Below are 114,415 nucleotides of genomic sequence, written 5' to 3' on the forward strand. Positions count from 1 at the left end.
CAGGAAATGGGCCTGTCGGGGGCCGACTACCAGATCTTGGCGGTGCTCTCGGAGCACGACCGGGACCGCATGCCCGCCCGCGACCTGTGCAACACACTGGGCTGGGAAAAGAGCCGTGTCTCCCACCAGGTGCGACGCATGGAGAAGGGCGGGCTGATCTGTCGTGAGCCCAACCCCGACGACGCCCGGAGCACCATGGTCTGCCTGTTGCCGGCTGGCCGCGCCGCGATCGAGAAGGCGGCGCCCCGGCACGTGGAGGACGTCCGCCGGAACTTCATCGAACTGCTTACCCCTGCTGAGCTCGACATGCTCGCCGCCCTCAACGAACGAGTCCTGCGCCACCTGACCAAAGACGACTCTGCAGCCGACGACGAGCCCTCGTAGGTGAGACGGCGGCGTCGCATACTTGGTGCCGCGATCGAATCCGCTGCGTACCCGCTGCGCGGCGGACACCATTCGGTGAACGCAAATAACCGGGAAATGCGCTGTTACGTGCTCAAACTTTGTGGAGCTAAGGGGAATCGAACCCCTGACCTACTCGATGCGAACGAGTCGCGCTACCAACTGCGCCATAGCCCCTGACCGCTAGCAGGCTACCAGCCGCGGCACCAACCGCCGAAACGCGAGCACTACTCGCCGACGGCGCGCGGCAAGTCCCGGGGCCACCCGTAGGTCCTCATCGCCATCGCGTAGTCCAGGTGTTCGAAGACCGGGTCCTCGTCGTCGATTTCCAGCACCACCGCGCCCGGGCGCCGCAGCCGCGACGGGACCACGTCGTACTCACGGTCGTAGGCGTTCTCGACGCCGAGGCGCGCCCGCGCCATCCGCTTCATCCGGCGGCGGCGCACCTTTTCTTCGATGCGCGTCTGGCGCCGCAGGTAACCCAGATACAGCAGGGTGATGCCGGTCGCGCTGCCGCACACCCACCAGGCGCTCGGCGAGATCTTGAACGCCGCGGTGGCCGAGCCGATCAGGAAGACCGCCATCATCATCAAGACCTTCTTGCGGAAGGCGTACTTGCGGGCACTGACCGCGGCGGCGGTCTTGGCGTCGAGCCGGCGCCGTCGGGCGGCGTTGCGCGGGATCGGGGCCGGCGCCTCGTCGTCGGCGTCGTCGCCCTCGGCGGCGGGTTCCAAACCGGACGAGTCCTCGACGTACTCGTAGCGGTCCTCGTCGTCGTGCTTGGCGACGGCCTCGGTGTCGACGTCGTCCTCGGCCGGTTCCTCGTCGACGTCCTCGGCCGCAGAATCGCTGGCCCCCACCGGAAGTGCGGCCGAATCCTCGACGACATCGACGTCGAGGTAGTCGGGCTCGTCGGCCTCGGCGGGCTCGGTCACGGCCATTTTCATCACCACCGGGCGCCGGCGGCTCAGCTCGTCGGTGTCGGCGTCGTCATCCGTCTCGCGGTCGTCGTCGTTCTCGGCAAGGTCGTGCTCCTCGTCGAGGTCGGTGCCGGCCGAGTCTTCCGGCGGTTGCCAGTCGGGATCGCTGCGGTGACCGGCGGCCGGACCGCTGCGCTTGATCAGCCGGGAGTTGGCCCCGCCGTTGAGGACTCGCGTCGCCAACGCCACATCGCTGGTGCGGCGCACCGCGTCGCGTTTGCTGACGAGCATCGGCACCAAGACAAACAGCCACAGCACCACGAGCGATATCCACAACAATGACTGCGGGATGCTTGGCATGATGACCTGCTCTCTGTGGTTCTCATCCCCCGCGAAGCCCATTCGTGGCCAACGCGGCCGGGTCATGACGACCAGGACAATTACACACCTGTAATTTGCCTCCCACAAGCACCACGAGTCACTCGTGTCGCGCCAGTCCCAAATCGGCAAAAATCCGGTCACGGTCGGAGCGTCGCCGACCGACCCAATTAATAGGTGGTCGTCATACCCAGCTGGCGTTACCGGCGCGGACCAGCGCCGATGCCACCGACCCCGTGACCTCTTCGACGGTGATGGCCATCAACAGGTGGTCGCGCCACGCCTTGTCGACTTCCAGGTAGCGCTGCAGCACGCCCTCCTGGCGGAACCCCACCTTTGCCAACACGGCCCGGCTCGCGGCGTTTTCCGGGCGGACGGTGGCCTCCACCCGGTGCAGCATCACCGGCCCGAAGCAGTGATCTAGCCCCAGAGCCAACGCCGCGGTCGCCACCCCGCCGCCGGTGGCCGACCGCGGCACCCAGTAGCCGATCCACGCCGACCGCAACGCGCCGTGGGTGACGTTGCCGATGGTCAGCTGGCCGCAGAACTGCCCGTCGAGTTCGATGACGTAGGGCAGCATCCGTCCCTGGCGCGCCTCCGCCCGCAGGCCGGAGCACAACGCCGGCCACGCGGCCACGGCATGCCGGACCGTCCAATCACCCTCGGCGCTGGGCTCCCACGGCTCCAGATGCGCACGATCGCTCAGCCGGATCCGGCTCCACTGCGCGCCATCGCGCAGCCGCACCGCCCGCAGGCGGACCACGCCCGCCGGAACCCGAAGCGGCCCAACGCTCATGGGCCAACCCGGATGACGGGAATTGGAGCGCAAGAGGTTCACCGTGGACGCAGTCGTTCCGCTCAGCCGCGCTGAGCCAAGAAGGCGACGTCGACGATCTCGCCGGTCCGAATCTGCTCGGCGCCGCTGGGCACCACCACCAGACAGTTGGCTTCGGCGAGGGTGGCCAGCAGGTGCGACGACGCGCCCGGGGCGCCGCCGAGCGCCTGCACCAGATACTCCCCACTCTCCTGGTCGCGCATCAGCTGGCCGCGCAGGAAACCCTTGCGCCCGGCCACCGACGTGATCGGCGACAGTGTGCGGGCCTGCACGATGCGGCGCATCGGCTGGCGCTTGCCCAGCGACAGCCGGATCAGCGGGCGCACCATCACCTCGAAGACCACCAGCGCACTCACCGGATTGGCCGGCAACAGGAACGTCGGGACGCCCTCGCGGCCCAGCTGACCAAAGCCCTGGACGGAGCCGGGATGCATCGCGACGCGGACGACCTCGAGCTCGCCGAGCTCGGAGAGCACCGAACGCACCACTTCGGCCGCCGCACCGCCGACGGCCCCGGCGATGACGATGACCTCGGCGCGATTGATCTGGCCCTCGACGATGTCGCGAAGCTCCTTGGCGCCGCCGCCGACGATCCCGACGCGGTTGACCTCGGCACCGGCGTCGCGGGCCGCGGCCGCCAGTGCATAGGAGTTGACGTCGTAGACCTGGCCGTTCCCCGGGGTGCGGGAAATGTCGACCAGTTCTCCACCCAGCGCCATGATCGTGACCCGCGGCCGGGGATGAACCAGCACCCGTTCGCGGCCGACCGCGGCCAGCAGCCCGACCTGGGCCGCGCCGATGACCGTTCCGGCGCGCACCGCGACATCACCGGGCTGGACGTCGTCGCCGGCGCGGCGCACGTAGGCGCCCGACGGCGCCCCGCGGTAGATCCGCACGCGCGACGTCCCGCCGTCGGTCCACCGCATCGGCAGGACCGCGTCGGCCAGGGTGGGCAGCGGGGCCCCGGTCTGCACGCGGACGGCCTGGCGTGGCTGCAAGCGGCTGGGCGTGCGCGAACCCGCCTCGACGGTGCCCATCACCGGCAGCACCAGCCCGTCGCGCCCGTCGCTCTCGGGTGAGTCGTCGATCGGCTCGGGCAGGCTGTCGTGGCCCACCTCGCCGACGCCGAGGACGTCGACGCTGCGCACCGCGTAGCCGTCGATCGCGGCCTGATCGAAACCGGGCATCGGGCGTTCGGTCACCACCTCCTCGGCGCACATCAATCCCTGCGCCTCGGCGATCGCCACACGTATCGGCCGCGGGGCCACCGCGGCAGCCGTGATCCGAGCCTGCTGCTCTTCCACCGAACGCACAGCGCGCCTCTCTGCCCTCGCTGCCTGACGGGCGGCCCGCCGGCCGGGTTACCGCCGGGCTACTGCTCGGCCAGGCCCAATCGCGCCACCAACCATTGCCGCAAATCCGGGCCGTAGTCGTCACGATCCAATGCAAAGTCAACCGCAGCCTTGAGGTAGCCGCCAGGATTTCCCAAGTCGTGTCGAGATCCGCGGTGCACGACCACATGCACCGGGTGGCCCTCCGCGATCAGCAGGGCGATGCCGTCGGTGAGTTGCACTTCGCCACCGGCCCCGCGCTCGGTGCGGCGCAACGCGTCAAAGATGGCGCGGTCGAGCACATATCGGCCCGCCGCGGCGAACAGCGACGGCGCGTCCTCGGCCTTGGGCTTCTCGACCATGCTCTTGACCCGCAGCACGTCGGGGTTCTCATCGTCGGGCACCGGCTCGACGTCGAAAACGCCGTACGCGCTGATCTCTTCGGGGGTGACCTCGATCGCGCACAACACGGTGCCGCCGTGGTGGGCCCGCACCTTCGACATCGTGCCCAGCACGCCGGTCGGTAACACCAGGTCGTCGGGCAGCAGCACCGCGATCGCGTTCTCGTCGTCGGACAGCCGCGATTCCACGCACCCGATCGCATGGCCGAGCCCCAGCGGTTCGCTCTGCACGACGGACTCGACCTTGATCAGTCGCGGCGCGCGGCGGACCTTGTCGAGCATCGCGGTCTTGCCGCGCTCCTCCAGCGTGCTTTCCAGTACGAGGTCTTCGACGAAATGCGCGACGACGCCGTCCTTGCCCTCGGAGGTGATGATCACCAGCCGTTCGGCGCCGGCTTCGGCCGCTTCGGCGGCCACCAGCTCTATGCCCGGGGTATCGACCACCGGCAGCAGTTCCTTGGGAACCGTTTTGGTTGCCGGCAAGAAGCGGGTACCGAGACCGGCGGCGGGCACAACAGCCGTGCGTGGCACCACCACGTTTGGGCATGACATCGTTCACACGATAACCCGCATCCGCTTTGCCGAGTCGATGTGGCGCGGGCAAAGTCCTGGCTGTCATGGTTGACGCATGGCAACCACGGGCAAGGCCGCGTTGCGCGAACAGCTACTCGCGGCCCGGCGCCGCGTTGCCGACGACGTTCGGGCCGCCGAGGCGGACCTACTGCGGGAAAAGTTGGAAGCCCCGGAAAGCATTGTGGCCAGCGACAGCACGGTCTGCGCCTATGTGCCGGTGGGCACCGAGCCGGGGTCGATTGAGCTGCTGGACATGTTGCTGCGCCGCGCCGGCCGGGTGCTGCTGCCGGTTGCGCGTACCACCGCCGACAACACGCCGCTGCCGCTGTCGTGGGGCGAATACCGGCCCGGCACCCTGACCACCGGCCGGTGGGGATTGCTCGAGCCCCCGCAGCCGTGGCTGCCGGCGGCGGCCCTGGCGGAGGCCGCCCTGGTGCTGGTGCCGGCGCTGGCCGTCGACCGCGCCGGCGTGCGGCTGGGCCGGGGGCGGGGGTTCTACGACCGCTCGCTGGGCGGCCGTGACCCCCACGCGCCGCTGGTGGCGCTCGTCCGCGACGCGGAATTGCTGGACGAGATCCCGGCCGGTCCGCACGACGTCCCGATGACCCACGCGCTTACGCCGCAACGAGGGCTGATCGCCCTCGATTCGCACTGACATGTCGGGAATGAGACATGTCACGTGGCGGTTCTAGCACTTGAGACGCTAGAGTGCTAACCAGGTTTGCAATCATCCGGAGGTTTTCGTGCCGACTTACAGCTATCAATGCACCGAGTGCGACGATCGCTTCGACATCGTGCAGGCCTTCACCGACGATGCGCTGACCACGTGCAAACGCTGCTCCGGTCGGCTTCGCAAGCGCTTCAACTCCGTCGGAGTGGTGTTCAAGGGCAGCGGCTTCTACCGCACCGACAGCCGCGAGTCCGGCAAGAAGTCGAGCGCCTCCACCAACGGCTCCTCGTCGAGCGACTCGGGTTCGAGCTCGGGTTCCAGCGAGAAGTCCGGTTCCAATGACAAGTCCGCCTCGAGCGAGAAGTCGAGCAGCAGCTCCACACCCTCCCCCGCCGCCGCGGCCACCAACTGAGCGTTATCCACACGCGCGTCGCTGACCGGCGACCCGGGCACCGCGTTGCGCCTACCGTTGCCCCGTGGGCGAATCATCGCTGAACCCAAGCGTATTGAGCCGGCTGTCGCTGTGGTTGCGACCGGACTGGACCCGCACCGTGCTGGCGCGCCGCGTCGCGGCGGGCGGGCTGGTCGTGCTGGCCGGCATCGCGACGCTGCGCTCCAATCCCGCCGGTGACTACACGCAGGTGGTGGTCGCCGACCACGACCTGCGCCCCGGCAACGCGTTGACCGCCGCCGACGTCCGAATCGAAAAGCGTTTGGCCTCAACAGTTCCCGACGGGGCTCGCGCCGACGTGGGCGCGGTGGTGGGTTCGACGCTGGCCGGCCCGGCCAGGCGTGGCGAGGTGCTCACCGACGTCCGGTTACTGGGCAACCGGCTGGCCGAGGCGGCGATCGGGTCGAAGGCGGGACCGGGGGCCCGCATCGTGCCGCTGCATCTGGCGGACGGCGCGTTGATCGACCTCGTCCGCGCCGGGGATGTGGTCGACGTGTTGGCGGCGCCGGCGACCGGCGCGCCGGAAACCGCCCATGCCGCCCCCAGGGTGGTGGCGACCGACGCCGTCGTGGTCCTCGTGTCGGCCAAGGAAAAGCTCCAGTCCGCCGATGCCGACCGCGTAGTGTTGGTTGCGCTGCCGGCTCGTGTGGCGAACACGGTGGCGGGCTCGGCGTTGGGCCAGACGGTGACGCTTACCTTGCACTGAGCGGGTCGCCCCAGCCTCGCATCCGTATTCGCTGGATCAGGCCGTCTGGAGGCTGGCACAGTACTTGCACTTGCGCGCGGCCTCCGGGATGTCGGACTTGCACTCCGCGCATGCCTTGGTGGCCGGCTCCTCCACGAACACGGTGACGCCGCGGCGGGCCTGGATGTGCTTGTACGGCACCACGATCATGAAGTACACGGCCGTCATGAAGACGACGAAGTAGATGATCGCCGAGATGAACGATCCGATGTCGAGGAAGGTCGCCTTGTTCCCCGCATCGCCGAGCTGCCAACCCAATCCGAATTTCGTACCGGGCTGCACGGCGGCGACCAGCGGGTTGATCACGCTGTCGGTGAAGGCCTTGACGAGGTTGGAGAAGGCCAGGGCTACGACCAGACCGATGGCCACGGTGATCACGTCACCGCGCATCACGAAACTCTTGAATCCCTTTATCATGCGCACACCTCCCGTAGCGCCGACTATCGGGGCAGCGCGCTGCCGCCCGGAGAAAACGCTATGCCAGGTTGTGCGCTATCACACATTTCCCGAACGATTAGTCACCAAAGGTTGACCGCGTCGTGATGTCTTTACACGCGAGCCGCTGCTCAACGGTGGTGCGGGGGCACGTTCTCCCGCAACCACTGCTCGTGCTCGTACGCGTTGGAATCGAGCCCGTCCGTTGACTCCTGGGTTCGTGAAACGAATTCGGCCTCGAAACCGGAAGGTCTTGTCACCGCCGGACCGACCCCAGGACCGCGAATCAGATCTCGAGGCTCGACAGCTGCCCAATGATCTGGGCCGCCAACGGATTAAGAGTCGCCATTCCGTCGCGCACCGCATAGCGGGAGCCGGCCAGGTTGACCACCAACGTACTGCCGGAGACCCCGGCCAGACCGCGGGACAAACCGGCGTCGATGATGCCCGCCGACAGCCCCGAGCCGCGGATCGCCTCCGCGATACCGAGGATCTCGCGATCGAGGATCTCGCGGGTGGCCTCCGGGGTGACGTCGCGTGGGGTGACACCCGTGCCGCCGACCGAGACGACCAGATCCACCCCGCCGATCACGGCGGTGTTCAGCGCATTGCGGATCTCGACCTCGTCGGCGGCGACCGCCACCACACCGTCGACGACGAATCCCGCCTCGGTCAGCAGCTCGGTGACCAACGGGCCGCTGTGGTCCTCGTCTCCGTGCGCGGTGCGGTCGTCGACCACCACGACCAGAGCCCGGCCAACTACCAATTCCGCCCCCGTTTCCATGGGTGCAACCGTATATCCGAGCTCCGACAACCCCGTCGTCGAGGGTTCGTCCACTCTCACTACTGGTCCGCCTTCCCGAGAGTCACCGGCAAAGTCCGGCTCCCGCCGCCGGCGGGGTCGGAGAACGTCAGCGAAATCTTGTCGCCGGGCGCCTTGGAGCGCACCGCGGCCACCAACGCGTCTGCGCTGTTGATCGGGCGGTCGTCGACCTTGGTGACGACCACGTTCTTCGGCACGCCCGCGGCGGCGGCGGCGCCGCCCGCGACGACGTCGACGACCTTGGCGCCCGGGGTGCCCTTGTCGCTGGTCACCTGGACGCCGAGCGAGGCGTGCGACGCCTTGCCCGTGGCGATCAACTCGTCGGCGATGCGTTTGGCCTGGTCGACGGGGATCGCGAAGCCCAGCCCGATCGAGCCGCTCTGGGCGTCCGGCGATTCGCCGCCGAGGGTGGCGATCGCGGAGTTGACGCCCACCAGCTGGCCGCTCATGTTGACCAACGCGCCGCCGGAGTTACCGGGGTTGATCGCGGCATCGGTCTGAATGGCGTCCAGCACGGTGTTTTGGTTGCCCGACTCACCCGTCGTGGACACCGGCCGGTTGAGCGCGCTGACGATCCCGGTGGTCACCGTGCCCGACAGACCCAACGGCGACCCGATCGCCACCACCGGCTGACCGACGTGCAGATCCGACGAGGAGCCCAGGGAGATGGGCGTGAGTCCGGACATGCCCTGCACGCGAATCACGGCGATGTCGCTGGTGGGATCGGTGCCGACGACGGTGAACGGGGCGGTACGACCGTCGGAGAAGGTCACCGTGGTTTTCGGTGTGGGTCCGCCGGGTCCGCCCGGCGCGACGGGAGGCACCGGGGCCCCGGGGAGACCCGCAGGAGGCTTGGGCGATCCCGCCGCGGCCGCGACGACGTGGTTGTTGGTGAGGATCAGCCCGTCGGTCGACAGGACGATCCCGGAGCCTTCTTCGGACTGCCTTCCGATATCGGTCTCGAGCATCACGACGCTGGGCACGACCTTGGAGGCCACCTGTTCGACGCTGCCCGGTGGCATGTTCGCGGCCGGGACGCTGGGCGCCGCCCCCACGACCCGCCCGCCGCCGTTGCCCGAGGCGTGGTCGCCGAGCTCGATCGCCGTCGCCGCCGCGCCGCCGATACCGGCCGACACCACCGCGATGGCCAACGCCCCGGCGGTCAAAAGCCCTGCGCGAGAACGCTTTCGCGGTTCCGGTGCGGCCGGCATACCGGGCAGCATGCCGGGCATCGGACCCGTGCCGGGGATCCGGCCAGGGCCGGTGTTGCCGAACGGTTCGTAGGGCGGACGGAACTGGCTCGTCTGCGACGGCTGCGACCGATAGCGCCAGTCGAACTGCTGGTTGTACGGCTGCTGCTGTCCCTGGGCATAGCCCGAGGACCCCGCGTGGCTCGGGACGGACGCAGTCTGATTCGGCGCGGGAGGGTATCCCGGCTGCTGCGGCGGTGGCGAATACCTCGGGTCATTCGTCATGTCGCTAAGTCGCTCTTCCTCTATCTCAGTGTTTCGGCAAGTCGACGGCTGGGTTCAACAGTAGCCGCAGACCTACCTTGCCCGCGCGGACTGAGAGTCCACTGAGATAACGTTCGCCGATTCCCCAGAGTTCGCCTCGTCGCCGGCCGCCGGCCCGCCCGCCTCGGTCGCGGCGTCTACCTGGCCGGCCTCCGGCTCGGTCGCGGAGTATGTCGCCGGCGGCAGTGGCCGTCCGGGCAGCAGCACATAGAAGGAGGTACCCGGGGGCTGGCCGCCCGGGACGGTGTCCTCGACGCGCAGCAAGCCGCCGTGGTTGAGCACGACCTTCTTGACGATCGCCAGACCGAGGCCGGAGCCGGGCATGGCCCGTGCCGTCGTCGAACGATAGAACCGCTCGAACACCAGCCGGCGCTCTTGCGGTGGAATCCCGGGTCCGTGGTCGGCGACCACCAGCTCGGCGTGCGACGGGTCGAGTTGCCGCATGGTGACGCCGACGTGACCGCCCGGCGGGCTCCACTTGGCCGCGTTGTCCAACAGGTTCAGGACCGCGCGCGACAGGCCGGCGGCGTCGCCGTACATCTGCCACGGCGTCACGTCGACGTCGAAGTGAATGTCGTTGCGGCGCCGCCTGACTCGCTCCAGGCTGCGGTCGACCACGTCGGACATGTCGACCGGCTCGTGCACCACCTGGCCGGCGTCGTCGCGGGTGAGGTCCACCAAATCGCCTACCAGCGTGGACAATTCCTCGATCTGAGCGACCACGTCGGCGCGCAGGTCGACCATCTCCTGTTCGGGTAGCCGCGGCGCTCCGGGTTCCATCGACGCCATCAGCAGCTCGACGTTGGTCCGCAGCGACGTCAGCGGGGTGCGCAGTTCATGCCCGGCGTCGGTGACCAGCCGCGCCTGCCGTTCCCGCGATTCGGCCAACGCCCGCAGCATCAGGTTGAACGACTCGGTGAGCCGGGCCAATTCGTCGCTGCCGAACACGGGGATGGGTCGCAGGTCGTCGGTGCGCGCGACGCGTTCGGCCGCTTCGGTCAGGCGGCCCACCGGGCGCAGGCCGGCCCGGGTGACCATGCCGCCCGCGACCGCGGCGACGGCCACCCCGACCCCGCCGACGATCAGCAGCACCCAGCGCAGTTTGTTCATCACCGCCTCGGTCGGCTTGAGGCTCTTGGAGATCAGCAGCGAGGTGCCGTTCTGCAGATGGACGGCGAGGATCCGCTGATCGCCGGCGGTGCGCCGCGACATGAACAGATCGCCGTGGATGACCGCCTTCTCCGCCGGACCAACCGGCAGGGTCTGACCGGGCTGCTGGGCGGTGTAGATGGCGTGGCCCGGGTTCACCAAAATCGCGTTGACGTCCGAATAGGCGGTGCCTTCGATCGCCTTGCCGGGGTCGGCGGCCAGGGAACCGCTGGCGATCAGCAGCTGGGCCCGGCTTTGCAGTTGGTTGTCGATGTCGCTGTAGAGCGCGGCCGAAATCACGGCGTAGACGGCGAACGCCATCAGCACCACGACCATGGCGACCATCGACATCGCCAGCAGCATGACCCGCCACCGCAACGACAGCGACGGGGTCGCGCGCAGCGGTGGGCGCATGGGTGGGCGCGGAGGCCGGGGGAACTTGATCATCGTGGGGATTGCATCGTCACGGCGGTGTCTCCCGCAGGACGTAACCCACCCCGCGCACGGTGTGGATCAGCCGGGCCTCACCGTCGGCTTCGGTTTTGCGGCGCAGATAGCCCACGTAGACCTCCAGCGCATTGCCCGAGGTGGGGAAGTCGAACCCCCATACCTCCTCGAGGATGCGGCTGCGGGTGAGCACGCGGCGGGGATTGGCGATCAGCATTTCGAGCAACGCGAATTCGGTGCGCGTCAGGCTGATCCGGCGCTCCCCGCGGGTGACCTCGCGGGTCACCGGGTCCAGGGTGAGGTCGGAGAACTTCATCGCCACCGATTCGGCCTCGTCCTCCGGCTTGGTCCGGCGCAGCAGCGCACGCATCCGGGCCAACAGTTCTTCCAGGGCGAACGGCTTGGGCAGGTAGTCGTCGGCGCCGGCGTCCAGGCCGGCGACCCGCTCGGAGACCGAATCGCGCGCCGTGAGCACCAGGATCGGCAGGTCATCCCCGGTGCTGCGGAGCTGTCGGCACACCTCGAGGCCATCCAGCCTCGGCATCATCACATCCAGGACGAGCGCATCGGGGCGATCGCTTGCGATCAGTTCGAGAGCTTCGACCCCGTCATGGGCCAACTCGACCGAGTAGCCGTTGAAGGACAACGACCTACGCAGCGACTCGCGCACGGCGCGATCGTCGTCGACGACCAGTATTCGCACGGCCCCTAGTTTCGTCCCACCGCCTGAGACTGACCTGAGAGGCGCGCCGGTGAGGTTCTAGCGGCGGTCGCAAGTGCGGCGAAGCCGGGCGCAGCGGGCCGCCGCCATCAGGTCAGCGGCGGGCCGCCGCCATCGGGTCAGCGGCGGTCGAGGTCGATCAGGCCGAGGCGGGCGGCCTTGAGCAGCCTGCGCGGCACTCTGTGCCGCTGACCTGCGACCGTGACACCGACGAGTTCGGTCTTCTCGGCCTTCCACTGCGCGCGCCGGCTACGGGTGTTCGCGCGCGACATTCTGCGCTTGGGTACGGCCATGGTCGGGCCTGACTCCTCAATGTGGCTTGCGGTTCGGCATGTCGCGCGGCGTGGGCCGGGAGGCCGAACGGGCGACGATCGGGTATCAGGATAGTCGCTGGTCCGCTCGTCGCCAAAACCGACGCCCGCCGCCCCGGATCGCACCCTGCGCTAGCACGGCCCTGGCGCACCCGCCCCGAAGTGGGATCCTTGACGTGACACCCGCGGTACCCGATAACCTACCGGTTGGTTGGTTGGGTCTCACCGGTGAATCCCTGAATGGAGGACGGGCATGGCCTCTGCTTCCGGCGCTTGCGTCCGGATCGCGAACTGCTCCGGGTTCTACGGCGACCGGCTGTCGGCCATGCGCGAAATGCTCACCGGTGGCGAGGTCGACTACCTCACCGGCGACTACCTGGCCGAACTCACCATGCTCATCCTGGGCCGGGACCGGATGAAGCACCCCGAGCGCGGCTACGCCAAGACCTTCCTGACGCAACTCGAGGACTGCCTGGGCGAGGCCCGCGACCGCGGGGTCCGCATCGTGGCCAACGCAGGCGGCCTCAACCCGGCCGGGCTTGCCGACGCGATCCGCGCGCTGGCCGAGCGCCTGGGTATCGACGCCCGGATCGCGCACGTGGAAGGCGACGACCTGTTGCCCCGCGCCGCCGAACTGGGCCTGGGCAGCCCGCTGACCGCGAACGCCTACCTGGGCGCCTGGGGCATCGTCGACTGCCTGGCCGGCGGCGCCGACGTCGTCGTCACCGGCCGGGTCACCGACGCGTCGGTGATCGTCGGGGCGGCCGCCGCGCATTTCGGCTGGCATCGCACCGACTACGACCAGCTCGCCGGCGCCATGGTCGCCGGCCACGTCATCGAATGCGGGGTCCAGGCCACCGGCGGCAACTACGCGTTCTTCACCGAAATCGCCGACCTCACCCACGCCGGTTTTCCCCTGGCCGAGGTCTATGCCGACGGATCCTCGGTGATCACCAAGCACCCCGGCAGCGGCGGTTTGGTCAGCGTCGACACCGTCACCGCCCAGCTGCTGTACGAGATCACCGGGGCGCGCTACGCCAACCCCGACGTCACCGCTCGGATGGACACCGTTGAGCTCGCGCCCGACGGTCCGGACCGGGTGCGCATCAGCGGCGTGCGCGGCGAAGCCCCGCCGCCCACCTACAAGGTGTCGCTGAACAGCATCGGCGGGTTTCGCAACTCGATGACCTTCGTGCTCACCGGCCTGGACATCGAGGCCAAGGCGGAGCTGGTGCGCCGGCAACTCGACGCCGCGCTCACCGTCAAGCCCGCCGAACTGCAGTGGACCCTGGCCCGCACCGACCACGCCGACGCCGACACCGAGGAGGCCGCCAGCGCGCTGCTGCACTGCGTCGTGCGCGACCCCGATCCCGTTAATGTCGGACGCCAATTCTCTTCGGCCGCAGTGGAGTTGGCGCTAGCCAGCTATCCGGGCTTCCACGTGACCGCACCGCCGGGCGACGGCCAGGTCTACGGCGTGTTCACCCCCGGCTACGTCGACGCCGACCAGGTGCCGCACGTCGCGGTGCACGCCGACGGGACGCGCATCGATATCCCCTGCGCCACCGATACTTTGGTGTTGGCTCCGGCCGATCCCCCGCCGCTGCCCGAGCCGCTTCCGGATGGCCTGCTGCGCAGGGCGCCACTCGGCCGCATCGCCGGTGCCCGCAGCGGCGACAAGGGCGGCTCCGCCAACGTCGGTGTGTGGGTCCGCACCGACGAGCAATGGCGGTGGCTGGCCCACACGTTGACCGTCGAACGGCTCAAGGAGCTACTCCCCGAGGCGGCGGACTTCGATGTCACCCGCCACGTGTTGCCGAATCTGCGGGCGGTCAACTTCGTCATCGACGGCATCCTCGGCCAGGGCGTCGCCTACCAAGCCCGATTCGATCCTCAAGCCAAGGGGTTGGGCGAATGGCTGCGCGGCCGCCACCTCGACATCCCGGAGAGTCTGTTGTCATGAATCTTTGGACCACACCCGAGCGTGAGCAGCTACGAAAGACGGTGCGCTCCTTCGCGGAACGCGAGATCCTGCCCCACGTCGACGAGTGGGAACGCAGCGGCGAGCTGCCGCGCGAATTGCACCGCAGCGCCGGGGCCGCCGGGCTGCTGGGCGCGGGCTTCCCCGAATCGGTCGGCGGCGGGGGTGGCGACGGCGCCGACGCGGTGATCATCTGCGAAGAGATGCATCAGGCCGGAGCCCCAGGGGGCGTCTTCGCGTCGCTGTTCACCTGTGGCATCGCGGTGCCGCACATGATCGCCTCCGGCGACGAGCGGCTCATCGAGGAGTTCGTCCGGCCGACGCTGGCGGGCGAGAAGATCGGTTCGCTGGCCATCACCGAACCGGGCGGCGGTTCCGACGTCGGCCACCTGCGGACCTCCGCCGAGCGCGACGGTGATCACTACATCGTCAACGGCGCCAAGACCTACATCACCTCCGGCGTGCGCGCCGACTACGTCGTCACCGCGGTGCGCACCGGAGGCCCTGGCGCGGCGGGGGTTTCGTTGCTGGTGGTCGAAAAGGGCACTCCCGGCTTCGAGGTGACGCGCAAGTTGGACAAGATGGGCTGGCGATCCTCGGACACCGCCGAGTTGTCCTACACCGACGTCCGGGTGCCGGCGGCCAACCTGGTCGGCGCCGAGAACAGCGGGTTCGCCCAGATCGCGCAGGCCTTCGTCGCCGAGCGAATCGGCCTTGCCGCCCAAGCGTATTCGAGCGCCCAGCGGTGCCTGGACCTGACCGTGCAATGGTGCCGCGACCGCGAGACGTTCGGCCGCCCGCTGATCTCGCGGCAGTCGGTGCAGAACACGCTGGCCGAGATGGCCCGACGCATCGACGTGGCCCGCGTCTACTCGCGCCACGTGGTGGAACGCCAGCTCGCCGGCGAGACGAATCTGATCCCGCAGGTGTGTTTCGCCAAAAACACCGCCGTCGAGGCCGGCGAATGGGTGGCAAACCAGGCCGTCCAGCTGTTCGGTGGCATGGGTTATATGACCGAATCCGAGGTCGAGCGCCAATACCGGGACATGAGGATCCTGGGCATCGGCGGCGGCACCACCGAAATCCTGACCGCACTGTCCGCCAAACTCCTGGGGTTCCAGTCATGATCGCAGCGATGAGGAGGAGTGGCGCCAAATGACCACCCTGCAATCCACGCTGAACCACGACGACGCCGAGTTCACCGAGGCCGCGTCGGCGGCGATCGCGAAACTCGACGAGATCGACGCCGAGCTGGCCAATGCGCTGGCGGGCGGCGGACCCAAATACGTTGAGCGTCACCACGAGCGCGGCAAACTGACCGCGCGTGAGCGCATCGAGTTGCTCGTCGACGCGGACTCGCCGTTCCTGGAGCTCAGCCCGCTGGCCGCCTGGGGCAGCGCCTTCAAGGTCGGCGCCAGCACCGTCACCGGCATCGGCGTGGTCGAGGGCGTCGAATGCATGATCGTCGCCAACGACCCGACGGTCAAAGGCGGCACCAGCAACCCATGGACCCTGAAGAAGATCCTGCGGGCCAACCAGATCGCCTTCGAGAACCGGCTTCCGGTGATTTCGCTGGTGGAATCCGGCGGCGCCGACCTGCCCACCCAGAAGGAGATCTTCATCCCCGGCGGGCGGATGTTCCGCGACCTGACCAGGCTTTCGGCGGCCGGGATCCCCACCATCGCTTTGGTGTTCGGTAACTCCACCGCGGGCGGCGCCTACGTCCCGGGGATGTCCGATCACGTGGTGATGATCAAGGAACGCTCCAAGGTGTTCCTCGCCGGTCCCCCACTGGTGAAGATGGCCACCGGCGAGGAGTCCGACGACGAATCGCTGGGCGGCGCCGAGATGCACGCCCGGATCTCGGGTTTGGCCGACTACTTCGCGGTCGACGAACTCGACGCCATCCGCATCGGCCGCCGCATCGTCGCCCGGCTGAATTGGACCAAGCAAGGCCCGAAACCCAAGCCGATCACCGAGCCGTTATTCGACACCGAGGAGCTCATCGGCATCGTCCCCGCGGATCTGCGCATCCCATTCGATCCCCGCGAAGTGATCGCCCGGATTGTCGACGGATCCGAATTCGACGAATTCAAGCCGCTGTACGGCTCCTCACTGGTGACGGGCTGGGCCCAGTTGCACGGCTACCCGATCGGGATCCTGGCCAACGCGCGCGGCGTGCTGTTCAGCGAGGAGTCGCAAAAGGCCACGCAGTTCATCCAGCTGGCCAACCGCTCCAACACGCCACTGCTGTTCCTGCACAACACCACCGGCTACATGGTGGGCAAGGACTACGAGGAGGGCGGGATGATCAAGCACGGCTCGATGATGATCAATGCCGTGTCCAATTCGACCGTCCCCCACATCTCGCTGCTGATCGGCGCCTCCTACGGCGCGGGCCACTACGGCATGTGCGGCCGTGCCTACGATCCGCGGTTCCTGTTCGCCTGGCCGACGTCGAAGTCCGCGGTGATGGGTGGCGCCCAGCTCTCGGGGGTGCTGTCGATCGTGGCCCGCGCGGCCGCGGAAGCCCGCGGCCAGCAGGTCGACGAGGAGGCCGACGCGGCGATGCGGGCCGCGGTCGAGGGCCAGATCGAGGCGGAGTCGCTGCCGCTGGTGTTGTCCGGGATGCTCTACGACGACGGGGTGATCGACCCACGGGACACCCGGACCGTGCTGGGAATCTGTTTGTCCGCCATCGCCAATGGCCCGATCAAGGGGACGTCGAACTTCGGCGTCTTCCGGATGTGAGCCCCATGATTACTCGAGTTCTGGTTGCCAACCGTGGCGAGATCGCGCGCCGGGTGTTCGCCACGTGCCGCCGGCTGGGCCTGGGCACCGTCGCCGTCTACACCGACCCGGACGCCGGCGCGCCGCACGTCGCCGAGGCCGACGCCCGGGTGCGGCTGCCCAAGACCAACGACTATCTCAACGCCGAGGCCATCATCGCCGCGGCCCGCGCCGCCGGTGCCGACGCGATCCACCCCGGCTACGGGTTCCTCTCGGAGAACGCCGATTTCGCGGCCGCCGTCCAGCACGCCGGACTGACCTGGATCGGCCCGCCGGTGGACGCGGTGCGGGCGATGGGCTCCAAGATCGAGGCCAAGAAGCTGATGGCCTCCGCCGGCGTGCCCGTTCTCGACGAGCTCGATCCCGACACGGTCACCCAGGCGCAGCTGCCGGTGCTGGTCAAGGCCTCCGCGGGCGGGGGCGGGCGGGGCATGCGGGTGGTGCGCGAATTGTCCGCCCTGCCAGCAGAAGTCGAGGCAGCGCGCCGCGAAGCGCAGTCCGCGTTCGGCGATCCGACGGTGTTCTGCGAGCGCTACCTGCCCACCGGCCACCACATCGAGGTTCAGGTCATGGCCGACACCCACGGCACGGTGTGGGCCGTCGGGGAACGCGAGTGCTCGATTCAGCGCCGCCACCAGAAGATCATCGAGGAGGCCCCCTCCCCGCTGGTGGAGCGCACCCCGGGCATGCGCGCCAAGCTGTTCGACGCGGCGCGACTGGCCGCCGGCGCGATCGGCTACACCGGCGCCGGGACGGCGGAGTTCCTGGCCGACGACGATGGCGAGTTCTACTTCCTGGAGATGAACACGCGGCTACAGGTCGAGCACCCGGTCACCGAAGAGACGACCGGGCTCGACCTGGTGGAACTGCAGCTCGCGGTGGCCGACGGCGCCCGCCTCGACGCCGAATCTCCTGCCGCCCAGGGTCATTCGATCGAGGCCAGGCTCTACGCGGAGGATCCCGCACGCGAGTGGCAGCCCCAGGCCGGTGTTATGCGCGCGTTCGAGGTGCCCTCCGTGCGAGCCGAGTTCGGCTCGCTGGGACAACGGACCGGCATCCGGCTGGATTCGGGGATCGCCGACGGATTCACGGTGTCGATCCACTACGACCCGATGCTGGCCAAGGTCATCTCCTACGCCCCGACACGCCGCCAGGCGGCGCTGGTTCTCGCCGACGCGCTGACCCGAGCCCGGGTGCACGGGCTGCGCACCAACCGCGACCTGCTGGTGAATGTGTTACGGCATCCAGCGTTCCTCGACGGCGCCACCGACACAGCGTTTTTCGACACGCACGGCCTGGCCGAACTATCGGCGCCGCTGGGTGACGCCGCAGCGGTTCGTCTGTCGGCGATCGCCGCCGCCCTCGCCGACGCCGCGCGCAACCGAGCGCTCGCCCCGGTGTTGGGTGCCATCCCCAGCGGCTGGCGAAACCTGCGGTCGGGTTATCAGGTCAAGACCTACGGTGACGATGACGGCAACGAACACCGCATTCAATACCGGTTCGACAGAACCCGGTTGGTCCTGCCCGACGATCCTTCGGTGCAATTGGTGTCGGCCACGGCGAAAGCTGTGGTATTGAGGACGGACGGCGTCGACCACCACTTCTCGGTGCGGCGCTACGACCCCAGCGATTCCGACGTCTACGTCGACTCCGCGCGCGGACCGGTGCACCTGATCGCGCTGCCGCGCTTCCCCGAGCCCGGTTCGACCGTCGAAAAGGGATCGCTGGTCGCCCCCATGCCCGGCAACGTCATCCGACTCGGCGCTGCGATCGGCGACACCGTCACCGCCGGTCAACCACTGATCTGGTTGGAAGCCATGAAGATGGAACACACCATCACAGCACCGGTCGACGGCGTTCTCGCCGAACTCGACGTCAAGACCGGTCAGCAAGTCGAAGTGGGCGCCGTACTGGCAAGAGTCGAAGCGCCGCAATCAGAAGGAGATCCCCAGTGACCGACAGCAGCTTCATCGAGAACGAGGAGCGTCAGGCCCTGCGCAAGGCGGTGGCTGAATGGGCGTCCAACTACGGCAGCGAGTACTACCTGAAGAAGGCGCGCGCCCACGAGCACACCGACGAATTATGGTCGGAGGCAGGAAAACTCGGCTTCCTGGGCGTGAATCTGCCCGAGGAGTACGGCGGTGGCGGCGCCGGAATGTACGAGCTGTCGCTGGTGATGGAGGAGATGGCCGCCGCCGGTAGCGCGTTGCTGCTCATGGTGGTCTCGCCCGCCATCAACGGCACCATCATCAGCAAGTTCGGCACCGAGGAGCAGAAGAAGCGCTGGCTCCCCGGTATCGCCGACGGGACACTGACCATGGCGTTCGCCATCACCGAGCCCGACGCCGGATCCAACTCGCACAAGATCACCACCACGGCCCGCCGCGACGGCAGCGACTGGGTCCTCAAGGGCCAGAAGGTGTTCATCTCCGGCATCGACCAGGCGCAGGCCGTGCTCGTGGTGGCCCGCACCGAGGAGGCCAAAACGGGCAAGCTGCGCCCCGCGCTGTTCGTGGTGCCCACCGATGCGCCCGGCTTCACCTACACGCCCATCGAAATGGAATTGATCAGCCCCGAACGCCAATTCCAGGTCTTCCTCGACGATGTCCGGTTGCCCAGCGACGCACTCGTCGGCGCCGAAGATGCCGCCATCGCACAGCTTTTCGCCGGCCTGAACCCCGAACGCATCATGGGCGCGGCCAGCTCGGTCGGGATGGGGCGGTTCGCGCTGGACCGGGCCGCCGAGTACGTCAAGACCCGCCAGGTGTGGGGAACCCCGATCGGCTCGCACCAAGGGCTGTCACATCCGTTGGCGCAGTGCCACATCGAGGTCGAACTCGCCAAGCTGATGATGCAGAAGGCCGCGACCCTGTATGACTCCGGCAACGACATGGCTGCGGCCGAGGCCGCGAACATGGCCAAATACGCTGCGGCCGAAGCTGCTACCCGGTCGGTGGACCAGGCCGTGCAGTCGATGGGCGGCAACGGGCTCACCAAGGAATACGGTGTGGGCGCCATGCTGACTTCGGCCCGGCTTGGCCGCATCGCCCCGGTCAGCCGCGAGATGGTGCTGAACTTCGTCGCGCAGACGTCACTGGGCCTGCCGCGAAGCTACTAAATGGACACCCTCGTCGAATACGCCGGACCCGCCGACACGGGCGGGCCGTACGCGCGGCTGACGCTGAACTCACCGCACAACCGCAACGCGCTGTCGACCACGCTGGTCGCCCAGTTGCACCAGGGGCTGCGCGACGCCTCGTCGGATCCGGCCGTGCGCGCGGTGGTGCTGGGCCACGCCGGGGGCACCTTCTGCGCCGGCGCGGACCTGAGCGAGGGCGGCGGCGCAGCCGGGCGAAGCGGGTCGCCACCCCCTGCCTATGACATGGCCGTCGCCCGGGCCCGGGAGATGACCGCTTTGATGCGGGCCATCGTCGCCTCGCCACTGCCGGTGATCGCCGCCATCAACGGCCATGTCCGGGCCGGCGGCTTCGGCCTCGTGGGTGCCTGCGATATCGCGGTCGCCGGGCCGCGCAGCACGTTCGCGCTGACCGAGGCGCGCATCGGCGTCGCCCCGGCGATCATCTCGTTGACTCTGCTGCCGAAATTGTCGCCGCGCGCCGCGGCGCGCTACTACCTGACCGGCGAAACATTCGACGCCGACGCGGCGGCGGAAATCGGGCTGATCACCATGGCCGCCGAGGACGTCGACGCCGCGGCCGAGAAACTGGTCGCCGATGTGGGCCGTGGGTCACCGCAGGGGCTCGCGGCTTCCAAGGCGCTGACGACGGCCGCTGTGTTGGAAGGGTTCGACCGTGACGCCGAACGGCTCGCCGAGGAATCGGCGCGGCTCTTCGTGTCCGACGAGGCCCGCGAAGGCATGTTGGCGTTCCTGGAGAAGCGGCCACCCCGCTGGACGAGTTAGCCAACGACAAGTTAGCCAGATGTCTAAGAGTGGTCCGGCCAAATCGGCCGGCGGTCCGGCCCGAGCCGATGCAAGGTTGCAGTTTAGCCAATCCTCTTGCAGCAAAACCTGGACGTCGTAGGCTCGTGGGTGATGAGCAACTCAACGCAACGGGATGCGGAGGACACGCGCGACCAGCCGTCGCGCGCGGCCGATACCGATCGCATACAGACTGCGCAGTTGCTGGCGTACGCGGCCGAGCAGGGCCGCCTGCAGCTCAACGACTACGAAGACCGTTTGACCAGGGCCTATGCCGCGACGACGTATGAGGAACTGGACCGGTTGAGGGCCGATCTGCCCGGCGCCCCGATCAGCCCGCGCCGCGGCGGCAAACCCAATCCGGCGCCGTCGACGCTACTGCTGGCGTTGATGAGTGGCTTCGAGCGGCGCGGCCGATGGAACGTGCCGAAGAAGCTGACCACCTTCACCCTGTGGGGCAGCGGGGTGGTCGATCTGCGCTACGCCGACTTCACCTCGACCGAGGTTGACATCCACGCGATGTCGATTATGGGCGTGCAGAACATTTTGCTGCCGCCCGAAGTCAACGTGGAGGTGCACGGCCGCGGGGTGATGGGAAACTTCGACCGCGGCGTCCACGGCCAGGGCACTCCCGGGGCACCGACGGTCCACATTCGCGGCTTCTCGCTGTGGGGAGCCGTCGGGATCGCGCGTAAGGCCCGCAGGCCCCGCGGCGGGTAGCCGCTTCCCAGCGACGGAGCCTCAGCGGGGCACGTAGTCGAAGGTGTCAGGGTTGGGTCCGTTGCGTCCCGACTCACCCTTGTTCAGCGCTGAGATCGCGTCCATGTCGGAATCGTCCAGTTCGAAGTCGAACAGCTCGAAGTTGGATTTGACCCGTGCCGGTGTCACCGATTTGGGGAAGACGATGTCGCCGCGCTGAATGTGCCAGCGCAACACGACCTGTGCGGGCGTTTTGTCGCGGGACCCGGCGATGCGGTTGATCACCGGATCGTCGAGCACCTTGCCCTGGGCGATGGGTGCCCACGCCTCCGTGGCGATGCCGTGCTCGCGTCCGTACGCCCTCACCTCGTCGTTGCCGAAGTATGGATGAACCTCGATCTGGTTGACCGACGGCACGGTGTCGGTTTCGTCGGCGAGCCGATTCAAATGTGCGACTTGGAAATTCGACACGCCGATGCTGCGCGCGCGTCCGTCCCGCGCGAACTCTTCGAAGACCTTCCACGTCGAGACGAAGTCGCCGTCGTAGAGCGTGGGCAGCGGCCAGTGGATGAGAAACAGGTCGACGTAGTCCGAATCGAGCGCCTTCAGCGTTTGGTCGAAGGCGCGGCGCGCGTCATCGGGCTTGTGAAAGCCGTTGTTGAGCTTGCTGGTGATGAAGACCTCGCCGCGCTCAAGGCCGGCGTCGCGGATGCCTTGGCGGACTTCCTTTTCATTTCCGTACATTTCGGCGGTGTCGATGTGCCGGTATCCGATGTCGAGCGCCGTCTTGACCGCCGCGGCCGTCTCGTCGGGCTTGATCTGGAACACCCCGAAACCGAGCTGCGGGATCTCGACACCGTCGTTGAGTTCGATCGTGGGAACCTTGCTCACGGGATTTCTCCTTTTATGGTCTATCGACGGCGGCGGGAACGTAGGTAGTCGCCGACCACCGCCGCTCCCAGCCCGTCGAGATCGGGCACCACGACGCGTCCCTCGACGCGCCGGGCGACCTGGTCAATGAAGCGCGCCAGGCCGGGATCGCTGCCCAGCCGGAAGATCGTGATTTGCGCACCGAGGCGCGCCATTTCATCGAAGCCGCGCACGGTGTGGGCGATGGTCCGCGGGTGCGGCGGGTAGTCGAAGAAGACCGTCGTGCCATCACCGTCGAAGTCCTCCAGGTGGGCGGTCGGCTCGCCGTCGGTCACCACCAGCACGACGGGCTGGGCATTGGGGTGGCGGCGCAGATGACGCCCCGCCAGCGCCAACGCGTGATGCAGGTTGGTCCCCTGCTCGTAGACACCTTCCAGGCCGGTGAGTTCGGCGGCGGTCACCGTCCGGGCGTAGCGGCCAAAGGCGATGATCTGCAAGGCATCCGAGCGAAAACGCGTGCACACCAAGTGGTTGAGCGCCAGCGCTGTCTGCTTCATCGGCAGCCAGCGGTTCTCCATCACCATGGAAAACGACGTGTCGACCAGCAGCGCGACCGCGGCCTGCGTGCGGGTCTCGGTCTCGGAGACCTCGACGTCGTCGACGGAGATCTTCAACCGCGCGTCCGGCCCATCGAGGGTGGCCGTTCCCGCCTGCCGCAGCACGGCATTGGTCAGCGTGCGCGAAATGTTCCACGGTTCGGTGTCACCGAACTGCCAGGGCCGGGTGGCGCCCGTGAGCTCGCCGGCCGCACCCGCCCGCCGATGATCACGCTCACCGCGCCGCCCGGAAAGTTGTTGCGCCACATCGCGTAGCGCCGTCTCGCCGAGCCTGCGCATCGCCTTCGGCGACAGCCGCCACTGGCCGTCGGAACCGCGGTCCAGGAAGCCCTGATTCACCAGCGCACGTTCCAATTCGGCGAGCGTGCGGGCATCGACGGCCGCCTCGTCGCCGAGCTGGCGTGCCAGCGCGTCGAGGTCGACGTCATCCATGGTGGCGCCGGGATAGCTTTGCGAGAGCTGCTCGGCCAGTTGCTCGAGCTCGGCGATGTCGGACAGCGCCTGGGTGCCCTCACCCATCCCGAACGGGTTGTCACCGGAGAACTGTTCGGATCCGGTCCAGTCCTCCCCGGGCCGCGCCGCCTGCAGGTGCGCATCGAGCCGACTCAGCGACTCCATCAGGGCCGGTGAGCCGAATGCCTGCTGCGCCAAGGCATCCAGCTCCGCGCGCTGCTCGGCGCTGAGGCTGTTGCGGAAGCGCTGCGCGGCGGCGGCCCGCTTGGCCAGCGAGTCCAGCAGCTCGTCGACGTTGCGCGGGTTCTCCGGGAAGAACTCGCCGTGGGAGTCCATGAAGTTTTCGAAGTCTTCCTGGGTGTCCTCGCCGCGCGCGTGCTTGTCCAGCAGGTCGTTGAGGTCGTTCAGCATGTCGTTGACGCGCTGGCGGTCCTCGTCGGTGGCCCCCTGAAGCGCCTGCTTCATGCCCGCGAAGCGCTGGTCGAGCATCTCGCGGCCGAGCAGATCCTTGATCTGGTCGTACTTTTCGCGCGCCTCGCCGCTGCGCCAGTTGTACTCGGAAAGCTCCTGGACGGCCTTGGCCGGCGACGCCGGTAGCGCGTCCAGTTGGAGTTCGCCGAAGCGGGCGTCGTCGTCGAGCGCGCGGGCCAGCTCCTTGCGTTCGGCCAGCACCGCCTCGTCCAGCAGTTTCTTGATCTCCTGCAGCGTGCCGTCCAAGTTGTTGCGCCGCAACAACTCCCGTCGCCGTCGGTTGGCCTCGGCCGCCAGCCGGTCCGCGCCCGGCATGTTCTTGGTGCCGCGGCGCAGCAGCTCGGAGAGCGCGCGTCGCGGCGAGGTACCGGCCATGACGTCCTGGCCGATCTGTTCGAGCGCCTCGCGCAGATCCACCGGCGGAGCCAGCGGGTCGGGCCCGCCGGTGTACGCCGAGTACCGCGATGAGTGCCCTCTATTAGCCATAGACGGTTTGCCCCTCCTCGGACACCTTGTCGATGCGCTTGGCCAGATACAAAGCCTCGAGCGCCAGCTCGAGCGCGGCGGCGCGTTCGCCCTCCGACCGCGCGCCCAGCTTGTCCGCGATCTTGTCCACCACCGGCAGGCGCGGGACGGCGGCCAGCACGTCCTTTGCCGACACCCGCTCGCCCGTCGTCACCGCGGACCCGCCCTCGACCGCCGACACCAGCGATCCGACGTCGATGCCGCCCAGCACCCGCGACGCGGTGTCCGCGGTCGCGCGGCGCAGCAGGTGTTCGAGCACCGCCTGTTCGCGGCCTTCCTCGCCGGACTCGAATTCCAGCTTGCCGCGCAGGACGTCGATCACGGTGCCCAGATCGACCACCCGTGCCACCGGGTCCGTCTCCCCCAGGATCGCGCCGCGATGGCGGGCGGCGGCCGCGACGGTCTCGGCGGCGGCGATGGCGAACCGCGCCGACACCCCCGAGCGTTGGTCGACGGAATTCGACTCCCGCAGGTAGCGGGCGAACCGGGCGATGATCTGCATGAGGTAGTCGGGCACCTGCGCCGACAGGTGCGCCTCCTGCGCGATCACCCCGACTTCCGCGTCGAGCTCGAGCGGATAGTGGGTCCGGATCTCCGCGCCGAAGCGGTCCTTGAGCGGGGTGATGATGCGCCCGCGGTTGGTGTAGTCCTCGGGGTTGGCGCTGGCGACCACCAACACGTCCAGCGGCAGGCGCAGCGTGTAGCCGCGGACCTGGATGTCGCGCTCCTCCATCACGTTGAGCATCGACACCTGGATGCGCTCGGCGAGGTCGGGAAGTTCGTTGACCGCGACGATGCCGCGGTGCGCGCGCGGAATCAGCCCGTAGGCGATGGTCTCGGGGTCCCCCAGGCTGCGGCCCTCGGCGACCTTGATCGGGTCGATGTCGCCAACCAGGTCGGCGACGCTGGTGTCGGGCGTGGCGAGCTTTTCGGTGTAGCGCTCGCTGCGGTGCTTCCACTCCACCGGCAGGTCGTCGCCCAGGGTGGCGGCCTTGCGGATCGACTCCGGCGTGATCGGCGAGAACGGATGCTCCCCCAGTTCGGCCCCGGCGATCACCGGCGTCCACTCATCGAGCAACCCGACCAGCGCACGCAGCAGCCGGGTTTTGCCCTGGCCGCGCTCGCCGAGCAGCACGAAGTCGTGACCCGCGATCAAAGCCCGCTCGAGCTGGGGCAAGACGGTGTCGTCGAATCCCAGAATGCCAGGCCAGATGGCTGCGCTGTCCGGCCCGTCGGCCAGTGCGGTCAGCAGATTTTCGCGGATTTCCTGCTTGACTCCCCGTTCACGGTGACCGGCGGCGCGCAGTTCGCCGACGGTGCGGGGCAGGTTGCTCGGTGACGTCACCACTCCACGCTACGACGATGCCGCCGATGGGACACTATGCCCTCCCCCAAGTACGCGGGTGCCGGGCAGGCTGATCGACTGCCCGGCACCCGGTCGGAGATCCCGAGCGCAGCGCGATGCTGCACCCGAACACCGCTCAGCTGTAGCTGACGACGGCCTGCGCGTCACCCGGCTTCCACGTGATCGTGCCGTGCTCGAAAGTCGACTTCTTCATGCCATCGGGGGTGTCGACCTCGTCACTGGTCGGATACCCGAGCTTGCCCTGCGAACCGCCGAGCTCATTCCACTTGTCGCGGATCAAGCCCCACACCACGTAGGCCTGCGTCTTGTTGACGATGACGCCGCCATCGAATTGCTGGTAGGTGCCACCGTCGGGATTCGTTTGCTGATTATCCTTCGGGGCCCCTAAGTCCTTGCGCGCCTTGTCGTCGAGGGACTGGTACTTCGCCAAAATTGGTCCCTGAACGGTGTACGGCGTGCCGTTTGCGCCCGGAATCTGCGTCGTGCTGCCTGGCGCACTCGGAGTCGTTGCTGCTGATGTTCCCGCGGCGGCTGAGCTCGAGGTTGCGGCCGACGAAGCGGGTGTAGTTGTTGAACTGCCGGCTTCACCCGATTTATTTGCCGAGCATCCTGCGCCGACGAGTGCGACACTCGCAATCGCGACGGAAATTGTGGCCGTTCGTATTGCGTTCGCGCGCATATCAATTCCTCTCGAATTGTGTTCGCCCCGCTATTGCCGACCCAAAGTGATGCTATTTCCATTCGCGACCATAGAGCAAGGACTGGGATCGACAATTGCCGATCTTCAGTGGGCGAAGTGGCGCGCCCCAGTGAGATACAGCGTGATGCCGGCGTTGGCCGCGGCCGCGGTCACCTCGTCGTCGCGCACCGATCCGCCCGGATGCACGATGGCCTTCACCCCGGCAGCGGTCAGCGTCTCGAGTCCGTCGGGGAAGGGGAAGAACGCGTCCGAGGCCGCGACCGCGCCGCGCACCCGATCCCCGCCGCGTTCGACGGCCAGCCGCGCGGCGTCGACGCGGTTCACCTGACCCATGCCGACGCCGATGGTGGCGCCACCGGCGGCGATCACGATCGCATTCGATTTGACGGCGCGGCATACCCGCCAGGCAAAAGCCAGGTCCGCCAGCGTTTCCGGGTCGGCGGGGTCCCCCGTCGCAAGGGTCCAATTCGCCGGGTTGTCCCCGTGGGCGTCGAGTTCGTCGCGCTGCTGCACCAACAGCCCGCCACTGACGGGCCGCAGTTCGGTGCCGCCGGTGAGCGGCTCGGAGGCGACCAGCACCCGGATGTTCTTCTTGCGGGTCAGGATGTCCAGGGCGGCCGGATCGTAGGCGGGCGCGATGATGACTTCGGTGAAAATCGTGCTGACGTATTCGGCCATCTCGACGCTGACTTCGGTGTTGGCCGCGATGACCCCGCCGAATGCGCTCAGCGGATCGCATTCGTGGGCCTTGCGATGGGCGTCCGCCACCGAGGCCGACGAAATCGCGATTCCACATGGGTTGGCGTGCTTGATGATTGCCACGCATGTCTCTTCGTGGTCGAAGGCGGCCCGCCATGCCGCGTCCGCGTCGGTGAAGTTGTTGTAGGACATCTCTTTTCCGTGCAGCTGCTCGGCCTGGGCCAGCCCGGGCCACGCGCTCGGGTCGTTGTAGAGCGCGGCCTGCTGGTGCGGGTTCTCGCCGTAGCGCAGCATCGCCGAGCGGCGCCAGCTGCGGCCCAGCCACTTCGGGAAGGCGGTCGCTGGATGTTCGGGGGCCAGCGTCGACTCCATCCAACTCGCCACCGCGATGTCGTATTCGGCGGTGTGCTGAAACGCCAGCGCCGCCAGTCTTTTGCGCTCGGCGAGCGTAAACCCGCCCTGCCGGACCGCGGCCAGCACGCCGTCATAGCCCTGCGGGTCGGTGATCACCGCCACGCTGGGATGGTTCTTCGCGGCGGCCCGCACCATCGACGGTCCCCCGATGTCGATCTGTTCGACGCAATCGTCGATGCTCGCGCCGGAGTCCACCGTCTCGCTGAACGGGTACAGGTTGACGACGACGAGTTCGAAGGCCGCGATGCCGAGCTGTTCGAGCGCCTCGGCGTGCTCGGGTTTGCGCAGATCCGCCAGCAGGCCCGCGTGCACGCGCGGGTGCAGGGTCTTGACGCGGCCGTCGAGCACTTCGGGGAACCCGGTCAGTTCCTCGACCCGGGTCACCGGAATGCCTTTTTCGGCAATGTTCTTCGCGGTGGATCCCGTGGAGACGATCTCGACGCCCGCCGCGGCCAGCCCCCGGGCCAGGTCGATGAGCCCGGTCTTGTCGTACACGCTGATCAAGGCGCGGCGGATCGGCCTTTTGGCGTTCTCCCGCCAGTCGTCGGTGCTCATCCGTTGTCGCCTTTCATCCGATCGTCGCTTTTCTCCCGACCAGGGTCAGCCCGCCGGTTGCGATCGCGGCCACCACGTCCGCGAGCAGCTTGCGTTCGGTGACCTTGATGCGTTCATGCAAAGTCTCTTCGTTGTCGCCGTCGAGCACGGGAACGGATTGCTGCGCCAGGATCGGCCCGGTGTCCGTCCCGGCGTCCACCAGGTGCACCGTACAGCCTGTGATTTTCACGCCGTAGGCCAACGCGTCGGCCACCCCATGCGCGCCCGGGAACGCCGGCAGCAGCGCCGGATGCGTGTTGATGACGCGTCCGTAGAACCGTGAAAGGAATTGTGGTCCAAGGATTTTCATGAATCCCGCGGACACCACTAGGTCGGGCGAGTGAGCGGCGGTGGCCTCGGTGATAGCGGTGTCCCAGGCGTCGCGGTCGGGGTGGTCGCCGAGCCGGACGGTGAAGGTGGGCAGGGACGCGGCCGCGGCGATCTCGGTGGCCAGGCAGTCGCGGTCGGCGCCGACGGCGACGATCCGGGCAGGATAGTCCGCGACCGCGGCGGCGATCAGGGAGTTCAGCAGCGATCCGGTGCCCGAGGCCAGTACCACTACCCGCGCCGACGCGTTGGGGGGCACATGGAGGGCTTCGACCACATCGGCGAGCCTAGTCGGGCGACGATGCGCGCCCTCACGGGCGCGCTCAGGAGCCCGATGGCGGCGGCATGCGTTTGACGATCAAGCTGGCCAATAGGGCAATTGCCCACCTCCGAGCGACAACCGTCCGACGCCCGCGATTTCCCACGGCCGTTGTCGCTCGGAGGTGGGCAATTTGCCTATTGCTCCGGATCGCGTTCGGCAGCGGTAGGTCCCGGCTCGCCCTCCGCCGCGGGAGACCCCGCCTCGCCCTCCGCCGCGGGAGACCCCGGCTCGCCCTCCGCGGCATCGCCCCCCGCCGCGGGAGACCCCGGCTCGCCCTCCGCGGCATCGCCCTGCGCCACACGAGACCCCGGCTCGCCCTCCGCCGCCGGAGTCCCCGGCTCACCCTCCCCCGGATCACCCGCGGAACCCTCGAAGACGTCCTCCTCCGCCACCCGATCGTCGAAAACATCGGTGAAATCCGCCGGCTCTTCGGCCGGTGCGGCGGACGCAGGTTTGGCCCGCAACCGCCTGGGCCGGGGCCTGATCCCCCCACTCAGCACCACGGTGATCCCGCCGATCACCGTGAACCAGAAGAAGACACCGAGCAGCAACGCGCCCTGGTCGACGCCGACATGGCCGAAGTTACCCAGCTGGCCGCTCCCGGCGTACGCGAGCAGCGACATCACCAAAGCCCCGGCGGCCGAGGCGACCAACAGCTTGACCATCGCCGCGGCCGGCGGCAGCGCACGCCGGGCGCACTGCTGTCCCACCGCCACGCCCGACGACGCACCGATGATGAGCAGCGCAACCCATACCGGCCCCAGCGGCGGCCTGGGCACCGCCGCCAACACCGGCAAGGCCGGAATATCGCCACCGAACACGGTGAACGAGCTGAACGTCGCGAAACCGATGTGGGCGCTGGAGCCGACGGCGACCGCCGCGGTGCCCACAATCACGTTGGGCGCGTACAGCATTGACAGCAGGGTGAGGCTGAACTCGCCGAAGATCGAATCGGTGATGCCGTAGAGCTCCTGCATGGTCGCCCAGTGCACGACGAGCGACCCGGCCGTCACGAACCCGGAGAGCCCGAGCAACGCCAGCAGGCCGGCGGACGCGGCGCGCAGCGAATCGCCCAGCCAATAGGGCAACGACGACACCGCCAGCACGCGTGGCCCGACCCGGGACCACACCCCGATTCCCGCGCCGGCTGCGTGGACCACGAGCACGCTGAGGAACGCCCGCAGCGCGCTCGGGGTTTGCAGCTCGGTGATCACCGACGACGCGTCGTGGATGACGGCGAGGGCGATGGCCGTCATCAGCAAGGGTCCGCCCAGCGCCGACGCCACCACCCAGCGAACGACCAGCCACGACGAGTGCGGCGAGGTGGCCCGCGCCGTGCTGCGCGCGGTGGCCCAGACCATGAGCAGCACCGGCAGCAGCGGCATCACACCGAGTTCGCGGCCACCGATGGAGATCGGCACCTGGTGCACGCCGAGCCACATGCTGGCGATGGCACCCAGGGCGCCGGTCATGTCGCTGTTGGCGATCAGCAGTTGGATGAGCGTGACCGCGGCGATGATGACCAACGCCACCACGGCCGGGGCGAACGCGACCCTGACGAGGTCACGCGCCTGGCGAGCGCCCGCTGCCCGGTTGTCCTCTAGCCGTGTCACTCTTGGGCACGTCCCCGACTAGGCGCGACAGCGCACGGTTAAGCGGGCGCTGGGCCAGACGGTGAGGACGGCGACTGCTGCTCCTGGCCGAAGGATTGACCGCCGGATTGCTCGGAGTAGTTGGTGGGTGAACCGGCGTCCGATCCGCCGCCGACGTTCGGCGGCGGGCTGAAGCTGGGGAAGCCGGTGGGGGGCGTCGACGAGCCCTGGTGCTGCGCGGACGGCTGCGAGCCCGACTGCGGCGAAGGCTGGGCGCCGAAACCGCCGGTCGGTGCGCCGCCCTGGGTCGGCGCACCGCTGGCCCCATAACCGCCGTATTGCGATCCGTATCCCTGCTGGCCGCCGTGCTGCTGGCCGCCCGGCTGACCGTAGTAGGGCTGCTGGCCGTACTGCCCGTATTGCCCGTACTGGCCGTACTGCGAGTAGGGGTCGTACTTGGGGCGCGGCGTCGGCGCCGTGATCACGCCGGAGTCCAGCAACACGACGACGACTGCGGCGATCGCCTGCAGCACGATGGCCGCCACCAGGGGCCACATCGCCCAGCCGATGGCGAAACCGGCGGGCAGGTTGATCGTCTCGGTGATGGCCAGCAGCGCTCCCAGCACCGCGATGACCGCGACAACGCCCACGTAGCTCTTGGCTTTCGGGAGCAGGCTCAGGCCGGCGAGCAGCGCGGCCAGCAGGGCAACCACGACCGCGGTACCGGCATCGCCGGCCCGGCCACCGATGCCCGGCCCGAGGTCGGCGCTGATGGTGAACGTGGGCCCGAAGTTCAGGAGGTAAGCCACCAAGCCGAGCACCACCACCGCAATGTTCAGATACAGCGGCAGCTTGCTCTTGCCGTCGTCTTCTTTGGCGAACGAGGGTGTGGCGCCTGCATACGTGCCGCCGGACTGCGGCGGTGGGTATCCGGGGCTACCGGGAGAGTAGGTCATTGCTCCTCCTGTTGCTACCAGTGCCTTTAAGTGCCGAGCGGGCGCCGCGGTGGCGATGCGACGCTGTGCTTGCAGGCGCGTCACCGCATTGCGACGCGGTCGATCACCCACGCTAGCGCACGTGCGGGAACCGGTGGCGCCGCCACTGTCTTGGGCGGCGAGGCCCCCGGCGGCCCTCCGGCGAGACGGTCGGTATCACCGGAGCTTGCTCAGCACAGGTAGAACACGTTCTAATTCTCTGCATGGATTACGGGCTTGTGCTTTTTACCAGCGACCGCGGCATCTCTCCGGCGACGGCCGCGAAGCTTGCCGATGACCACGGCTTTCAAACCTTCTACGTGCCAGAACACACTCATATCCCGATCAAGAGAGAGGCCGCGCACCCGACGACCGGCGACGCGTCGCTGCCCGACGACCGCTACATGCGCACGCTGGACCCGTGGGTGAGCCTGGGCGCCGCCTGTGCCGTCACGTCGCGGGTGCGACTGTCGACCGCGGTGGCGCTGCCGGTCGAACACGACCCGATCACGCTGGCGAAAAGCATTGCCACCCTTGACCATCTCTCCGGCGGACGGGTCAGCCTAGGCGTCGGATTCGGTTGGAACACCGACGAACTCGCCGACCACAACGTGCCGCCCGGGCGTCGGCGCACCATGCTGCGCGAGTACCTCGAAGCGATGCGGGCGCTGTGGACCGAGGAGGAAGCCTCCTACGACGGCGAATTCGTCAAGTTCGGGCCCAGCTGGGCCTGGCCCAAGCCGGTGCAGCCGCACATCCCGGTGCTGGTGGGCGCCGCTGGCACCGAAAAGAACTTCAAGTGGATCGCGCGCAGCGCCGACGGCTGGATCACCACCCCCCGCGACTTCGACATCGACGAACCGGTCAAGCTGCTACAGGACACCTGGGCGGCCGCGGGCCGCGACGGCGCCCCGCAGATCGTGGCACTGGACTTCAAGCCCGTCCCCGAAAAGCTCGCCAAATGGAGCGAGCTGGGCGTGACCGAGGTCCTGTTCGGGCTGCCGGACAAGCCCGAGGCCGAGGTCGCCGCCTACGTCGAACGGCTCGCCGGCAAACTAGCGGCTCTCGTGTAACTGCGGTCAGGCCAGCGTGGCCCGGTTGTCCTTATCCGTCGACCGCACCACGATCGAAGCCCCCAGCGGCTCGCCGTCGCTGAGTAACCCGACCAGATCGGGGTCCTCGCTCAGGGCCAGGAAGCGGCTGCCGTCGTCGTCGAGGCGGCCGATGATGAGGCCGGTGCGCACCGGCCAGTCGTAGCGCACGGTGTAGGTCTCGATGGTCGCGCGACCGTCGGCCTTGATGGTCACCGCCATCTTGGGGCGGGCCGCGACCTCGGCGCGCAGTGCGGCGCTGTTGTCGGGCTTCCAATTCACCGGCGTGGTCGAGTACACCCCAGCGGAGTACTTGCTCATGATCCCGCCGTTGGCGGCGACCAGGCCGAATTGCCCTGGCAGATCCCGCATTTCGCTGACCGTTTCGGCGATGCCGTGCAGTGAGTAGTTGTTGCCCGGTCCGCCGAAGTACGGCAGGCCGCCGGTGAGTGTGAGCCCCCGCGGATCGTCGGTGGCCAGCTGAGTCCCGTCGCAGAAGTTGAACACCGGCACCGGGAAGCAGCTGTAGAGGTCGAAGGTCGAGACGTCGTCGATGCCGACACCGGCCACGGCGAGCGCTTCCTGGACCGCCAGCACCGAGGCCGAGTTGTAGGTCAGGTCGAGGCGGTCCAGCAGTGGCTGGTCCACCATGTCGGCGTGGCCGTGCAGAAACACCCAGCGCTCCTCGGGCACACCGAGCCGGCGGGCGGCGCCCACCGACATCAGCAACGCGGCCGCGCCCTGATTGACCTGATCGCGGGCCACCAGCAGCCGCGGGTACGGATCGCAGATCATCCGGTTGGACTCGGTGACGGTGATCAGCTCGTCGACGCTGCGCTCCACCGGGGAGGACGCGAACGGGTTCTTCGCCGCCACCTTGGTGAACGGGGCGAACAGCTCGCCCATTTCGCGCCGGTAGTCGGCGACGCTCAAGCCCAGCCGGCCGCGGCGCGCGTTCTCCAGCAGCCCGTACTGGGCCGGCGCTCCGATGAGCCCATGCGCGACGGTGTAGTCGTCGAACAGGCCGTCGTATCCGAACCCGCGGTCCTCGAGGGAACCCTCGACCGTGTCGGAATGATCCGGCTTATCCCGGTCGGCGAAATACCGGATGCTGGACGTGTTTTCGGAGCCGAAGATCATCACGACCTCCGCCTCCCCCGAGGCGATGACACCGGCGAACTCGGTGACCAGATGCTGGGGGCCCTGGCCGCCGATGGGCTCGAGGATCGCGCGGGCCGGCGCGGCGCCGATGCGCTGGGCCACCGACCGCGGGTAGTTGTTGGACTTGCCCATCGGCGCGGGGGTGCGCCCGGAGATCTCGAACTGCCGGAGGGCGGCGACGGTGTCGATGGCCGTGGCGACGGCGGTGACGTCGGCCCCGGTGTCATGTAGCGCGGCCTGCGCCGCTGCCGTCGCCAACTCCACCGACGACATTCCGCGGTAGCCGGAGTCCTCGATGCGCTCGGTGAACTGCCCCACGCCGACGATGACGGGCGTGTTCGGGTCGAGATTCATAGACCCACTATCTACCGTGTGCCGGGCCACGGCCAAATCCGGGGCCCCCTCGCGGCATCGGCCGGGCACGGCCCCCTACAGGTTCTGCAGGATCTCCCGGGCGAGCGCCGCGGTCTCCGACGGGGTCTTGCCGACCTTGACGCCCGCGGCTTCCAGCGCTTCCTTCTTGGCGGCCGCGGTGCCCGACGAGCCGGACACGATGGCGCCCGCGTGGCCCATCGTCTTGCCTTCCGGCGCAGTGAATCCCGCGACGTAGCCGACGACCGGCTTGGACACGTTCGCCTTGATGTAGTCGGCGGCGCGCTCCTCGGCGTCGCCGCCGATCTCGCCGATCATCACGATGACCTTGGTGTCGGGGTCCTTCTCGAACGCCTCGATGGCGTCGATGTGCGTGGTGCCGATCACCGGGTCACCACCGATGCCGATCGAGGTGGAAAAGCCGAAATCGCGCAGCTCGTACATCATTTGGTAGGTCAGGGTGCCGGACTTGGACACCAGGCCGACCGGACCGGGCCCGCTGATGTTGGCGGGGGTGATGCCGGCCAGGGCCTCGCCCGGGGTGATGATGCCGGGGCAGTTCGGCCCGATGATCCGCGTCTTCTGTCCCTTTTCGACGTTATAGGCCCACGCATAAGCGCTGTCCTGCACCGGAATTCCCTCGGTGATGACAACCAGCAGCGGGATCTCGGCGTCGATGGCCTCGATGATCGCGTCCTTGGCGAATTTCGGCGGCACAAAGACGACCGACACGTTGGCGCCGGTTTCCTTCATCGCTTCTGCGACGGTGCCGAACACCGGGAGCTCGACGTCCTTGCCTTTCGGGTCCACGTGCGACACGGTGGTGCCGGCCTTGCGGGCGTTCACGCCGCCGACCACCTGGGTGCCGGCCTTCATCATCAGCGCTGTGTGCTTGGTGCCCTCACCACCGGTGATGCCCTGGACGATGACCTTGGAGTCGTTGTTCAAAAAGATCGACATGGCTTGGGTCCCTTACTTGTTCGCCAGCTCGGCGGCTTTGTCGGCGCCGGCGTCCATGGTCTCGGCCTGGATCACCAGCGGGTGGTTGGCTTGCGCCAGAATGCGCCGGCCCTCATCGACGTTGTTGCCGTCGAGCCGGACCACGAGCGGCTTGTTCGCTTCGTCACCGAGCATGTTCAGCGCGGTCACGATTCCGTTCGCGACGGCGTCACAGGAGGTGATGCCACCAAACACGTTCACGAAGACGCTCTTGACCTGCTTGTCGTTCAGGATGACGTCGAGGCCCGCGGCCATCACCTCGGCCGACGCGCCACCGCCGATGTCCAGGAAGTTGGCCGGCTTGACCCCACCGTGCTTTTCGCCGGCGTAGGCGACGACGTCGAGCGTGGACATCACCAGGCCCGCGCCGTTGCCGATGATGCCGACCTGGCCGTCGAGCTTGACGTAGTTGAGGTCGTGCTCCTTGGCCTTGAGTTCCAGCGGGTCCGTGGCGTCGCGGTCCTCGAACTCGGCGTGGCCGGGCTGCCGGAAGTCGGCGTTGGCGTCGAGGGTGACCTTGCCGTCCAGCGCCAGGATCCGGTCTTCGGGATCGCGCACCAGCGGATTGACCTCGACCAGCGTGGCGTCCTCGGCGACGAAGACCTCCCAGAGCTTGTTGATGGTGATCGCGGCGGCGTCGAGCACCTCGGCCGGCAAGTGGCCCTGCTCGGCAATGGAACGCGCGGTCGCCAGGTCGACACCCTTGACGGCGTCCACCGACACCTTGGCCAGCCGCTCGGGCTTGGTCGCCGCCACCTCCTCGATTTCCATGCCGCCCTCGACCGAGCACATGGCCAGGTAGGTGCGGTTGGCGCGGTCGAGCAGGAACGAGATGTAGTACTCCTCGGCGATGTCGCTGGCCTCGGCGACCAACAGCTTCTTGACGACGTGTCCCTTGATGTCGAGACCGAGGATGTTCTTCGCATGTTCGAAGGCGTCCTCGGGCGTCGCCGCGTACTTGACGCCGCCCGCCTTGCCGCGTCCACCGACCTTCACCTGCGCCTTGACCATCACCGGACGACCGATCTCGGTGGCGATCTCGCGAGCGCCCTCGGCGGTGTCGGTCACGCGTCCCGGCGTAGTCGGTACGTTGTGCTTGGCGAACAATTCTTTTGCTTGATACTCGAAAAGATCCATGGACTCTCTGTCTTCACTCGACTCAACTGCTAGGCCTCTTGGTCGGCGGTGCCGCATCCGGCAATTCGCACGGACGAACTGTATCCACCCCCGAAATGGCTTTGACCGCCGCGTCCGCCGATGTGGCACAGCTCACGGGACATGGATAGACCGTCCACGTGATCCAAATCACAATTCCACCCGGATTGTGCGACGAGGTTGCCAGTCCCGCGCGTCAGCGGATACCTTCCTAGGGTCCAGATAACGTTATGGTCACGATACGAGGACATTTCAGGTTGCCCCAGCACCGTTTTGCCACGCCCTCTGCCGTAACAACAGGCACCTTAAGGGTGAGTCGCGCAGCAGGCGCCCGGTCGGCGGAGCCCCATCGGACCGAAGTCACGGAGATCCTTCCCCTCGACGGATTTGACTTCGATGACCTTGATTTCAGCGATTCCTATGACGACGTCGGTGATCACGCCGACCTGGACTTCAGCAACGACTCGACGTTCGACAACGCGGCGCAGGTCCTGCTCGCACCGGAGCTCGATGACCTCCACGAGACCGACGACCTGAGGCCTCGGTGGCTGGCAGCGCCCACGACCGAGGTGTTGGCCCGGGTCACTGTCGAGCCCAGCACCGAGCGGGGTCTCGATCACCCGCGCCCCACCGACGTCGTCGGCGCCACCCGCCGCGGAGGGCAGCATCGCAAACAACCCACCAGCGCGGCCCGTGGTCGATTGCTGATCTCGGCGATGGCCGCCGGCGCCGCCGCGGCGGCCGCCCACACCGCCACCAGCCACGCCGACACCCCCAAGACCGAGGCGGTGCTTGCCGCCAACGCGTCCGCACTCACCGGCGGTTCGGGCAGCAGCACCGTCCGCGGCCCCCAGGTGATTGCGGTGGATCCCGCCGCCACCGCAGCACTGCACAACCAGGAACTCGCCAAGGGCGTCGCCTTCGCCAACGACCGCGCTCAGCGCGAGGCGCGCTTGCAGCAACCGCTCTACGTGATGCCGACCAAGGGCATATTCACCTCCAACTTCGGTTATCGCTGGGGTGTACTGCACGCCGGCATCGACCTGGCCAACTCGATCGGCACGCCGATCGTGGCCGTGTCCGACGGCGTCGTCATCGAAGCCGGCCCGGCCGGCGGCTACGGGATGCTGGTCAAGCTGCGGCACTCCGACGGTACGGTCACGCTCTACGGTCACATCAACACCGCCTTGGTCAGCGTCGGCGAGCGCGTGATGGCCGGTGATCAGATCGCCACCATGGGCAACCGGGGCAATTCGACCGGTCCGCACCTGCATTTCGAGGTGCTGCAGGGCGGCGCCGAGCGGATAGATCCGGTGCCGTGGCTGGCTAAGCGTGGTCTTATGGTCGGCAACTACGCTGGTTGAGGTGACCGCGCCGAACGAACAACCTTCCGGTCCGCGTCCGCCCGAGCCCACTTCGGAGCCCTCATCTACCTCCGATTCACGGACGCGGATCATCCGTCGCGCGCCGACCGGGCCGATCCCCACCACGCCGGACTCCCCTACTAGTCAATTCGTTCCACCGACCCCGACGTCCCGGGGCGGCCCGCGTGCGGGACGGACGGGTTATGCCGGAGTGCCGGCCCTGGAACCCAGCGATCGCACGGCTGTCGCGGCGTGCGCGGTCAGCATCGTCAGCGGGTGGGCTACGTCGGTGGTGGCCACCGATCTGATCGCCGGCTGGTGGCGCACCGATCGCCTATTCTGCATCGCGGTGGCGTTTCTCGCCGTGGTATTCGGCGCCACCACGGTGACAGGTGTGATCGCGCTGCTGCAGCGCCGACCGGTCAGCCGCTACCTCCTGTTAGCCGGCGCGCTCGTCGCTTTCCTCACCTACATCGGCGTCTTCATCGCCGGTGCCCGTGTGGCGTGGGTCGTGCACCTGCTCCCGCTGTTGCCGATCTCCGCGGTGGTGCTGGTGATGCTGCCGCAAACCAAACGCTGGCTGGACGCCCGGCCCTCGCCGAACATGTACTGACGGCGCAGGTTTCGCGGCTTTCGCGCTGAGCGCACGTTCGACGCGGTCGATCGCCGCCGGGCTAGAGCTTACTGAGCGGGGCGTGGTTGTGCATCAGCTTCACCCGACCCGAGCTACCGAAGTCGATCAGCGACATCGCCGATTCGCCGACACCCGAAACTTCCTCGACCCGGCCCAGGCCGTACTTGTCGTGCGTCACCCGGTCGCCGGGCTCGAGCACCAGGAGCGGTCGTTTGCTCATCCCGGATCGAGTGGGCGCCGCGCGCGGCGTACCGAAGCGTCCGGCACCACTCACCGGCGCGCTAAACGACGGGGCCGGCGCGGTGCGGCGCCAATCGATCAATTCTTGCGGAATCTCTCTGAGGAAACGGGATTCCGGGTTGAGCACGGGCTGTCCCCAGGAGGAGCGGACAATGGCCCTGCTCACGTACAGCCGTTGCCGGGCCCGGGTGATGCCCACGTAGGCCAGGCGCCGCTCCTCGGAGAGTTCGGTCGGGTCGTCCAATGACCGCATGTGGGGGAACATCCCGTCCTCCCACCCGGTGACGAACACCACCGGAAACTCGAGGCCTTTCGCGGTGTGCAGGGTCATCAGCGTGACCATGCCGGCGCCGTCCTCGGGGATTTCGTCGCTGTCGGAAACCAGCGACACCCTTTCCAAGAACTCCGCCAGCACACCGGTATCCGGCACGTCCTCGTCTTCGGGCGTGTGCAGCGACTCGTCCAGCGCGTCGGCGTTCGCCCGGTCGGTACTGAATTCGTGTGCGACACTGACGAGTTCGTTGAGGTTGTCCAACCGCGCCAGTTCCTGGGGATCGCTGGAGGATTCCAGCTCCCTGCGGTACCCGGTGCGTTCGAGCACAGACTCGACGAGATCCCCGAGATCGTCATCCAGGCGGCCGCGCAGCTCGTCGAGAAGCTCGACGAAACCCGCGATCGCCTTCTCCGCGCGGGAATTCAGCATCGGCACTTTGCCTTCGGCCGCGGCGACGAGTGCGTCGGCGAAGCTGGCCCCGGTGTTCTCGGCGTACACCGCCACGCAAGCCTCGGCGCGATCTCCGATGCCCCGTCGCGGGGTATTGAGGATGCGCCGCATGCTGACCGCATCCCCGGGGTTGTCCAGCACCCGCAGATAGGCGACAATGTCGCGAATCTCCTTGCGCTCGTAAAACCGCACTCCCCCAACGACTTTGTACGGAATCCCGGCGCGGATGAAGACCTCTTCCAACGACCGCGACGAGTTGTTGGTGCGATAGAAGACGGCGACGTCGTTGTAGGTGATCTCGCCCTTGTCGGCGAGTGCGTCGATCTCCTCGGCGACGAATCTGGCCTCGTCGTGCTCGTTGTCGGCGACGTAGCCGACGATCAATTCGCCGGCGCCTTCGGCGGTCCACAGGCGTTTGTCCCGGCGCCCGGAATTGCGGGCGATCACGGAGTTGGCCGCCGACAAAATGTTCTGCGTCGACCGGTAATTCTGTTCCAGCAGAATGGTTGTCGCGTCGGGGTAGTCGCGTTCGAAGTCCTCGATGTTGCGGATGGTGGCGCCGCGGAACGCATAGATCGACTGGTCGGCGTCGCCGACCACGCACAACTCGGCGGGCGGCACATCGTCGGACGATGCCGGTGCTTCTGTGCCGCCGCGGCCCACCAGTTCCCGCACCAGCACGTACTGGGCGTGGTTGGTGTCCTGGTACTCGTCGACGAGCACATGCCGGAACCGCCGCCGGTAATGCTGGGCGATCTGCGGGAAAGCCCGCAACACCGCCACGGTTTCCCCGATCAGGTCGTCGAAGTCCAGCGCGTTCGCCGCCCGCAGCCGGCGCTGATACTCGCCGTAGACGCTCGCCACCGTGCGCGACAACTCGTCGGAATCGTCGGTCAGCTTGGAGACCGCGTCGGCGGGGTCGATCAGCTCGTTCTTCAGGTTGGAGATGGCGTTGGCCAACAGCCGCGGCGAGTAGCGCTTGATGTCGAGGCCCATGTCGCGCCCGATCATCTGCAACAGCCGCCGCGAATCGTCGGCGTCGTAGATCGAAAAGTTGGAGTTGAGGCCTTCGATCAGGGACGCCTGGTTGCGCAGGATGCGCACGCAGGTCGAGTGAAAGGTGGACACCCACATGGCGCGGGCCCGGTTACCGACCAGCCGCACCACCCGCTCCCGCATCTCGGCCGCGGCCTTGTTGGTGAAGGTGATCGCCAGCACCTGGCCGACCCCCACGCCGCGGGCCGCGATCAGGTAGGCGATGCGACGCGTCAACACCGCGGTCTTGCCCGAACCCGCCCCGGCGACGATCAGCAGCGGGGAGCCCTCGTGCACCACCGCCTGGCGCTGTTGCGGGTTGAGCCCCTCGAGCAGTTGATCGGCTTCCGAGGCCGGCTTGGTATCTGTTGCGTGCACACTCATGTCAGTCCAAACTTACCGCCGCCCAGTGACACAAAGCGCCCAGGCATCAAACCAGGCTAGTGGCTCGGCCGGCCTGGATCGCGCCCCGCGGGCCACCGGAGAATGGGCGTGTCGGAACGCATTCTTCGACCCCGTTCTCGTGCCGGTGCCGTAATTGCACCCAAGTCCAAAAAGCGCAGCTTAAACATGTTTTTTTGCGCGCCCACCGTTTTTAATGGCACACTCATTTCGTGCTCAATGTGCAGTGTCGACGACGCTCCTCGACCCCGGAGTGGCGCCGCCGATTTCCCTACGGGTGCCGGTCCGCGGTGCCCGTGGTCTAACTGCTTCCGCAGAGCCCCGGACCCGCCTTCGGCGCCCGGGGCTCGTCTTCAGTGAGGCCCGATGCTGCATGAGTCCAGAACCCACACATCACGACGAAGGCGCGGAGGCAACAGGGATGAACATCGAGACGGTGGAGACCCAAGGGGCCACCGACATCGACGACCTACGTCTCGAGATCGATCGGCTGGACGCCGAGATCCTCGCCGCGGTCAAACGGCGCACCGAGGTATCACAAGCGATCGGCAAGGCCCGGATGGCCTCCGGCGGGACGCGACTTGTCCACAGCCGCGAGATGAAGGTCATCGAGCGCTACAGCGAGCTCGGCCCCGACGGCAAGGACCTGGCGATACTGTTGCTGCGGCTGGGCAGGGGCCGGCTCGGTCACTGAGCCCGGCGCTCGCCCCCACATCTGGCTCCTTCACGTCAGAGCCCATAGGGTCGAAGCATGACGGCCCGCGTCGGCGACGATGCAGAGCGAAGCGATGAAGAGGAGCGACGCCAATGACTTCCCTGCACACCCTCCCCGACATCACCGCCACCCCCGTGTGGGACGCCCTCCGCAGGCACCATGAACGCATCGGCGCCACCCATCTGCGCCAGTTCTTCGACGAGGACCCCGACCGCGGCCGCGAGCTGACCGTCTCGGTCGGCGACCTCTACATCGACTACAGCAAGCATCGGATCACGCGAGAAACGCTGCGGCTCTTGGTCGATCTGGCCCGCACCGCCAACCTCGAACAGCGCCGCGACCAGATGTTCGCCGGTGTCCACATCAACACCTCGGAGGATCGGGCGGTGCTGCACACCGCGCTGCGGCTACCCCGGGACGCCGAACTGACCGTCGACGGTCAAAACGTCGTCGAGGACGTGCATGCCGTGCTGGACCGGATGGGCGACTTCACCGACCGGTTGCGCAGCGGTGAATGGACCGGAGCGACCGGCAAACGGATCAGCACCGTGGTCAACATCGGCATCGGCGGATCGGACCTCGGCCCGGTGATGGTCTACCAGGCCCTGCGCCACTACGCGGATGCGGGCATCTCGGCGCGCTTCGTCTCCAACGTCGACCCCGCCGACCTGATCGCCACCCTGGCCGACTTGGACCCCGCCACAACGCTTTTCATTGTGGCATCGAAGACGTTCTCGACTCTGGAAACCCTGACCAACGCCACCGCAGCGCGCCGCTGGGTCACCGACGCCCTCGGCGACGCCGCGGTGGCCCAGCACTTTGTGGCCGTCTCCACCAACAAGCGCCTCGTCGACGACTTCGGGATCAACACCGACAACATGTTCGGGTTCTGGGATTGGGTCGGCGGCCGCTACTCGGTGGATTCGGCGATCGGCCTGTCGGTGATGGCCGCCATCGGCCGGGAAGCGTTCGCGGACTTCCTGTCCGGATTCCACATCGTCGACCGGCATTTCAAGACCGCCCCGCTGGAGTCCAATGCTCCTGTGCTACTTGGCCTTATCGGCCTGTGGTATTCCAACTTCATGGGCGCGCAGTCGCGCGCGGTGCTGCCGTACTCCAACGACTTGGCGCGGTTCGCGGCCTACCTGCAGCAGCTGACCATGGAGTCCAACGGCAAGTCGACCCGCGCGGACGGCAGCCCGGTCACCACCGACACCGGTGAAATCTTTTGGGGCGAACCGGGAACCAACGGCCAGCACGCTTTCTATCAGTTGCTGCATCAGGGCACCCGGTTGGTGCCGGCCGACTTCATCGGTTTCAGCCAACCCATCGACGACCTGCCCACCGCCGAGGGCGACGGCAGCATGCACGACCTGTTGATGAGCAACTTCTTCGCGCAGACCCAGGTGCTGGCCTTCGGCAAGACCGCCGAGGAGATCGCCGCCGAAGGCACGCCCGCCGATATCGTGCCGCACAAGGTGATGCCGGGGAACCGGCCGTCGACCTCGATCCTGGCCGACCGGCTCACCCCGTCGGTGCTGGGCCAGCTGATCGCGCTCTACGAGCATCAGGTTTTCACCGAGGGCGTCATCTGGGGAATCGACTCGTTCGACCAGTGGGGCGTGGAGCTGGGCAAAACTCAGGCCAAAGCCCTGCTGCCGGTGCTCACCGCGGACGCCTCCCCGGCGCCGCAATCGGACAGCTCGACCGATGCCCTGGTCCGCCGCTACCGCAGCGAACGAGGCCGGACCAGCTGATCGGTCCTCAGGCGAACATCTTGGTCAGCTGAGGCGGCAGCACCCGCATCAGCTGCACCAGCGGCGCCCACGGCCACCACGGCACCGCCGCCCGCCCGGGCTCCCGCTCCATGGCGGCGACGAGCGCGTTGACGCCAGTTTCGTTGTCCACCATCAACATTGTGCTGTTCGACTTGGCCGTCATCTCCGACTCGATGTAGCCGGGTTCGATGACCGACACCTTGACGGGTCCCTTGGCGTATTCGGCGCGCAACGATTCGCCCAGCGAGCTCAGGCCGGCCTTGCTGGCCGCGTACGCGGCCTTGACGCCCGGCACGCCCTTGTTGCCGAGCACCGACGAAATCAGCACCAGGTGGCCCGAACCGTTCTTGTTGAACATCTCCAGCGCGGTCTCGATCTGCACCAGCGCGGCCACCAGGTTGGTCTCGAGGGTCGCCTTGTTGGCCCACAGCTTGCCGGAGCCGAGTTTGGCGCCCTTGCCGATGCCAGCGTTGACGATGATGCGGTCGATGCCGCCCAGCTCGTCGCTGAGTTCGGCGAACACTTTGGGGACGGCCTCGTGGTCGTTGACGTCCAGCGCGGCGACGGCGATCGTCACGCCCGGATACTTCTGCGTCAGCTCGGCTTTGAGCTCCTCGAGCCGGTCGGTGCGACGCGCGCACAGGGCGAGGTCGCGGCCCTTGGCGGCGAAGGCGCGCGCCATGCCGGCGCCCAGCCCGGAGCTGGCGCCGGTGATGAGGATCTTCTGGCGAGTCATCGGGGCAGCATATCGACAGGTGTCAAGTCCCGGACGGGCGACTACTTCAGCAAACGCGACATCCGCCGGTCGGCCAGGACCTTGCCTCCGGTCTGACACGTCGGACAATATTGAAAAGACTTGTCCGCGAACGACACTTCACGCACGGTGTCCCCGCACACCGGGCAGGGCAGGCCCGTGCGGGCGTGCACGCGCAATCCGGAGCGCTTCTCGCCCTTGAGCGTGGCCGCGCCCTTGCCGACGGATCGGCTCACCGCGTCGGTGAGCACGGTGATCATGGCGTCGTGCAGCGCGGCGAGCTGCTTCTCGGACAGCTTGCCGGCGGTGGCGAACGGCGAGATCTTCGCGACGTGCAAGATCTCGTCGCTGTAGGCGTTGCCGATACCGGCGATCACCTTCTGGTCGGTGATGACGGTCTTGATCCGCCCGGTGTTGCCCGCCAGAACGCGGGCCAGGTCGTCGGGGCCGAGGTCCAGCGCGTCCGGCCCGAGGGAGGCGATCTGTGGGATCTGCTGCGGGTCGCTTACCAGCCACACCGCCAGCCGCTTCTGGGTGCCGGCCTCGGTGAGGTCGAAGCCGGGCGCCTCACCGGGCGTGCCCAGGTGCACGCGCAGCGCGATCGGGCCCTTGCCGGGGCGCAGCGGCGCCGCGGCCAGCGTGTCGGACCACCGCAACCAGCCCGCCCGGGACAAGTGGGCGACCAGGTAGAGGTCGTCCGTCCGCAGCCCCAGGTATTTGCCCCAGCGGTCGGCCCCGACCACGGTCTGGCCGTGCAGCGCGCTGATCGGCGGGTCGAAGGTCTTCAGGACGGACAGGGCGGCGATGTCGACGCGGCCGACCGTCAGGCCCACGGCGTTGCGCCGTAGATGATCGGCCAGCGCTTCGATCTCGGGCAGTTCGGGCACGGTTTCAGTCTGCCGGTCGGAGCAAATAGGTGTCCATGATCCAGCCGTGCCGGGCGCGCGCCTCGGCCCGCTGCGAAACGATGCGGGGTCCCACTTCGCCGACCGTGCCGGCGATGAGCAGTTCGTCGTCGGTGCCCAGGTAGGCGCCCCACCAGATGCGGGTGTTAGGCGGGCACGTGTTGAACGAGCAGTCCGCGTCGAGCATTACGACCGCATCGCCGGCCAATCCGTGCGCGCGCAGCTGCCGGCCGGTGGTGATCAGGACGGGTTCGCCGACCCCGTTGAGCGGGATGCGATGCCGGGCGGTCAGCGCCTGTATGGCGGTGATGCCGGGGATCACGTCGAACGTGAAATCGACCTGCGCGGCAACAGCGTCGAGGATGCGCAGGGTGCTGTCGTAGAGCGACGGGTCGCCCCAGGCCAAGAATGCGCCGACGCCGTGCGGACCCAGCTCGGCCGAGATGGCGTCGGCCCAGATCTGCGCGCGCGCGGCATGCCACTCCGCGACGGCGTCGCGGTACTCGGCGTGATCTGCGCGCCTGGGGTCGGCCAACTCGACGAACCGGTAGCCCGGTTCGCGGATGAACCGGGCGCAGATCTCGCGGCGCAGCGCCACCAGGTCGCTTTTCTGGTCGCCCTTGTCCATCGCGAAAAACACCTGCGTGTCGTTGAGCGCCTCGATCGCCTGCACGGTCACATAGTCGGGATCGCCGGCGCCAATGCCGATGACGTGGATGTGCCGGCCCAATGAACTCTCCTGACTCGCGTCGCTGCTCAACCACATTGCCGAATCGATACCGAATAGGCCTAGTCGGGACCTGAAGTACCCAGTACCATGGGTACCGTCTAAGCACCCAATGGAGGGACGCCAGGGATGACCACGTCGCTGAAGCCAGGTGGGCCGAGCCGTGAAGAGTTCTCCGAGCGCTTGCTGAAGGGCTCGGTCAAAAAGTCCTATGAGCCCGTCGTCGACATCGACTGGGACGCTCCGCTCGACCCGGACAAGTTCTATCTGCCGCCGCGGTTGGTGTCGCTGTACGGCACCCCGATGTGGGACGAGATGACCCGCGAACAGCAGATCGAGTTGTCCCGCCAGGAATTGGTCAACACCCTCTCGGCCGGGATCTGGTTCGAGAACATGCTCAACCAGTCGTTGCTGCGCACGATCCTGCACGAAGACCCGACCAGTAACTCGACGCATTACAAGCTGACCGAACTGGGCGACGAGACCCGTCACATGGTCATGTTCGGCAAGGCCATCGAGCGCGTCGGCGCAAAACCGGTGCGCCCCCGGCTGTTTCACCGGATGATCATCAACATGCTTCCGCTGGCGTTTCAGCGCGGGTCGATGCTGTGGGTGGCCGCCCTGATCGGCGAGGAGATCTTCGACTCGCTGCAGCGACAGATGATGGACGACCCCGAGCTGCAGCCAATCATTCAGCGGCTCATGCGCATTCACGTGACCGAAGAGGCGCGTCACATCCAATTCGCGCGCGATGGCGCGCGCAAACGCGTCGCCGAAATGCCTCGGTTCAACCGCTGGTTCATGGCCAACATCAACGGGCTGGGCGGCTACTTCTTCAACTATCTGTTCAGCAACCCGGTCCCCTATGCTCGAACGGGTCTCGACCCGCAGCGGGCCCGAAAGACCGCGCGCACCAGCCCGCATCGCCGTGACGTTCAGGTCGCCGGCTTCGCTCCACTGGCGGCGTTTCTCACCGAGGTAGGCCTGATGGGCCGCTTCGCGCGCCGCGGCTGGAAGCGCAGCAGGTTTCTGTGACGGCTTCGCGTCCCGGCAGCGAATCACGTTGCCACACGGCCATTGTCGGCGCGGGGGTCGGCGGTCAGAGCGCCTGTGATGCGTTGTCGGGGGCCGGCTTCACCGACCTGGTCCTGCTCGACCGGCCCGGCCAGGACGTCCTCCGGTCGCGGTTCGACGACGCCTCCGACACTTGGCTGTTGACCACGGCCGGTGGCGAGATCGTGCGGGCCGATGTCGTCGTCGCCGCGGGTGGAGACGTCTACGTTCCGTGGGTGCCGCACCTTGCCGGGCGTGACGAGTTTCGCGGCGAGTCGTTTCACGCGGCGGCGTGGGAGCCGGCGTTTGATCCGTCCGGCAAGCGCATCGCGGTCATCGGCACCGATGCCGCTGCCGGCTACCACCTCGGCCGGCTGGTCGAAGCCGCGGCATCCGTCACCGTCTTTGCCCGCGCACCCCGCCGTGTGGTCACCGAGGTGCCGCTGTGGTCTACCCGCGTCGCGCGCTGGCTGCGCCGCCACACCCGCCCGAGCGCGTCGCGGCCGTCGGTGGTGATCGCTTCGTCGGCGGTCGAGACGGTGACCCCGTTGGGGGTGCGCACCGGCGATGGTGTCCACCACAGCGTCGACGCCATCGTCTACGGCACCGGATTCTCGATCGCCGATCACGTCGCCGACGAGACGCTGACCGGCGCGGGAGGGCTGCCCATCCGAGAGGCCTGGCGCGACGGCATGGAGCCGTTTTGCGGGGTGGCGGTGCGCGGGTTCCCCAACTACTTCTTCATCACCGGTCCCGACCCGGACGCGCAAGCCCGCTACATCGTGGAGTGCCTGAAGCTCATGCAGCGCACCGGCAGCCTCCGCATCGAGGTGCGCGCCAGCAGCCAGCATGTCTTCAACGAACGCGCCCAGCTGCGACCGATCGAGCCGCCACCGGCGGCGTCCGCCTTCGACCTTTCGGCCAGCGCGCCGGCCGGCGACGACGCCTACGACGGCACCGCCATGCTGGAGATCGCCGGAAGCCGTCATCCGGTACGAGTCCGGCTCACCGGCCATCTGGACCCGATCGACGGTCGCTACCACTGGCAGGGAACCGTGTTCGGTTCGCCGTCCGACGACCTCAAGCAGGCGCGGACGGCCACGCTGACGGTGGGTGAGCGCAGTGCGCCGGCGCGCATCGTCGAACGGACACCCTGGGGCACGCACTCGGTTGCGGGCGTGGGCGCTCCCCCCTACGCGCTGAGCAACGGGTGAACGGGCACCGCGGCTGCTGACGAAGGCCAGCGCATTTCTGCAGGAGACGACCTGTTTTCAGGCCATACCAGAAAGTTTGGCCGCGCCCCCTATGTGGTAATCCCGTGGAACAGCGCGTGTTGGGCAATGAACTCCATTGTGCGTGCGGGGCGGTGCGGACCGACGCCGCGACGGGCACGGAGGGGGGCGCATGATTCATTCGATGCGGGGCTGCGGCATGAGTCCGGGGGGATCGGGATCGCGGCCTGCCGCTTTTCGGTGCATCGAAGCGGGCTCGCCGCGAACTAGACTTTTGCCGCTGAGGGCGGATACTCAAGCAGTCGGCCCGGCAGAACACACAAGGAGCGGGAAATGAAACCGGACGTCCCGATCGAGCTGGGATGAGCCCGGTGGCTGAGTCGGCCAGCTCACTGGCCGTCGCGACGCGGACGGATGATTCGATCGCCGTTCTGACCGTCGACGGCGTGCTTGACGCCGCCAATTCCACCGCACTGCGCGACCGCCTCATCAAGGCGACATCCGACGCGGCTTCCGCCGTCATCCTCGACGTCTCCGGCCTCAAGCTGAACGCCGAACCGGCATGGTCGACCTTTATGGGCGCCTACTGGCAGATCGGCAGCGCGGCCCACGTTCCGATCGTCTTCGTCTGCAGCAATCGGGCGACCCGCGAGGCGATTACGCGCAGCGGGATCGCGCACTTCATGCCGGTGTATTCGAGCCAGAAGGCGGCGATGAAGTCACTCGGGCAGAACGGCCGTCGTGCCGTGCGGCGCGCCGACGCGCAGCTGCCCGCCGACCTGACCAGCCTGCGCGAGTCGCGGCGGCTGGTCCGCGAGTGGCTCACCACGTGGTCGCAGGCCAAGCTCATCCCCGTCGCGTTGGTGGTCGTCAACGTGTTCGTGGAGAACGTGCTGGAACACACCGCCGGCGTCCCGGTGATGCGGCTCGAGGCGCAGGGCACGACGGCGACCATCGCGGTCTCCGATGCCAGCAACACGCCCGCCGTGCGGCTTCCGTCTCCAGCGAAGGGCATCGACGTCTCCGGCCTGGCGATCGTCGACGCGTTGTCCCGCACGTGGGGCAGCACGCCGACGGGGTCCGGCAAGACGGTGTGGGCGGTCATCGGCCCCGAGAACCAGCTCTGACTCGTTCCAACCAGTTCTAGCCACACCCATCTGGCGGTTGTGCTGAAACTAGAACACGTTCTAATGTCGTGGGACGACCCCTTCAGGAAGGCAGATGACGTGCGGTTTACCTACGCAGAGGCGATGACTGACTTTCGGTTCTACGTCCCGCTGGCCAAGGCGGCCGAGGCGGCCGGCTACGACGCCATGACGATCGCCGACAGCATCGCCTACCCGTTCGAATCCGACTCGAAGTACCCCTACACCCCGGACGGCAACCGCGAGTTCCTGGACGGCAAGGAGTTCATCGAAACCTTCGTGCTGACATCGGCATTGGGGGCGGTCACCTCGAAGCTGCGGTTCAATTTCTTCGTCCTCAAGCTGCCCATCCGGCCACCGGCGTTGGTGGCCAAGCAAATTGGGTCGCTCGCCGCGATGACCGACAATCGGGTGGGTTTCGGTGTGGGCACCAGCCCGTGGCCCGAGGACTACGAACTGCTGGGAGTCCCGTTCGCCAAGCGCGGCAAGCGGATGGACGAATGCATCGAGATCATCCAGGGTCTCACCTCCGGTGAGTACTTCGAATTTCACGGCGAGTTCTACGACATTCCCAAGACCAAGATGACGCCCGCGCCCACCAAGCCCGTCCCGATCCTGATCGGCGGTCACGCCGACGCGGCGCTGCGGCGCGCGGCCCGCCTGGACGGCTGGATGCACGGCGGCGGTGACCCCGAAGAACTCGACCAGCTGCTCGCCAAGCTCAAGCGTTTCCGCGAAGAAGCCGGCAAGACCGGGCCTTTCGAGATCCACGTCATCTCCGCCGACGCCTACACCCCCGACGGCATCAAGCGGCTTGAGGACAAGGGCGTCACCGACGTCATCGTCGGCTTCCGCATCCCCTATGTCAAGGGCAAGGACACGGAGCCGCTGGAGAACAAGATCCGCAACCTGGAGATGTTCGCCGAGAACGTAATCGCGAAGCTTTAGCGGCGGTCGCAAGCGCGGCGCAAGCCGGGCGCAGCGGGCCGCCGCCATCGGGCAAGCGGCGGTCGCAAGCGCGGCGCAAGCCGGGCGCAGCGGGCCGCCGCCATCGGGCAAGCGGCGGTCGCAAGCGCGGCGCAAGCCGGGCGCAGCGGGCCGCCGCCATCGGGCAAGCGGCGGTCGCAAGCGCGGCGCAAGCCGGGCGCAGCGGGCCGCCGCCATCGGGCAAGCGGCGGTCGCAAGCGCGGCGCAAGCCGGGCGCAGCGGGCCGCCGCCATCGGGCAAGCGGCGGTCGCAAGCGCGGCGCAAGCCGGGCGCAGCGGGCCGCCGCCATCGGGCAAGCGGCGGTCGCAAGCGCGGCGCAAGCCGGGCGCTATCTCGTCACAGCGGATCCCACCTGGGCGCGCGCTTCTCCTGGTGAGCCTTGGCGGCCTCAACCGGGTTGTTGGTGAAACCGCTGAGGACCTGGGTGCGGTTCTCGATCTCGATGGCATGGCGGAGGCTGGGCGCGTCCAGCGCGGCATTGAGCCCAATCTTGGTCTGCCACACGCCATAAGCGTTGTTCTCGGCGATCGAGCGGGCTAGCCTCAGCGCGGCGGGCATCAGGTCGTCGGGCGCGACCACCTCATGCACCAGCTTGATGCGATAGGCCTCGGCCGCGTCGATGATGCGGCCGGTGAGCATGAGTTCGCGTGCCACGCCGGCGCCGACGATCTTCGGCAGCAGGTAGCTGGTGCCCATGTCCATCGACGAGAAGCCGGCCTTGATGAACACCGAACCGAACCGGGCCTGATCCGAGGCGACCCGGATGTCGCTGACCAACGTGAACGCCAGGCCGCCCCCGACGGCGACACCGTTGACCGCCGCGATCACCGGGATGTCCAGCTCGTAGATCCGGGTGTACAGGTTGGCCAGCCGGACCTGAGCGTCGTAGGTGACCTTGAACGCCGGGGTGGTCGGCTTGTTCTGCGTCCACGGCTGCCCGGTGCCGCTCAAATCCGCACCGGCGCAAAATCCCCGCCCGGCACCCGTCAGGATCGCCACCCTGAACTCGCCCGCGCTGAGCGCGTCCAACGCGTCGTCGACGCCGTCGATCAACGACCCATCGATCGCGTTGAGGCGTTCGGGCCGGTTCAGGGTGATGCAGGCGATGTTGTCCTCGAGGGTTTCCAGGTTCACTGAAGGCATACCGAGACCGTAGGCGACCGATCGGGCATACCGTGGTTGGGCCACACATCGAAGGAGCAGCCATGGCACGAAGCGAGGGCGACACCTGGGACCTGGCCAACAGCGTGGGCGCCACCGCCACCATGGTGGCCGCGGCCCGGGCGGCCGCCACCAGGCGGCCGCAACCGGTCATCACCGATGAATTCGCCGAGCCGCTGGTGCGCGCCGCCGGCCTGGACCTGTTCACCAAGCTGGCGACCGGCGAACTCGATTCCTCCGACATCGAAGAGGGGGTCGGGTTTTCGCGGTTCGTCGACACCTTCGCCGCCCGGGCGCTGTTTTACGACGACTATTTCGCCGCGGCCGGGCAGGCCGGCCTGCGCCAGGTCGTGATCGTGGCGTCGGGGCTGGATTCCCGCGCCTACCGGCTGCCGTGGCCCGCGGGGACCACGGTGTACGAGATCGATCAGCCGGAGGTGATCGCGTTCAAGACCGCCACGCTGGCCGAGATCGGCGCGGCCCCAACCGCCGAGCTGCGCACCGTGGGTGTCGATCTGCGCGAGGATTGGCCGGCGGCCCTGCAGGCGTCGGGCTTTGACCCGAGCAAGCCGACGGCGTGGCTGGCCGAGGGAGTGCTGATCGGATTCCTTCCGCCCGACGCCGAGGTGCGGCTGCTGGATGCCATCATTCCGCTGTCCAGCGAGGGCAGCCGGTTCGCCGCCGATTTCGGGGCCGTGGCCGGCACGTCGCCGGAGGCGCTGGAGAAATCCCGGCTCATGGCCGAGGGGTGGCGACGGCAGGGGCTCGACCTGGACATCACCGCGTTGACCTATCCGGGGGAGCACACCGACGTGGCCGCGCATCTGCGGGCCAACGGATGGGAGACCACCGAATTCCGGCTCTCCGACCTGTTTTCGGCGGCGGGCCTGCCGGACTTGGGGGAAGCCGAGCACCAGGCGCCCGCCGCCACGATCAGCTTCGTCCGCGCGGTGCGGACCTGAAGCGTCACACAGCCCGTTTGGCCAGCCACTCAGCCTGCATCACGAGCAGGCCCATGACCTCCAATTGCGGTGTCTGCGGGTCGAGTTCGCGGTAGCGCTGATAGACGTTGACGACGACGCGCTCGGCGTCCAGCCAGGACGCGTACTCACCGAGATCAATGGTGTCGGCGGCCTCCGCCCACGACAGCCCCTTGTGGTAGGCGGCCTCGGCCTGTTCGGCGACATGCATGAGATAGCCACGCACAGCACGGATCCCATCCGGATCGGTGACCGGGCCGTGGCCGGGTACCACCGTCGGCGCGTCCAGCGCGATCATCGCGTCACAGGCGGCGACCCAGTTGGCGATCGGGCCGGCCCACACGATGGGCGTGCAGCCGATGAACAACAGGTCGCCGCCGAACAACACCCCCGCGTCCGGTACATGCACCACCGAGTCGGCGGCGGTGTGCGCGGGACCCAGATTCAGCACATCGATGCGCCGCCCACCTACCTCGACGGCAAGGTTGCGCTCGAACGTCTGATCCGCATTGCGCAGCTTGATGTTGCTGAAGTCGAAGTGCCCGAAGCGTTCTCGTGTGTACGGCGTGGCGACCGGCCCGAGGTTGGCGGTCTGCGCCATGGCGAGCATCTCCGGGGCCATCCCATGTTCGATTTCCTCGGCGGTGCCGCGCGCGGCGATGATGCGCACCGAGGGATCGAGCAGTTGGTTGCCGTGTGTGTGGTCCCCGTTGGAGTGCGTGATCACCGCGTCGGTGATCGGCGCGGACGCGGTGAGCGGCCGCATCGCGGTGAGCATTTCGCGGGTCAACGCCAGGTCGAACAAGGTGTCCACCAGCAGCGACGCCCCGTCGCCGGCGATCAGCCCGGCGTTGCTCCATCCGTAGCCGCCGTCGGGCAGGGTCCAGGCCCACACCCGGCCGCCGACCTCGTGCAGCCCGCGGGTGTAGGGCACCCGCGCGCGGGCCGGGTTGACTCGCGGCGGGGCGGGAGCGGCGTCCGGATTCGGCCGCACCGCCAGCGGGTGCGGGGCACCGCTGGCCCGCACGGTTTGCCGGGTCTCTCCCAGCCCTTCGACCTGGAGCGTGACGATGTCGCCGTCGTGCAGCCAGCCCGGAAACGATTCCAGGGCCGCCGGATTGAGGTGCTCGACCAGCGTGCAGGTCGGCACGGTCCCGGAGCCGATGACGTCGCCGGGCGAGAGGGTGACGCCGCGCGAGGCATAGGAGATGACCTCGCCGAAGGTCCAGTCCATCTGGGCGGTCGACCCGGAACCGATGACGACGTCGTTGACCAGGGCGGTGACCCGCAGGTCCAATCTGCCCGGATAGGAGGGGTGGCGATACGGTTCGAGCTCGTCGGGGGTCACCAGGTACGGGCCCAACGTGACCCCGCTGTCTTTGCCCTTGCCTTGCCCGATCCCCAGTTGGCTCTCCATCTGCTGCAGATCGCGGGCGGACCAGTCGTTGAAGATGGTGTAGCCGATGATCGCCTGCTCCGCCTCTTCGACCGTGAGATCTTTGCCCCCGGTCCCGATCACGGCAGCGATCTCCAATTCGAAGTCCTGCCACGCGCTTCCGGGCGCCGTGGGGGCGTCGTCGTACGGACCCAAAACGGTTGCCGGGCAGGCGAAGTAGAAGGCCGGTATGCGGTACCAGGAGTCGCCGAGGGTGCGCCCGGCGCCCAGCGCGGCCTGGCAGTTGCGCATGTGGTCGAGGAAGCACAGGGAATCACGGATGGACGGCGGGCGTGGAATCGGCGCCAGCAATCGCACCTCCGCCAGCGGTGCCACCGCCGCCGGGGATCGCTGCGCATCCTGCCCCGCCTGCCGCAATCCCTCGGAACCGCGGGCGACGAGATCGAGCAGCGTCACGCCCGGTGGCATCGCATAGATCGTGTCGCCCGAGACCACGCCGACGTGTTCTGCGCCCGAAACATCTTGATAGGTAACCCATTTCACTCGCGCACCACCTCACTCGCCTCCTTGTCCGGTCGTAGTCCGCGCCAACTCGATTGGCGTAACCGGTCATCCGGGGTCCACTCGCTGTAGCGCACCTCCCCGACCAGCTCCGGCCGCACATACGTCACGCCGCGCGCTTCGCTCCTGGGAAGCGGTGGGTCAAAGGGGGATTCGTCGGTGTGCAGCGGTGCCAGCGTCTTCTTCAAGTTTGCCAGGTCGCGGTCGGTGAACCCGGTGCCGACGCGCCCGGCGAAGTGCAGTCCGCCCGCGGTTGGGATACCCATCAGCAGTGAGCCGATGCCGCTGCTGCGTCCGCCTTCCCCGGCTTTCCAACCGCCGATGACGACTTCCTGGGTGTTCCAGTGCTTGTCCTTGATCCACGACGACGAGCGGCGGCCCGGCTGATAGGTGGAGTCGCGCTTCTTGGCGATCACCCCCTCCCAACCGCGCTCCGCGGAGTGCTCCAGCGCCTCCCTGCCGTCGCCGGGCAGTAGGTCGGGGACGATGAGCCTGCTGCCGGCGGCCAACATTTCCAGCAGTTTTCGCCGATCCCGGTAGCGGGCCCGCAGCAACGAGCGGCCGTCGAGGTAGAGCAGGTCGAACGCCCAGAATTCGACCCGTGAGCCCCGTCCACGGTTTTGCATCTCGTGAAAGTTGGGCACCCCGGAGGAGTCCAGGACGACGGCCTCCCCGTCGAGCACCACGTGATGGTCGGCGAGATCGTCTGCCAGCCAACGCAGTTCGCGGTATTCCTGGGTGACTTCGCGACCGCGTCGCGACCGCACCCGAAAGGCACCGTGGTCGGCCTCGATCAGAAGCCGGTAACCGTCCCATTTGCCCTCGAACGCCCACTGACCTGCCTTCAGGGCCGTCACCGAACCGTGGGTGGCCAGCATGGGTGCGATGGTGTCGAACTCGAAGACCTTCTGGTCCTTCATCCGATGTGCCAACCACTGGTCGCCATTGGTTTGAATCAGCGCGTAGCGTCCGGAGATCTTGCTGCCGTGCAGGTTGACGATGACCTCGTCGTCAAGGAACTTTTCGGCGTCGTAGGTTCCGGAGTCCCAGATGATCACCTTGCCCGCGCCGTATTCGCCCTTGGGGATGACGCCTTCGAACCCGCCGTATTCCAGCGGATGGTCCTCGGTGTGGACCGCCAGGTGGTTCACCGACGTGGTTTCGGGCAGGTTTTTGGGCACCGCCCAGGACACCAGCACGCCGTCGCGCTCCAGCCGGAAGTCGTAGTGCAGGCGTCGCGCGTGGTGTTCCTGGATGACGAAGGTATTTCCTTGGCCGACAGCGGGTTTCGCCGCCGGAACCGGCTCGGGGGTTTTCGACGCGTCGCGCATGCTGCGGTACTTGGTCAACCGATCCGGCACCGGAGCGTCCTCGTCCAGCTCTGCAAGCAGGTCGCCGTCGCGCGCGACCCGGGACAGCACTTCGTCATACCGCAGCTGGCGCAGCGACGGGTCGTCGAGTTCGTCCCAGGTGCGCGGCGCCGCGACGGTGGGATGTTCGCGTCCGCGCAGGGAATACGGTGCGATGGTCGTCTTGGAGCCGTTGTTCTGGCTCCAGTCCAAAAAGATCTTCCCCGCCCGCAGGCTCTTGGTCATGGTCGACGTGACAAGCTTGGGCATCGTCTTTTCCAGCTGTTGCGCAACGCGTTTGGCTAACACCGTGGCGCCTTTGCTGCTCACCGGCTCGTCGAGCGGCGCATACAGATGCAGTCCCTTGCTGCCGCTGGTGAGCGGGAAGGTTCTCAGCCCGATCCCGGCGATCAGGTCGCGCACGGCGCGCGCCACCTTGGACATCTGCGCCATCGTCACGCCTTCGCCGGGGTCGAGGTCGAACACCAATCGCGTCGCCGGCCCGGGCTTGAGTTCTTCGGCCCGGCTGCGGGTCCACTCGGCGACGAACCGCCACTGCGGAACGTGAACCTCCAACGCCGCCTGTTGGGCGATCCAGGCCAGGCCGGTGGGGTCGTCGATGATCGGATAGGTCGTCGTTCCGGATCGATGGGTCACGCTGGCGCGCGGCAGCCAGTCGGGTGCCGACGCGGCGAGTTGCTTCTCGAAGAAGGATTCCTGTTCGACGCCGTTGGGCCAGCGTTTGCGCGTGGCCGGACGCCCGGCGATGTGCGGGATCATCACCTCGGCGATCCGCGTGTAGTAGTCGAAGATGTCGCTCTTGGTGGTTCCGGTGGCGGGATACAGCACTTTTTCGGCGTTGGTCAGCTTGACCCGTGGCCCCGCCGTCGGACTCATACTCTGAGTCTATGGGCGGCGCGCTGGTCATCGGTGAAGCGCTGATCGACAGGGTCGAACGGCGCGGCGCCGTCGAGCACGTCGGCGGCAGCCCCCTCAACGTCGCGGTCGGGCTGGCCCGGCTGGGTCGTCACGTCGACTTCTTGACCCATATCGCGGACGACGAATCCGGCCAGCGCATCGCCGCGGACCTGAAATCCTCTGGTGTGCAACTCGTTCCGGGAAGTGTCTCGGCCGAACGCACGCCGGCCGCGGTCGCGACGATCGCCGACGACGGCTCGGCCGCTTACACATTCGATCTGCAATGGCGGCTTTCCGGTACGCCCGAGGTGGCACCGCCGCTGCTGGTGCACACCGGGTCGATCGCCGCCGTGCGCGAACCGGGGTGCCTGGCGGTCGCCGCGCTGCTCGAGGCTTACCGCGTCTCGGCCACCGTGAGCTTCGATCCCAACGTGCGACCGTCGCTGATTCCCGACCGTGACGCCGCGCAGGCCCGCATCGCACACCTGGTCGAGCGCAGCGACATCGTCAAGGTCAGTGACGAGGACTTGAAGTGGATCGATCCCGACCGCGAGCCGCAGCGCACGGCCCGGGGGTGGCTGGCGTCGGGACCCGCGATCGTCGTCCTGACGCTGGGCGCCCGGGGCGCCGTGGCGTTCTGCGCGGCCGGCGATGTCCGGGTGGCGGCCAGGCCGGTCCGGGTGGTCGACACCGTCGGTGCCGGCGACGCCTTCATGGCCGGTTTGCTCGATGCGCTGTGGGAATTGGGTCTGTTGGGCGCCGACCGCCGCGCCGCCCTGAGCCGGGTCGGGCTCGACGCGCTCACGGCGGCACTACAAGCCGCCAGCCTGGCGTCGGCGGTGACGGTCTCGCGGTCCGGCGCCGACCTCCCCGATCGCGCCGCGCTGCGGGCCCAAGCAAACCGTCGCCGCTAGTGTCTTCGAGCGCGGCCCTTTCGCTCGCGGATGTAACGCCACGGCGAAAATTCGAGGACAATCTCGCCGTGGCGTTACGGGCGCGGGCTTTTGAACAGCGGCGCGGCGGCGGGGGTGCTGTTAGGCAGCGAACAGTGTGGGCATACTGACTTACATGCGCTCCATCTGGAAGGGTTCCATCGCGTTCGGGCTGGTGAACGTCCCGGTCAAGGTGTACAGCGCCACCCAGGACCACGACATCAAGTTCCACCAGGTGCACGCCAAGGACAACGGCCGCATCCGATACCAGCGCGTGTGCGAGGTGGACGGCGAAGTCGTCGAATACCGTGACATCGCCCGGGCCTACGAATCCGATGACGGCCAGATGGTCATCATCACCGACGACGACATCGCCACGCTGCCCGAGGAACGCAGCCGCGAGATCGAAGTGCTGGAGTTCGTGCCGGCCAGCGATGTGGATCCGATGCTGTTCGACCGCAGCTATTTTTTGGAGCCCGACTCCAAATCGTCGAAATCCTATGTGCTGCTGGCCAAGACGCTTGCGGAGACGGACCGGATGGCGATCGTGCACTTCACGCTGCGCAACAAGACCCGGCTGGCGGCGTTGCGGGTCAAGGACTTCGGCAAGCGCGACGTGATGGTCATCCATACGTTGTTGTGGCCCGACGAGATTCGTGATCCGGACTTCCCGATCCTCGACAAGAAGGTTGAGGTCAAACCCGCCGAGCTCAAAATGGCGGGGCAGGTGGTTGATTCGATGGCCGAGGAGTTCAACCCCGACCGCTACCACGACGACTACCAGGAGCAGCTGCACGAGCTGGTCCAAGCCAAACTCGAAGGCGGAGAGGCGTTTACCACCGAGGAGCAGCCCAAGGAGCTGGATGAGACCGAAGACGTCTCCGATCTGCTGGCCAAGCTGGAGGCCAGCGTGAAGGCGCGCTCCGGTGGAGGCAACGGCAAGGCAGCGGAGAAAAAGGCGCTCGCGAAAAAGAGCGCAGCGAAGAAGACCGCCGCCAAGAAGGCACCCGCGAAAAAGACCGCCGCCAAGAAGACTCCGGCCAAGAAAGCGGCCTCGAAGTCCTGACCCGACGCGCCTCGGTCAGCGTTTGCGGGTCGCCAGAAATCGGGTGGCCGCGGCGACGACGTTGATCACGGCGACCATGATGATGAGCGTCAGCGCCGCACCCCAGATCCGCAGGAATCCGGCGTGTTCGGGGTTGGTGAGCTCGGTGTAGATCAGCAGCGGCAGCGAGGCCATGTTGCCGTGGAAGATGTCGAAGTTGATCGACCTGCTGTAGCCGACCAGCACCAGCACCGGCGCGGTTTCGCCGATCACCCGCGCGATGGACAACAAGATGCCCGAGACGATGCCGGGCATCGCGATCGGAAAGACGATCGAAACGATGGTCTTCCATTTCGGCACACCCAGCGCGTAGCTGGCCTCGCGCAGGTCGTCGGGCACCAGCCGCAGCATTTCCTCGGCGGAGCGCACCACCACCGGCAGCATCAGCAAGACCAGCGCGAGCGACACCGCAAAAGAGCTCTGCTGGAAGCCCAGGGTGGCGATCCAGAGGCTGAAGATGAACAGGGCCGCGACGATCGAGGGGACCCCGGCCAGCACGTCGACCATGAAGGTGGTCAGCCGCACCAGGCGGCCAGAACCGTATTCGACGAGGAAGACCGCGGTCATCAGGCCCAGCGGCACGGCCAGCACGGCGGCCACCCCGGCCTGCACCAGCGTCCCGTACAGCGCGTGATAGACGCCGCCGAGGAACTGTTCGGGCAGCACGCCGCGCAGCGAGTGGGTCCACCACCCCGACCGGGTCACGGCGTACCAGCCCCGTGCGACCACGATCGACAGCACCCAGAACAGCGGCACCAGCGCGATGAGGAACGAGGTGAGAAAGAAGATCGTCGCGGCGCCGTTGGTGATCCGCCGCCGGAAGCTGAGCGGCCTGAACACCTCGGCCTTGACCGGCCGGTCGAGCGCGTCAACCGTCATGAGCGCCGCTTCTCCTCATCGCTTCGCTCTGCATCGTCGCGGCGCGCGTCATCCGTTGACCTTGCCGCCGGCGATCGCGCGGGCCAGCGCGTTGACGATAAACGTCAGCACGAACAGGGCGAATCCCGCCGAAATGTACGCCCCGGTGGGCAGCGGTGCGCTGAACTCCGCGGCCGCCGACGCGATCTTGGAGGCAAACGTGTAGCCACCGTCGAACAGCGACCAATTCCCCGGGCGGGCGGCCGAACGCAGAATGATCAGCACAGCCACGGTCTCGCCCAGCGCGCGTCCCAACCCCAGCATCGAGGCGGCGATGACGCCGCTGCGGCCGAACGGCAGCACGGTCATCCGCACCACCTCCCACTTGGTGGCGCCCAGCGCCTGCGCCGCTTCCATCTGGATGTGGGGGGTCTGCCGAAACACCTCGCGCGAGACCGACGTGACGATCGGCAGGATCATCACCGAGAGCACGACGCCGGCGGTGAAGATGGTGCCGCCGCCGGCCAACGACACGTTGCCCTGTTTGAACAGGAAAAACCATCCGAGGTGCCGATTGAGAAACGCCGCGACCGGCTCGAGCCGGGGGGCCAGGACGAAGATTCCCCAGAGCCCGAAGATGATCGACGGCACCGCGGCCAGCAGGTCCACCACCGCGCCGAACGGGCGCCCCAGCCGCTTCGGCGCGTATTGGGTGAGGAACACGGCGATACCGACCGCGATGGGCACGGACAGCACCAGCGCGGTGAGCGAACTGAGCACCGTGACCATGAGCAGGTCACGGATGCCGAAGGCCAGGTTGTGGGGGTTGCTGGTGCTGAACTCGGCGCTGGTGAAGAAGTTTGCGTGATTGACGCGCAACGACGGCAGGGCGCGCAGCAACAGGAACACCGCGATCAACAGGATGGCGACCACGATCGTGGAACCAGCGGCCGCGGCGACCAGCTTGAAGATCCGGTCGCCCCGCCGCGACACGCGTGCATTCAGCGCCGTTGATGCCGGTTTTTCCGCGGTCGACGGGCTGGTTGCTGTTCCTCGTGTCACGACCACCTCAGGTTATGTGATGGCGTTGATCGAAGAAGACAGCCTCGCCTTGAACGCGTCGGGGATCGGAATGTAGCCATTGTCGGCCAGGCCATTTTGCCCGGCGCCGATGGTGCTTTGCAGGAATCCCTTCACCGCCGCACCGACCCCGGAGTCGGGGTACTTCGAGCACACGATCTCGTAGGTCGCCAGCACGATCGGGTAGGAACCGGCCTGCTTGGGTTTGTAGAACGACAGCGTGTCGAGCACCAGGTCGTTGCCCTGGCCGGAGATTTTGGCCCCAGCAATCGTCTTGCCCACCGATTCGGCGCTGATCGACACCGCGTCCGGGCCGGCCGAGGTGATGATCTTGGCCATGTTCAGTTTCTGTGCCTGGGCAAACGACCATTCGTTATAGGTGATGGATCCTTCGGTGGCCTTGATCGCCGCCGACGTGCCGTCGTTGCCCTTGGCTCCCTCACCGACGCCGCCCTTGAAGGTCTTTCCGGCGCCCTTGCCCCATGCTCCGTCCGCGGCGGCGTCGAGATATTTCTGGAAATTGTCGGTGGTGCCGGACTCGTCGTTGCGGAAGACGACGTGAATCGGCACGTCGGGCAATGTGGCACCGGGGTTGAGGGCCTGAATCGCGGGGTCGTTCCACGTTGTGATCGAGCCGTTGAAGATTTTGGCGGCCGTGGGGCCGTCGAGGCTGAGCGAGTTCAGGCCCGTCACGTTGTAGGTGATGGCGATCGGGCCGAAAACGACCGGCAGATTCCAGGCCGGCGAACCGCACCGCTGCTGCGCGGCGGCGTATTCGTTGGCCGCCAGCGGCGAGTCAGAACCACCGAAATCCGTTTGGTTGCCGTTAAATTCGCTGATTCCCGCACCGGATCCGTTGGCCGTGTAGTTCAGCGTCTGGCCGGGGCAGGCCTGCTCGAACGCGTTGACAAAGCGGGTCATCGCGTTGGCCTGGGCCGTCGACCCGCTGGCCTTGAGGGCCTTCTTCCCGCCACAATTCACCTTGCCCGACGACGAGCCGGTCGGCGCACTGGCGCCGGACCCGTTGTTGTCGCTGCCGCACCCCGACAACGCCAGCGCAGTAACGCTCAAGGCACTCAGCACGGCGCCAAATCGGTTGAGTTTCAATTCGCTTCCTCACGGTAGGGATGAAACATGGTCGCGGCCGGTCAGTTAACCGTAGCGCGCCGACCAGCCGGTATCGCGGCCACGAACGTAACAGTAACAATTGAACGTTGAGCAAACTTTTCGGCGATCACCGCTGAACGCGTCGGCGGGGGGTCGCGACGTCGGCCGCAGCACACCGCGACGTCGCCTGGCCGGTGTTCGTCAGCAAAGGCCCCACCCGGCCCTCCGAGGGGCCGCCGACTGGTTGCTGACATCACGCGATGGCGTTGATCGCATCCGACAGCCGGGACTTGAACGACTCCGGCACCGGGATATACCCGTTGTCCACCAAGCCATTCTGGCCGGCACCGATGGTGCTTTGCAGGAACGCCTTTACGGCCGCGCCGACCTGCGGGTCGGGATACTTCGAACACACAATCTCGTAGGTCGCCAACACGATCGGGTAGGAACCGGGCCGGGTCGGCTTGTAGAACGAGAAGGTGTCCACCACCAAGTCGTTGCCCTGCCCGGTGAGGGTGGCACCGGAGATCGTTTTCCCGACCGATCCGGCGCTGATGCCCACCGCCTCGGGCCCGGCCGAGGTGACGATCCTGGCCATCGTCAGCTTCTGCGCCAGACCGAACGACCATTCGTTGTAGGTGACCGATCCTTCGGTCGCCCGGACGGCCGCCGACGTACCGCCGTTGCCGTCGGCGCCCTGCCCGACCCCACCGTGGAACGTCTTGCCGATGCCCTTGTCCCACACGCCGTCGGACGCGGAGTCCAGGTATTTCTGGAAATTGTCGGTGGTGCCGGACTCGTCGCCGCGGAACACGACACGGATGGGCTCGGCGGGCAGCGCGGTACCCGGGTTCAGCGCTGCGATCGCCGGGTCGTCCCAGGCAGTGATGGCGCCCTTGAAGATTTTGGCGGCGGTGGGCCCGTCGAGGATCAGCGAGCTGACGCCCCTGACGTTGTAGGTGATCGCGATCGGGCCGAAGACCACGGGCAGATTCCACGCCGGCGAACCGCATCGGGTCCGCGCCGCGAAGTATTCGATCGGGGCCAACGGTGAATCCGAACCCGCGAAATCGATTTGGTTTCCGGTGAATTGGCCGATTCCCGCGCCGGAGCCATTGGGTGTGTAATTCAGCGTCTGACCGGGGCAAGCGTGCTCGAAGGCGCCGGAGAATCGGGTCATCGCGTTGGCCTGGGCGCTCGAGCCCGCCGCCGTCAGGGCCTGCTTGCCGCCGCAATTGACCACGCCCGACACGCCCGCCCCGCTTCCCCGGGCCGTGCTGTCGTGGAATCCGCATCCCGACAACACCAGCGCAGCGGCTGTCAGGACGCCCAGCACAGCACCAAAACGGTTGCGTCCCAAGTCTCTTCCTCACGGGTAAGGACCACAAAGATCGGCGTCACCGAGCTAACCCCACCAAGGTGAACGACGGGCAAATGGTCTGGCAACGCGCGCAACGTCACCGACACCGGGCCGCCGCCCCGACGGCCGCATCGGAACCGGCCCCGCATAGAAAAATAGAACTTGTTCTAGAAATGCCTTATCCGCGCCGCCGCGGCTTGCTACCGTGTCGCCTGACACCGAAACGAAGAGAGGCCGCCATGATCCTTGACAGGTTCCGTCTCGACGACAAAGTCGCCGTCATCACCGGTGCAGGCCGCGGCCTGGGGGCGGCCATCGCGCTGGCGTTCGCCGAGGCAGGCGCCGACGTCCTCATCGCCTCGCGAACCGAATCCCAACTAGAGGCCGTCGCCGAACAGGTCCGCGCCGCCGGGCGCCGCGCCCACGTCGTGGCCGCCGACCTGGCGCATCCGGAATCCACCGCCGAGCTGGCCGGCCAGGCCGTCGAGGCATTCGGGAAACTAGACATCGTCGTCAACAACGTCGGGGGAACCATGCCCAACACGTTGTTGACGACCTCGACGAAGGATCTCAAAGACGCCTTCACCTTCAACGTCGGCACCGCCCACGCGCTCACAGTGGCTGCGGTGCCGTTGATGCTCGAGCACTCCGGCGGCGGCAGCATCATCAACATCACCTCGACCATGGGCCGGCTGGCCGGACGTGGCTTCGCGGCCTACGGCACCGCCAAGGCCGCGCTGTCCCACTACACCCGGCTGACCGCCCTGGACCTGTGCCCACGGATTCGGGTCAACGCGATCGCGCCGGGATCGATCCTCACCTCGGCGCTGGACGTGGTCGCCTCCAACGACGAGCTGCGGTCTCCGATGGAGAAGGCCACCCCGATGCGCCGGCTGGGCGATCCGGTCGACATTGCCGCTGCGGCAGTCTATTTGGCGTCTCCCGCCGGCAACTTCCTGACCGGCAAGACCCTCGAGGTCGACGGCGGCCTCACCTTCCCCAATCTCGACATCCCCGTCCCGGACCTGTGACCCACGACCGCTAAGGAGCACGTCATGTCCATCCCCGTCGTCCAACTGGGCACCGGCAACGTCGGTATCCACGCGCTGCGCGCGCTCATCACCAATCCGGAGTTCGACCTGAAAGGCGTGTGGGTGTCGTCCGACGCCAAGGCGGGCAAGGACGCCGCCGAGCTCGCCGGGCTTGCGGAGGCGACGGGGGTGCTCGCCAGCACCAACCTGGACGCCGTGCTCGCCACCGGGCCGCAGTGCGCGGTGTACAACGCGCTGGCCGACAACCGGTTGCCCGAGGCGCTCGAGGATTACCGGCGCGTGCTGGCGGCCGGGATCAATATCGTCGGCAGCGGCCCCGTCTTCTTGCAGTATCCGTGGCAGGTGATCCCCGAGGAGCTGATCAAGCCGCTGGAAGACGCAGCGCGCGAAGGCAATTCAAGCCTCTACGTCAACGGCATCGACCCGGGCTTCGCCAACGACCTGCTGCCCCTGGCGCTGGCCGGCACCTGCCAGAGCATCCAGCAGATCCGGTGCATGGAGATCGTCGACTACGCCACCTATGACAGTGCGGCGGTCATGTTCGACGTCATGGGATTCGGCAAGCCACTCGACGAAATTCCCATGTTGCTGCAGCCCGGTGTGCTCAGCCTGGCGTGGGGCTCGGTGATCCGGCAAATGGCGGCGGGCCTTGGCATTTCGCTCGACGAGGTCACCCAGTCGCACGTGCGCGTACCCGCCCCGGAGGACTTCGACATCGCCTCGGGCCATATCGCCAAGGGCACCGCCGCGGCGCTGCGCTTCGAGGTGTTCGGCATGGTCAACGGCGATCCCGTCGTCGTCCTCGAACACGTCACCCGGCTGCGCGAGGACCTGTGCCCGGACTGGCCGCAACCCGCACAGGAGGGTGGCTCCTACCGCATCGAGGTCACCGGCGAGCCGTCGTACGCCATGGACATCTGCCTGAGCAGCCGCAAGGGCGATCACAACCACGCCGGGCTGGTGGCCACCGCGATGCGAGTCGTCAACGCGATTCCCGCGGTGGTGGCCGCCGATCCGGGAATCGTCACCACGCTCGACTTGCCGCTGATCACCGGCAAGGGGCTCTACCGTCCGGCCTGAGCCTGGACGGCACGAAACACCGCGGCCGCTGGGCAGCTCGACGGGATGTTCGACTAACCTCACTTTCTTATTCGGTGAAGTGAATCGAGGTCACGTTGGCGCAGCGCACCCAGGGCTCGCTCAAGGGCAACTGGTATCTGCTCGGGCCCGCGTTCGTCGCCGCGATCGCCTACGTCGACCCCGGAAACGTCGCGGCCAACGTCAGCGCCGGCTCACAGTACGGCTACCTGCTGTTGTGGGTGATCGTCGCGGCCAACGTCCTCGCGGGCCTGGTGCAGTACCTGTCGGCCAAGCTCGGGCTGGTCACCGGGCGATCGTTGCCGGCCGCTCTGGGCAAGCGGATGAGCAGCCCACTGCGGCTGGTGTATTGGGCGCAGGCCGAACTCGTGGCGATCGCCACCGACGCCGCCGAAGTCGTCGGCGGGGCCATCGCCCTACACATCCTGTTCGGCTTGCCGCTGATGGTCGGCGGGCTCATCACCGGCGTGGTGGCCTTGCTGTTGCTGGGCATTCAGGATCGGCGCGGACAGATCATCTTCGAGCGGGTCATCACCGGCTTGCTGCTGGTCATCGCGATCGGGTTCGCGGCGAGCTTCTTCGTCAAGACCGCGCCGCCCCACGACGTGCTGGGCGGCCTGGTGCCGAGGTTCCGCGGCACCGAGAGTGTGCTGCTGGCCGCCGCGATCCTGGGGGCCACCGTGATGCCGCATGCGGTGTACATGCATTCGGGTCTGGTGCTGGACCGGCACGGGCATCCCGACCATGGGTCGCATCGCCGCCTGCTGCTGCGGATCACCCGCTGGGACGTCGTCCTGGCGATGGCGGTGGCCGGCACGGTGAACGCCGCCATGCTGCTGGTCGCCGCGATCAACCTGCAGGACCGCAACGTGAGCGCCTCCATCGAGGGCGCCTATTCCGCCATCCACAACACGCTGGGGGCGACCATCGCGGTGCTGTTCGCGATCGGTCTCCTCGCGTCCGGGCTGGCGTCCTCGTCGGTGGGCGCCTACGCCGGCGCCATGATCATGCAGGGGCTGCTGCACCGGTCGATCCCGATGGTGGCGCGCCGCCTGATCACCCTGTGCCCCGCCCTGGTGATCCTGGCGGTCGGGTTCGACCCCACCCGCGCGTTGGTGCTGTCCCAGGTGGTGCTGTCGTTCGGCATTCCGTTTGCGGTGCTGCCTCTGATCAAGCTGACGAGCAACCGCGAGCTGATGGGCGACGACGCCAACCACCGCATCACGACGATTCTTGGCTGGGGCGTCGGCATATTGATTAGTCTGCTTAACATGGTGCTCGTCTGGCTGACGGTGACCGGCTGAATGCCGGCCCTGCGTCATCTGTACTTCGCATACGGCTCGAACCTATGCGTACGGCAGATGGCGCGCCGCTGTCCCGACGCCGCAGATCCGCGGCCCGCGGTCCTCGCCGATCACGACTGGCTGATCAACCAGCGAGGCGTGGCCACCGTCGAGCCGTTGGCCGGAAACCAGGTGCATGGGGTGCTCTGGCAGATCTCCGACGGCGACCTGGCGACCTTGGACAGCGCCGAGGGTGTGCCGGTGCGCTACCGGCGCGACCGGCTGACCGTGCACACCGATGACGGGCCGTCACCGGCCTGGGTCTACATCGACCACCGGGTGACGCCGGGGCCTCCCCGCCCGGGTTACCTGCCCACCATCATCGACGGTGCCGCGCAGCACGGGCTGCCCCCACGCTGGCTCGAGTTCTTGCGCCGCTGGGATCCGGCCGGCTGGCCGCGCCCGAAATCGTCGGCGGCGTGCGGGCCTGGGCCGCAGTCGTTTTCGGCGTTGCTGAGCGAGCCCGGGGTGGCCGAGAGCTGCCAATTGCGTTCGCGTTTCGGATTTTTGGCGATCCACGGCGGCGGACTGGAAGAGATGACCGACGTGATCGCCGAGCGCGCCGCCGAGGCCGCCGGTGCGTCCGTCTATGTGGTGCGTCATCCCGACCACTACCCGCATCACCTGCCGTCGGCCCTGTTCGATCCGGCCGAGTCGCCACGGCTCGCCGCTTTCCTCGACCATGTCGACGTCGCGGTGTCGCTGCACGGCTATGGCCGCGACGGGCGCAGCACACAGCTGCTGGCCGGTGGTCGCAACCGGGAGCTGGCTGCCCATTTGGCCCGCCAAATCCGGCTGACCGGCTATCAGGTCATCACCGACCTCGACGACGTGCCACCGGAATTGCGCGGGCTGCACCCGCGGAACCCAGTGAACCGGGTGCGTCAGGGCGGAACCCAGCTGGAGCTCTCGGCGCGGGTCCGCGGGATCAGCCCGCGCAGCCCGCTGCCCGGCGATGACGGTATGTCGCCGGTCACCAGCGCGCTGATCCAAGGGCTGGCCGAGGCCGCTCGTCGTTGGTCTATGTCGTCGGATCGCTAAAACGGAGGTTGTTGGTGGCCAAGGATTTTCGCTTCGGAATGAGCATGCGGTTCTTCAAGTCCCGCGAGGCGCTGCTCGACAAGGCCAAGCGGGCTGAAGACGCCGGTTTCGACATCCTTTGTGTGCCGGACCATTTGGGCGCGGCGGCGCCCTTCCCGACGCTGACCGCGGTCGCGATGGTCACCACCACGCTGAAGCTGAGCATGTATGTGCTCAACTCCGCCTTCTACAAGCCGGCCCTGCTCAGCCGGGACATGCAGGCCCTCGATCTGCTCAGCGACGGCCGCCTCGAAATCGGGCTGGGCACCGGCTACGTCCGCGAAGAGTTCGAAGCCGCCGAGATCCCCTATCCCAGCGCCGGTGCCCGCGTCGACTACCTCGAACACATGACGAAGTACCTGAAGGAACACCACCCGTCGACGCCGCTCATCATCGCCGGCAACGGCGACCGGGTGCTGACCATCGCCGCCCGCAACGCCGACATCATCGGCCTGACCGGCTCCAACGTGCGCGCGGTCGAGGACCCGTTCGCCGAACGTGTCGATTTCGTCCGCAACGCCGCGGGAGATCGCTTCGATGCCCTGGAGCTGAATCTGGCGATCACGGCGATGCCGCGGGTCGGCGAGACCGAGCCGGACCTGAAGCTGACCCGCAGCTACGCGCCGGACCTGTCCGATGAGGAGATCCTGTCCCAGCCCTCGGTGCTCAGCGGTTCCCCCCGCGAAATCGCCGAGACGTTGATCGCGTACCGCGACAAGTACGGTGTCTCATCCTTCACCGTGCAGGACAACAACATCGAGAACTTCTCGAAGGTGATCGCCGAACTGCGCTGACGCCGTGGCCCTCGGCTTTTGATCCAGCCCGGTAAGCTCAGGCCGTCCGCCCTCGTAGCTCAGGGGATAGAGCACGGCTCTCCTAAAGCCGGTGTCGCAGGTTCGAATCCTGCCGGGGGCACTTTTGTTGTATGACGTCGGTTGATGCATGTCGTTTCGCCTTCGGGTGATGCTTGACGGTGTTTCGGCTGATGCTTGACAGCTACTTCGGCTGATCCTTGACACTCCCTAGATGAGGGAGTTGAGGACGAGGATGTTCCTATGACCACTGCACCGAACAGCGCCCTCATCCCCACATTCGCCGCACTGCGATTCGCCACCGGTGTCGCCGCATGGGCTGTACCGGCGAGGGCGGCGCGTCTGTTTGGGCTCGCTTCCGCGAGACAGCAGCCATTCATTACTCAGTTGTTCGGGTCTCGCGAACTGACTCTGGCGCTCGCGGTCACGGACCCGTCACAGCAGCTGCGCACCCGGGCGTTGCAATTGGGGCTGCTCACCGACGCACTGGACATCGTTGCAGCACTCCGCGGCGTCCAACGCCAGACCTTGCCGCCAGCCGGCGCATTCGTTACCGGGGGTGGCGCAGCGCTGTTTCTTGGCTTAGGCCTTGCTGCGTTGGCCAATCAACAACGCGCAAATGCTTCAACAAGATAAGCCGGTGGTGAGTTAGGCCCCTTCTCACTAGCCCCACGTTGCCCGTGGCGGTGTGACCTTGGACTTGTCGGCCGAGGACAAGTGCACCGCGTGGACACCCGGCTTCTTCGACAGCTGATCCAAAAGGCTTTCCAGGTGCGCCTTGTCGGTGTGCCAGTGCTGAACAGACTCCGGCGCCTCCTGCAGTTCCGCCAGGACCGTCTTCAGTTTGTCCGGGGTCTTGTCGTCGTTGTCCGACGAGCGGCGGCCCAATCCCCGGGTGGGGCTTGCGGCGACCGCGCGGGGCACCGCACCGCCCAGCGCTCCTCCGGCCAGGCCCGCCAGGCCCATCTGACCGAGGGCACCGGCGCCGGCCGCGACCGTCGGCGCGGCACCCGCGCTGGTGTACTCCAACACGGTGGCGGCCAGCTTGACCGCGGGACTGGCCACGGCCCAGCTCGGCGGTACCGACAACGCCCCCGCCAGACCCGCATTGCCGAGACCTGCGGTCACCGCAGACGCGCCAACGGCTCCTGCGGCCGGGGTGCTCGAACCCAGCGAAGCGAACAGCGGCCCTTCGAGTTCGACGGCGGTGTCACCCCACGTCCGTGCCGTTGCCACCAGGCCCAAACTGAGGCTCAGCAACGTGTCGTTGACCGGGCGGATGCCTTTGGTGACGAACTCGATGTTCGCGGCGATCTTCGCCAACGGCGTGGAATTCAGGTTGTTCAACCATGTCGCCAATGACGACGGATCGGCCGCCGGCAATGCGGAAGGCGACGCGAAGCTTTGCAGCGTTCGCGGGGTCGACGACATCAGCTGCGCCAAGGCCGACTGCGCGTTGGCGGGCGCCGTACCGGCGGCTTGGGCGACCGCGCCCGATTGGCCGGCTCCTCCCGCTGGGTTGGTGGTTTGCGGTGGCGCGTTGAAGGGCTCCAATTGCGCAGCGATCGCCGAAGATCCGGCGTAGCCGTACATCGCGGCGGCGTCTTGCGCCCACATCTGTGCGTACTCCGCCTCGGTGGCCGCGATGGCGGCGGTGTTCTGCCCGAGAAGGTTCGTCGCCACCAGCGACGCCAGCCGGCCGCGGTTCTCCGCGATCGCCACCGGGGGCACCGTCGCGGTGAACGCGGCCTCGTACGCCGCCGCGGCCGCTCTGGCTCGAGAGGCGGCCTGTTCGGCTTGAGCGGCGGTCGTGCTCATCCACGCCGCATACGGCGCGGCCGCACCGGCCATGGTCAGCGAGGACGGCCCCTGCCAACCGCTGGTCAAGTTCGAGATCACCGACTCATACGACGTCGCCGCAGAGTGCAGTTGGGCGGCCAACCCATCCCATGCCGACGCCGCGGCCAACATTGAGCCTGCGCCTTCACCGGCGTACATTCGACCAGAGTTGATCTCCGGCGGAAATGCTCCGAAATCCATTGTCACTCCTTGTTCTTCGCGATAAGTAGTCCGTGCTATTCCTGCGGGTCGTCCGCGTTGATGACGATGATCGTGGCCGTGGTCGCGGCGCGCCCGAAACCGGCGCCGATGCCCGATGCCCGCGCGGAGCCACCGCCGGTGGCGGCCATGGCGCGCCCGACCAGACCCGACGCGGCCATGCTGGAGAACAGCGATCCCTCTCCTTCGGCCGCGAGGGCCGAAGGAGCGCCGGCAAAAGCGGTTTGTGGAATCACCGTGGCGACCGACCGGATCTCCGGGGCGGCCGCCGCCCATCCCGGCGGCACCGACAAGCGCCCGACGACGCCGGCACGACCGATGCCCGGCGACATTCCGGTTCCAGCGGCTCTCGGCGAGCTCACCATTTGCGTCCCCGAATTGACCTCGCCACCCAACCGCCCCAGCGCCGACCGGTCCCGGTCCAGCCTTTGCCGGGCACTGTTCACATTCGCCACGTTTTGGGGCACCAGGTAGTTTTCGACGCCCAGCAGATACGGGCTGCCGCCGATGCCGAACAATGACACCGGACCCAACGGGCCCGTGAGCGCCGAGTCGAATGCTGACAGCAGCGATGGTGGATCGGCGGCGGCGGCAGGCGTTGTCAGGGTCTGCAACGATTGCGGTACGGACGACATCAGTTGCGGGAGAGCCGATTCCGTGTTCGTCGCGACCGAGCCGCCGGTGGCCTGCGCGACGGCGGCGGCCTGTCCCGCGGTCCCGGCCGGATTGGTGCTACGCGGCGGCGGGGCGAATGGCGTCACCTGCGCGGCGGCCGCCGAGGCACCGGCGTAGCCGTACATCGCCGCGGCATCCTGGGCCCACATCTCGGCGTACTGGGCCTCGGTGGCCATGATCGCCGGGGTGTTCTGACCCAGAAAATTGGTCGCGATCAGCGCCATCAACTGCGCCCGATTGGCCGCGATGACCGGTGGCGGCACCGTCGCGAGGAACGCCGCCTCGTACGCGACCACCGCCGCCCTCGCCTGGCTGGCGGTCTGCTCGGCCTGGGCGGCGGTCGCACTCATCCATGCCGCATACGGCGCCGCCGCGGCGGCCATCATGCTCGATGAAGGACCGCGCCACCCGGCGGTCAGGTTCGAGATCACCGACTCGTAAGACGCTGCGGCGGCGTGCAACTGAGCTGCCAGCGCTTCCCAGGCCGCGGCGGCGGCCAGCATCGGCCCCGCCCCGGGGCCAGAGTACATTCGACCGGAGTTGACCTCCGGCGGCATCACTCCGAAATCCATTGCTATACCTCATAACTCGTTGCGGGACGCCCGAGGGCGACGTGAGTCGACCGCTGCATCGCCTGAATGATTTGATGAACTTCTGTAACCGCGCCCTATAGACGCGCGACTCGGCCGGATCGTGAGAGCGGTTATCCGCTGCGGCCCCGGCGATGTCCCGTTAGCGTTGTAGCGCGGACTGATTCAACGACGGGAACATGCATCCCACGGCAGAGCTGACATGCCTAGTACCGATGCCGCGACCAGATACGTTGCCGCGGTGTGAACTTGCTAGCTGGACACCGGTGTGCGCATCATCGGCGTGACGAAGCGACGCCAACCGTCGTCGACATGACGGTCAAAGCCGAAGGCTAGGAACCCCGGTTGCGCCACGGGCGGTGCCGCCGACGCTGCAGATAGGACTCGACGCGGCGGTTGTGCGTATTGGCGATGATTTCAATTGCGCGCCAGCTGTCTTGGCGTGTTTGCTCACGGGCGACCGAGGCGAGGCACAGCCGCATCCGCCCGAGCGGGCGGCCGGCCAAGGGGGTAAAACTGCGCGGGGCGATTGGACAAGCGCTCACCGCCGTCGATGACGGCGAACCCTCATCGACATATCTCATCGCGGTGCTCCTGCTTGCATATCAGATAAATGACAGACCACGATCGTACTTATTCCGGTCAGGCCGTGTCCAGTTTGCGTTCACGCCATACCGGCAGGTCGGCGCGCGTCCGCACCTGCGCAAACCCGCTCACGACCCCCACCAGAGCGGCACCCCGAAAAGCCCAGAGCAAATGCAATCAAGTCCCACAAAGCGCAGGAATGCGGACTACCATCGATACCGTGCGCGTAAGGGAAGAAACGTAGCGACCGTCGCTTCGTTGGGGCATAGCACTTGCCGGGCCTGCGATGCGGAAGCTAGTCGCCACACAGATGGCCGTTGGGGCTTTAATGCTCAGCGGGGCGATCGCACACGCTGAGGACCAGCCGCCACCGCCTCCTCCCGCCCCTTCGTTCTACGCACCGAAGTGCCTGAGTTTCGATCCCAATCCGCCGGCGCACTGGAACTACCTGCCGTGCGGATGGACAACGGATGGCAAGCGGTGGATTCCGCTGCCTCCGTAGCCGATACCGCGTGACCTCGCCCCGCGAAATTCCCTCAGCCGCTGACTAACTGGCCTTGAGGTGTCCGCCTCCCCGGCAGCTAACGCCGCAGACGCCCGCATCCCCCCGGGCGTCTGCGAGCGAAAGCGCCTGGTCAATCGGGAGCCCGCTGCAATCCAAACCGTTGACCACCAGGCCCAGACTGATGGCGCCGTCCGCGCGGGCGCTCTCGATGCACACCTCGATGTCTCGGAGCCCCGGCCTGCCCACGGTCCAATAATCCGGGCGGTGCCCATCGAACACCGTGTGATCGTCCGCGCCGTCACCGCTCTCCCGCAGTTCGCCCGCCGATGAGACAGGCACGTCGTCGGGTAACGCGGCCGCGGCGAGAGGAGTGAGCGGATCAGCAAGACCGCAACAGTTGTCGTGATACTCCAAGGCGATCATCATCGCCCTCCTCTCACCAGACCATCGTATCTTCGACGGCGACGTTTCCTACGGCAACACGGTGTGCATCAGCATCACGTCGTACGCCGACCACAGCGACAGGTTGAAGTACAGGTCCCGTCCCGACGACCAGGGATGGATCATCGGCGCATAGATGCCGCCGGGCATCTGGAACGAGGACACCAGCGGTTGCGGGGGACTCCACGGCCCCTGCGGCGCCGGCGCGGTCCGTGCGATGACGTCGTTGCTGCCGCCGTCGGTGTAGAGGACCAGGTATTGCTTGAGGTAACTGTTGTACTGGGCCGACATTTCGCCCACCGGCGCCGGGAAGATCGGCGTCGCCGCACCCGGATTGTTCGGGACCCAACGACCGCCCTCGTCGCCGTTCCAGTATTGGTACTTGGTCAGGTCCGGCAATTGGTTCGGTGGAACCCGCGAGAGGAAGGCCGCGCCGCCGCGACCCGACGGCGTCCCGAACTGGTAGATGTAGCCGTCCTTGCCCTTCAAGAACGCGCCCATCTGGAAGTTCTCGTTTCCAGGCGTAAACCCGGCTCCCGGAATGGCATCCGCGGACGCCGTGCGGATCGTGGTGGGGAAGATCCCCCAGTTCTGGCCGTTGTCGTTGGACCGCGCGATCGCCGAATAGTTCGTTGTCCATTCGCCGTCGCGGCCCCACTGGCGGATGGACATGTAGCTCATGTACTGGGTTCTGCCCATCGACATCGCCCCGGTCGGAATGATTCCCGTCTCGTGCGCGGCCTTGTGGATGGTGTTGACGACCTGTTTGGAGAGCCCGGGCGCCCACACCGGCGAGCCGGAATACTTGTCGTTCGGCACGCCGTCGGCGATGTGGATTCCCTTGGACAGATCGCGATCGTTGCTGCGGAACAGGGTGTTGTAGCGCCACTGCTGGCCGTGCACCTTGCAGTAGCCGAAGGTGTCACCGAAGGCCATCAGCACCTGGCGGTTGACGGGATCGCCGTTGTCCCAGGCAATCCCGAGGTCGGTGCCGGAGATGCCGAACCGTTGCAGCGTTTTGTTGGGGCCGTCCGGCCCGGTGACCCAGTCGACGAGGGACGTCGGAGCGCCCGCGATCGACGGAGGCGGCGGGCCCGGCTCGGGTTGCGGCTGCGGCACCGGGGCGGCGTTCGGCCGTAGCGGGTTGGCGTTCGGCAGTTGCGGGACCGCGGGCGGGTTGGGAGCCGGAGGCAGGACCTCGGCTTGCTGTTGCAGCGGCGCGGAGGGTCCGGGTCCCGGCGTCGGCCCCTCGGCTCGCGGATGGACCGGCGCGGAGTAGCGCTGCCCCGGCGTCGCCGGCTTGAGCAACGAGGAGATCAGCGGACCCAGCCTCGGCAGCGGCGCCTGGTCATTCGTGTGACTGGGCCTGCGCCCGGTCGGCGGCTGCACGACCGGCTGAGGCGCGGGCATCGCCGGCTGCGCGGCGGGAGGGTCGACGTTTGCCTCGGGGGCACCGCATGGCGTGGCGTGGGCGGTAGGCGCGGGCCCCACCACGAGGACGAATCCGACAGCGGCCGCCGACGCCATCGATAGCGACACACTTCGAAGAATCGCCGACATGTAACACCTTTCGAGGGGTAGGACACCGCGCTGACGTCCGTAGTTGGCTCATGTGACGATAGTGATCTGCGGGGCATATGTGACCAACGATGAACCGATAGGTATGCATCCGTGACCGTGTCGCAACGCGGCAGTCGCCGCCCCGACTTCCCTCGCGTGGCATTAGCTGGAAGCAATATGTAAGCTGCTAATCGGCGTTTCTGATTTTGCCAACGCTGCCACTGGCTGGGTCAGGTATCGACCCGGAAGATGTCACGATGGACCGCAGACCGACCCGCCCCGGGGGGTGAGCCCGCCCCGGGCCTTCCACCCGGTCGCCAAGAGCCGGTCGCGTCCTCACAAGTGGCCGCCTGCCCCCGCGGGGTCGTCGCCGGCCGGGGGTGGACGTCGCGGCTACTTTGCTGGGACGGCCGCAAAACGAACGGCCGACGGGTGCGCATATCGGCTTACACCGCAGCCTCGCGCGACGCCACGATGCGGGGTGGCCGCTTCGCGGTGGGACTGGCCGCACGACGGCGCAACCCCACCACATCGCCGCAGCTCAGACTTCCGGCCGACCGCCTGCCCGAGTGCCCCGCGCGCACCCGGAAAAGGTGAATCGACGTTAACCGGACCCGGCGCCGTCGGCGGCCCGGCATCAACGAGACGTCAAATAGATTGAGGCCGCATGTTTGTCGGCACCGCTGGGGGGCAATGATCCAACAGTAGGCGAGTGCGTCGGCCGGCCTTCGCGCCCGCCTAGGTCCCGTCGGTTCAGCCCGAGAGCCGACGGGGCCGCCCTCTTTGGACCGCCCAGGGACCCGCGCCGGCCCGCCGATAGGCCCTCAACAACCGCCCCGCCCGGGAGTACCGTCGGCGTATGGATCGCTCCTCCGGTGTGTGGATTCTCGGCGGTTACCAAAGCGATTTTGCTCGCAACCTCACCAGGGAAGGCCACGACTTCGCCGCGCTGACCGCCGAGGTCGTCGACGCGACGCTGGCAACGGCCAAGCTGGACGCGGCCGGCATCGAAGTGGTGCACGTCGGCAACGCCTTCGGCGAGATGTTCGCCCGGCAGGGCCACCTCGGGGCGATGCCCGCCACGGTCTGCGACGGCCTCTGGGACACCCCGGCGTCGCGCCACGAAGCCGCCTGCGCTTCCGGCAGCGTGGCGGCGCTGGCGGCGATGGCCGATCTGCGGTCGGGCGCCTACGACACCGCGCTGGTAGTGGGCATCGAGCTCGAGAAAACGGTCCCGGGCGACACCGCCGCGCAGCATCTGGGGGCCGCGGCATGGACCGGTCACGAGGGGGCCGACGCGCGCTACCTGTGGCCGTCCATGTTCGCCCGGGTGGCCGACGAGTACGACCGCCGGTACGGACTGGACGACGCGCACCTGCGGGCCATCGCCCAGCTCAACTTCGCCAACGCCCGCCGCAACCCCAACGCCCAGACCCGCGGGTGGACCGTCGCCGATCCCATCACCGACGACGACGACGCCAACCCGATCACCGAGGGCCGGCTGCGACGCTTCGACTGCAGCCAAATGACCGACGGCGGCGCGGGATTGGTGCTCGTCAACGACGCCTACCTGCGCAACCACCCCGACGCGCGCCCGATCGGCCGGATCGAGGGCTGGGGTCATCGCACCGTCGGGCTGGGGCTGCAGCAGAAACTGGACCGTGCCGGCGACGATCTCTACGTGTTGCCGCATGTGCGGGCGGCGGTGCTCGACGCGCTGCGCCGGGCGGGGCGCGGCCTCGACGACATCGACGGGTTCGAGGTGCACGACTGCTTCACTCCCAGCGAGTACTTGGCCATCGACCACATCGGGTTGACCGGCCCGGGCGAGTCATGGAAGGCGATCGAAAACGGCGAGATCGAGATCGGGGGGAGGCTGCCGATCAATCCCAGCGGCGGGTTGATCGGTGGCGGGCATCCGGTGGGCGCCTCCGGGGTGCGGATGCTGCTCGACGCGGCCAAGCAGGTCAGCGGCGCCGCCGGCGACTATCAGGTCGACGGTGCGCAAACCTTCGGGACCCTCAATTTCGGCGGCAGCACCGCCACCACCGTGAGTTTCGTTGTCAGCAAAGGCGGTTGAGATGGACTTGCCAAAAGATATAGCGATCGTCGGCAAGTTCCTGTCCACCCTTCCCGAGGACGACGACCACCCCTACCGGACGGGCCCGTGGCGTCCCCAGACCACCGAGTGGGACGCCGACGACCTGGCCGCGGTCGAGGGTGAGATCCCGGGCGACCTGGACGGCGTCTATCTGCGCAACACCGAGAACCCGCTGCACCCCGCGTTCAAGACCTATCACCCCTTCGACGGCGACGGCATGCTGCACGTGGTCGGCTTCCGCGACGGAAAGGCCTTCTACCGCAACCGTTTTATCCGCACCGACGGATTCCTGGCCGAGAACGAGGCCGGCGGGCCGCTGTGGCCGGGGCTGGCCGAGCCCGTGCAACTGGCGCAGGGCCCGCAAGGCTGGGGCGCGCGAACGCGGATGAAGGACGCGTCGAGCACCGACGTCATCGTGCATCGCGGCGTCGCGCTGAGCAGTTTCTACCAGTGCGGCGACCTGTACCGAATCGACCCGTATTCGGGTGACACGCTCGGCAAGGAGTCCTGGAACGGGCGCTTCCCGACCGCGTGGGGCGTGTCCGCACACCCCAAGGTAGACAACGCAACCGGTGAACTGCTGTTCTTCAACTACAGCAAGCAAGACCCGTACATGCATTACGGTGTCGTCGACGAGCGCAACGAACTGACTCACTACGTCGACATCCCGCTGCCCGGTCCGCGCCTCCCCCACGACATGGCGTTCACCGAAAACTACGCCATTCTCAACGATTTCCCGTTGTTCTGGGATCCTCAGCTGCTCGAGCACGACGTGCACCTGCCGCGCTTCCACCCCGACATCCCGTCGCGGTTCGCGGTGATCCCGCGCCGCGGCGGGACCGAGGACATTCGCTGGTTCGAGGCCGACCCCACGTTCGTGCTGCACTTCACCAACGCCTACGAGGATGGCGACGAGATCGTGCTCGACGGCTTCTTCGAAGGCGACCCGTCCCCGCTCGATACCGGTGGAACCAAGTGGGACAAACTGTTCCGCTTCTTAGCCCTGGATCGCCTGCAGGCACGCCTGCACCGGTGGCGTTTCAACCTGGTCACCGGCGAGGTGCGCGAAGAGCGGCTCTTCGAATCCGTCACCGAGTTCGGCACCATCAACCCCGGCTACGCGGCCGCCGACTACCGCTACGTCTATGCGGCCACGGGCAAGCCGGGTTGGTTCCTGTTCGACGGCCTGGTCAAACACGACCTGCGCACCGGAACCGAGGAGCGGTTCTCGTTCGGGGACGGCGTCTACGGCAGCGAGACCGCGATGGCACCGCGCGTCGGCGGCACCGGCGAAGACGACGGCTACCTGATCACGCTCACCACCGATATGAATACCGACGCCTCGTATTGCCTCGTGTTCGACGCCACCCGCCCCGGCGACGGGCCGGTGTGCAAACTCCCACTGCCGGAACGGATTTCCAGCGGCACCCACTCGACCTGGGCGCCCGGCTCCGAGCTGCGCCGCTGGGACACCGCCGAGTCCGCCGCGGACGCGATCGGACTGTGATGAGCACCGACCAGCACAAGCACCACCGCACGACGCACTGGCCGCCGCAGTTGGCCCCCATCGGCGGCATCCGCTTCGCGCGCCGCTCCTCGCACTTCGCGGAAACGGTGCGGTTCTACCGCGACCTCGTCGGCCTGCCGCTCTACGAGACGTTCGAGGACAGCTACGGCAGCAACGGCGCGATCTTCGGGCTCCCCAGCTGGAACCTCACCATGGAGATCGTGCAGGCCGCCGACGACGTCGCGGTGGACCCCCATGAACAGCTCTGTCTTTATTTTCCGAACCCCCAAGCACAACGAGCCGCACTCGCGCGCCTGCACGACGCGGGCGTCGAACCCGTCGACCAGCACCCGTACTGGGCGGCCACGGGCGCGATCACCTATCGGGATCCCGACGGGCGCGAGATCGTATTCGCGCCCTTCGTGTTCGGCGTCAACGAGCCCGACACCAGCGCCGCTTCGGGGAAGCACGAGTTCCCGTCGGCGTGAGGGCTCAGCGCCGCGGCCGTCCCGAGGCCAACGCCGAGATCACCGCCACGATCGAGCACGCTGCGGCGCATACCGCGCCGCCCGCACCGACGTAGAGGCCGTATTCGGCCGACACCGGCGGGTTGACGTTGAGCTTGTAGTACCACACCGTCAGCGCCACGATCAACAGCGAAATCAGCAGCGCCGCAACCGAAGCGAGCTTCACCGACAATCCTCGGCCCATCATTGCGCCGGCCACCAGCAGGGTCGAGGCCAGCAGCACGATGAGCTGGCCGGCGCCGAACCCCGGGGGCAGTTCCAAGTTGCCGTGGGCGCCTCCGATGGCGTTGGCCCAGCCCCCGCCGTTGACCGCCGTCCTCAGCCACGGCAGCCACGCGCTGGCCGAAACCACCACGGCGAAAAACGCCACCAGCCAACCGGGGCGCAGTCGGCGAGTCATGGTAGCGAGGTTAACCGACTCCGCCGCCGGTCCGCGGCACCGAGCGTCGTCCTAGCGTGGCGGCGCTCGTCGGCTAGGCCTGCAGCGATGACAGGTTGAACGGGGCGCCCGTCGGATCGGTCGCGGCGGCCAGCCGTCCATACGGGGTGTCCTCGGCGTCGCGCACCACAGCGCCGCCGTTGTCGACGATCACTCGCAGGGTCTTGTCGACGTCCTCGGCGCCGAAGAAGGTCACCCAGTTCGACGGGACGGCCTCGGGTAGCAGCGAGGCGCCGTCCATCACACCGAGCAATTGCTCGTCGCCGAACCACGCTGTGGTGTAGCGGAATTCGTCGGTATCGGACTCGGATTCGGTACGCCAGCCGAGGACGTCGCGGTAGAAGTCGAGGGCCGCACCGTAGTCGCGGGTGGTCAGCTGATGCCAGACGGGGGCGCCGGCCGCTCCGATGATCTCGAAACCGCGGTGCTGCAGCGGCTGCCACAAACCGAACGTCGCGCCGGCGGGGTCGGTCGCCAGGCCCATATGGCCCTTGGCGGGCACCTCCATCGCCATGCAGACCGAACCGCCCGCCCCGGTCACCGCGGCCAGCGTGGTCTGGATGTCGGCGGTGTGGAAATAGGTAACCCAGCGGTCCGGCGCCTCGGCCCCGGCCCGGTTGGCCATGATCCCGGCGACGGGGTGGCCGCCCTTGGCTGCGTTGACATATCCGCCGTACTCGGGCCCGGCGGATTCGAACGTCCAGCCGAAGACCGTGCCGTAGAAATCCTGGGCGCGGGCGACGTCGGACGTGGTCAGATCGATCCAGCATGGGGCGCCCAGCGGGGCGCTGTCACGAATAGGCATGGTGACCTCCTGATGATGTGTCCCCGGAAGAAAGGGGGTTCACACTATCGACCGCGCCCGAGGCGAAAACTCATCGGCGGGCGATCAGCGATGCCCGTTGCTGCTCGGATCGGGCCGGGTGAACACCGTCACGAAGTTCTCCAGCGACTGGTCGATATCGCCGCGCAGTGCGGCGGCGACGATCATGCCGATGGGGCCGAACAGTGCGGGGCCACCGAGGTGCACGTCGAAACTGACGAGGGAGCCGTCCCCTTTGGGCTGGATCTTGGCCATCAGCTTGACCTTGACCCCGCCGACTCCGTCGCCGTTGAGCGTCATGCCCTCGGGTGGCTTGTAGCGCACGACCGTCCATTTGATCCGGTTGGGCATGCCCTTGACCTCGACAATCGACTCGACGACCGAGCCCTTCTCGATCTCGTCGGGCAATGCGCTGCGCCACACCCGGTGGATGGTCAGCCAATCCTTGTACCGGGACAGGTCGGAGGCGTGCTGCCAGGCCACCTCGGGCGGCAGCGGGACATCGATGGATCCGGAAAGCTTGGCCATGGCTCAGTTCTGCTGGTCGCCCGTGTCCGCGGCGCCGGCCGCCTTCTTCGCCTGCTCCTGCACCTGGTGAATGGTGTCGGAGTATTTGCCCTGCGTCTTTTCGTCGACGAACTCGCCTGCCTTGTCGATGGCCGTCTCGACCTTGTCGGCGTTCTGCCACAACAGATCCTTGGCCTTGTCCAGGAATCCCATGTGCCCTCCCTTTTTCCGGCATCGTACTTGCCCGGTGAAACCGGCCGGCGCCGAGTTCGCTGTGCTCAGCGCCACAGCCGCGGCTGCACGCCCAGCATCCTGGCGCGGATCCACCACATGGCCTCGACCGCGGCTACGCCCAGCAGACCGATCCCCAGCGCGGTCGCGGTCACCGTGACATTGGACGGATCCAGCAGGAACTGCTTGCGGGCCAGGGGGAGGCTGAAGATCACCACATACGCCAGGCCCGAGACGATTACGAGCGCCACCCGCCACCACTGGTAGGGCCGTGCGACCACCGCGAGCACCCACAGGGCCGTCATGAGCAAGGTGATCAGGGCCGCGGTCGACGCCTGATCCTGTTGCTGGAAGCCGGCGTGCCGGCCAGGGTAGGCGGCCAGGTACGACGCGAAGGTCGCGGTGCCGACGATCAGCCCGGACGGCAGCGCCGAGCTCAGCACCCGGCGCACGAAACCGGGCTCGGCGCGCTCGATGTTGGGCGCCAGGGACAGGATGAACGACGGTATTCCGATGGTGAACCACGCCGCGATGGTGACGTGGATCGGCTGGAACGGATACAGCAACGGATCGGCTTTCAACGCTTTGGAAAACAGGCATTCGATGCCCACCAACAACGCCAGCAGCACCGAGTACACCGTCTTGGTCAGGAACAGGTTGGCGACCCGCTCGATGTTGCCGATCACGCGTCGGCCCTCGCCGACCACGTACGGTAGCGTGGCAAACCTGTTGTCCAGCAGGACGATCTGTGCGACGGCACGGGAAGCCGGGCTGCCGGCCCCCATCGCGACGCCGATATCGGCGTCCTTGAGGGCCAGGACGTCGTTGACGCCGTCGCCGGTCATCGCGACCGTGTGCCCGCGCGATTGCAGGGCGTGTACGACGGCGCGCTTCTGATCGGGACGCACCCGGCCGAAGGTGGTGTGGGTGTCCAGCGCGTCGGCCAATTGCGCGGGGTCCGAGGGGAGTTGGCGCGCATCCATCGTCTCGCCGCGCAACCCGAGCTTGTCGGCGACGGCGCCGACAGAAACGGCGTTGTCCCCGGACAACACCTTGACCGAAACACCCTGATCGGCAAAGTATTCCAGCGTCTCGTGGGCGTCAGGTCGGACCTTCTGTTCGAGCACCACCAGCGCGACCGGGGTGACGTCCCCCGGTGCGCTGGGGTGGTCGACGGCCACGTCGGCGGCGCCCACCAGCAGGACCCGCAAGCCCTGCGACCCGATCCGCTCGGCCTGTTCGGCCGCCGCCGACGCCGGCTCGAGCAACACGTCGGGCGCCCCCATCACCCAGTCGCCGTGCCCTTCGAAGGACACCCCGCTCCACTTGGTGGCGGACTTGAAAGGTGCTGTCGCCGTGGCGGTCCAGCCCGGCGACTCGTGATAGGTCTCGGCGATCGCGCGCACGCTCGCGTTGGGTCGCGGGTCGGCGGCGGCCAACGCCGCCAGCACGTCGCCGATCCGATCGCGGTGCGCGTCCTCGTCGAGCTCGTCCACCCGGGCGACCCGCATGCCGCTTTCGGTCAGGGTGCCCGTCTTGTCGGCGCAGACCACGTCGACCCGCGCGAGCCCCTCGATGGCGGGCAGCTCCTGCACCAGGCAGCGGCGCTGGCCCAGCCGGACCACCCCGACCGCGAACGCGACCGACGTCAGCAGCACCAGCCCTTCGGGCACCATCGGCACCAGGGCGCCCACCGTCCGCAGCACGGACTCCTGCCAGCCCGCGTGCGTGGTGAACAGCTGGGTGTAGATCGTCAGCAGGCCGGCCGGCACCAGAAGGTAGGTGATGAACTGCAGGATGCGGTTGATGCCGTTGCGCAGTTCGGATTTCACCAACGTGAACTTGCTGGCTTCCTCGGCGAGTTTGGCCGCGTAGGCGTCCGGGCCGACCTTGGTGGCCCGGTAGGCGCCGGCGCCCGCAACGACGAAACTGCCCGACATCACCGCGTCGCCGACGGCCTTGGCGATCGGGTCGGCCTCACCGGTCAGCAGTGACTCGTCGACCTCCAGGTTCGCCTCTTCGATGATCTCTCCGTCGACGACGACCTGATCGCCGGGCCCGAGCTCGATGATGTCGTCGAGCACCACCTCCTCGGGCGGGACCGCACGCGTCCCGGATTGCCTGCGCACCACGGGTTTCGCCTGACCCACGATCGCGAGCTTGTCCAGCGTCTGCTTGGCCCGGATTTCCTGGACCATGCCGACGACGCTGTTGGCGATGATCAACAGTCCGAACATCCCGTTGATCAGCGAGCCGGTCGCCAGCACGATCAGCAGCAACACTCCCAGGATCGCGTTGATCCGGGTGAACACGTTGGCCCGCACGATATCGGTGATGCTGCGCGTCGCCCGTTTCCGCACGGCGTTGCTCTGGCCGTCGGCGACCCGCTGCGCCACCTCGGCGTCGGTCAGGCCGGTGATCAGTGAGGAGCTCATCGGGCGAAGGTCCCCAGCTTCTCGGTGTCGTAGTACTCCAGATTCAGGGTGTCGTTGGAGAAGACCGCTTTGGAAATCGTTCCGGGTGGGGCGTTTTCGTCGGTCAGCGGGAAGGTGAAGGTGTCGCCGTCCCAATGGGTGAGGGCGACCGTGTGGTTTTTCGGGCCCATCGCCAAGTGCAGGGCGCCGTCGCGTTCGGTCACGACGGCCGGGCCCCAGTAGTCGCTGGCGTACACGCCTGCATAGTCGCGAAGCGGCTTGGCCGGGGCGGGTTTGGGCGGGGGCTGCTTGCCGACCAGCGAGCCCACCGGATTGTTCAGCCAGCCGATCGCCTTCTGGTACAAGGGACCCCAGTCCTCGCGGATCTGGCCGTATTGGACGAGGTCCATGAATTCGGCGGTCAGGGTTTCCGGGATGCCGTAGGGCGCGCCGTTGGTCAGCGCGATGATGCCCACGTCTTCCGAGGGCATCACCACGAAGTTCGTCGCCGCCCCCAAAGCGAAAGCGCCGGAATGGCTGTATTCGGTGCGGCCCGAGGAATCGACCGACGCGTTGAAACCGTATCCGTAGAACCCGGTGCGCGCCTTGGGCGTCGTCGCGGGTGTCGACACCGTCTGCGGACTGATGGCCGGCAACAGGTCTTCCGGCGCGGCGATCCGCCGCCCGTCGTGAGTCCCGTTGCCCAGCAACATCATCAGCCAACGGGCCATGTCGTTGACCGATGAGCTGAGGCCGCCCGCGGGTGACTGGGGATCGGGATCACGCTGGAAGCGGGCCTCCCACTTGCCGGCGACCTTGACGTGGTTGACCGCGTGATTGGGCCGGGCGAGGAAGTCGGCGAAGCGTGAGCTCGTCGACGTCATTTTTAGCGGGCGGTAGAGCGCCTCGTCGGACAGGTCCTCCCATGACTTGCCGGCCGCGGCCGCCACGGCCTCCGCGCCGGCGGTGATCCCATAGTTGGTGTAGGCGTAGCTGATCCGGAAGGGTGCCAGCGGCAGATACCTGAGTCGCTCGAGGGTCTGACGACGGTCGTAGCCCAGGTCTTCGAGTTTGTCGCCCGCGTGATCGGGCAGCCCGGAGCGATGCGAATACACGTCGGCGACGGTCACATGGCTACTGACATAGGGATCGCCGAGCGTGAACCAGGGCAACTTGGCGGCCACTGGGGTGTCCCAGGTGACGACGTGATCGCTGACCTCGTGCGCGATCACCGTCGCGCCAACCGATTTGGACACCGAAGCCAGCTGGAAGACGGTGTCGGCGTCCACCTTGTTTCCTTGCCCCTCGCCCTTGCTCACATCCTTGACACCGAAACCCTTGGCGTACAACACTTTCCCGCCGTGGACGACGGCGACCGCCATTCCCGGCACGCCGGTGTTCTTCATCAGGTCGCCGACCAGGCCGTCGATCTTGGCGACGGCATCGTCGATGCGGCCGGCAGGAATCGCCACGCCGGCCACTTGGTTGGGCGCGACGTCAGACAGTGTGGACGGGGCCCCGGCGGTCGGCTGCGCGGAGCCGCATCCCGTCAATCCGAGCAGCACCGAGATGGCAGCGACCGCGCGTTTGGTCATGGCGCACTCTAACGCGGTGGGGTTGCCGGACTCCGGAATCAGAGCTGCCACCACGGGTTCGATTTCACCGGGGCCGCGAGATCAATGCGCTGGCCCGGCACCGGAACCGCCACGTTCACCTGCTCGGGCTCCGCGGCGGCGAGCAGCCGCTCGACCGGCTCGGCCCACGGGTGCGGGGCCAACCGGAAGGTGCCCCAGTGGATCGGCACCAACAGCCCCCCGTCGGTGACGTCCAGGTGCGCCCGCAGCGCCTCCTCGGGGTTCATGTGCACGTCGGGCCACGCCGTGTTGTAGGCCCCGATGGGCAGCAGGGTCAGGTCGAACGGTCCGTGGTCGGCGCCGATCTGGGCGAAGCTCTTCGTGTACCCGGTGTCGCCGCCGAAGTACGCGCGATGGGTCGGCCCGCGAAAGACCCACGACGCCCACAGCGTCGTGTTGCGATCCAGGAAGCGCCCCGAAAAATGCCGCGCCGGCACGCACACCACGGTGAGCTCGTCGACCGTCGCGCTCTGGTGCCAATCGAGCTCGACGATGCGGTGCTCGGGTATCCCCCACCTGCGAAGGTGGGCGCCGACACCGAGCGGAACGAAGAACGGGGACCGCTGCGTGCGGGCCAACGCCCGAATCGTGTCGATGTCGAGGTGGTCGTAGTGATCGTGGCTGATCACCACCGCGTCGACGGCGGGCAACCCCTCGAGTTGAATCGGCGGCGGGTGCAGCCGCTGCGGCCCGACGACGTCCGACGGCGAACACCGGTCGCTCCACACCGGATCGGTGAGCACCCGGTAGCCGTCGATTTCCACCAGCGCCGTGGAGTGGCCGAACCAGCTGACGGCCAGCCCGCTCGGATCCGCGCGGAAGACCCCGGGGGCCGTCAGCGGGATCGGCCCGCGCGGCCGGCTTCCACCCCGGTTGCCCACCAGCTCCCACGCGATGAGCCGCAGTTGCTCGCGGTCCATCTTGGTTTCCGAGGCGGGCTCGAGGTTGACGAAGACGCCGTCGCGACAGTTCGGGGACCCCGCGGTCGCCGCGGCGATCGATGCGGGGTGGGCGCCGAGGGCGTCCGGCGCGCCGTGCAGCGCGCGCAGCAGCCAACCCCCGCCCGCCAGCGACGCCGTGCCGGCGATCAGCCGTAGCGTCCCCCGCATGGCTCGTCAGGCCCCCTGGAACTTCGGTGGCCGCTTCTCGATACGCGCGACCTGGGCCTCGATGACGTCCTGGCTGCCCCACGCCTTGTCGAAAAGCTCCTTGTGCACCGGGTCGGCCTCCTCGATGGCGCCGTCGTCGTTGAGCACCCGCTTGGCGTGCTGGATCGCCAACGGGGCCAGGCCGGCGATCTCGGCGGCCCAGGCCTGGGCGTCGGACAGCGTCCCGATGCGGTTGGCCATCCCGGTCTGCAGGGCCACGTCGGCCGTCAGCTTTTCGGCGGCCAGCAGCATCGCGCGGGCCCGGCCGTGACCGACCAGTGAAGCCAGGCGCCGGATGCTCCAGTTGTCAAGGGCCAGACCGTATTTCGATGTGGGGAATTGGAAGAAGGCGTCCGGCGCGACGACCCGGAGATCGCATTGCATGGCCAGCTGCAGGCCCGCGCCGATGGCGGGGCCGTTGATGGCGCCGATCACCGGGATGAGGGTGGCGTCCAAGACCCTGTGCAGCTCGATGAGGCGGTCGGGATAGTCGGCGGCGAATGCGTCACCGCTCAGGTCCGCGCCGGCGCAAAACACCGTGCCCTGCCCGGTCAGCACGATCGCCCGGGTGGAGCCGTCGCCCGCCTTCAGCACGGCCTCGCGCAGCTCCTCGACGAGCTGGGAGTTCAAGGCGTTGCGGCGCTCGGGGCGCTGCAACTCGATGGTCAAAACCGCTTCGGCCTGGCTGACACCGATCATGGCAGCCACCCTATATAGCCTCGTCACGTGAGTCGTATCACGGCTGGTCAACTACGCGACGCGGTCCTGGACGAGAATTCCTTCATCCGCTGGGACAGCGAGCCGCTCGCCGTGCCGGCCAGCGCCGCCTATGCGCGAGAGCTGGCCAATGCCCGCGCCGCGACGGGCCTGGACGAATCCGTGCTGACCGGCGAAGGGCGCATCTTCGGGCGCCGGGTCGCGGTGGTGGTCTGCGAATTCGGCTTTCTGGGTGGCTCGATCGGGGTGGCCGCCGCCGAACGGATCACCGCGGCGGTGCAGCGGGCGACCGCCGAGGGGCTGCCGCTACTGGCCTCGCCGAGCTCCGGCGGCACCCGCATGCAAGAGGGCACGGTCGCGTTCCTGCAGATGGTGAAGATCGCCGCGGCCGTCCGGCTGCACACCCGGGCTCACCTGCCCTACCTGGTCTATCTGCGCAATCCGACCACCGGTGGGGTCTTCGCGTCGTGGGGCTCGCTGGGCCACGTCACGCTCGCCGAACCGGGCGCGTTGATCGGCTTCCTCGGACCTCGCGTGTACCAGCTGCTCTACGGCGAACCGTTCCCCGAGGGCGTGCAGACCGCGGAGAACCTGCAGCGGCACGGCGTGATCGACGACGTCATCCCGCTCGACGAGCTGCGCCCGACGCTGGACCGAGCGATGACCGTCATCGCCGACCCGCCCGGGCCGCTGCCCACGCCGCCACCACCCGAACCGACACCCGACGTCGCGGCGTGGGATTCGGTGGTGGCATCGCGGCGTCCGGACCGGCCGGGCGTCGGACTTCTGTTGCGGCACGGCGCAACCGACCAGGTGCTGTTGTCGGGGACCGGCCGGGGAGAGGCGGCGACGACGCTGCTGGCGCTGGCCCGATTCGCCGGTCAGCCGGTGGTGGTGCTCGGCCAGCGGCGGATAGCGGGCGGCCGGGCGAGCACCGTGGGCCCCGCGTCGTTGCGCGAGGTCCGGCGCGGCATGGCGCTGGCCGCCGAGTTGCGCCTGCCGCTGGTGCTGGTGATCGACACGGCGGGACCGGCGCTGTCGGCCGACGCCGAACAGGGCGGGCTCGCCGGGCAGATCGCCCAGTGCCTGGCCGAGCTGGTGACCCTGGACACCCCGACGGTCTCCGTGCTGCTGGGCCAGGGCAGCGGCGGGCCGGCGCTGGCGATGGTGCCGGCCGATCGGGTGTTGGCCGCGCTGCACGGCTGGCTGGCGCCGCTACCGCCGGAAGGCGCGAGCGCGATCGTCTTCCGCGACACCGATCACGCCGCCGAACTTGCCGCCGCACAAGGCATCCGGTCGACCGACCTGTTGGCGTCCGGGATCGTCGACGTCGTCGTCGCGGAACATCCCGATGCCGCCGACGAGCCCGTCGAGTTCTCGCGGCGACTCTCACGCGCCATCGCCGCCGAGGTGCAGGCGTTGCGCGGGATACCCGCCTCCGAGCGGCTGGCCGCCCGGCTGCAGCGCTACCGCAACATCGGTCTGCCCTGAAACGCTCGCGACGGTGGTGCCTCCCGCATCCATAGGCGGCAATCAGGCAAGATGGGCGGCATGGACACAGGAGCTAGCTCACCTCGGGTCTTGGTCGTCGACGACGACTCCGATGTGCTCGCGTCGCTGGAACGTGGCCTGCGCCTGTCCGGGTTCGAGGTGTCGACCGCGGTCGACGGCGCCGAGGCGTTGCGCAGCGCCACCGAAACGCGGCCGGACGCGATCGTGCTCGACATCAACATGCCGGTGCTGGACGGGGTCAGCGTCGTCACCGCGCTGCGCGCCATGGACAACGACGTCCCGGTCTGCGTGCTCTCCGCCCGCAGCTCGGTCGACGACCGGGTGGCGGGCCTGGAGGCCGGCGCCGACGATTACCTGGTCAAACCGTTCGTGCTGGCCGAGCTGGTCGCGCGGGTCAAAGCGCTGCTGCGCCGCCGCGGCGCCACCGCCACCTCCTCGTCGGAGACCATCACGGTGGGACCGCTGGAAGTCGACATCCCCGGCCGGCGGGCTCGCGTCAACGGCGTCGACGTCGACCTGACCAAGCGGGAATTCGACCTGCTGGCGGTGCTGGCCGAACACAAGACCGCGGTCCTGTCCCGTGCGCAGCTACTCGAGCTGGTATGGGGCTATGACTTTGCCGCCGACACCAACGTCGTCGACGTCTTCATCGGATACCTGCGCCGCAAGCTCGAGGCCCACGGCGGGCCCCGGCTGCTGCACACCGTGCGCGGAGTGGGATTCGTGCTGCGCATGCAGTAACCCGGTCGAGCGGCCATGAACTTCCTGTCCCGGATCCTGACCCGTACGCCGTCGCTACGGGCCCGGGTCGCGGTCGCGACGGCGATCGGCACCGCGATCGTGGTGGTGATCGCGGGGGCGGTCGTGTGGTTCGGCATCACCAGCGCCTGGAAGGAGCGGCTGGACCGCCGCCTGGACGAGGCGGCCGGTTTCGCCATCCCCTTCCTGCCCCGGGGCCTCGACGACATCCCGCGCGCCCCCCACGACCAGGACACCGTGATCACCGTCCGGCGCGACGGCCAGGTCAAGTCCAACTCGGACGTCACACTGCCGCCGCTGGAGGTGGGGTATGCAGACACCTACATCAACGGGGTGCGCTATCGCGTCCGAACCTTGGAGGTCGCCACGCCGCAGCCGGCGACGGTGGCAGTGGGCGCGACGTACTACGACACGATCGCCCAGACCAACAACCTGCATCGCCGGGTGATCCTGATCTGTGCGCTGTCGATCGGCGCGGCGGCGGTGTTCGCTTGGCTCCTGGCGGCTTTCGCGGTGCGGCCGTTCAAACGCCTGGCCCAGCAAGCCCGTTCGATCGACGCCGACGAACGGCCGCAAGTGGCGGTGCGCGGTGCCACCGAGGCGGTCGAGATCGCCGAGGCCATGCGGGGCATGCTGCAGCGCATCTGGACCGAGCAGGACCGGACCAAGGATGCGCTCGCGTCTGCGCGCGACTTCGCCGCCGTGTCCTCGCACGAGCTGCGCACCCCCCTGACCGCGATGCGCACCAACCTCGAAGTGCTCTCCACCCTGGACATGCCGGACGAACAACGCAAAGAGGTGCTGGGCGACGTCATCCGCACGCAGTCGCGCATCGAGGCCACGCTGACCGCCCTCGAGCGCCTGGCCCAGGGCGAGCTGTCGACGTCCGACGATCACGTGCCGGTCGACATCACCGAGCTGCTCGACCGCGCCGCCCACGACGCCACCCGCGTCTACCCCGGGGTCGACGTCTCACTGGTGCCCTCGCCCACCTGCATCATCGTCGGGCTGCCGGCCGGGTTGCGCCTCGCGGTCGACAACGCGATCGCCAATGCCGTCAAGCATGGCGGCGCCACCCGCGTCGAGCTGTCGGCGGTCAGCTCCCGCGCCGGCGTGGAGATCGCCATCGACGACAACGGGCGCGGCGTCCCGGAGGACGAGCGCCAGGTGGTGTTCGCGCGGTTCTCCCGCGGATCGACGGCCTCGCATTCCGGGTCGGGCCTGGGATTGGCCTTGGTAGCCCAGCAGGCCGAGCTGCACGGCGGGACTGCCGAGCTGGAAAGCAGCCCGCTGGGCGGTGCGCGGCTGGTGCTGCGACTACCCGGACCCAGTTAGCCGCGGGCCGTCGGCGGCTATCCGCCCCCTCCCGAGTCGGGCAGACTGGAGCGATGGCCAACGGCAGCAAACCCACCGACAACGACACCCTGGCACACATCCGCGAACTGGTCGCCGAAGAAAAAGCGCTGCGGGCCCAACTGCAGCGCGGTGACATCGACACGTCGGAGGAACATGACCGCCTTCGGCGCATGGAGATCGAACTCGACCAGTGCTGGGATCTGCTGCGGCAGCGCCGGGCGCTCCGCGAGAGCGGCGGCGACCCGCGCGAGGCGGAGGTGCGGCCGCCCGACGAGGTCGAGGGCTACCTGAGCTGAGCGGCCACGCGGACGCCGACGACGCGGTGGACGTCGCCGTCGTCGGGGGCGGGCACAACGGCCTCGTCGCGGCGGCCTACCTCGCGCGGGCCGGCCTGCGGGTGCGCCTGCTGGAACGGCTGGAACAGACCGGCGGGGCCGCGATCTCGGCGCAACCCTTCGACGGGGTCGGCGTCCGGCTGTCGCGCTACTCCTATCTGGTCAGCCTGCTACCGAGCCGCATCGTCGAGGACCTGGGCGCCGGGATTCGGCTGGCCCGGCGTCCCTATTCGTCGTACACGCCCGACCCCGCCACCGGCGGCCGCAGCGGGCTGCTGATCGGGGCGCCCGGTAACACCTTCGCCGCCATCGGCGCGGCCGACGACGCCCAGGGCTTCGCGGACTTCTACCAGCGCTGCCGGCTGGTGACCGAGCGGCTGTGGCCGACGCTGCTCGAACCGCTGCGCAGCCGCGAGCAGGCCCGCCGCCACGTACTGGAAAGCAACGACCGCTGCGCGGCGGCCGCCTGGGAAGCCCTGATCGAGGAACCGGTCGACGAGGCCATCACCGACGCGGTGGGCAACGACCTGGTTCGCGGGGTGATGGCCACCGACGCCCTCATCGGCACCTTCGCGCGCCTCGACGATGAGTCGTTGACGCAGAACGTCTGCTTCCTGTACCACGTGCTCGGCGGCGGCACCGGGGACTGGGACGTCCCGATCGGCGGGATGGGCGCGCTGACCACCGCCCTGGCCGCGGCCGCCGTCGGCCACGGCGCCGAAATCATCAGCGGCGCAGAGGTTTACGCGCTCGACCCGAGCGGCGAAGTGCGCTATCGCAGCGGCGGCCATGAGCGCCGGGTTCGGGCCCGGTTCGTCCTCGCCGGCGTCACGCCCACCGTGCTGGCCGGGCTGCTCGGCGACGAACCGCCACCGGCGGACGGCGGCGCGCAGGTGAAGGTGAACATGGTGCTGCGGCGCCTGCCCCGCCTACGCGACCGGGGCGTCACACCCGAACAGGCCTTCGCCGGCACGTTCCACGTCAACGAGACCTGGACGCAACTGGATACGGCCTATACCCAGGCGGCCGCGGGGCAACCGCCGAATCCCCTGCCGTGCGAAGCGTATTGCCACTCCCTGACCGACCCCAGCATCCTGTCCGATGACCAGCGCCGCTCGGGCGCCCAGACGATGACGGTGTTCGGCCTGCACACCCCGCACGCGCTGTTCGGCGACGCCGACCCGGACGCGCTGCGCGATCGGCTCACCGACAAGGTGCTGGGATCGCTGAATGCTGTTCTGGCCGAACCGATTCAAGAACTGCTGCTGCACGATGCGCAGGGGCGCCCGTGCATCGAGACGACGACCACATCAGATCTCGAGCGCACCCTCGGCATGAGCGGCGGCAACATTTTCCACGGCGGGCTGTCGTGGCCGTTCGCCGATGACGACGATCCGCTGGACACCCCGGCGAGGCAGTGGGGCGTGGCCACCGCTCACGAACGAATCATGTTGTGCGGCTCGGGCGCTCGCCGCGGTGGGGCGGTGTCGGGCATCGGCGGGCACAACGCGGCGATGGCAGTGCTCGCCTCCCTCGCGAGCGGACAGAGAATCGCGTAAATCCCGCCGCCCGCAGGCGATTCTGCGTCTGCTCGGCAGGAAACTAGCGCGCGTCGATCGTCGCGTAGTCGCGCTCGGTGTAGCCGGTGTAGATCTGGCGCGGACGGCCGATCTTGCTGTCGCCCTCGTCGTGCATCTCACGCCAGTGCGCGATCCAGCCGGGCATCCGGCCCAGCGCGAACAGCACGGTGAACATCCGGGTCGGGAACCCGAGGGCGCGGTAGATCAGGCCGGTGTAGAAGTCGACGTTGGGGTACAGCTTGCGTTCGACGAAGTAGTCGTCGGTCAGCGCCGCCTCTTCGAGCTCCTTGGCGATGCTGAGCAGGTCGTCGTCGCCGCCGAGCTTGGCCAGGATCTTGTCCGCCTGCTCCTTGACGATGCGGGCCCGCGGGTCGTAGTTCTTGTAGACGCGGTGGCCGAAGCCCATCAGCTTGACGCCGGCCTCGCGGTTCTTCACCTTGCGGACGAATTCACTGACGTTGTCGTCGCTTTCGCGGATCTGCTCGAGCATCTCGAGGACCGCCTGGTTGGCGCCGCCGTGCAGCGGGCCCCACAGCGCGTTGATCCCACCGGAAACGGAGGTGAACAGGTTCGCCTGCGACGACCCCACCAGCCGCACCGTCGACGTCGAGCAGTTCTGTTCGTGGTCGGCGTGCAGGATGAGCAGCATGTCCAGCGCCCGGATGATCTCGGGGTCCGCCTGGTACGGCTCGGCCGGCAGGCCGAACGTCATGCGCAGGAAGTTCTCCACCAGGGTCAGCGAGTTGTCCGGGTAGAGGAACGGCTGACCGACCGACTTCTTGTACGCGTAGGCGGCGATGGTCGGCAGCTTGGCCAACAGCCGGATGGTGGACAACTCGACCTGCTCGTTGTCGGTCGGGTCGAGGGAATCCGGGTAGTACGCCGAGAGCGCGTTGACCGCGCTGGACAGCACCGGCATCGGGTGGGCGTTGCGCGGAAATCCGTCGAAGAACCGCTTCAGGTCCTCGTGCAGCATGGTGTGCAGCTGAATCCGCTTGGTGAACTCGGCCAGCTGCTCCTTGCTGGGCAGCTCACCGTAGATCAGGAGGTAGCTCACCTCGATGAAGGTCGACTTCTCGGCCAGTTGCTCGATCGGGTAGCCGCGGTAACGCAGGATTCCGGCGTCGCCGTCGATGTAGGTGATGGAGCTCTTGCACGACGCGGTGTTGACGAAGCCGTTGTCGAACGTGGTGTAGCCGGTCTTGGACAACAGCGAGCCCAGCGCGATGCCGTCGGCGCCTTCGGTGGCGCTGACGATCTCCAGGTCGGTCTCACCGCCCGGGTACTTCAGAGTGGCGGTGTCGTCGGTGTCGGCCACGAGAACCCCTTCGTGCTTCCGGCTGATATGGCTGCCCCTGACTTGGTGCTTACAGCTGAAGGTAGTCGTTATCGCGACGAGGCGCCCGTCCGGGGTCGGGTCTGGGAACCTTCCTTAAGCTTTCATCAGGTAGCGCGGTGACGATCCCGGCAGCTCGTGTCTTTCGCCGCTGCGCGCCCGGCGGTCGGCGACGCGTGCCGCGCGGATCTGCCGTGGCGCGGGCCACAACAGGTACGGCGCACCGCCATTGTCCCGGAAAGCGGCGCCCATCACCCCGCCGTGGACATCGGCCCGGCCAACCCGAAGGCGTGAGCGGCGTTGTCGTGTAACACCTTTCGCAGCCACACATCGTCGATGCCGGGCAGCCGGGTGAGGACCTCGACCGCGTCGACGTAGCCGTACGGGATGTTGGGAAAGTCGCTCCCGAAAAGTATGCGGTCGGCGAGATCACGGAGGCGTCCGTACTCGGCGGGCGGGAAGGGCATGGCCTCCTCGACGAACGGGGTGAACGCCATCGTGGTGTCGAGCCGCACGTCGTCGTAGCGCTCGGCCAGGTCGAGGAAATCCGTGTACTCGGGCATGCCCAGGTGGGCGATGATCAACCGCAGGTGCGGATGGCGCGCGAGCAGTGCCGCGACGGGCCCGACGCCGGTGTGTTCGCCGGGGACGGGACCCGAGCCGCAGTGGATGATCACGGGGATCGCGGCGTCTTCGATGACGCCCCAGGCGCCGTCGAGCAACGGGTCGGTGGGGCTGTAGCGGCCGACCTGAATGTGGGCCTTGAATACGCGGGCGCCGGACGCGATGGCCTGACCGACGTAGTCCTCGACACCGGGTTCGGGGTACAGCGTCGCGGTGTGCAGGCAGTCGGGCGTCGTCGCCGCGAACGATCGGCCCCACTGGTTCAACCAGGCCGCCATGTGCGGCTTGTGCGGATAGATCAGCGCCGTGAACGCCCGGACCCCAAAGCCGCGGAGGGTTCGCAGTCGGTTTTGTTCGTCGCTGCGGTAGGCGATCGGCCAATGCCGTCCCACCAGCGGGCCGGCGTCATCGAAGTACCGCCACACCTTGTCCATCACGGATTTGGGCATGAAGTGCGTGTGCACGTCGACGATGCCGGGCAGCCCGAGCGCCGTCCAGATCCGACGTACCGACTCCGTTTCGTCCATCGCCAGCCAAGTTAGCCGCCGCGCGGGCACGCTACGGCTGGAGGCGCTCGATGCGATCGCCGCTGACCCGGATGCGGTTATGCAACCGGTTTTCCCGTCCCTGCCAGAACTCGACCATCTCGGGCGCGATGAGATAGCCGCCCCAGCCCGGCGGCACCGGAACCTGCTCGCGGTCGGCGAAGCGCGCGGTCACCTCCTCCAGCTGGCCCAGCAGGGCCGCCCGCGAGGCGATCGGTTGCGACTGATGCGAGGCCCAGGCGCCCAGCTGTGATCCGCGCGGTCGTTTCGACCAGTACTCCTGGGTCGCCTCCGCAGTGACCTTGCTCACCGGGCCGCGGACGTGGACCTGGCGGCCGAGCTGGTACCAGGGAAACGTGACCGCGGCGTACGGCGTCGCGGCCAGATCGTCGCCCTTGGCCGAGTCATAGTTGGTGAAAAAGGTGATCCCGGTCTCGTCGACGCCCTTGCACAGCACCGATCGGCTCGCCGGCCGCCCGTCGGCGGTGACGGTGGCCAGCACCATCGCGTTGGGCTCGGCGACACCCGATCGCTCGGCGTCGTCGATCCATTTGCGCAACAACGAAACCCAACCATCGCCGAGCCAGTCCGCGTCGAGATCGGGACTGCCGTCCTTCTCCGCCGATCCGTATTCCACACGCATTCTTTGCAGGTGCTCTTTTCCTGGCTCGGGGTCCCGTCGTGCCATCGCGTCAACGCTACCGGCGCTTGCTACCGGCCGGTAGCGTCGGCCCGAGCGGGGGGTGCGAGAATTTTCGGCATGACTGTGGTCCCCGAAGACTTTGTCCCCGGCCTCGAAGGCGTGGTCGCCTTCACCACCGAAATCGCCGAGCCGGATAAAGACGGCGGCGCGCTGCGCTACCGCGGTGTCGATATCGAAGACCTGGTGGGTCAGCAGGTCACCTTCGGCGACGTTTGGGCGTTGCTGGTCGACGGCAAGTTCGGCCACGGGCTGCCGCCCGCCGAGCCGTTCCCGCTGCCCATCCACACCGGCGACGTGCGCGTCGACGTGCAGGCCGGCCTGGCGATGCTCGCCCCGATCTGGGGGTACAAGCCGCTGCTGGACACCGATGACGCCACCGCCCGCAACCAGCTGGCCCGGGCGTCCGTCATGGCGCTGTCCTACGTTGCCCAGTCCGCGCGCGGCATCTATCAGCCCGCGGTGCCCCAGCGGGTGATCGACGAATGCGAAACGGTCACTGCCCGTTTCATGACGCGCTGGCAGGGCGAGCCGGACCCGCGCCACGTCGAAGCGATTGACGCCTACTGGGTTTCGGCCGCCGAGCACGGGATGAACGCCTCGACGTTCACCGCGCGCGTGATCGCCTCCACCGGCGCCGACGTGGCGGCGGCGCTGTCCGGGGCGATCGGCGCGATGAGCGGTCCCCTGCACGGGGGCGCGCCGGCGCGGGTGCTGCCGATGATCGAAGAGGTCGAGCGCACCGGCGACGCGCGGGGCCTGGTGAAGAAGATCTTGGACAGCGGCGACAAGCTGATGGGATTCGGGCACCGGGTGTACCGCGCCGAGGACCCGCGGGCGCGGGTGCTGCGCGCCACCGCCGAGCGGCTGGGCGCACCGCGCCACGAGGTTGCCGTGGCGCTGGAGCAGGCCGCGCTGGCCGAGCTGCGGGAGCGGCGCCCGGACCGGGCCATCGAGACCAACGTTGAGTTCTGGGCTGCGGTCATCCTGGACTTCGCCCGGGTGCCGGCCAACATGATGCCGGCGATGTTCACCTGCGGACGCACCGCCGGGTGGTGCGCCCACATCCTCGAGCAGAAGCGGCTGGGCAAGCTGGTCCGGCCGTCGGCCATCTACGTGGGCCCTGCCCCGCGCAGCCCGGAATCCGTCGAGGGTTGGGACCGCAGCCTCACCAACGCCTGAGGCCTTCCTGGTTGTCGGTGCCCGGCGATCTAATGGTTGCTGTCGCGCGATGACTTTGCGTCGCCGACGCAGTCATACGTCGTGAGCCTGTCCGCGGTGGGCAGGCGACGGAACCGACAGCAAGGAGAATCAGGATGGCGATCAACATCGAACCCGCACTGTCCCCCCACCTCGTGGTCGACGATGCCGCCGCGGCAATCGACTTCTACGTCAACGCTTTTGGGGCCGAGGAGATCGGGCGCGTGCCGCGCCCGGACGGCAAACTGGTGCACGCCGCGCTGCGCATCAACGGCTTCACGGTGATGCTCAACGACGACTTCCCGGAGGTGTGTGGCGGCAAGTCGATGACACCGACCTCGCTGGGAGGCACCCCGGTGACGATCCACCTCACCGTCACCGACGTCGACGCCAGCTTCCAGCGGGCGCTGGACGCCGGTGCCACCGTGGTGGCCCCGTTGGAGGACCAGTTCTGGGGCGACCGCTACGGCGTGGTCGCCGACCCGTTCGGCCACCACTGGTCGCTGGGGCAGCCGGTCCGCGAGGTCAGCATGGAAGAGATCACCGCGGCGATGTCCGGGCAGGGCGCCGGCTAGCGGCGATCGCAAGCGCGGCCGCGGCCGGGCGCGGCGGGTCGCCGCCATCGGCATTAACCGAGCAGCCGGTCCAAGAGCCGGCGTCGCGGTGGCGGGGCCGGCTCGGCGGTCGCGGCGGCCGCGAGCATCGCGGCGACGTCGGTGAACTTGTTGCGGGGCCGGCCGTCACCGCTGCCGCGCGCGATTTCGGCGGCGTCGATGGCACGCCATCCCGCGGCGTCGACGGCCTCGGGCCGACGGGAGCGCACCAGGGCGGCCAGCGCCTCGGGCTTGGCCGCCGGTTCGGTCAGCTTGCCGGCGTTGAAATCGGCCACCAGGGCCTGCACGGTCTCAAACGAGCACGACTTGTTGGTCCCGATGAACCCGCTCGGTCCCCGCTTGATCCAGCCCGCGACGTACGCGCCGGGCACGGGTGCGCGCGAGGCGGGATCGACGACGCGCCCGCCGTCGTTGGGCACCACGGCCGACGATTCGTCATAGGGAAGCCCACGAATCTGCTTGCCGCGGTAGCCGATCGACGTCAGCACCAGGCCCGTGTTCAGGCGGCGCGCCTCATCGGTGCCGGTGACCGAGAACTCCAGACCGGAGACACGCTGCTCCCCCAGCACACGGGTCGGGGTGAGCCGGTATGCCAGCCTGATCCGCGGGCGTGCCGCCGGCGCCGAATCGTCGCCGAGCGTGCTCAGGATTTCCAGCTTGTTTTTCGTCAAGGGATCCGCCGCCGTCGCCAGGTCGGCCGCGACCAGTTCGTGGTCGGCCGCGCTGAGGACGACCTCGGAGCTGCCCGTGAGCCCGATCAGCTCGGGCAACGTGAACGCCGACTGGGCCGGGCCGCGCCGGGCGGCGATCACCACCTCACGCACCGCCGAGCCGCGCAGCGCCGCCAAGGCGTGGTCGGCGATGTCGGTGCGGGCCAGGTCGTCGGGGTCCGCGGTGAGCACCCGGGCGACGTCGAGGGCGACGTTCCCGTTGCCGATGATTACCACCCGCTCGTGGCCGAGATCGACTGGCAGGTCGGCGAAGTCGGGATGACCGTTGATCCAGGCCACCAATTCGGTCGCGGTCCCGGTGCCGGCCAAACCCATGCCCTCGATGTCCAGGCGACGGTCGTCGGGCGCACCCACGGCGTACAGCACGGCGTGGTGGTGAGCCAGCAGGTCGTCATGGCTGAGGTGTTCGCCGATCTCGACGTTGAGATAGAAGCGGAAGCGCTCGTGGCCGGCGACCCGCTCGAAGAGGCGGGTGACCCGCTTGGTGTTCTGGTGATCGGGCGCCACCCCGGCCCGCACCAACCCGTACGGGGTGGGCAACTTCTCAAAGACGTTGACGCGCACGCCGTGCTGGGTGAGTAGCTCGTCGGCGGCATACATCGCCGCCGGACCCGATCCGACGATGGCCACGGTCAGCGGCCGGCGGCGGGCCCGCACTTCGGCGGCCGGGATGACCGGCGCCAGCTTCGACGTCGGCGGAAGCTTCTCACCCTCGGGCCGTTTCGGGTAGAACGACGCGTTGATTTCGACGAAGGGCAGCTGCTTGGTGTCCAACCGGGTGTCGGGCGCGATGGCCCCGACCGGGCACGCGCTCACGCAGGCGCCGCAGTCCACGCAGGCCGCCGGATCGATGTAGAGCATCTCCGAGGTGGCGAAGCCGGGCTCGTCCGGCGTGGGGTGAATGCAATTCACCGGACACGCGAAAACACAGGACCCGTCGTTGCAGCACGACTGGGTAATAACGTGCGGCATGAAACCTACAGACCGGACTCGTTACGCGGCCGGGACCGAGGCCAGGTGCTGGCGCTGCGGCTCGCTGCGGTAGCGCGACGGCTTGCCGTTGATCTTGCACAACCGCCACATCAGCCGCGCCGAGCGCGTCTCCATCAGGCCGGTGTCATAGGCCAGCATTCGCACGTCACCGAACATGTCGCTGAGCCACTTACGCGATTCCGGCGACCGGAAGAACAGTTCCTTCTTGACCTCGCGCGGGATGTCGAACTCCTGCCAGAAAGCCTTGGGCGGCACCACAATCGCGCGGCAGAGCACCTTCATGGTCAGCGGCAGGTACAACGCGGTCCAGAACCGCTGCCTCTTGGTCAATTCCGGCACCCGCTTGCGCAGGAACTCGTGGGCGAACGAGATGTGGCGCGCTTCCTCGGCGACGTGGATCGCCATCACCCGTTCCATGATCGGGTGCAGGGACTTGCCTTCGCGCAGCACATTTTTCTGTGTGTGGTCGATGGGCTCCTCGCCGGCGAGCACGCCGATGAAGAACGCCACCGGCAGCGGCCCCGCCACCAGCGGAACCAACGGCGACAGCCACTTGAGCATCCGCGGCATGCCCGGGACGTCGGCGCCTATCCGGTTCACCATCTCCTGGAACATCATGGTGTGGTTGCATTCTTCGACCGACTCGTGCAGGCAGTACCGGTATTCGGGCGAGCCGTTGGGCACCCAGAACGTGTAGTTCATCAGGCCGCGGATCAGGATGGATTCGAAGTGCAGTCCCACCTTGGCCACGTTGGCCTGTCGCCACATCCCGATCTTGATCTTGCGCTCGTCGGACTGCGCCAAGTACCAGGGATGACGGCCCAGCGGGTCGGTCTCCGGCAGGATCCACCGAGGGTCGTTCTCGGTGACAGCGAATTCCGGTGAGTCCCAATCGATGTCGGTGTACGGGTTGAAGTTGCGCCGCACCGACCCCTCGGACAGTGTGGCAAGCATGTTGACGTAGTCAACGTCGTCGCGCACTTCCATGTTGCGGCGCCAACGCCGGACCAATCGCGTCCTAGCCATAACCTAGGCCTCCTCAATGAGGTTTACATTTGGACGTGCTATGTCCAGACAGTACCGGAGGTACCGGATATTTCCTAGACCCGTCCGAGGCACTGTGACCTGACCAGTGGTCATCGAATTCGTATGCCCTGGATCACAACGGAGGAAACGTCGGAGGCCCCCCGAGCAGGCGTTTTGCGTTGACGGCCCGGTCCGACGGTCGGCCCGCCGCAACGGCCCGCCAGGGTGGCTCACTACCCTGATGAGCATGGCTGACCAGCTCGCAGATTCCCTTCAAATTCCCGACGCCATCAAGCCCCGCGACGGCCGCTTCGGGTGCGGCCCGTCCAAGGTCCGGCCCGAGCAACTGCAGGCGCTGACCACGACGGCGGCGCCGCTGTTCGGGACCTCGCACCGGCAGGCGCCGGTCAAGAATCTGGTGGGCCGACTGCGGTCGGGGCTCGCTCAGCTGTTCTCGGTGCCGGACGGCTACGAGGTCATTCTGGGCAACGGGGGGGCGACGGCGTTCTGGGACGCCGCGGCGTTCGGCCTGATCGACAAGCGCTCGCTGCACTTGTCCTATGGGGAATTCAGCTCGAAGTTCGCCTCCGCGGTGGCCAAGAACCCCTTCGTCGGCGACCCCGTCGTCATCAAGTCGGATTCGGGCAGCGCCCCCGAACCCCAGAGCGATCCGTCGGTGGACGTGATCGCGTGGGCCCACAACGAGACCTCGACCGGGGTCGCGGTGCCCGTGCGCCGACCCACCGACTCCGGTGACGCGCTGGTCGTCATCGACGCGACGTCCGGGGCCGGCGGCCTGCCCGTCGACATCGCCGAGACCGACGCCTACTACTTTTCGCCGCAGAAGAACTTCGCCAGCGACGGCGGGCTGTGGCTGGCCGTCATGAGCCCCGCCGCGCTGGCCCGCGTCGAGTCCGTCGCCGCTTCGGGCCGCTGGGTGCCCGACTTCCTGTCGCTGCCCATCGCGGTGGAGAACAGCCTGAAGGACCAGACCTACAACACCCCCGCGGTCGGCACCCTGGCGCTGATGGCCGAGCAGGTCGACTGGATGCTGGGCAACGGCGGGCTGGACTGGGCCGTCAAGCGCACGGCGGACTCCTCGGGACGGCTGTACTCGTGGGCACAGGAGCGGCCCTACACCACCCCGTTCGTCAGCGACCCGAAGCTGCGCTCGCAGGTGGTGGGCACCATCGACTTCGCCGACGACGTCGACGCCGCGGCCGTGGCGAAGGTCCTGCGGGCAAACGGCATCGTCGACACCGAGCCCTACCGCAAGCTCGGCCGCAACCAGCTGCGGGTCGGGATGTTCCCGGCCGTGGATCCCGACGACGTCAGCGCCCTCACCGAGTGCGTCGACTGGGTCGTTGAGCGGCTCTAGTCGCGCGCCCTTGAACAGCCGGTAATCGGCGCGCCGCCGCCCAGCGTGTCAGCACAGATGATGGGCGGTTGCTGGACTAAAGTGCGCCGTGACGGGTCCGTCGCTGATCTGCACGGAGCCTGCGAGGAGATAGCCATGCGGGAACTCAAAGTGGTTGGGCTCGATGCCGACAGCAAATATGTCATCTGCGAGAGCGATGATCCCGCGGAGCAGTTCAAGCTGGCGGCCGACGACCGCCTGCGGGCCGTTCTGCGCGATGCGGCCCAGCACCCCGAGCAGCCGCAGCTCGAGATCGAAGTCACCAACATGCTCAGCCCCAAAGAAATTCAGGCCAAGATCCGCGCCGGCGCGTCCGTCGAGCAGGTCGCCGCGGCGTCGGGGTCGGACGTGTCGCGGATCCGCCGCTTTGCCCACCCGGTGCTGTTGGAACGGTTCCGGGCCGCGGAGCTGGCAACCGCCGCCCATCCCATGCTGGCCGACGGTCCCGCCGTGCTGACCCTGCTGGAGACCGTCAGCACCGCCTTGGTGACGCGGGGCCTCGATCACGACAAACTCAGCTGGGACGCCTGGCGCAACGAAGACAACCGGTGGACGGTCCAGCTCGCGTGGAAGGTCGGCCGTTCGGACAACCTCGCGCATTTCTGCTTCACGCCCGGCGCCCACGGCGGGACCGTCACCGCCATCGACGACGCGGCCAGCGCGTTGATCGACCCGACCTTCGAGCGTCCGCTGCGGCCGGTGGCGCGGGTGGCCCACGTCGACTTCGAAGAGCCCGCGAAGCCGCCCGTCACGCAGGAGCCGGCCCCGGAGCCGGAAGAAAAACCCGTGCACACCCGCCGGGGCAAGCCGGTCATCCCGGCGTGGGAGGACGTGCTGCTCGGCGTGCGCTCGGGAGGGCAGCGCTAGCCCGCTAGGCGCGACCCGCTTCGCCCGGCTGCGCCGCGCTCGCGATCACCACTAGGCGCGGCCCGCGGCCGCCAGGGCGAGAAGCGCGACCCACGCTCCCGTCACGCCGACTCCGGCGCCGAGCACGAACCAGCGCAGGACCGGGGTGCGCCGCCACCCCCACAGGGTCGGCGCCAGTCCCCCCGCGGCCACGATGTTGAGCCCGACGGCCAGCAGCAGGTGCACGCGAACCAAGCCCAGAGTGAGCACGACGATCGCCGCGGCGGTGACCGCCGCGACGAACGCGGCCACCGTCAAACCCGTTGCCCAGGGCACGGACTCGTCCTTCATCAGCCGAAGCCTAGCCTGACCGTTCATCGCCGCCTCTCGTCACCGAGCGCTCGTAGAACGCCAGTGCAGCCGCGGTCGCGACGTTGAGCGAGTCGGTTCCGCGCGACATCGGAACGCGCACCCGCACATCGCTGCACCGCAAGGTGGCCGGCGTCAGCCCGGGTCCCTCGGCGCCCACCAGCACCGCGACGCGTTCGCCCCGCGCGGCCGTGATCGCCTCGGCCAGCGGGCACGCCGACTCGTGCGGGGTCATAGCCAGCAGCCGAAACCCGTTCTCCTTCAACGTCATCAGCTCGGCCGGCCAACAGGTTGCGCGCGCATACGGCACCAGCAGCGCGTGTCCCATCGACACCCGGACGGCGCGGCGGTACAACGGGTCGGCGCACCCACTGCCGAATACCACGGCGTCGACGCCGAGCCCGGCCGCGTTGCGGAAAATCGAGCCCAGGTTCTCGTGATCGTTGACCCCTTCGAGCACGGCGACGGTGCGGGCGCCGGCGATCACCTCGGCCACGCTGGGCTCCCCCACCCGCCGGGCGGCCGCCAGCACGCCGCGATTGAGGTGGAAGCCGACCACGCGCGCCATGACGTCGGCGGACGTCCGGTAGAAGGGGACGGCGCTGCCGGCGAGGTCGTCTTTGAGCTCGGTGAGCCGGCGGTCGGTGCCGAGCAGGGCATGCGGGTGGAACCGGGACGCGAGCATGCGCTGAACCACCAGCACGCCTTCGGCGATCACCAGCCCCTTGCCCGACGGCAGGTCGGGACGGCGATCGACACTGTTCAGGTCCCGGAAGTCGTCGAGCCTCGGGTCATCGGGATCCTCGACGTCCTGGACGTTGCCGGCATCGGCGCTCACGGGCTTTCGTCGACCAGCGCCAACATCAAATCGGCGGCGCTGCGCAGGATGTCGCGCTGCTCGGTGTCCAGCGTCGACAGCCGCTTGGCCAGCCATTCCTGACGGGCGCGACGATTGGCCTTGACCAACTCGGCCCCGGATTCGGACACCGAGACGAGCACCTGCCGGCCGTCGACGGGATGCGGCACGCGGTCCACCAAACCCATCTCGGCCAGCGACGCGATCACCCGCGTCATCGACGGCGGCCGAACCCGTTCGCGAATCGCCAGGGCGCCCGGCGTCATCGGACCTTCGTTGGCCAGCATCGCCAGCGCCGACAGCTGCGACAGTGACACCGGCGACGACGGGTTGCGGAACCGCAGCTGGCGGGCCAGCCGCATGACAGCCAGTGACAGGTCGCTGGCGAGCCGCGCATCGCTGTCAGGCATGGCGCGAGGTTACACGCAAGCCTGAGAAACCGGGACACCAACCGGCTCTTGATTCGTTCCGCCAAATGCCGCGGAATTTCATCGAAGCGCTTAGTTTCGGCAAGTAGGTGAGCGCCCGGCGGGGACCGGCGGCGGGCTATGTTATTCGCGATGTCCGCCGAACCTGATCACCACCGCGCACCGCCGCCGCTGCCGGCGGTACTGGTGCACGCGTGGGCGTTCATCGCGCTCGGGGCGCTGGGTTGGGTCGCCGCGGCGGCCGCGGCGTTCCTGGTGCCCGCCCTGACGAGCTGGCGCCCGGTGACGCTGGCCGGTCTGGGCGTGGGGCTGCTCGGTACGACCATTTTCCTGCTCCAACTCGCGGCGGCACGCCGCGGCGCCCGCGGCGCCCAGGCCGGACTCGAAAACTACCTCGACGAAAAATGATTCGCTGACCCATTGGAGGAGCGATGGTAGCCCCGCTATTGCAAGCGCACGTCGACATCAACGCACCGGTTGCCAAAGTGTGGGAATTGATTTCCGACCTTCGGCGAATGCCGGAGTGGAGTCCGCAGTGCCGCTGGATGAAGCCGTTCGGCCCGCTGCGTCAGGGCACGCGCACCCTGAACCTCAACCGCCGCAACCGGATGTTCTGGCCGACCACCTGCACGGTGGTCGAGATCGTCCCGGACCGCAAACTCGCGTTCCGCGTCGACACCAACAACACAATCTGGAGCTATGAGCTCGAACCGGCCGGCGAGGGCACCCGGGTGATCGAGAGCCGCCACGCCGAAAACGGTGTCACCGCGTTTTCGAACCTGTCGGTCAAAGCGCTCTTCGGCGGCACCGACAACTTCGAACACGAATTGCTCGACGGCATGAACGCCTCGCTGGCGCGCATCAAGGCCGCCGCAGAAAAGGGCTAGTCCAGCGACTCGCTCTGGGGCTCGGGTGCGGACTGCTGCTCGGATTCGGCAGTCTCGGTCTCGGACTGCGCCTCCGGCGCTCGGATCACCGACTCCGGCTGGGCTTCCGACGTCTCCTGCGTCGGCTCGGCCGCCTCCTCCGTGGTCTCGGTCGTCTCTTCCGTCGGCTCGGACGGCGCGGTCGGCTCGACCGGCGCCTGGGTGACGTCCAGCAGGCCATCGTCGTAGGGCTCGTACGCGGGGGACCCGGTGCCCGCGGGCGCCGGGGTGTCCGAGTGCGCACCGCAGCCATACTGCTTGTCGACGATGTGCCCGTCGGCCGACAGCTCGTTGCCGCACACGCCGAACATCGCGCCGAGGGATCCCGATAGCGGCAGGAAGAAGCCGCAGTCGCGGCAAACGCGCTTGGTGGATCGTGCCATCGGCGAGTCGGGGCCGTAATCGCCGGTGTGCCAGCGTTCGGCCGCTGCCGCGCGGCCCTCGCCGCTCATCACCCAGCGACGGCCCAGCCCGATCTCGGCGGCGGTCTCGTCGACCTGCGGGTCGCCGCTGGCGGTGTAGCCGGGAACCAGGCGGGGATCGTCGGCGGCGGGCGCCAACAAATCCCCGGGACTGAGGTCCCCGGGGCGCACCCGGTGTTCCCACGGCACCCATTCCGGCGCCAGCAAAGCCGTCGGCCCCGGGACCAGCACCACCTCGCTGACGGTGGCGTGATCGGCGCCGGGATAGGCGGCCACGACCACGGCCCACTGCCACCCCTGGTAGCCGGGTAGGTGCGCCAGGAACCGGTGGGTGGCGGTGTTGGGGTCTTCGTAGCCGACGCCCAGGTAGTCGCCGACCATCTCCGGTCCGCTGAACTCCGCAACAGCCGCCCTGGCCTGGTCGGCCGCGCCCGTGAGCACCGCCGCCAGCCCTTCGGGCCACTCGTCCACGGTCGCCACGGAGGATCCTTCGGTGGGTCTGGTCACGTTGTCTTCTGTCTGCATTGCGGTTCCAATACTAGGTTGACGAGCCACGCCCCGTTACCTGCAGACGCATGTCGCCGGCATAGGGGAGAATCGGGGAGTGTCTGGGCGGCGGCAACACGATCCGGGCCGGGTGGCCTCCAAGCCAGGCCGCCGGGCCCCTAATGGCGTGGCCGCACAACATCCGGGCGCGGCCAACTACCCCGCCGGCGACGGTGCGCAGCGCCGAACGCGCCGCCCGCCGCCGATGCCGAGCGCCAACCGCTATCTGCCCCCGCTGGGCCAGCAGACGGAGCCGGACCGTGGCAGCAGCGCGCCCCCTCGCGGGCCGTCTTCGGGCGAGCGGATCACCGTCACCCGCGCCGCGGCGCTGCGCAGCCGCGAGATGGGTTCGCGGATGTATTGGATGGTGCAGCGCGCGGCGACGGCCGACGGCGCCGACAAGTCCGGCCTGACGGCGCTGACGTGGCCCACGGTGGCCAACTTCGCGGTCGACGCCGCGATGGCCGTCGCGCTGGCCAACACGTTGTTCTTCGCCGCGGCGACCGGGGAGAGCAAGGGCCGCGTCGCGCTGTATCTGCTGATCACCATCGCGCCGTTCGCGGTGATCGCGCCCCTCATCGGTCCGGCGCTGGACCGGCTGCAGCACGGCCGCCGCGTCGCGCTCGCCGCGTCGTTCGCCCTGCGCACGGCGTTGGCGCTGGTGCTGATCCTGAACTACGACGGCGCCAGCGGGAGCTACCCGTCGATGGTGCTGTACCCGTGCGCGCTGGCCATGATGGTGTTCTCGAAGTCGTTCAGCGTGCTGCGCAGCGCGGTGACGCCCAGGGTGATGCCGCCGACCATCGACCTGGTGCGGGTCAACTCGCGGCTGACCATGTTCGGTCTACTGGGCGGCACCATCGCCGGGGGCGCCATCGCCGGGGGCGTCGAATTCGTCTGTACCCACCTGTTCAAGCTGCCCGGCGCATTGTTCGTCGTCGTGGCCGTCACCGTCGCCGGGGCGTCGCTGTCCATGCGGATTCCGCGCTGGGTCGAGGTGACCGCCGGGGAGGTGCCCGCCACCTTGAGCTACCGCCACGACAGCGAACCCCTGCGCCGAAGCTGGCACAGGGAGGTCAGCGGGGCACTTCGGCAACCGTTGGGCCGCAACATCATTACTTCGCTGTGGGGTAACTGCACCATCAAGGTCATGGTGGGGTTTCTGTTCTTGTATCCGGCATTCGTCGCCAAGGCGCATGACGCTAGCGGGTGGGCGCAGGTCGCCATACTCGGGGTGATCGGCGCAGCGGCCGGCATCGGCAACTTCGTCGGCAACTTCACCAGCGCGCGCCTGAAACTGGGCCGGCCCGCCGTGCTGGTGGTGCGCTGCACGCTGGCGGTGAGCGCGGTCGCATTGGCGGCCTCGGTGGGCGGCAACCTGGTGCTGGCCGCGATCGCCACGCTGGTGACGTCGGGGGCCAGCGCGATCGCAAAGGCGTCCCTGGACGCCTCGTTGCAGAACGATCTGCCCGAGGAATCCCGGGCATCGGGGTTCGGGCGCTCGGAGTCGACGCTGCAGTTGGCCTGGGTCCTCGGCGGCGCCGTGGGTGTGTTGGTGTACACCGAACTGTGGGTCGGTTTCACCGCGGTCACTGCGCTGCTCATCCTGGGCCTGGCGCAGACGCTCGTCAGCTTCCGCGGCAACTCGCTGATTCCCGGCCTGGGAGGTAATAGGCCCATCATGGTCGAGCAGGAGGGCGCGCGTCGCCGTGTCGGCAGCCCGGCGGTGGTCGCCGAGTGAAACCCCGAATCAACCGCGGCATGTCCGTGTTGCTGGCCTGCCTGATGGCCCTGCTTTGTGTGGGCGTCGGGGTCGGCACCTGGCTGCTGGTGGGCCGCTCCGGTCCGCAACGCCCGGAGATCAGTGCGTACTCACATGGACACCTGACCCGGGTGGGGCCCTACCTCTATTGCAACGTGCTCAACCTCGAAGACTGTGCGACGCCGCAGACGCAGGGCGAGCTACAGGTCAGCGAGCGGTATCCGATTCAGCTCTCGGTGCCCGATGCCATCTATCGGGCGCCGTGGCGCCTTGTGCAGGTGTATGAGGATCCAACGAACAGCACCAGCACCATCTTTCGGCCGGGCACCCGACTCGCCGTGACCATTCCGCCGGTGGACCCGCATCGCGGTCGCCTCGCCGGGATCGTCGTGCAGTTACTGACTTTGGCGGTGGACCCGGCCGGCGAACTCCGCGATGTCCCGCACGCGGAATGGTCTGTGCGGCTCGTCTTCTAGGTCTTTTCCGCCGAACGCCCAGCGTCGACGCCCAGCGTCGACTTGTTGCGACGACACGCCGCGAATTCCCGCCACAACCCCACGTTCGCCACCCTCCGCGCCCACGTTCGACACCCTTCGCGCCCACGTTCGACACCCTCCGCGCCCAGCGTTCGACACCCTCCGCGCCCAGCGTTCGACACCCTCCGCGCCCAGCGTCGACTTGTTGCGACGACACGCCGCGAATTCTCGCCACAACCCCACGTTCGACCAGACGTGTCGGTGCCGACCGGCACCGTGTCCCCATGGAAATCCCGGACTGGCCATTTCGAGGCACCGACGCACTGGCCGCTGGAGTCATTACTCGGCACCGATTGCGAACCGAATTCGAGATGGTTCATCGCAACGTCTACATCCGCCGTGGACAACTGTTGACGCCGGTGACCCGAGCGGTCGCCGCCTGGCTGTGGTCTCGTAGGACCGCAACACTTGCGGGGCTATCCGCGGCGGCGCTACACCGCACCAAGTGGATCGACGACTGGCTGCCGGCCGAGCTCAACCGTGCCGGCCGCGACAAAGCACGGGGCATCATCGTGCACAGCGACACCTTGGACGACGACGAAATATGCACGCGCGACGGGATGCGCCTGACCACGCCGGCGCGCACGGCGTTCGACCTTGGTAGGCGAAAGGGCTTGACCACAGCGGTGATTCGGCTCGATGCCCTCATGCATGCAACCGACTTGAAGTCAGCCGACGTCGAACTGCTGGCCGACCGCCATCGTGGCGCCCGCGGCCTGGTGCAGTTGCGAACTGCCCTGACCATGGTCGACGGGGGCGCTGAATCGCCGTACGAGACGAGGACCCGGTTACTACTCGCCGGCAGCGGATTGCCGCGGCCACAAACCCAGATCGAAGTGCTCAACGAATGGGGCGCGGTGCTGGCGCGCATCGATATGGGCTGGGAGGAATGGAAGGCCGGTGTGGAATTCGACGGCGCGCATCACTGGACCGACCCGGCGCAGCGGGCCCGAGACATCGATCGCCTGGCAGAACTCGAAGCCCAGGGCTGGTCAATCATCCGGGTGAGCGCCGAGATGCTGCGGTACCGGCCGTACGTCGTCGTGGAGCGCGCACGCGGCGCTTTGGTCGCGGCGGGTTGCCCGGTCTCAGCCGCCGAGCGTGGACTTGTTGGGCCAAAACGCCGCGATCTCCCGCCACAACTCCACGTTCGGCGGTAGGGGGTGGGCCACGTTCGGCGGTAGGGGTGGGCCACGCTCGGCGGTAGGGGGTGGGCCACGCTCGGCGGTAGAGGGTGGGTCACGTTCGGCGGTAGGGGGTGGGTCACGCACCGTGGCCGGGCGGTACCCGTTCGCCTTCGACGGGCGGACCCGGGGGCGTCCCCTCCCCGAAGGGCTTGCCGCCCAAGCTCTCTCGCCCGTGCGGCGATAGCCACCCGGACAGGTCGGGACCCTTGGGCACGATGCGGGTCGGGTTGATGTCGGCGTGGACGATGTAGTAGTGCTGCTTGATCTGGACGAAGTCGACGGTGTCCCCGAAACCCGGCGTCTGGAACAGGTCGCGCGCGTAAGCCCACAGCACCGGCATCTCGCTCAATTTGCTGCGATTGCACTTGAAATGCCCGTGATACACCGGGTCGAAGCGGGCCAACGTGGTGAACAACCGCACGTCGGCCTCGGTGATGGTGTCGCCCACCAGATAGCGCTGGCGACCCAGCCGATCGCTCACCCAATCCAGCGCGGCGAACAGCCGGTCGTAGGCGGACTCGTAGGCCTCCTGCGAGCCGGCGAAGCCGCACCGGTATACGCCGTTGTTGATTTCGGTGTAGACCCGCTTGTTGACCTCGTCGATCTCCGCGCGCAGCCGCTCCGGGTAGAGCTCGGGCGCGCCGTCGCGATGAAAGGCCGACCACTCCGTCGACAGGTCCAACGTCATCTGCGCGAAGTCGTTGGTGACCACCGCCCCACTCGGCACATCGACGATCGCGGGAACCGTGATGCCCTTGGGGTAATCGGGGAACCGCTTGAAGTAGGCGTCCTGCAGCCGCGGGATCTTCAAGACCGGGTCCACACCACCGGGATCGAGATCGAACGTCCAACTGCGCTCGTCGTGGGTGGGGCCGCAAAAGCCAATGGAGAGAACGCCTTCGAGGCCCAACAACCGGCGGACGATGATGGCGCGGTTGGCCCACGGGCACGCGCGCGCCACGACGAGCCGGTACCGGTCGGGCTCGACCGGGTAGCCGTCACGGCCATCGGCGGTGATGCGGGTGGTGATGTAGTCGGTGTCGCGATTGAACTCGCCTTCTTGGGCGATGTAGGAAGCCATGTGTTCCATCGTGGCTCAACGCGGGCTCGTTGCCGAACGGTCGCCGGATGAGAACCGCCGGGCCAGATTGGCCTCGGTCGACTCACCCTCTTCCCAGTGGGCGATCCACGGCCCGGTGCCCTCGGACTGATCGATGATCCCGGCCTCGAGCCAGCCGTACCGGCCCTGCAGCAGGTTGCGCGTCAGCTGCACATCGCTTGCGTCGGTGTTGTCCCACAACCCGCGAAACAGCGCCTCCACCCGCAGGGTCGCCTGGGCGCAGAACGCCTCGGCCAGCTCGTAGGCCTGTTGCCCCACCACCGGATCGGCGGCGCGTTGCGACTCCGCGTGCACGCACGCCGCGGACATCGCGAACAGCTCGGCACCGATGTCGACGACGCGCCCGAGGAACCCCTGCCGCTGCTCCAGCTTGGCCTGCCAGCGCGCCATGCCATAGAAGGTGTTTCGTGCGAGCTTGCGGCTGGAGCGTTCGATGAACCGCAGGTGCGCCGCCAGCGGACCGAACTCGTGGTAGGCCCGCGGCCGCTGTCCTTCACCGAACACCAACTGCGGCAACCACTTTGCATAGAATCCGCTCGCACCGACCGCCGCGGCGGCCTTCTGCCGCAACCCCGTGTCGGGCTTGGCGAGGTCGCCGGCCGCGGCAAGGTGCGCGTCGACCGCCTCGCGCGCGATGAGCAACCTCATGATCTCGCTGGAACCCTCGAAGATGCGGTTGATCCGCAGGTCCCGCAGCGCCTGCTCGACGGGCACGGCGCGTTCGCCGCGTGCGGCCAGAGACTCCGCGGTCTCGTAGCCCCGCCCGCCCCGGATCTGCATGACCTCGTCGGCGATCACGCAGGCCATCTCGCTGGACCACAGCTTGGCCAGCGCCGCCTCGATCCGGATGTCGTTGCGCCCTTCGTCGGCCATCTGCGCGGACAGCTCGAGCACGGCGTCGAGCGCATAGACGGTCGCGGCGATGAACGAGAGCTTGCGGGCCACCGCTTCGTGCTCGGCCAGCGGCTTGCCCCACTGCACACGCTCGCCGGACCATTCGCGCGCGATCTTCAACGCCCACTTCGACGAGCCCGTCGCGCTCGCGGGGATCGACAACCGTCCGGCGTTGAGCGTGGTCAACGCGATCTTCAAACCGTCTCCCTCGGAGCCGATCAGGTTTTCGCGCGGGACCCGAACGCGGTGCATCCGGGTCACGCCGTTTTCGATGCCGCGCAGGCCCATGAATTTGTTGCGCCGCTCCACGGTGATTCCGGGCGAATCGGCCTCGACGACGAAGGCGCTGATGCCGCCGCGGCGCCCTTCGCTCTTCGGCACCCGCGCCATGATCACCAGCAGTTCGGCGACCACGCCGTTGGTAGTCCACAGCTTCACGCCGTCGAGCTCGTAGGCCTGCCCGTCGTCGATGGGGGTCGCCGTCGACGCCAATCGGGCGGGATCGGAGCCGACGTCGGGTTCGGTCAGCAAAAACGCCGATATGGCGCCGGCGGCGCAGCGCGGCAAAAACTTCTCTTTCTGCTCCGGGGTCCCGGCGAGTTTGAGCGGCTCGGGCACCCCGATGGATTGATGGGCCGACAGCAGTGCGCCCAGACTGGGATGAACGCTCGTCACCATCATCAGCGCCCGGTTGTAGGCGACCTGCGACATCCCCAGGCCGCCGTATTCGGTGGGAATCTTCATCCCGAAGCAGCCCAGGTCGGCCAAACCCTTCACGTACTCGTCGGGAATTTGGGCGTCGCGTTCGATGACGCTGCCATCGACGGTCTCCAGGAATTCGCGCACGCTGTCGAGAAACGCGCGGGTGCGGGTCTCGTCGGCTTCCGCGGGGGTGGGGAACGGGTGTATCAGCTCCAGCGGAAAACGACCGAGAAATAGTTCTTTCGCGAAGGACGGTTTATCCCAACCTGTTTCGCGAGACTCCTCGGCGAGCGCTCTCGCCTGTTCCTCGGTGACCTGCGCTTGCTGTGCCATCGCAGCCTCCTTGCTAGACGACCGTCATGGGGTGTGGAGTACCCCATCTGCGGCTCGCCACCGAGCCGTCGCCTGCGAATTGGCTGCGTTTCGCGCGTTAGCCTCGATCTTTCTTGAGGTGGGTTGGTTGTTGTCGATTGGTCGGTTGTTGCCGGTGCGGTGGGTTGGGCGTGGAGCGTCCCCGGCGCTGGGTCGCCGGTTCTCCTGGGTCCTGGGTCGTAGGGATGTTGCGGTGAATTCAATTGAGTGCGGCGAGGTTTCGTTGACCCCTGGTCAGTAGTTCTGACCAGGGCCATCGTCTGCTCAGGCGCAGGATGCGACGGCGTCCGGTGGTGATGACCCGGCCGGCCACCGAAAGCAGGCGCAGGCGCAGTCGTTTGGGTTCCCAGCTGCGGGCGGGGTGATCGGGCCAGGCCAGTAGTTGGGTCCAGGTCAGCAGCTCGTAGGCCAGAGCGGCCAGCTCGAGCCAGATCTCGTTCTTGCCGAAGGCCTGCAGCGGCAGGTTGGCCAGGCCGGTGTCTTTGAGGGTGCGGATGCGGTCCTCGGCGCGGGCCCGCAGTCGGTGGCGTACTTCGAGGTCGGCGAGTCGCCCGCCGGTGGTGTTGGTGGCGAACATCGTGATGCGCCAGCCGTGGGCATCGGTGATGCGCAGTTGGGCACCGGGATGTGGGCGTTCCCGGCGGGCGATCACCCGCATCCCTGGCGGCCAGCCAACGAACGTCGCCGGCAGCCAGCGGGTCAGTTCGGCAACCTGAGCGCCCTCGCGCAGACACCCATCGGCGTCCTTAGCGCGCCGCCAGGCCTGGCGCGGCAGGGCGGCCAGGGCATCCAGCACGGGTTGGCGACCGTAGACACCGACCGAGTAGGACAGACCCAGGTGGTGGATGTGCCAGAGGAATTCCTTGACTCCCGAACCGGTGTCGCCTCGCACCAGCACCCGATCGCGCACCCCCTGGGGCAGTTGGGCCAACGCGGCATCAAGGACCGCGATCTGATCGGCGGCGTCGCTGGCGTTGGCCCGCCCGGGACGCAACATCGCCGCCAACGGCTCCCCGGTACCGCCGGCACCGTGATCAACGAACGCCATCATCGGATGAAACCCGTATCCCCGCTTGAAGTTCGGGGTCGCGCCTTCTTTATCCGAATGCGCCCCGATCAAGGTGGCGTCCAGATCGACGACGACCTCCCCAGCTACAGGAACCGGGCAGCACAGCTGCCACACCGTCGCCCGCGCGCTCGCCCGCGCATGACGGATCGCGGCGATCGCCGCGGCGGGATCCCCGCCGAGAGTCTCCAGCAGCCGGCTGATCGTGGGATCAGAGGCCACCGCACCGAACAACTCCGGCTGAGCACGCAGCAGCGCCGCATCGGCCAAGCAGTCACCGCCGAGCGCGATCGCCACCGCCAGATCCAGCACCATTTTGCCCGGATCGTGGACCGAGCGCGGCGCCCGCCACGACCGCAGCTGATCCGAGAGAACCGACGTCAAGCCGCTGACCTGCGCAGTCTGCACGAGCAGCGCCGCACCAGTCGAGGAAATCAACGACTCGCGACCAGCCTCGACCCTAAACCCACCACAACGGCTACGCTTCACCTACGGAGTGCCTTCCCGCTTGCAGAACATGGACCCTAGACAAGTCACATTTTCTCAAGCAGGACAGGCACTTCCGTGCATCACACGCCCGTCACCACCCCATCTTCACGAAAGATCGAGGTTAGGCGTCGAGCTCCCGCGCCACGGCCTTGACGACCTCGGACACCCGGCGCGCGGTCTTGCGGTCCGGGTAGCGACCCTTGCGCAGCTCGGGCTGCACGGTGCTCTCCAGCAGCGTGATCATGTCCTCGACCATGCCGTGCAGTTCGTCGGGGTTGTGCTTGTGTTCGGCGGGCGCGTCGCGCCGCGCCTTGGTCAGGCTGGGCGGCGGCTCAATCAGCTTGAGGCTCAACGCCTGCGGTCCGCGCCGTCCCGAAGCGATACCGAATTCCACCCGCTGGCCCGCCTTGAGCCCCTCGACCCCAGCGGGCAGCGCCGACGAGCGGACGTAGACGTCTTCGCCGTCCTCTTGCGACAGGAAGCCGAAGCCCTTGTCAGCGTCGTACCACTTAACCTTGCCGGTCGGCACTGGTCTCACCTGCTTGTCTTACGGATCAATAGAAATAGGCAACACAATAAGCGTCCCGCCTGCGCAGGAC

At 67.8% G+C, this 114,415-nt stretch carries 103 protein-coding genes, 2 tRNA genes and 2 pseudogenes (1 of these 107 only partly in view); 48 read left to right on the forward strand and 59 right to left on the reverse strand.

The window, feature by feature from the left end; translation table 11 throughout:
* Window positions 1-384: the 3' portion of a MarR family winged helix-turn-helix transcriptional regulator gene (locus QGN31_RS20555; protein WP_009957801.1), read on the forward strand. Its footprint begins 96 nt before the window's first position; the window shows 384 of its 480 coding nt (coding positions 97-480); the start codon falls outside the window, past its left edge; it ends in the stop codon at window positions 382-384.
* Between the two features lie 122 nt (window positions 385-506).
* Here QGN31_RS20555 and QGN31_RS20560 read toward each other — a convergent pair.
* The 5 genes from QGN31_RS20560 to QGN31_RS20580 form a co-directional block, all read right to left on the reverse strand.
* Window positions 507-579, reverse strand: a tRNA-Ala gene (locus QGN31_RS20560).
* Between the two features lie 50 nt (window positions 580-629).
* Entirely contained in the window at window positions 630-1,682 is a 1,053-nt protein-coding gene (gene sepX / locus QGN31_RS20565) for a divisome protein SepX/GlpR (protein ID WP_043955608.1), read from the reverse strand.
* A gap of 202 nt (window positions 1,683-1,884) precedes the next feature.
* Window positions 1,885-2,538, reverse strand: a complete 654-nt coding sequence (locus QGN31_RS20570; protein ID WP_179300620.1) for a GNAT family N-acetyltransferase — start codon at window positions 2,536-2,538, stop codon at window positions 1,885-1,887.
* A gap of 20 nt (window positions 2,539-2,558) precedes the next feature.
* Window positions 2,559-3,848 (reverse strand): molybdotransferase-like divisome protein Glp, encoded by a 1,290-nt coding sequence (glp, locus tag QGN31_RS20575; protein ID WP_014941349.1) that lies wholly within the window; start codon window positions 3,846-3,848, stop codon window positions 2,559-2,561.
* Window positions 3,849-3,907: 59 nt separating this feature from the next.
* On the reverse strand, window positions 3,908-4,819 hold the full coding sequence (locus QGN31_RS20580) for a UTP--glucose-1-phosphate uridylyltransferase (protein WP_041784812.1): 912 nt from the start codon (window positions 4,817-4,819) through the stop codon (window positions 3,908-3,910).
* A 76-nt stretch (window positions 4,820-4,895) separates the two neighbouring features.
* On the opposite strand from QGN31_RS20580, the gene QGN31_RS20585 reads away from it, so the two are divergent.
* The 3 genes from QGN31_RS20585 to QGN31_RS20595 all read left to right on the forward strand — a co-directional run bounded on the left by QGN31_RS20585 (window position 4,896) and on the right by QGN31_RS20595 (window position 6,667).
* Complete coding sequence (locus tag QGN31_RS20585) at window positions 4,896-5,495, forward strand: 5-formyltetrahydrofolate cyclo-ligase (protein ID WP_008254092.1); 600 nt, start codon at window positions 4,896-4,898, stop codon at window positions 5,493-5,495.
* An 88-nt stretch (window positions 5,496-5,583) separates the two neighbouring features.
* Window positions 5,584-5,922, forward strand: coding sequence for an FmdB family zinc ribbon protein (locus QGN31_RS20590; RefSeq protein WP_008254090.1), 339 nt, complete (start codon window positions 5,584-5,586; stop codon window positions 5,920-5,922).
* 64 nt (window positions 5,923-5,986) lie between these two features.
* Window positions 5,987-6,667 (forward strand): SAF domain-containing protein, encoded by a 681-nt coding sequence (locus QGN31_RS20595; RefSeq protein ID WP_008254088.1) that lies wholly within the window; start codon window positions 5,987-5,989, stop codon window positions 6,665-6,667.
* Window positions 6,668-6,703: 36 nt separating this feature from the next.
* Here the strand turns inward: QGN31_RS20595 and QGN31_RS20600 are convergent, their stop codons facing one another.
* From QGN31_RS20600 to rpmF, 6 genes are all read right to left on the reverse strand, one after another.
* The gene (locus QGN31_RS20600; RefSeq protein WP_008254074.1) at window positions 6,704-7,123 is read right to left on the reverse strand and encodes a large conductance mechanosensitive channel protein MscL; all 420 of its coding nucleotides are present in this window, start codon (window positions 7,121-7,123) and stop codon (window positions 6,704-6,706) included.
* A 304-nt stretch (window positions 7,124-7,427) separates the two neighbouring features.
* Complete coding sequence (locus QGN31_RS20605; RefSeq protein ID WP_008254072.1) at window positions 7,428-7,925, reverse strand: MogA/MoaB family molybdenum cofactor biosynthesis protein; 498 nt, start codon at window positions 7,923-7,925, stop codon at window positions 7,428-7,430.
* Window positions 7,926-7,984: 59 nt separating this feature from the next.
* Window positions 7,985-9,439: a S1C family serine protease gene (locus tag QGN31_RS20610; RefSeq protein WP_008254070.1), complete on the reverse strand. Its 1,455-nt coding sequence runs from the start codon at window positions 9,437-9,439 to the stop codon at window positions 7,985-7,987.
* A gap of 72 nt (window positions 9,440-9,511) precedes the next feature.
* On the reverse strand, window positions 9,512-11,074 hold the full coding sequence (locus QGN31_RS20615) for a HAMP domain-containing sensor histidine kinase (RefSeq protein ID WP_036397793.1): 1,563 nt from the start codon (window positions 11,072-11,074) through the stop codon (window positions 9,512-9,514).
* 16 nt (window positions 11,075-11,090) lie between these two features.
* Window positions 11,091-11,777, reverse strand: coding sequence for a two-component system response regulator MprA (gene mprA, locus QGN31_RS20620; protein WP_014941347.1), 687 nt, complete (start codon window positions 11,775-11,777; stop codon window positions 11,091-11,093).
* Window positions 11,778-11,914: 137 nt separating this feature from the next.
* Window positions 11,915-12,088 (reverse strand): 50S ribosomal protein L32, encoded by a 174-nt coding sequence (gene rpmF / locus QGN31_RS20625; protein ID WP_008254062.1) that lies wholly within the window; start codon window positions 12,086-12,088, stop codon window positions 11,915-11,917.
* A 271-nt stretch (window positions 12,089-12,359) separates the two neighbouring features.
* Here rpmF and QGN31_RS20630 point away from each other — a divergent pair, with 271 nt between their 5' ends.
* From QGN31_RS20630 to QGN31_RS20660, 7 genes are all read left to right on the forward strand, one after another.
* Entirely contained in the window at window positions 12,360-14,069 is a 1,710-nt protein-coding gene (locus QGN31_RS20630) for an acyclic terpene utilization AtuA family protein (RefSeq protein ID WP_008254060.1), read from the forward strand.
* Window positions 14,066-15,214, forward strand: coding sequence for an acyl-CoA dehydrogenase family protein (locus tag QGN31_RS20635; protein ID WP_009957815.1), 1,149 nt, complete (start codon window positions 14,066-14,068; stop codon window positions 15,212-15,214). The genes QGN31_RS20630 and QGN31_RS20635 overlap by 4 nt, the downstream gene beginning before the upstream one ends.
* A 28-nt stretch (window positions 15,215-15,242) precedes the next feature.
* Window positions 15,243-16,838, forward strand: a complete 1,596-nt coding sequence (locus QGN31_RS20640) for an acyl-CoA carboxylase subunit beta (protein ID WP_009957816.1) — start codon at window positions 15,243-15,245, stop codon at window positions 16,836-16,838.
* A 5-nt stretch (window positions 16,839-16,843) separates the two neighbouring features.
* A complete protein-coding gene (locus QGN31_RS20645; RefSeq protein ID WP_014941346.1) occupies window positions 16,844-18,832 on the forward strand; it encodes an acetyl/propionyl/methylcrotonyl-CoA carboxylase subunit alpha in 1,989 nt (662 codons plus the stop codon).
* A complete protein-coding gene (locus tag QGN31_RS20650; protein ID WP_008254047.1) occupies window positions 18,829-19,995 on the forward strand; it encodes an acyl-CoA dehydrogenase family protein in 1,167 nt (388 codons plus the stop codon). The genes QGN31_RS20645 and QGN31_RS20650 overlap by 4 nt, the downstream gene beginning before the upstream one ends.
* Complete coding sequence (locus tag QGN31_RS20655; RefSeq protein ID WP_008254044.1) at window positions 19,996-20,799, forward strand: enoyl-CoA hydratase family protein; 804 nt, start codon at window positions 19,996-19,998, stop codon at window positions 20,797-20,799.
* A gap of 132 nt (window positions 20,800-20,931) precedes the next feature.
* Window positions 20,932-21,537 (forward strand): DUF1707 SHOCT-like domain-containing protein, encoded by a 606-nt coding sequence (locus QGN31_RS20660; RefSeq protein WP_008254042.1) that lies wholly within the window; start codon window positions 20,932-20,934, stop codon window positions 21,535-21,537.
* Window positions 21,538-21,558: 21 nt separating this feature from the next.
* Here the strand turns inward: QGN31_RS20660 and QGN31_RS20665 are convergent, their stop codons facing one another.
* From QGN31_RS20665 to QGN31_RS20700, 8 genes are all read right to left on the reverse strand, one after another.
* A complete protein-coding gene (locus tag QGN31_RS20665) occupies window positions 21,559-22,407 on the reverse strand; it encodes an aldo/keto reductase (protein WP_008254041.1) in 849 nt (282 codons plus the stop codon).
* A 20-nt stretch (window positions 22,408-22,427) separates the two neighbouring features.
* The gene (locus tag QGN31_RS20670) at window positions 22,428-24,413 is read right to left on the reverse strand and encodes a vWA domain-containing protein (protein ID WP_026071411.1); all 1,986 of its coding nucleotides are present in this window, start codon (window positions 24,411-24,413) and stop codon (window positions 22,428-22,430) included.
* Window positions 24,406-25,800, reverse strand: coding sequence for an ATP-binding protein (locus QGN31_RS20675; protein WP_008254031.1), 1,395 nt, complete (start codon window positions 25,798-25,800; stop codon window positions 24,406-24,408). Before QGN31_RS20675 ends, QGN31_RS20670 begins: the two co-directional genes overlap by 8 nt.
* Before the next feature lie 133 nt (window positions 25,801-25,933).
* The gene (locus QGN31_RS20680) at window positions 25,934-26,497 is read right to left on the reverse strand and encodes an LGFP repeat-containing protein (protein WP_026071410.1); all 564 of its coding nucleotides are present in this window, start codon (window positions 26,495-26,497) and stop codon (window positions 25,934-25,936) included.
* A gap of 105 nt (window positions 26,498-26,602) precedes the next feature.
* Window positions 26,603-28,186: a bifunctional phosphoribosylaminoimidazolecarboxamide formyltransferase/IMP cyclohydrolase gene (gene purH, locus QGN31_RS20685; RefSeq protein WP_008254027.1), complete on the reverse strand. Its 1,584-nt coding sequence runs from the start codon at window positions 28,184-28,186 to the stop codon at window positions 26,603-26,605.
* 13 nt (window positions 28,187-28,199) lie between these two features.
* Window positions 28,200-28,829, reverse strand: coding sequence for a phosphoribosylglycinamide formyltransferase (gene purN / locus QGN31_RS20690; protein ID WP_008254024.1), 630 nt, complete (start codon window positions 28,827-28,829; stop codon window positions 28,200-28,202).
* 179 nt (window positions 28,830-29,008) lie between these two features.
* Window positions 29,009-30,487 (reverse strand): cell division protein PerM, encoded by a 1,479-nt coding sequence (locus QGN31_RS20695; RefSeq protein WP_233425320.1) that lies wholly within the window; start codon window positions 30,485-30,487, stop codon window positions 29,009-29,011.
* A gap of 38 nt (window positions 30,488-30,525) precedes the next feature.
* Window positions 30,526-31,422, reverse strand: coding sequence for a DUF5336 domain-containing protein (locus QGN31_RS20700; RefSeq protein WP_008254020.1), 897 nt, complete (start codon window positions 31,420-31,422; stop codon window positions 30,526-30,528).
* Between the two features lie 242 nt (window positions 31,423-31,664).
* Here QGN31_RS20700 and QGN31_RS20705 point away from each other — a divergent pair, with 242 nt between their 5' ends.
* Complete coding sequence (locus QGN31_RS20705) at window positions 31,665-32,513, forward strand: LLM class F420-dependent oxidoreductase (RefSeq protein WP_009957825.1); 849 nt, start codon at window positions 31,665-31,667, stop codon at window positions 32,511-32,513.
* Between the two features lie 6 nt (window positions 32,514-32,519).
* Here the strand turns inward: QGN31_RS20705 and QGN31_RS20710 are convergent, their stop codons facing one another.
* From QGN31_RS20710 to sucC, 3 genes are all read right to left on the reverse strand, one after another.
* On the reverse strand, window positions 32,520-34,046 hold the full coding sequence (locus QGN31_RS20710; RefSeq protein WP_009957826.1) for an acetyl-CoA acetyltransferase: 1,527 nt from the start codon (window positions 34,044-34,046) through the stop codon (window positions 32,520-32,522).
* A gap of 75 nt (window positions 34,047-34,121) precedes the next feature.
* Window positions 34,122-35,024 (reverse strand): succinate--CoA ligase subunit alpha, encoded by a 903-nt coding sequence (gene sucD / locus QGN31_RS20715; RefSeq protein ID WP_014941344.1) that lies wholly within the window; start codon window positions 35,022-35,024, stop codon window positions 34,122-34,124.
* A 12-nt stretch (window positions 35,025-35,036) separates the two neighbouring features.
* Window positions 35,037-36,200, reverse strand: a complete 1,164-nt coding sequence (gene sucC / locus QGN31_RS20720; RefSeq protein ID WP_014941343.1) for an ADP-forming succinate--CoA ligase subunit beta — start codon at window positions 36,198-36,200, stop codon at window positions 35,037-35,039.
* A 329-nt stretch (window positions 36,201-36,529) separates the two neighbouring features.
* On the opposite strand from sucC, the gene QGN31_RS20725 reads away from it, so the two are divergent.
* Together QGN31_RS20725 and QGN31_RS20730 are read left to right on the forward strand one after the other, a co-directional pair.
* The gene (locus tag QGN31_RS20725; RefSeq protein ID WP_014941341.1) at window positions 36,530-37,582 is read left to right on the forward strand and encodes a M23 family metallopeptidase; all 1,053 of its coding nucleotides are present in this window, start codon (window positions 36,530-36,532) and stop codon (window positions 37,580-37,582) included.
* Window position 37,583: 1 nt separating this feature from the next.
* Window positions 37,584-38,195, forward strand: coding sequence for a hypothetical protein (locus tag QGN31_RS20730; protein WP_193375535.1), 612 nt, complete (start codon window positions 37,584-37,586; stop codon window positions 38,193-38,195).
* Between the two features lie 61 nt (window positions 38,196-38,256).
* On the opposite strand, the gene pcrA is transcribed toward QGN31_RS20730, so the two are convergent.
* Entirely contained in the window at window positions 38,257-40,599 is a 2,343-nt protein-coding gene (gene pcrA / locus QGN31_RS20735; protein ID WP_043954480.1) for a DNA helicase PcrA, read from the reverse strand.
* Window positions 40,600-40,990: 391 nt separating this feature from the next.
* On the opposite strand from pcrA, the gene QGN31_RS20740 reads away from it, so the two are divergent.
* Both QGN31_RS20740 and pgi read left to right on the forward strand, forming a co-directional pair.
* Window positions 40,991-41,311 (forward strand): chorismate mutase, encoded by a 321-nt coding sequence (locus QGN31_RS20740; protein ID WP_080587981.1) that lies wholly within the window; start codon window positions 40,991-40,993, stop codon window positions 41,309-41,311.
* 113 nt (window positions 41,312-41,424) lie between these two features.
* Window positions 41,425-43,089 carry a glucose-6-phosphate isomerase gene (gene pgi, locus QGN31_RS20745; protein WP_008253999.1) on the forward strand — a complete coding sequence of 555 codons (1,665 nt, stop codon included), beginning with the start codon at window positions 41,425-41,427 and terminating at the stop codon, window positions 43,087-43,089.
* Between the two features lie 7 nt (window positions 43,090-43,096).
* Here pgi and QGN31_RS20750 read toward each other — a convergent pair whose 3' ends face one another.
* The 4 genes and pseudogenes from QGN31_RS20750 to cobF all read right to left on the reverse strand — a co-directional run bounded on the left by QGN31_RS20750 (window position 43,097) and on the right by cobF (window position 45,499).
* Window positions 43,097-43,846 carry an SDR family oxidoreductase gene (locus tag QGN31_RS20750; protein ID WP_008253997.1) on the reverse strand — a complete coding sequence of 250 codons (750 nt, stop codon included), beginning with the start codon at window positions 43,844-43,846 and terminating at the stop codon, window positions 43,097-43,099.
* A gap of 41 nt (window positions 43,847-43,887) precedes the next feature.
* Complete coding sequence (locus tag QGN31_RS20755) at window positions 43,888-44,355, reverse strand: zinc finger domain-containing protein (protein ID WP_233425330.1); 468 nt, start codon at window positions 44,353-44,355, stop codon at window positions 43,888-43,890.
* A gap of 201 nt (window positions 44,356-44,556) precedes the next feature.
* Window positions 44,557-44,751: pseudogene (locus tag QGN31_RS20760) on the reverse strand (DNA-formamidopyrimidine glycosylase family protein); the annotation flags it as partial.
* Window positions 44,752-44,755: 4 nt separating this feature from the next.
* Entirely contained in the window at window positions 44,756-45,499 is a 744-nt protein-coding gene (gene cobF, locus QGN31_RS20765) for a precorrin-6A synthase (deacetylating) (protein WP_041785384.1), read from the reverse strand.
* Between the two features lie 126 nt (window positions 45,500-45,625).
* On the opposite strand from cobF, the gene QGN31_RS20770 reads away from it, so the two are divergent.
* The 4 genes from QGN31_RS20770 (at window position 45,626) to QGN31_RS20785 (ending at window position 49,874) form a co-directional block, all read left to right on the forward strand.
* On the forward strand, window positions 45,626-46,531 hold the full coding sequence (locus tag QGN31_RS20770; protein WP_009953057.1) for an AurF N-oxygenase family protein: 906 nt from the start codon (window positions 45,626-45,628) through the stop codon (window positions 46,529-46,531).
* 254 nt (window positions 46,532-46,785) lie between these two features.
* Window positions 46,786-47,763 (forward strand): DUF4873 domain-containing protein, encoded by a 978-nt coding sequence (locus QGN31_RS20775; protein WP_233425329.1) that lies wholly within the window; start codon window positions 46,786-46,788, stop codon window positions 47,761-47,763.
* 380 nt (window positions 47,764-48,143) lie between these two features.
* Window positions 48,144-48,908 carry an STAS domain-containing protein gene (locus tag QGN31_RS20780; RefSeq protein ID WP_008253988.1) on the forward strand — a complete coding sequence of 255 codons (765 nt, stop codon included), beginning with the start codon at window positions 48,144-48,146 and terminating at the stop codon, window positions 48,906-48,908.
* Window positions 48,909-49,007: 99 nt separating this feature from the next.
* On the forward strand, window positions 49,008-49,874 hold the full coding sequence (locus QGN31_RS20785) for an LLM class flavin-dependent oxidoreductase (RefSeq protein WP_041785383.1): 867 nt from the start codon (window positions 49,008-49,010) through the stop codon (window positions 49,872-49,874).
* 375 nt (window positions 49,875-50,249) lie between these two features.
* On the opposite strand, the gene QGN31_RS20790 is transcribed toward QGN31_RS20785, so the two are convergent.
* A complete protein-coding gene (locus QGN31_RS20790; protein WP_036396658.1) occupies window positions 50,250-51,056 on the reverse strand; it encodes an enoyl-CoA hydratase/isomerase family protein in 807 nt (268 codons plus the stop codon).
* A 62-nt stretch (window positions 51,057-51,118) separates the two neighbouring features.
* On the opposite strand from QGN31_RS20790, the gene QGN31_RS20795 reads away from it, so the two are divergent.
* Entirely contained in the window at window positions 51,119-52,036 is a 918-nt protein-coding gene (locus QGN31_RS20795; protein WP_014381878.1) for a class I SAM-dependent methyltransferase, read from the forward strand.
* A gap of 4 nt (window positions 52,037-52,040) precedes the next feature.
* On the opposite strand, the gene QGN31_RS20800 is transcribed toward QGN31_RS20795, so the two are convergent.
* A complete protein-coding gene (locus QGN31_RS20800) occupies window positions 52,041-53,993 on the reverse strand; it encodes a fumarylacetoacetate hydrolase family protein (protein ID WP_008253979.1) in 1,953 nt (650 codons plus the stop codon).
* On the reverse strand, window positions 53,990-56,257 hold the full coding sequence (locus QGN31_RS20805) for an ATP-dependent DNA ligase (RefSeq protein ID WP_008253977.1): 2,268 nt from the start codon (window positions 56,255-56,257) through the stop codon (window positions 53,990-53,992). Before QGN31_RS20805 ends, QGN31_RS20800 begins: the two co-directional genes overlap by 4 nt.
* A gap of 11 nt (window positions 56,258-56,268) precedes the next feature.
* Between QGN31_RS20805 and QGN31_RS20810 the strand changes: the two genes are divergently transcribed.
* Both QGN31_RS20810 and ku read left to right on the forward strand, forming a co-directional pair.
* Window positions 56,269-57,192 carry a carbohydrate kinase family protein gene (locus QGN31_RS20810; RefSeq protein ID WP_014383905.1) on the forward strand — a complete coding sequence of 308 codons (924 nt, stop codon included), beginning with the start codon at window positions 56,269-56,271 and terminating at the stop codon, window positions 57,190-57,192.
* Between the two features lie 154 nt (window positions 57,193-57,346).
* Window positions 57,347-58,276 (forward strand): non-homologous end joining protein Ku, encoded by a 930-nt coding sequence (ku, locus tag QGN31_RS20815; RefSeq protein ID WP_008253954.1) that lies wholly within the window; start codon window positions 57,347-57,349, stop codon window positions 58,274-58,276.
* Between the two features lie 15 nt (window positions 58,277-58,291).
* On the opposite strand, the gene pstA is transcribed toward ku, so the two are convergent.
* The 4 genes from pstA to pstS (QGN31_RS20835) all read right to left on the reverse strand — a co-directional run bounded on the left by pstA (window position 58,292) and on the right by pstS (QGN31_RS20835) (window position 62,720).
* Entirely contained in the window at window positions 58,292-59,194 is a 903-nt protein-coding gene (gene pstA, locus QGN31_RS20820; protein ID WP_008253952.1) for a phosphate ABC transporter permease PstA, read from the reverse strand.
* A gap of 48 nt (window positions 59,195-59,242) precedes the next feature.
* Window positions 59,243-60,241 (reverse strand): phosphate ABC transporter permease subunit PstC, encoded by a 999-nt coding sequence (pstC, locus tag QGN31_RS20825; protein ID WP_014379265.1) that lies wholly within the window; start codon window positions 60,239-60,241, stop codon window positions 59,243-59,245.
* A 6-nt stretch (window positions 60,242-60,247) separates the two neighbouring features.
* Complete coding sequence (gene pstS, locus QGN31_RS20830; RefSeq protein ID WP_014941334.1) at window positions 60,248-61,360, reverse strand: phosphate ABC transporter substrate-binding protein PstS; 1,113 nt, start codon at window positions 61,358-61,360, stop codon at window positions 60,248-60,250.
* Between the two features lie 253 nt (window positions 61,361-61,613).
* Window positions 61,614-62,720 carry a phosphate ABC transporter substrate-binding protein PstS gene (gene pstS / locus QGN31_RS20835; RefSeq protein WP_085976428.1) on the reverse strand — a complete coding sequence of 369 codons (1,107 nt, stop codon included), beginning with the start codon at window positions 62,718-62,720 and terminating at the stop codon, window positions 61,614-61,616.
* Between the two features lie 239 nt (window positions 62,721-62,959).
* Between pstS (QGN31_RS20835) and QGN31_RS20840 the strand changes: the two genes are divergently transcribed.
* From QGN31_RS20840 to QGN31_RS20870, 7 genes are all read left to right on the forward strand, one after another.
* A complete protein-coding gene (locus QGN31_RS20840; protein ID WP_009953043.1) occupies window positions 62,960-63,751 on the forward strand; it encodes an SDR family oxidoreductase in 792 nt (263 codons plus the stop codon).
* A 24-nt stretch (window positions 63,752-63,775) separates the two neighbouring features.
* On the forward strand, window positions 63,776-64,852 hold the full coding sequence (locus tag QGN31_RS20845; RefSeq protein WP_009953041.1) for an NAD(P)H-dependent amine dehydrogenase family protein: 1,077 nt from the start codon (window positions 63,776-63,778) through the stop codon (window positions 64,850-64,852).
* 95 nt (window positions 64,853-64,947) lie between these two features.
* A complete protein-coding gene (locus QGN31_RS20850; RefSeq protein ID WP_008253939.1) occupies window positions 64,948-66,174 on the forward strand; it encodes an Nramp family divalent metal transporter in 1,227 nt (408 codons plus the stop codon).
* Window positions 66,175-67,254, forward strand: a complete 1,080-nt coding sequence (locus QGN31_RS20855; RefSeq protein WP_043954474.1) for a poly-gamma-glutamate hydrolase family protein — start codon at window positions 66,175-66,177, stop codon at window positions 67,252-67,254.
* An 8-nt stretch (window positions 67,255-67,262) separates the two neighbouring features.
* Window positions 67,263-68,087, forward strand: a complete 825-nt coding sequence (locus tag QGN31_RS20860) for an LLM class F420-dependent oxidoreductase (RefSeq protein WP_014941332.1) — start codon at window positions 67,263-67,265, stop codon at window positions 68,085-68,087.
* A gap of 48 nt (window positions 68,088-68,135) precedes the next feature.
* A tRNA-Arg gene (locus QGN31_RS20865) sits at window positions 68,136-68,208 on the forward strand.
* Window positions 68,209-68,348: 140 nt separating this feature from the next.
* Window positions 68,349-68,741 carry a hypothetical protein gene (locus tag QGN31_RS20870; RefSeq protein WP_080552569.1) on the forward strand — a complete coding sequence of 131 codons (393 nt, stop codon included), beginning with the start codon at window positions 68,349-68,351 and terminating at the stop codon, window positions 68,739-68,741.
* Between the two features lie 27 nt (window positions 68,742-68,768).
* Here the strand turns inward: QGN31_RS20870 and QGN31_RS20875 are convergent, their stop codons facing one another.
* Complete coding sequence (locus QGN31_RS20875; RefSeq protein ID WP_014381866.1) at window positions 68,769-70,145, reverse strand: PPE family protein; 1,377 nt, start codon at window positions 70,143-70,145, stop codon at window positions 68,769-68,771.
* A gap of 35 nt (window positions 70,146-70,180) precedes the next feature.
* Window positions 70,181-71,410 carry a PPE family protein gene (locus QGN31_RS20880; RefSeq protein ID WP_020188652.1) on the reverse strand — a complete coding sequence of 410 codons (1,230 nt, stop codon included), beginning with the start codon at window positions 71,408-71,410 and terminating at the stop codon, window positions 70,181-70,183.
* An 889-nt stretch (window positions 71,411-72,299) separates the two neighbouring features.
* Here QGN31_RS20880 and QGN31_RS20885 point away from each other — a divergent pair.
* Entirely contained in the window at window positions 72,300-72,515 is a 216-nt protein-coding gene (locus QGN31_RS20885) for a hypothetical protein (protein WP_080587915.1), read from the forward strand.
* A gap of 45 nt (window positions 72,516-72,560) precedes the next feature.
* Here QGN31_RS20885 and QGN31_RS20890 read toward each other — a convergent pair whose 3' ends face one another.
* Together QGN31_RS20890 and QGN31_RS20895 are read right to left on the reverse strand one after the other, a co-directional pair.
* Entirely contained in the window at window positions 72,561-72,941 is a 381-nt protein-coding gene (locus QGN31_RS20890; protein WP_026071406.1) for a hypothetical protein, read from the reverse strand.
* A 48-nt stretch (window positions 72,942-72,989) separates the two neighbouring features.
* Complete coding sequence (locus QGN31_RS20895) at window positions 72,990-74,519, reverse strand: DUF4185 domain-containing protein (RefSeq protein ID WP_014381863.1); 1,530 nt, start codon at window positions 74,517-74,519, stop codon at window positions 72,990-72,992.
* A gap of 859 nt (window positions 74,520-75,378) precedes the next feature.
* On the opposite strand from QGN31_RS20895, the gene QGN31_RS20900 reads away from it, so the two are divergent.
* From QGN31_RS20900 to QGN31_RS20910, 3 genes are read left to right on the forward strand one after another with little or no spacing between them, the layout of a single operon-like run.
* The gene (locus tag QGN31_RS20900) at window positions 75,379-76,599 is read left to right on the forward strand and encodes an acetyl-CoA acetyltransferase (RefSeq protein WP_009957327.1); all 1,221 of its coding nucleotides are present in this window, start codon (window positions 75,379-75,381) and stop codon (window positions 76,597-76,599) included.
* Between the two features lies 1 nt (window position 76,600).
* Window positions 76,601-78,127 (forward strand): carotenoid oxygenase family protein, encoded by a 1,527-nt coding sequence (locus tag QGN31_RS20905; RefSeq protein ID WP_014381862.1) that lies wholly within the window; start codon window positions 76,601-76,603, stop codon window positions 78,125-78,127.
* Window positions 78,127-78,615, forward strand: a complete 489-nt coding sequence (locus tag QGN31_RS20910; protein ID WP_008253915.1) for a VOC family protein — start codon at window positions 78,127-78,129, stop codon at window positions 78,613-78,615. The genes QGN31_RS20905 and QGN31_RS20910 overlap by 1 nt, the downstream gene beginning before the upstream one ends.
* A 4-nt stretch (window positions 78,616-78,619) precedes the next feature.
* On the opposite strand, the gene QGN31_RS20915 is transcribed toward QGN31_RS20910, so the two are convergent.
* The 8 genes from QGN31_RS20915 to QGN31_RS20950 form a co-directional block, all read right to left on the reverse strand.
* The gene (locus tag QGN31_RS20915) at window positions 78,620-79,054 is read right to left on the reverse strand and encodes a hypothetical protein (RefSeq protein ID WP_008253914.1); all 435 of its coding nucleotides are present in this window, start codon (window positions 79,052-79,054) and stop codon (window positions 78,620-78,622) included.
* A gap of 73 nt (window positions 79,055-79,127) precedes the next feature.
* On the reverse strand, window positions 79,128-79,898 hold the full coding sequence (locus tag QGN31_RS20920; RefSeq protein ID WP_008253913.1) for a VOC family protein: 771 nt from the start codon (window positions 79,896-79,898) through the stop codon (window positions 79,128-79,130).
* An 84-nt stretch (window positions 79,899-79,982) separates the two neighbouring features.
* On the reverse strand, window positions 79,983-80,444 hold the full coding sequence (locus QGN31_RS20925; RefSeq protein WP_008253911.1) for a type II toxin-antitoxin system Rv0910 family toxin: 462 nt from the start codon (window positions 80,442-80,444) through the stop codon (window positions 79,983-79,985).
* A gap of 3 nt (window positions 80,445-80,447) precedes the next feature.
* Complete coding sequence (locus tag QGN31_RS20930; RefSeq protein ID WP_008253910.1) at window positions 80,448-80,636, reverse strand: antitoxin; 189 nt, start codon at window positions 80,634-80,636, stop codon at window positions 80,448-80,450.
* Between the two features lie 65 nt (window positions 80,637-80,701).
* Window positions 80,702-83,089 carry a cation-translocating P-type ATPase gene (locus tag QGN31_RS20935; protein WP_014711030.1) on the reverse strand — a complete coding sequence of 796 codons (2,388 nt, stop codon included), beginning with the start codon at window positions 83,087-83,089 and terminating at the stop codon, window positions 80,702-80,704.
* On the reverse strand, window positions 83,086-84,663 hold the full coding sequence (locus QGN31_RS20940; protein WP_014381859.1) for a serine hydrolase: 1,578 nt from the start codon (window positions 84,661-84,663) through the stop codon (window positions 83,086-83,088). Before QGN31_RS20940 ends, QGN31_RS20935 begins: the two co-directional genes overlap by 4 nt.
* Before the next feature lie 38 nt (window positions 84,664-84,701).
* Window positions 84,702-85,811, reverse strand: a complete 1,110-nt coding sequence (locus tag QGN31_RS20945; RefSeq protein WP_009957318.1) for an MBL fold metallo-hydrolase — start codon at window positions 85,809-85,811, stop codon at window positions 84,702-84,704.
* 6 nt (window positions 85,812-85,817) lie between these two features.
* On the reverse strand, window positions 85,818-86,549 hold the full coding sequence (locus QGN31_RS20950) for an enoyl-CoA hydratase (protein ID WP_014381858.1): 732 nt from the start codon (window positions 86,547-86,549) through the stop codon (window positions 85,818-85,820).
* 27 nt (window positions 86,550-86,576) lie between these two features.
* Here QGN31_RS20950 and QGN31_RS20955 point away from each other — a divergent pair, with 27 nt between their 5' ends.
* Genes QGN31_RS20955 through QGN31_RS20975 form a run of 5 tightly spaced genes read left to right on the forward strand, consistent with a single transcriptional unit; the run spans window position 86,577 to window position 92,088 of the window.
* Window positions 86,577-88,058 (forward strand): acetyl-coenzyme A carboxylase carboxyl transferase subunits beta/alpha, encoded by a 1,482-nt coding sequence (locus QGN31_RS20955; RefSeq protein WP_014381857.1) that lies wholly within the window; start codon window positions 86,577-86,579, stop codon window positions 88,056-88,058.
* Between the two features lie 51 nt (window positions 88,059-88,109).
* Window positions 88,110-88,820 carry a two-component system response regulator PrrA gene (prrA, locus tag QGN31_RS20960; protein ID WP_008253900.1) on the forward strand — a complete coding sequence of 237 codons (711 nt, stop codon included), beginning with the start codon at window positions 88,110-88,112 and terminating at the stop codon, window positions 88,818-88,820.
* 15 nt (window positions 88,821-88,835) lie between these two features.
* Entirely contained in the window at window positions 88,836-90,173 is a 1,338-nt protein-coding gene (locus tag QGN31_RS20965) for a sensor histidine kinase (RefSeq protein WP_008253899.1), read from the forward strand.
* A 53-nt stretch (window positions 90,174-90,226) separates the two neighbouring features.
* A complete protein-coding gene (locus QGN31_RS20970) occupies window positions 90,227-90,490 on the forward strand; it encodes a DUF2630 family protein (protein ID WP_008253898.1) in 264 nt (87 codons plus the stop codon).
* A 26-nt stretch (window positions 90,491-90,516) separates the two neighbouring features.
* Window positions 90,517-92,088, forward strand: coding sequence for a phytoene desaturase family protein (locus tag QGN31_RS20975; RefSeq protein WP_014941330.1), 1,572 nt, complete (start codon window positions 90,517-90,519; stop codon window positions 92,086-92,088).
* Window positions 92,089-92,131: 43 nt separating this feature from the next.
* Here the strand turns inward: QGN31_RS20975 and QGN31_RS20980 are convergent, their stop codons facing one another.
* The 3 genes from QGN31_RS20980 to pdxH all read right to left on the reverse strand — a co-directional run bounded on the left by QGN31_RS20980 (window position 92,132) and on the right by pdxH (window position 95,257).
* On the reverse strand, window positions 92,132-93,427 hold the full coding sequence (locus QGN31_RS20980; protein ID WP_008253896.1) for a citrate synthase: 1,296 nt from the start codon (window positions 93,425-93,427) through the stop codon (window positions 92,132-92,134).
* Window positions 93,428-93,696: 269 nt separating this feature from the next.
* Window positions 93,697-94,596 (reverse strand): amidohydrolase family protein, encoded by a 900-nt coding sequence (locus QGN31_RS20985; RefSeq protein WP_014941329.1) that lies wholly within the window; start codon window positions 94,594-94,596, stop codon window positions 93,697-93,699.
* Window positions 94,597-94,627: 31 nt separating this feature from the next.
* The gene (gene pdxH, locus QGN31_RS20990) at window positions 94,628-95,257 is read right to left on the reverse strand and encodes a pyridoxamine 5'-phosphate oxidase (RefSeq protein ID WP_043954471.1); all 630 of its coding nucleotides are present in this window, start codon (window positions 95,255-95,257) and stop codon (window positions 94,628-94,630) included.
* A 117-nt stretch (window positions 95,258-95,374) separates the two neighbouring features.
* Between pdxH and QGN31_RS20995 the strand changes: the two genes are divergently transcribed.
* Together QGN31_RS20995 and QGN31_RS21000 are read left to right on the forward strand one after the other, a co-directional pair.
* Window positions 95,375-96,496 (forward strand): citrate synthase 2, encoded by a 1,122-nt coding sequence (locus QGN31_RS20995; protein ID WP_008253892.1) that lies wholly within the window; start codon window positions 95,375-95,377, stop codon window positions 96,494-96,496.
* 134 nt (window positions 96,497-96,630) lie between these two features.
* Entirely contained in the window at window positions 96,631-97,089 is a 459-nt protein-coding gene (locus tag QGN31_RS21000; RefSeq protein WP_009957306.1) for a VOC family protein, read from the forward strand.
* Window positions 97,090-97,142: 53 nt separating this feature from the next.
* Here QGN31_RS21000 and QGN31_RS21005 read toward each other — a convergent pair whose 3' ends face one another.
* Both QGN31_RS21005 and QGN31_RS21010 read right to left on the reverse strand, forming a co-directional pair.
* Window positions 97,143-98,831: an FAD-dependent oxidoreductase gene (locus QGN31_RS21005; protein ID WP_043954468.1), complete on the reverse strand. Its 1,689-nt coding sequence runs from the start codon at window positions 98,829-98,831 to the stop codon at window positions 97,143-97,145.
* A 21-nt stretch (window positions 98,832-98,852) separates the two neighbouring features.
* Complete coding sequence (locus tag QGN31_RS21010) at window positions 98,853-99,878, reverse strand: AurF N-oxygenase family protein (RefSeq protein WP_014711028.1); 1,026 nt, start codon at window positions 99,876-99,878, stop codon at window positions 98,853-98,855.
* Between the two features lie 247 nt (window positions 99,879-100,125).
* Here QGN31_RS21010 and serC point away from each other — a divergent pair, with 247 nt between their 5' ends.
* Complete coding sequence (gene serC / locus QGN31_RS21015) at window positions 100,126-101,256, forward strand: phosphoserine transaminase (RefSeq protein WP_085978362.1); 1,131 nt, start codon at window positions 100,126-100,128, stop codon at window positions 101,254-101,256.
* Window positions 101,257-101,391: 135 nt separating this feature from the next.
* Window positions 101,392-102,162: a septation protein SepH gene (gene sepH / locus QGN31_RS21020; protein WP_014379240.1), complete on the forward strand. Its 771-nt coding sequence runs from the start codon at window positions 101,392-101,394 to the stop codon at window positions 102,160-102,162.
* A 51-nt stretch (window positions 102,163-102,213) separates the two neighbouring features.
* On the opposite strand, the gene QGN31_RS21025 is transcribed toward sepH, so the two are convergent.
* Genes QGN31_RS21025 through QGN31_RS21035 form a run of 3 tightly spaced genes read right to left on the reverse strand, consistent with a single transcriptional unit; the run spans window position 102,214 to window position 103,776 of the window.
* Window positions 102,214-102,492 carry a DUF2537 domain-containing protein gene (locus tag QGN31_RS21025; RefSeq protein WP_008253878.1) on the reverse strand — a complete coding sequence of 93 codons (279 nt, stop codon included), beginning with the start codon at window positions 102,490-102,492 and terminating at the stop codon, window positions 102,214-102,216.
* Between the two features lie 10 nt (window positions 102,493-102,502).
* A complete protein-coding gene (locus tag QGN31_RS21030; RefSeq protein WP_008253875.1) occupies window positions 102,503-103,348 on the reverse strand; it encodes a TrmH family RNA methyltransferase in 846 nt (281 codons plus the stop codon).
* On the reverse strand, window positions 103,345-103,776 hold the full coding sequence (locus QGN31_RS21035) for a MarR family transcriptional regulator (RefSeq protein WP_008253872.1): 432 nt from the start codon (window positions 103,774-103,776) through the stop codon (window positions 103,345-103,347). Before QGN31_RS21035 ends, QGN31_RS21030 begins: the two co-directional genes overlap by 4 nt.
* Before the next feature lie 150 nt (window positions 103,777-103,926).
* Here QGN31_RS21035 and QGN31_RS21040 point away from each other — a divergent pair, with 150 nt between their 5' ends.
* Complete coding sequence (locus QGN31_RS21040; protein WP_008253869.1) at window positions 103,927-104,202, forward strand: DUF2530 domain-containing protein; 276 nt, start codon at window positions 103,927-103,929, stop codon at window positions 104,200-104,202.
* Between the two features lie 23 nt (window positions 104,203-104,225).
* Entirely contained in the window at window positions 104,226-104,681 is a 456-nt protein-coding gene (locus tag QGN31_RS21045) for an SRPBCC family protein (RefSeq protein ID WP_008253866.1), read from the forward strand.
* A gap of 185 nt (window positions 104,682-104,866) precedes the next feature.
* Here QGN31_RS21045 and QGN31_RS21050 read toward each other — a convergent pair.
* Window positions 104,867-105,649: pseudogene (locus QGN31_RS21050) on the reverse strand (DUF3027 domain-containing protein); the annotation flags it as partial.
* 130 nt (window positions 105,650-105,779) lie between these two features.
* On the opposite strand from QGN31_RS21050, the gene QGN31_RS21055 reads away from it, so the two are divergent.
* The 3 genes from QGN31_RS21055 (at window position 105,780) to QGN31_RS21065 (ending at window position 109,146) form a co-directional block, all read left to right on the forward strand.
* Window positions 105,780-107,429: an MFS transporter gene (locus tag QGN31_RS21055; protein WP_036428514.1), complete on the forward strand. Its 1,650-nt coding sequence runs from the start codon at window positions 105,780-105,782 to the stop codon at window positions 107,427-107,429.
* Window positions 107,430-107,449: 20 nt separating this feature from the next.
* Window positions 107,450-107,926, forward strand: coding sequence for a DUF2771 domain-containing protein (locus QGN31_RS21060; protein ID WP_373307964.1), 477 nt, complete (start codon window positions 107,450-107,452; stop codon window positions 107,924-107,926).
* 284 nt (window positions 107,927-108,210) lie between these two features.
* Entirely contained in the window at window positions 108,211-109,146 is a 936-nt protein-coding gene (locus QGN31_RS21065; RefSeq protein WP_014941325.1) for an endonuclease domain-containing protein, read from the forward strand.
* 103 nt (window positions 109,147-109,249) lie between these two features.
* On the opposite strand, the gene QGN31_RS21070 is transcribed toward QGN31_RS21065, so the two are convergent.
* The 4 genes from QGN31_RS21070 to QGN31_RS21085 all read right to left on the reverse strand — a co-directional run bounded on the left by QGN31_RS21070 (window position 109,250) and on the right by QGN31_RS21085 (window position 114,345).
* Window positions 109,250-110,254, reverse strand: a complete 1,005-nt coding sequence (locus QGN31_RS21070; RefSeq protein ID WP_041298161.1) for a glutathione S-transferase family protein — start codon at window positions 110,252-110,254, stop codon at window positions 109,250-109,252.
* Window positions 110,255-110,269: 15 nt separating this feature from the next.
* Window positions 110,270-112,222, reverse strand: coding sequence for an acyl-CoA dehydrogenase family protein (locus QGN31_RS21075; RefSeq protein WP_014711026.1), 1,953 nt, complete (start codon window positions 112,220-112,222; stop codon window positions 110,270-110,272).
* A gap of 238 nt (window positions 112,223-112,460) precedes the next feature.
* Window positions 112,461-113,816, reverse strand: coding sequence for an IS1380 family transposase (locus QGN31_RS21080; RefSeq protein ID WP_155254931.1), 1,356 nt, complete (start codon window positions 113,814-113,816; stop codon window positions 112,461-112,463).
* A 121-nt stretch (window positions 113,817-113,937) separates the two neighbouring features.
* Window positions 113,938-114,345: a cold-shock protein gene (locus QGN31_RS21085; protein WP_008253852.1), complete on the reverse strand. Its 408-nt coding sequence runs from the start codon at window positions 114,343-114,345 to the stop codon at window positions 113,938-113,940.
* Window positions 114,346-114,415 lie beyond the last annotated feature (70 nt).

Origin of the sequence: Mycobacterium sp. 2-64, assembly GCF_035918375.1 — a bacterium.
Lineage (GTDB): Bacteria > Actinomycetota > Actinomycetes > Mycobacteriales > Mycobacteriaceae > Mycobacterium > Mycobacterium intracellulare.

Bases quoted from the DNA above. Each gene is read 5' to 3' on its own strand.
- pdxH (WP_043954471.1), bottom strand. From the start codon at position 95,257: ATGCGTGTGGAATACGGATCGGCGGAGAAGGACGGCAGTCCCGATCTC.
- QGN31_RS20895 (WP_014381863.1), bottom strand. From the start codon at position 74,519: ATGTCGGCGATTCTTCGAAGTGTGTCGCTATCGATGGCGTCGGCGGCC.
- QGN31_RS20880 (WP_020188652.1), bottom strand. From the start codon at position 71,410: ATGGATTTCGGAGTGATGCCGCCGGAGGTCAACTCCGGTCGAATGTAC.
- QGN31_RS20670 (WP_026071411.1), bottom strand. From the start codon at position 24,413: ATGGCTAATAGAGGGCACTCATCGCGGTACTCGGCGTACACCGGCGGG.
- QGN31_RS20630 (WP_008254060.1), top strand. From the start codon at position 12,360: ATGGCCTCTGCTTCCGGCGCTTGCGTCCGGATCGCGAACTGCTCCGGG.
- QGN31_RS20600 (WP_008254074.1), bottom strand. From the start codon at position 7,123: ATGATAAAGGGATTCAAGAGTTTCGTGATGCGCGGTGACGTGATCACC.
- QGN31_RS20915 (WP_008253914.1), bottom strand. From the start codon at position 79,054: ATGACTCGCCGACTGCGCCCCGGTTGGCTGGTGGCGTTTTTCGCCGTG.
- QGN31_RS20845 (WP_009953041.1), top strand. From the start codon at position 63,776: ATGTCCATCCCCGTCGTCCAACTGGGCACCGGCAACGTCGGTATCCAC.
- QGN31_RS20680 (WP_026071410.1), bottom strand. From the start codon at position 26,497: ATGCGCGCGAACGCAATACGAACGGCCACAATTTCCGTCGCGATTGCG.
- purH (WP_008254027.1), bottom strand. From the start codon at position 28,186: ATGAGCACCGACGACTGGCGGGAGAACGCCAAAAGGCCGATCCGCCGC.
- QGN31_RS21035 (WP_008253872.1), bottom strand. From the start codon at position 103,776: ATGCCTGACAGCGATGCGCGGCTCGCCAGCGACCTGTCACTGGCTGTC.
- QGN31_RS21005 (WP_043954468.1), bottom strand. From the start codon at position 98,831: ATGCCGCACGTTATTACCCAGTCGTGCTGCAACGACGGGTCCTGTGTT.
- QGN31_RS20645 (WP_014941346.1), top strand. From the start codon at position 16,844: ATGATTACTCGAGTTCTGGTTGCCAACCGTGGCGAGATCGCGCGCCGG.
- ku (WP_008253954.1), top strand. From the start codon at position 57,347: ATGCGCTCCATCTGGAAGGGTTCCATCGCGTTCGGGCTGGTGAACGTC.
- prrA (WP_008253900.1), top strand. From the start codon at position 88,110: ATGGGCGGCATGGACACAGGAGCTAGCTCACCTCGGGTCTTGGTCGTC.
- sucC (WP_014941343.1), bottom strand. From the start codon at position 36,200: ATGGATCTTTTCGAGTATCAAGCAAAAGAATTGTTCGCCAAGCACAAC.
- pcrA (WP_043954480.1), bottom strand. From the start codon at position 40,599: ATGAGTGTGCACGCAACAGATACCAAGCCGGCCTCGGAAGCCGATCAA.
- QGN31_RS20605 (WP_008254072.1), bottom strand. From the start codon at position 7,925: ATGGAAACGGGGGCGGAATTGGTAGTTGGCCGGGCTCTGGTCGTGGTG.
- QGN31_RS20700 (WP_008254020.1), bottom strand. From the start codon at position 31,422: ATGACCTACTCTCCCGGTAGCCCCGGATACCCACCGCCGCAGTCCGGC.
- QGN31_RS21070 (WP_041298161.1), bottom strand. From the start codon at position 110,254: ATGGCTTCCTACATCGCCCAAGAAGGCGAGTTCAATCGCGACACCGAC.
- QGN31_RS20965 (WP_008253899.1), top strand. From the start codon at position 88,836: ATGAACTTCCTGTCCCGGATCCTGACCCGTACGCCGTCGCTACGGGCC.
- QGN31_RS20840 (WP_009953043.1), top strand. From the start codon at position 62,960: ATGATCCTTGACAGGTTCCGTCTCGACGACAAAGTCGCCGTCATCACC.
- QGN31_RS21010 (WP_014711028.1), bottom strand. From the start codon at position 99,878: ATGGCTAGGACGCGATTGGTCCGGCGTTGGCGCCGCAACATGGAAGTG.
- QGN31_RS20930 (WP_008253910.1), bottom strand. From the start codon at position 80,636: ATGGGATTCCTGGACAAGGCCAAGGATCTGTTGTGGCAGAACGCCGAC.
- QGN31_RS20635 (WP_009957815.1), top strand. From the start codon at position 14,066: ATGAATCTTTGGACCACACCCGAGCGTGAGCAGCTACGAAAGACGGTG.
- QGN31_RS20810 (WP_014383905.1), top strand. From the start codon at position 56,269: ATGGGCGGCGCGCTGGTCATCGGTGAAGCGCTGATCGACAGGGTCGAA.
- pstA (WP_008253952.1), bottom strand. From the start codon at position 59,194: ATGACGGTTGACGCGCTCGACCGGCCGGTCAAGGCCGAGGTGTTCAGG.
- QGN31_RS20790 (WP_036396658.1), bottom strand. From the start codon at position 51,056: ATGCCTTCAGTGAACCTGGAAACCCTCGAGGACAACATCGCCTGCATC.
- QGN31_RS21000 (WP_009957306.1), top strand. From the start codon at position 96,631: ATGGCGATCAACATCGAACCCGCACTGTCCCCCCACCTCGTGGTCGAC.
- QGN31_RS20795 (WP_014381878.1), top strand. From the start codon at position 51,119: ATGGCACGAAGCGAGGGCGACACCTGGGACCTGGCCAACAGCGTGGGC.
- QGN31_RS20910 (WP_008253915.1), top strand. From the start codon at position 78,127: ATGAGCACCGACCAGCACAAGCACCACCGCACGACGCACTGGCCGCCG.
- serC (WP_085978362.1), top strand. From the start codon at position 100,126: ATGGCTGACCAGCTCGCAGATTCCCTTCAAATTCCCGACGCCATCAAG.
- QGN31_RS20870 (WP_080552569.1), top strand. From the start codon at position 68,349: ATGACCACTGCACCGAACAGCGCCCTCATCCCCACATTCGCCGCACTG.
- QGN31_RS20770 (WP_009953057.1), top strand. From the start codon at position 45,626: ATGACCACGTCGCTGAAGCCAGGTGGGCCGAGCCGTGAAGAGTTCTCC.
- QGN31_RS20640 (WP_009957816.1), top strand. From the start codon at position 15,243: ATGACCACCCTGCAATCCACGCTGAACCACGACGACGCCGAGTTCACC.
- QGN31_RS20890 (WP_026071406.1), bottom strand. From the start codon at position 72,941: ATGATCGCCTTGGAGTATCACGACAACTGTTGCGGTCTTGCTGATCCG.
- QGN31_RS20705 (WP_009957825.1), top strand. From the start codon at position 31,665: ATGGATTACGGGCTTGTGCTTTTTACCAGCGACCGCGGCATCTCTCCG.
- QGN31_RS20805 (WP_008253977.1), bottom strand. From the start codon at position 56,257: ATGAGTCCGACGGCGGGGCCACGGGTCAAGCTGACCAACGCCGAAAAA.
- QGN31_RS21040 (WP_008253869.1), top strand. From the start codon at position 103,927: ATGTCCGCCGAACCTGATCACCACCGCGCACCGCCGCCGCTGCCGGCG.
- QGN31_RS21045 (WP_008253866.1), top strand. From the start codon at position 104,226: ATGGTAGCCCCGCTATTGCAAGCGCACGTCGACATCAACGCACCGGTT.
- pgi (WP_008253999.1), top strand. From the start codon at position 41,425: ATGACTTCCCTGCACACCCTCCCCGACATCACCGCCACCCCCGTGTGG.
- QGN31_RS20710 (WP_009957826.1), bottom strand. From the start codon at position 34,046: ATGAATCTCGACCCGAACACGCCCGTCATCGTCGGCGTGGGGCAGTTC.
- QGN31_RS20585 (WP_008254092.1), top strand. From the start codon at position 4,896: ATGGCAACCACGGGCAAGGCCGCGTTGCGCGAACAGCTACTCGCGGCC.
- QGN31_RS20935 (WP_014711030.1), bottom strand. From the start codon at position 83,089: ATGAGCTCCTCACTGATCACCGGCCTGACCGACGCCGAGGTGGCGCAG.
- QGN31_RS20995 (WP_008253892.1), top strand. From the start codon at position 95,375: ATGACTGTGGTCCCCGAAGACTTTGTCCCCGGCCTCGAAGGCGTGGTC.
- QGN31_RS20655 (WP_008254044.1), top strand. From the start codon at position 19,996: ATGGACACCCTCGTCGAATACGCCGGACCCGCCGACACGGGCGGGCCG.
- QGN31_RS20900 (WP_009957327.1), top strand. From the start codon at position 75,379: ATGGATCGCTCCTCCGGTGTGTGGATTCTCGGCGGTTACCAAAGCGAT.
- QGN31_RS21060 (WP_373307964.1), top strand. From the start codon at position 107,450: ATGTCCGTGTTGCTGGCCTGCCTGATGGCCCTGCTTTGTGTGGGCGTC.
- QGN31_RS20740 (WP_080587981.1), top strand. From the start codon at position 40,991: ATGAGTCCAGAACCCACACATCACGACGAAGGCGCGGAGGCAACAGGG.
- QGN31_RS20940 (WP_014381859.1), bottom strand. From the start codon at position 84,663: ATGACCAAACGCGCGGTCGCTGCCATCTCGGTGCTGCTCGGATTGACG.
- QGN31_RS20780 (WP_008253988.1), top strand. From the start codon at position 48,144: ATGAGCCCGGTGGCTGAGTCGGCCAGCTCACTGGCCGTCGCGACGCGG.
- QGN31_RS20945 (WP_009957318.1), bottom strand. From the start codon at position 85,811: ATGCGGGGGACGCTACGGCTGATCGCCGGCACGGCGTCGCTGGCGGGC.
- QGN31_RS20885 (WP_080587915.1), top strand. From the start codon at position 72,300: ATGCGGAAGCTAGTCGCCACACAGATGGCCGTTGGGGCTTTAATGCTC.
- sepH (WP_014379240.1), top strand. From the start codon at position 101,392: ATGCGGGAACTCAAAGTGGTTGGGCTCGATGCCGACAGCAAATATGTC.
- sucD (WP_014941344.1), bottom strand. From the start codon at position 35,024: ATGTCGATCTTTTTGAACAACGACTCCAAGGTCATCGTCCAGGGCATC.
- QGN31_RS20905 (WP_014381862.1), top strand. From the start codon at position 76,601: ATGGACTTGCCAAAAGATATAGCGATCGTCGGCAAGTTCCTGTCCACC.
- QGN31_RS20875 (WP_014381866.1), bottom strand. From the start codon at position 70,145: ATGGATTTCGGAGCATTTCCGCCGGAGATCAACTCTGGTCGAATGTAC.
- QGN31_RS20855 (WP_043954474.1), top strand. From the start codon at position 66,175: ATGCCGGCCCTGCGTCATCTGTACTTCGCATACGGCTCGAACCTATGC.
- QGN31_RS20920 (WP_008253913.1), bottom strand. From the start codon at position 79,898: ATGCCTATTCGTGACAGCGCCCCGCTGGGCGCCCCATGCTGGATCGAT.
- QGN31_RS20750 (WP_008253997.1), bottom strand. From the start codon at position 43,846: ATGACTCGCCAGAAGATCCTCATCACCGGCGCCAGCTCCGGGCTGGGC.
- QGN31_RS20950 (WP_014381858.1), bottom strand. From the start codon at position 86,549: ATGATCGGTGTCAGCCAGGCCGAAGCGGTTTTGACCATCGAGTTGCAG.
- rpmF (WP_008254062.1), bottom strand. From the start codon at position 12,088: ATGGCCGTACCCAAGCGCAGAATGTCGCGCGCGAACACCCGTAGCCGG.
- QGN31_RS20925 (WP_008253911.1), bottom strand. From the start codon at position 80,444: ATGGCCAAGCTTTCCGGATCCATCGATGTCCCGCTGCCGCCCGAGGTG.
- QGN31_RS20985 (WP_014941329.1), bottom strand. From the start codon at position 94,596: ATGGACGAAACGGAGTCGGTACGTCGGATCTGGACGGCGCTCGGGCTG.
- QGN31_RS20615 (WP_036397793.1), bottom strand. From the start codon at position 11,074: ATGATCAAGTTCCCCCGGCCTCCGCGCCCACCCATGCGCCCACCGCTG.
- QGN31_RS20610 (WP_008254070.1), bottom strand. From the start codon at position 9,439: ATGACGAATGACCCGAGGTATTCGCCACCGCCGCAGCAGCCGGGATAC.
- sepX (WP_043955608.1), bottom strand. From the start codon at position 1,682: ATGCCAAGCATCCCGCAGTCATTGTTGTGGATATCGCTCGTGGTGCTG.
- QGN31_RS20970 (WP_008253898.1), top strand. From the start codon at position 90,227: ATGGCCAACGGCAGCAAACCCACCGACAACGACACCCTGGCACACATC.
- QGN31_RS20580 (WP_041784812.1), bottom strand. From the start codon at position 4,819: ATGTCATGCCCAAACGTGGTGGTGCCACGCACGGCTGTTGTGCCCGCC.
- QGN31_RS20660 (WP_008254042.1), top strand. From the start codon at position 20,932: ATGAGCAACTCAACGCAACGGGATGCGGAGGACACGCGCGACCAGCCG.
- QGN31_RS21065 (WP_014941325.1), top strand. From the start codon at position 108,211: ATGGAAATCCCGGACTGGCCATTTCGAGGCACCGACGCACTGGCCGCT.
- QGN31_RS21075 (WP_014711026.1), bottom strand. From the start codon at position 112,222: ATGGCACAGCAAGCGCAGGTCACCGAGGAACAGGCGAGAGCGCTCGCC.
- QGN31_RS21025 (WP_008253878.1), bottom strand. From the start codon at position 102,492: ATGAAGGACGAGTCCGTGCCCTGGGCAACGGGTTTGACGGTGGCCGCG.